Annotated in this window: 107 protein-coding genes and 1 pseudogene (1 of these 108 running past the window's edge); 43 read left to right on the forward strand and 65 right to left on the reverse strand. The window is 59.6% G+C overall.

Features of this window, described 5'->3' with window-relative positions; translation table 11 throughout:
• Positions 1-279 (forward strand): ATP-binding protein (locus MLC59_RS05805; protein WP_248231905.1); only part of this gene is annotated, 279 nt, incomplete at its 5' end.
• 270 nt (positions 280-549) lie between these two features.
• On the opposite strand, the gene MLC59_RS05810 is transcribed toward MLC59_RS05805, so the two are convergent.
• The 4 genes from MLC59_RS05810 to MLC59_RS05825 form a co-directional block, all read right to left on the reverse strand.
• Positions 550-1443 (reverse strand): HAD-IC family P-type ATPase, encoded by an 894-nt coding sequence (locus tag MLC59_RS05810; RefSeq protein ID WP_248231906.1) that lies wholly within the window; start codon positions 1441-1443, stop codon positions 550-552.
• Positions 1419-2783 (reverse strand): HAD-IC family P-type ATPase, encoded by a 1365-nt coding sequence (locus MLC59_RS05815; RefSeq protein WP_248231909.1) that lies wholly within the window; start codon positions 2781-2783, stop codon positions 1419-1421. Before MLC59_RS05815 ends, MLC59_RS05810 begins: the two co-directional genes overlap by 25 nt.
• Positions 2784-3623: 840 nt before the next feature.
• A complete protein-coding gene (locus MLC59_RS05820) occupies positions 3624-3851 on the reverse strand; it encodes a hypothetical protein (RefSeq protein WP_248231913.1) in 228 nt (75 codons plus the stop codon).
• A gap of 33 nt (positions 3852-3884) precedes the next feature.
• Positions 3885-4373, reverse strand: coding sequence for a hypothetical protein (locus tag MLC59_RS05825; protein ID WP_248231914.1), 489 nt, complete (start codon positions 4371-4373; stop codon positions 3885-3887).
• A 316-nt stretch (positions 4374-4689) separates the two neighbouring features.
• Here MLC59_RS05825 and MLC59_RS05830 point away from each other — a divergent pair, with 316 nt between their 5' ends.
• On the forward strand, positions 4690-5262 hold the full coding sequence (locus MLC59_RS05830) for a hypothetical protein (RefSeq protein WP_248231918.1): 573 nt from the start codon (positions 4690-4692) through the stop codon (positions 5260-5262).
• Positions 5259-5843, forward strand: coding sequence for a hypothetical protein (locus MLC59_RS05835; RefSeq protein WP_248231920.1), 585 nt, complete (start codon positions 5259-5261; stop codon positions 5841-5843). Before MLC59_RS05830 ends, MLC59_RS05835 begins: the two co-directional genes overlap by 4 nt.
• Before the next feature lie 25 nt (positions 5844-5868).
• Here MLC59_RS05835 and MLC59_RS05840 read toward each other — a convergent pair whose 3' ends face one another.
• From MLC59_RS05840 to mpl, 3 genes are read right to left on the reverse strand one after another with little or no spacing between them, the layout of a single operon-like run.
• A complete protein-coding gene (locus MLC59_RS05840; RefSeq protein ID WP_248231922.1) occupies positions 5869-6765 on the reverse strand; it encodes a mechanosensitive ion channel domain-containing protein in 897 nt (298 codons plus the stop codon).
• Positions 6766-6767: 2 nt separating this feature from the next.
• Positions 6768-7385, reverse strand: coding sequence for a flavin prenyltransferase UbiX (locus MLC59_RS05845; RefSeq protein WP_248231924.1), 618 nt, complete (start codon positions 7383-7385; stop codon positions 6768-6770).
• A complete protein-coding gene (mpl, locus tag MLC59_RS05850) occupies positions 7375-8775 on the reverse strand; it encodes a UDP-N-acetylmuramate:L-alanyl-gamma-D-glutamyl-meso-diaminopimelate ligase (RefSeq protein ID WP_248231937.1) in 1401 nt (466 codons plus the stop codon). Before mpl ends, MLC59_RS05845 begins: the two co-directional genes overlap by 11 nt.
• A 198-nt stretch (positions 8776-8973) precedes the next feature.
• On the opposite strand from mpl, the gene MLC59_RS05855 reads away from it, so the two are divergent.
• Complete coding sequence (locus MLC59_RS05855; protein ID WP_248231940.1) at positions 8974-10236, forward strand: 6-phosphofructokinase; 1263 nt, start codon at positions 8974-8976, stop codon at positions 10234-10236.
• A gap of 95 nt (positions 10237-10331) precedes the next feature.
• Here MLC59_RS05855 and proB read toward each other — a convergent pair whose 3' ends face one another.
• The 4 genes from proB to rplU form a co-directional block, all read right to left on the reverse strand.
• On the reverse strand, positions 10332-11456 hold the full coding sequence (gene proB, locus MLC59_RS05860; protein WP_248231945.1) for a glutamate 5-kinase: 1125 nt from the start codon (positions 11454-11456) through the stop codon (positions 10332-10334).
• A 29-nt stretch (positions 11457-11485) separates the two neighbouring features.
• Positions 11486-12685 carry an Obg family GTPase CgtA gene (cgtA, locus tag MLC59_RS05865; RefSeq protein WP_248231947.1) on the reverse strand — a complete coding sequence of 400 codons (1200 nt, stop codon included), beginning with the start codon at positions 12683-12685 and terminating at the stop codon, positions 11486-11488.
• A gap of 149 nt (positions 12686-12834) precedes the next feature.
• Positions 12835-13095: a 50S ribosomal protein L27 gene (rpmA, locus tag MLC59_RS05870; RefSeq protein WP_248231959.1), complete on the reverse strand. Its 261-nt coding sequence runs from the start codon at positions 13093-13095 to the stop codon at positions 12835-12837.
• 36 nt (positions 13096-13131) lie between these two features.
• On the reverse strand, positions 13132-13443 hold the full coding sequence (gene rplU, locus MLC59_RS05875; RefSeq protein WP_248231960.1) for a 50S ribosomal protein L21: 312 nt from the start codon (positions 13441-13443) through the stop codon (positions 13132-13134).
• Between the two features lie 234 nt (positions 13444-13677).
• Here rplU and ispB point away from each other — a divergent pair, with 234 nt between their 5' ends.
• On the forward strand, positions 13678-14646 hold the full coding sequence (gene ispB, locus MLC59_RS05880) for an octaprenyl diphosphate synthase (protein ID WP_248231961.1): 969 nt from the start codon (positions 13678-13680) through the stop codon (positions 14644-14646).
• Position 14647: 1 nt separating this feature from the next.
• On the opposite strand, the gene MLC59_RS05885 is transcribed toward ispB, so the two are convergent.
• The 6 genes from MLC59_RS05885 to MLC59_RS05910 form a co-directional block, all read right to left on the reverse strand.
• Positions 14648-15904, reverse strand: coding sequence for a D-amino acid dehydrogenase (locus tag MLC59_RS05885; RefSeq protein ID WP_248231962.1), 1257 nt, complete (start codon positions 15902-15904; stop codon positions 14648-14650).
• Positions 15905-15967: 63 nt separating this feature from the next.
• Positions 15968-16324, reverse strand: coding sequence for a translation initiation factor Sui1 (locus tag MLC59_RS05890; protein WP_345799754.1), 357 nt, complete (start codon positions 16322-16324; stop codon positions 15968-15970).
• Positions 16325-16335: 11 nt separating this feature from the next.
• The gene (locus MLC59_RS05895; RefSeq protein ID WP_248231963.1) at positions 16336-16896 is read right to left on the reverse strand and encodes a DUF4136 domain-containing protein; all 561 of its coding nucleotides are present in this window, start codon (positions 16894-16896) and stop codon (positions 16336-16338) included.
• 81 nt (positions 16897-16977) lie between these two features.
• The gene (locus MLC59_RS05900) at positions 16978-17592 is read right to left on the reverse strand and encodes an IMPACT family protein (RefSeq protein WP_248231965.1); all 615 of its coding nucleotides are present in this window, start codon (positions 17590-17592) and stop codon (positions 16978-16980) included.
• Entirely contained in the window at positions 17589-18959 is a 1371-nt protein-coding gene (locus MLC59_RS05905) for a sensor histidine kinase (protein ID WP_248231967.1), read from the reverse strand. The genes MLC59_RS05900 and MLC59_RS05905 overlap by 4 nt, the downstream gene beginning before the upstream one ends.
• A gap of 18 nt (positions 18960-18977) precedes the next feature.
• The gene (locus tag MLC59_RS05910) at positions 18978-19682 is read right to left on the reverse strand and encodes a response regulator transcription factor (protein ID WP_248231969.1); all 705 of its coding nucleotides are present in this window, start codon (positions 19680-19682) and stop codon (positions 18978-18980) included.
• 186 nt (positions 19683-19868) lie between these two features.
• Between MLC59_RS05910 and MLC59_RS05915 the strand changes: the two genes are divergently transcribed.
• The 7 genes from MLC59_RS05915 to MLC59_RS05945 all read left to right on the forward strand — a co-directional run bounded on the left by MLC59_RS05915 (position 19869) and on the right by MLC59_RS05945 (position 26289).
• On the forward strand, positions 19869-20216 hold the full coding sequence (locus MLC59_RS05915) for a hypothetical protein (RefSeq protein WP_248231972.1): 348 nt from the start codon (positions 19869-19871) through the stop codon (positions 20214-20216).
• Between the two features lie 85 nt (positions 20217-20301).
• A complete protein-coding gene (locus MLC59_RS05920) occupies positions 20302-21477 on the forward strand; it encodes a GNAT family N-acetyltransferase (protein ID WP_248231975.1) in 1176 nt (391 codons plus the stop codon).
• 572 nt (positions 21478-22049) lie between these two features.
• The gene (locus MLC59_RS05925; protein ID WP_248231977.1) at positions 22050-22337 is read left to right on the forward strand and encodes a ComEA family DNA-binding protein; all 288 of its coding nucleotides are present in this window, start codon (positions 22050-22052) and stop codon (positions 22335-22337) included.
• Between the two features lie 166 nt (positions 22338-22503).
• Positions 22504-23295 carry a (Fe-S)-binding protein gene (locus tag MLC59_RS05930; protein ID WP_248231979.1) on the forward strand — a complete coding sequence of 264 codons (792 nt, stop codon included), beginning with the start codon at positions 22504-22506 and terminating at the stop codon, positions 23293-23295.
• Positions 23292-24716 carry a LutB/LldF family L-lactate oxidation iron-sulfur protein gene (locus MLC59_RS05935; RefSeq protein WP_248231982.1) on the forward strand — a complete coding sequence of 475 codons (1425 nt, stop codon included), beginning with the start codon at positions 23292-23294 and terminating at the stop codon, positions 24714-24716. Before MLC59_RS05930 ends, MLC59_RS05935 begins: the two co-directional genes overlap by 4 nt.
• Positions 24713-25363, forward strand: a complete 651-nt coding sequence (locus MLC59_RS05940) for a LutC/YkgG family protein (RefSeq protein ID WP_248231983.1) — start codon at positions 24713-24715, stop codon at positions 25361-25363. Before MLC59_RS05935 ends, MLC59_RS05940 begins: the two co-directional genes overlap by 4 nt.
• Complete coding sequence (locus tag MLC59_RS05945) at positions 25360-26289, forward strand: DMT family transporter (protein WP_248231984.1); 930 nt, start codon at positions 25360-25362, stop codon at positions 26287-26289. Before MLC59_RS05940 ends, MLC59_RS05945 begins: the two co-directional genes overlap by 4 nt.
• A gap of 52 nt (positions 26290-26341) precedes the next feature.
• Here the strand turns inward: MLC59_RS05945 and gloA are convergent, their stop codons facing one another.
• Positions 26342-26890 (reverse strand): lactoylglutathione lyase, encoded by a 549-nt coding sequence (gloA, locus tag MLC59_RS05950; protein WP_248231985.1) that lies wholly within the window; start codon positions 26888-26890, stop codon positions 26342-26344.
• A gap of 190 nt (positions 26891-27080) precedes the next feature.
• Between gloA and MLC59_RS05955 the strand changes: the two genes are divergently transcribed.
• The 4 genes from MLC59_RS05955 (at position 27081) to MLC59_RS05970 (ending at position 32268) form a co-directional block, all read left to right on the forward strand.
• Positions 27081-28121, forward strand: a complete 1041-nt coding sequence (locus MLC59_RS05955) for a lysylphosphatidylglycerol synthase transmembrane domain-containing protein (RefSeq protein ID WP_248231986.1) — start codon at positions 27081-27083, stop codon at positions 28119-28121.
• Positions 28118-30376, forward strand: coding sequence for a glycosyltransferase (locus MLC59_RS05960; RefSeq protein WP_248231987.1), 2259 nt, complete (start codon positions 28118-28120; stop codon positions 30374-30376). Before MLC59_RS05955 ends, MLC59_RS05960 begins: the two co-directional genes overlap by 4 nt.
• Positions 30377-30480: 104 nt before the next feature.
• Positions 30481-31428 (forward strand): YbgA family protein, encoded by a 948-nt coding sequence (locus tag MLC59_RS05965; protein ID WP_248231988.1) that lies wholly within the window; start codon positions 30481-30483, stop codon positions 31426-31428.
• Positions 31429-31509: 81 nt separating this feature from the next.
• The gene (locus tag MLC59_RS05970; RefSeq protein ID WP_248231989.1) at positions 31510-32268 is read left to right on the forward strand and encodes a substrate-binding periplasmic protein; all 759 of its coding nucleotides are present in this window, start codon (positions 31510-31512) and stop codon (positions 32266-32268) included.
• A 16-nt stretch (positions 32269-32284) separates the two neighbouring features.
• On the opposite strand, the gene MLC59_RS05975 is transcribed toward MLC59_RS05970, so the two are convergent.
• The 3 genes from MLC59_RS05975 to MLC59_RS05985 form a co-directional block, all read right to left on the reverse strand.
• Complete coding sequence (locus tag MLC59_RS05975; RefSeq protein WP_248231991.1) at positions 32285-33016, reverse strand: DUF481 domain-containing protein; 732 nt, start codon at positions 33014-33016, stop codon at positions 32285-32287.
• Positions 33017-33059: 43 nt separating this feature from the next.
• Positions 33060-34079 carry an oxygen-dependent tRNA uridine(34) hydroxylase TrhO gene (gene trhO / locus MLC59_RS05980; RefSeq protein ID WP_248231993.1) on the reverse strand — a complete coding sequence of 340 codons (1020 nt, stop codon included), beginning with the start codon at positions 34077-34079 and terminating at the stop codon, positions 33060-33062.
• Positions 34080-34217: 138 nt separating this feature from the next.
• Complete coding sequence (locus MLC59_RS05985) at positions 34218-34940, reverse strand: DsbA family protein (protein ID WP_248231995.1); 723 nt, start codon at positions 34938-34940, stop codon at positions 34218-34220.
• 147 nt (positions 34941-35087) lie between these two features.
• Between MLC59_RS05985 and MLC59_RS05990 the strand changes: the two genes are divergently transcribed.
• Positions 35088-35264: a DUF6435 family protein gene (locus MLC59_RS05990; RefSeq protein ID WP_248231999.1), complete on the forward strand. Its 177-nt coding sequence runs from the start codon at positions 35088-35090 to the stop codon at positions 35262-35264.
• A 77-nt stretch (positions 35265-35341) separates the two neighbouring features.
• On the opposite strand, the gene MLC59_RS05995 is transcribed toward MLC59_RS05990, so the two are convergent.
• From MLC59_RS05995 to tkt, 7 genes are all read right to left on the reverse strand, one after another.
• A complete protein-coding gene (locus MLC59_RS05995; RefSeq protein ID WP_248232000.1) occupies positions 35342-35683 on the reverse strand; it encodes a chaperone modulator CbpM in 342 nt (113 codons plus the stop codon).
• A 12-nt stretch (positions 35684-35695) separates the two neighbouring features.
• Positions 35696-36655, reverse strand: a complete 960-nt coding sequence (locus tag MLC59_RS06000; protein WP_248232003.1) for a DnaJ C-terminal domain-containing protein — start codon at positions 36653-36655, stop codon at positions 35696-35698.
• 96 nt (positions 36656-36751) lie between these two features.
• The gene (locus MLC59_RS06005; RefSeq protein ID WP_248232007.1) at positions 36752-37327 is read right to left on the reverse strand and encodes a PH domain-containing protein; all 576 of its coding nucleotides are present in this window, start codon (positions 37325-37327) and stop codon (positions 36752-36754) included.
• A gap of 179 nt (positions 37328-37506) precedes the next feature.
• Positions 37507-38571 carry a class II fructose-bisphosphate aldolase gene (fba, locus tag MLC59_RS06010; protein ID WP_248232010.1) on the reverse strand — a complete coding sequence of 355 codons (1065 nt, stop codon included), beginning with the start codon at positions 38569-38571 and terminating at the stop codon, positions 37507-37509.
• Positions 38572-38746: 175 nt separating this feature from the next.
• Positions 38747-39907, reverse strand: a complete 1161-nt coding sequence (locus tag MLC59_RS06015; protein WP_248232013.1) for a phosphoglycerate kinase — start codon at positions 39905-39907, stop codon at positions 38747-38749.
• Between the two features lie 259 nt (positions 39908-40166).
• A complete protein-coding gene (gene gap / locus MLC59_RS06020; protein ID WP_248232015.1) occupies positions 40167-41198 on the reverse strand; it encodes a type I glyceraldehyde-3-phosphate dehydrogenase in 1032 nt (343 codons plus the stop codon).
• Positions 41198-43198, reverse strand: a complete 2001-nt coding sequence (gene tkt, locus MLC59_RS06025; RefSeq protein ID WP_248232016.1) for a transketolase — start codon at positions 43196-43198, stop codon at positions 41198-41200. Before tkt ends, gap begins: the two co-directional genes overlap by 1 nt.
• A gap of 210 nt (positions 43199-43408) precedes the next feature.
• Here tkt and MLC59_RS06030 point away from each other — a divergent pair, with 210 nt between their 5' ends.
• The 4 genes from MLC59_RS06030 to metF all read left to right on the forward strand — a co-directional run bounded on the left by MLC59_RS06030 (position 43409) and on the right by metF (position 48282).
• Positions 43409-44419 (forward strand): ArsR/SmtB family transcription factor, encoded by a 1011-nt coding sequence (locus MLC59_RS06030; protein ID WP_248232020.1) that lies wholly within the window; start codon positions 43409-43411, stop codon positions 44417-44419.
• Between the two features lie 127 nt (positions 44420-44546).
• Complete coding sequence (gene metK / locus MLC59_RS06035) at positions 44547-45737, forward strand: methionine adenosyltransferase (protein ID WP_248232023.1); 1191 nt, start codon at positions 44547-44549, stop codon at positions 45735-45737.
• Between the two features lie 268 nt (positions 45738-46005).
• Positions 46006-47400 carry an adenosylhomocysteinase gene (gene ahcY, locus MLC59_RS06040; protein WP_248232025.1) on the forward strand — a complete coding sequence of 465 codons (1395 nt, stop codon included), beginning with the start codon at positions 46006-46008 and terminating at the stop codon, positions 47398-47400.
• Between the two features lie 12 nt (positions 47401-47412).
• On the forward strand, positions 47413-48282 hold the full coding sequence (metF, locus tag MLC59_RS06045) for a methylenetetrahydrofolate reductase [NAD(P)H] (protein WP_248232028.1): 870 nt from the start codon (positions 47413-47415) through the stop codon (positions 48280-48282).
• 43 nt (positions 48283-48325) lie between these two features.
• On the opposite strand, the gene MLC59_RS06050 is transcribed toward metF, so the two are convergent.
• The 3 genes from MLC59_RS06050 to MLC59_RS06060 form a co-directional block, all read right to left on the reverse strand.
• On the reverse strand, positions 48326-48904 hold the full coding sequence (locus MLC59_RS06050) for a hypothetical protein (RefSeq protein WP_248232030.1): 579 nt from the start codon (positions 48902-48904) through the stop codon (positions 48326-48328).
• A gap of 72 nt (positions 48905-48976) precedes the next feature.
• Complete coding sequence (locus MLC59_RS06055) at positions 48977-49435, reverse strand: hypothetical protein (RefSeq protein WP_248232037.1); 459 nt, start codon at positions 49433-49435, stop codon at positions 48977-48979.
• 8 nt (positions 49436-49443) lie between these two features.
• Positions 49444-49860, reverse strand: coding sequence for a hypothetical protein (locus tag MLC59_RS06060; protein WP_248232038.1), 417 nt, complete (start codon positions 49858-49860; stop codon positions 49444-49446).
• A 603-nt stretch (positions 49861-50463) separates the two neighbouring features.
• On the opposite strand from MLC59_RS06060, the gene MLC59_RS06065 reads away from it, so the two are divergent.
• From MLC59_RS06065 to MLC59_RS06090, 6 genes are all read left to right on the forward strand, one after another.
• Positions 50464-51222: a transporter substrate-binding domain-containing protein gene (locus MLC59_RS06065; protein ID WP_248232041.1), complete on the forward strand. Its 759-nt coding sequence runs from the start codon at positions 50464-50466 to the stop codon at positions 51220-51222.
• Between the two features lie 78 nt (positions 51223-51300).
• Positions 51301-51972: an amino acid ABC transporter permease gene (locus MLC59_RS06070; RefSeq protein ID WP_248232042.1), complete on the forward strand. Its 672-nt coding sequence runs from the start codon at positions 51301-51303 to the stop codon at positions 51970-51972.
• Between the two features lie 11 nt (positions 51973-51983).
• Complete coding sequence (locus MLC59_RS06075; RefSeq protein ID WP_248232044.1) at positions 51984-52730, forward strand: amino acid ABC transporter ATP-binding protein; 747 nt, start codon at positions 51984-51986, stop codon at positions 52728-52730.
• A gap of 528 nt (positions 52731-53258) precedes the next feature.
• On the forward strand, positions 53259-54608 hold the full coding sequence (locus tag MLC59_RS06080; protein WP_248232050.1) for an adenosylmethionine--8-amino-7-oxononanoate transaminase: 1350 nt from the start codon (positions 53259-53261) through the stop codon (positions 54606-54608).
• Positions 54609-54689: 81 nt separating this feature from the next.
• The gene (locus MLC59_RS06085; RefSeq protein WP_248232052.1) at positions 54690-55427 is read left to right on the forward strand and encodes a 16S rRNA (uracil(1498)-N(3))-methyltransferase; all 738 of its coding nucleotides are present in this window, start codon (positions 54690-54692) and stop codon (positions 55425-55427) included.
• A 115-nt stretch (positions 55428-55542) separates the two neighbouring features.
• Complete coding sequence (locus tag MLC59_RS06090) at positions 55543-56589, forward strand: HDOD domain-containing protein (RefSeq protein ID WP_248232053.1); 1047 nt, start codon at positions 55543-55545, stop codon at positions 56587-56589.
• Here the strand turns inward: MLC59_RS06090 and MLC59_RS06095 are convergent.
• A complete protein-coding gene (locus MLC59_RS06095) occupies positions 56554-57894 on the reverse strand; it encodes a YihY/virulence factor BrkB family protein (RefSeq protein ID WP_248232055.1) in 1341 nt (446 codons plus the stop codon). The two genes, MLC59_RS06090 and MLC59_RS06095, sit on opposite strands and share 36 nt — an antisense overlap.
• Positions 57895-58033: 139 nt before the next feature.
• A complete protein-coding gene (locus MLC59_RS06100; protein ID WP_248232056.1) occupies positions 58034-58978 on the reverse strand; it encodes a D-2-hydroxyacid dehydrogenase in 945 nt (314 codons plus the stop codon).
• 58 nt (positions 58979-59036) lie between these two features.
• Between MLC59_RS06100 and tmpT the strand changes: the two genes are divergently transcribed.
• The 5 genes from tmpT to MLC59_RS06125 all read left to right on the forward strand — a co-directional run bounded on the left by tmpT (position 59037) and on the right by MLC59_RS06125 (position 67369).
• Positions 59037-59696 (forward strand): thiopurine S-methyltransferase, encoded by a 660-nt coding sequence (gene tmpT / locus MLC59_RS06105; protein ID WP_248232057.1) that lies wholly within the window; start codon positions 59037-59039, stop codon positions 59694-59696.
• Positions 59697-59867: 171 nt separating this feature from the next.
• On the forward strand, positions 59868-62225 hold the full coding sequence (locus MLC59_RS06110) for a DUF6351 family protein (RefSeq protein WP_248232058.1): 2358 nt from the start codon (positions 59868-59870) through the stop codon (positions 62223-62225).
• 338 nt (positions 62226-62563) lie between these two features.
• On the forward strand, positions 62564-64486 hold the full coding sequence (locus tag MLC59_RS06115) for a PrkA family serine protein kinase (RefSeq protein WP_248232059.1): 1923 nt from the start codon (positions 62564-62566) through the stop codon (positions 64484-64486).
• Positions 64487-64514: 28 nt separating this feature from the next.
• Complete coding sequence (locus MLC59_RS06120) at positions 64515-65810, forward strand: YeaH/YhbH family protein (protein ID WP_248232061.1); 1296 nt, start codon at positions 64515-64517, stop codon at positions 65808-65810.
• Positions 65807-67369: a SpoVR family protein gene (locus tag MLC59_RS06125; RefSeq protein ID WP_248232063.1), complete on the forward strand. Its 1563-nt coding sequence runs from the start codon at positions 65807-65809 to the stop codon at positions 67367-67369. Before MLC59_RS06120 ends, MLC59_RS06125 begins: the two co-directional genes overlap by 4 nt.
• 25 nt (positions 67370-67394) lie before the next feature.
• On the opposite strand, the gene MLC59_RS06130 is transcribed toward MLC59_RS06125, so the two are convergent.
• The 3 genes from MLC59_RS06130 to MLC59_RS06140 are packed head-to-tail and all read right to left on the reverse strand — an operon-like array spanning position 67395 to position 69771.
• Positions 67395-68735, reverse strand: a complete 1341-nt coding sequence (locus tag MLC59_RS06130) for a sensor histidine kinase (RefSeq protein ID WP_248232065.1) — start codon at positions 68733-68735, stop codon at positions 67395-67397.
• The gene (locus MLC59_RS06135; protein WP_248232067.1) at positions 68735-69403 is read right to left on the reverse strand and encodes a winged helix-turn-helix domain-containing protein; all 669 of its coding nucleotides are present in this window, start codon (positions 69401-69403) and stop codon (positions 68735-68737) included. The genes MLC59_RS06130 and MLC59_RS06135 overlap by 1 nt, the downstream gene beginning before the upstream one ends.
• On the reverse strand, positions 69400-69771 hold the full coding sequence (locus MLC59_RS06140) for a PepSY domain-containing protein (protein ID WP_248232070.1): 372 nt from the start codon (positions 69769-69771) through the stop codon (positions 69400-69402). Before MLC59_RS06140 ends, MLC59_RS06135 begins: the two co-directional genes overlap by 4 nt.
• 150 nt (positions 69772-69921) lie before the next feature.
• On the opposite strand from MLC59_RS06140, the gene MLC59_RS06145 reads away from it, so the two are divergent.
• Complete coding sequence (locus tag MLC59_RS06145; RefSeq protein WP_248232075.1) at positions 69922-70389, forward strand: hypothetical protein; 468 nt, start codon at positions 69922-69924, stop codon at positions 70387-70389.
• A gap of 26 nt (positions 70390-70415) precedes the next feature.
• Here MLC59_RS06145 and MLC59_RS06150 read toward each other — a convergent pair whose 3' ends face one another.
• Both MLC59_RS06150 and MLC59_RS06155 read right to left on the reverse strand, forming a co-directional pair.
• Entirely contained in the window at positions 70416-71909 is a 1494-nt protein-coding gene (locus MLC59_RS06150) for a diguanylate cyclase domain-containing protein (RefSeq protein ID WP_248232077.1), read from the reverse strand.
• Positions 71910-72126: 217 nt separating this feature from the next.
• Positions 72127-73488, reverse strand: coding sequence for a TrpB-like pyridoxal phosphate-dependent enzyme (locus MLC59_RS06155; RefSeq protein ID WP_248232079.1), 1362 nt, complete (start codon positions 73486-73488; stop codon positions 72127-72129).
• Between the two features lie 238 nt (positions 73489-73726).
• Between MLC59_RS06155 and MLC59_RS06160 the strand changes: the two genes are divergently transcribed.
• Positions 73727-74281, forward strand: a complete 555-nt coding sequence (locus MLC59_RS06160) for a porin family protein (protein ID WP_248232082.1) — start codon at positions 73727-73729, stop codon at positions 74279-74281.
• 90 nt (positions 74282-74371) lie between these two features.
• On the opposite strand, the gene MLC59_RS06165 is transcribed toward MLC59_RS06160, so the two are convergent.
• Together MLC59_RS06165 and MLC59_RS06170 are read right to left on the reverse strand one after the other, a co-directional pair.
• Entirely contained in the window at positions 74372-75232 is an 861-nt protein-coding gene (locus tag MLC59_RS06165; RefSeq protein ID WP_248232084.1) for an ion channel, read from the reverse strand.
• A 9-nt stretch (positions 75233-75241) separates the two neighbouring features.
• Positions 75242-75883, reverse strand: a complete 642-nt coding sequence (locus MLC59_RS06170; protein WP_248232085.1) for a hypothetical protein — start codon at positions 75881-75883, stop codon at positions 75242-75244.
• 360 nt (positions 75884-76243) lie between these two features.
• Between MLC59_RS06170 and MLC59_RS06175 the strand changes: the two genes are divergently transcribed.
• Together MLC59_RS06175 and MLC59_RS06180 are read left to right on the forward strand one after the other, a co-directional pair.
• Positions 76244-78331 (forward strand): catalase, encoded by a 2088-nt coding sequence (locus MLC59_RS06175; RefSeq protein WP_282450865.1) that lies wholly within the window; start codon positions 76244-76246, stop codon positions 78329-78331.
• Positions 78332-78456: 125 nt separating this feature from the next.
• Positions 78457-79044, forward strand: coding sequence for an HD domain-containing protein (locus MLC59_RS06180; protein ID WP_427901704.1), 588 nt, complete (start codon positions 78457-78459; stop codon positions 79042-79044).
• Between the two features lie 66 nt (positions 79045-79110).
• Here the strand turns inward: MLC59_RS06180 and MLC59_RS06185 are convergent, their stop codons facing one another.
• From MLC59_RS06185 to MLC59_RS06195, 3 genes are read right to left on the reverse strand one after another with little or no spacing between them, the layout of a single operon-like run.
• A complete protein-coding gene (locus tag MLC59_RS06185; RefSeq protein ID WP_248232092.1) occupies positions 79111-79548 on the reverse strand; it encodes an RrF2 family transcriptional regulator in 438 nt (145 codons plus the stop codon).
• 48 nt (positions 79549-79596) lie between these two features.
• Positions 79597-80124: a YbaN family protein gene (locus MLC59_RS06190; RefSeq protein WP_248232094.1), complete on the reverse strand. Its 528-nt coding sequence runs from the start codon at positions 80122-80124 to the stop codon at positions 79597-79599.
• A gap of 15 nt (positions 80125-80139) precedes the next feature.
• Entirely contained in the window at positions 80140-80373 is a 234-nt protein-coding gene (locus MLC59_RS06195; RefSeq protein WP_248232096.1) for a hypothetical protein, read from the reverse strand.
• A 226-nt stretch (positions 80374-80599) separates the two neighbouring features.
• Between MLC59_RS06195 and moaA the strand changes: the two genes are divergently transcribed.
• Positions 80600-81592: a GTP 3',8-cyclase MoaA gene (gene moaA / locus MLC59_RS06200; RefSeq protein ID WP_248232101.1), complete on the forward strand. Its 993-nt coding sequence runs from the start codon at positions 80600-80602 to the stop codon at positions 81590-81592.
• Positions 81593-81596: 4 nt separating this feature from the next.
• Here moaA and dauA read toward each other — a convergent pair whose 3' ends face one another.
• Positions 81597-83366, reverse strand: coding sequence for a C4-dicarboxylic acid transporter DauA (dauA, locus tag MLC59_RS06205; protein WP_248232103.1), 1770 nt, complete (start codon positions 83364-83366; stop codon positions 81597-81599).
• A gap of 196 nt (positions 83367-83562) precedes the next feature.
• On the opposite strand from dauA, the gene MLC59_RS06210 reads away from it, so the two are divergent.
• On the forward strand, positions 83563-83742 hold the full coding sequence (locus tag MLC59_RS06210; protein WP_091850027.1) for a ribbon-helix-helix protein, CopG family: 180 nt from the start codon (positions 83563-83565) through the stop codon (positions 83740-83742).
• A 262-nt stretch (positions 83743-84004) separates the two neighbouring features.
• Here the strand turns inward: MLC59_RS06210 and MLC59_RS06215 are convergent, their stop codons facing one another.
• The 15 genes from MLC59_RS06215 to MLC59_RS06285 all read right to left on the reverse strand — a co-directional run bounded on the left by MLC59_RS06215 (position 84005) and on the right by MLC59_RS06285 (position 103398).
• Entirely contained in the window at positions 84005-84550 is a 546-nt protein-coding gene (locus MLC59_RS06215) for a nitrous oxide reductase accessory protein NosL (RefSeq protein WP_248232105.1), read from the reverse strand.
• A gap of 15 nt (positions 84551-84565) precedes the next feature.
• A complete protein-coding gene (locus MLC59_RS06220) occupies positions 84566-85396 on the reverse strand; it encodes an ABC transporter permease (RefSeq protein ID WP_248232111.1) in 831 nt (276 codons plus the stop codon).
• Positions 85393-86322, reverse strand: coding sequence for an ABC transporter ATP-binding protein (locus MLC59_RS06225; RefSeq protein WP_248232114.1), 930 nt, complete (start codon positions 86320-86322; stop codon positions 85393-85395). Before MLC59_RS06225 ends, MLC59_RS06220 begins: the two co-directional genes overlap by 4 nt.
• Positions 86319-87587 carry a nitrous oxide reductase family maturation protein NosD gene (locus MLC59_RS06230; RefSeq protein WP_248232117.1) on the reverse strand — a complete coding sequence of 423 codons (1269 nt, stop codon included), beginning with the start codon at positions 87585-87587 and terminating at the stop codon, positions 86319-86321. Before MLC59_RS06230 ends, MLC59_RS06225 begins: the two co-directional genes overlap by 4 nt.
• Before the next feature lie 255 nt (positions 87588-87842).
• The gene (gene nosZ, locus MLC59_RS06235) at positions 87843-89738 is read right to left on the reverse strand and encodes a TAT-dependent nitrous-oxide reductase (protein WP_248232119.1); all 1896 of its coding nucleotides are present in this window, start codon (positions 89736-89738) and stop codon (positions 87843-87845) included.
• 47 nt (positions 89739-89785) lie between these two features.
• The gene (gene nosR / locus MLC59_RS06240) at positions 89786-91885 is read right to left on the reverse strand and encodes a transcriptional regulator NosR (RefSeq protein ID WP_248232342.1); all 2100 of its coding nucleotides are present in this window, start codon (positions 91883-91885) and stop codon (positions 89786-89788) included.
• A gap of 218 nt (positions 91886-92103) precedes the next feature.
• Positions 92104-92505 (reverse strand): ribonucleotide reductase subunit alpha, encoded by a 402-nt coding sequence (locus tag MLC59_RS06245; RefSeq protein WP_248232121.1) that lies wholly within the window; start codon positions 92503-92505, stop codon positions 92104-92106.
• Between the two features lie 57 nt (positions 92506-92562).
• Complete coding sequence (locus tag MLC59_RS06250; protein ID WP_248232122.1) at positions 92563-92937, reverse strand: putative zinc-binding protein; 375 nt, start codon at positions 92935-92937, stop codon at positions 92563-92565.
• Positions 92938-92965: 28 nt separating this feature from the next.
• Complete coding sequence (locus MLC59_RS06255; RefSeq protein ID WP_248232125.1) at positions 92966-93718, reverse strand: Crp/Fnr family transcriptional regulator; 753 nt, start codon at positions 93716-93718, stop codon at positions 92966-92968.
• A gap of 460 nt (positions 93719-94178) precedes the next feature.
• A complete protein-coding gene (locus MLC59_RS06260) occupies positions 94179-94985 on the reverse strand; it encodes a peptidylprolyl isomerase (RefSeq protein ID WP_248232128.1) in 807 nt (268 codons plus the stop codon).
• Positions 94986-95216: 231 nt separating this feature from the next.
• Positions 95217-95897: a respiratory nitrate reductase subunit gamma gene (gene narI / locus MLC59_RS06265; RefSeq protein ID WP_248232129.1), complete on the reverse strand. Its 681-nt coding sequence runs from the start codon at positions 95895-95897 to the stop codon at positions 95217-95219.
• 20 nt (positions 95898-95917) lie between these two features.
• Positions 95918-96658, reverse strand: coding sequence for a nitrate reductase molybdenum cofactor assembly chaperone (narJ, locus tag MLC59_RS06270; RefSeq protein ID WP_248232139.1), 741 nt, complete (start codon positions 96656-96658; stop codon positions 95918-95920).
• A 10-nt stretch (positions 96659-96668) separates the two neighbouring features.
• Positions 96669-98246 (reverse strand): nitrate reductase subunit beta, encoded by a 1578-nt coding sequence (gene narH, locus MLC59_RS06275; protein WP_248232141.1) that lies wholly within the window; start codon positions 98244-98246, stop codon positions 96669-96671.
• Positions 98243-101986: a nitrate reductase subunit alpha gene (locus MLC59_RS06280; RefSeq protein WP_248232145.1), complete on the reverse strand. Its 3744-nt coding sequence runs from the start codon at positions 101984-101986 to the stop codon at positions 98243-98245. Before MLC59_RS06280 ends, narH begins: the two co-directional genes overlap by 4 nt.
• A gap of 140 nt (positions 101987-102126) precedes the next feature.
• Positions 102127-103398 (reverse strand): MFS transporter, encoded by a 1272-nt coding sequence (locus MLC59_RS06285; protein WP_248232146.1) that lies wholly within the window; start codon positions 103396-103398, stop codon positions 102127-102129.
• Between the two features lie 174 nt (positions 103399-103572).
• On the opposite strand from MLC59_RS06285, the gene MLC59_RS06290 reads away from it, so the two are divergent.
• The 3 genes and pseudogenes from MLC59_RS06290 to ubiT all read left to right on the forward strand — a co-directional run bounded on the left by MLC59_RS06290 (position 103573) and on the right by ubiT (position 107172).
• A complete protein-coding gene (locus tag MLC59_RS06290; RefSeq protein ID WP_248232148.1) occupies positions 103573-105426 on the forward strand; it encodes a histidine kinase in 1854 nt (617 codons plus the stop codon).
• Positions 105427-105474: 48 nt separating this feature from the next.
• A pseudogene (gene narL / locus MLC59_RS06295) lies at positions 105475-106133 on the forward strand (two-component system response regulator NarL).
• A 526-nt stretch (positions 106134-106659) separates the two neighbouring features.
• A complete protein-coding gene (ubiT, locus tag MLC59_RS06300; RefSeq protein ID WP_248232150.1) occupies positions 106660-107172 on the forward strand; it encodes a ubiquinone anaerobic biosynthesis accessory factor UbiT in 513 nt (170 codons plus the stop codon).
• On the opposite strand, the gene MLC59_RS06305 is transcribed toward ubiT, so the two are convergent.
• Positions 107147-107350, reverse strand: coding sequence for a YgaP family membrane protein (locus tag MLC59_RS06305; RefSeq protein ID WP_248232152.1), 204 nt, complete (start codon positions 107348-107350; stop codon positions 107147-107149). The two genes, ubiT and MLC59_RS06305, sit on opposite strands and share 26 nt — an antisense overlap.
• A 383-nt stretch (positions 107351-107733) precedes the next feature.
• Here MLC59_RS06305 and rnk point away from each other — a divergent pair, with 383 nt between their 5' ends.
• Entirely contained in the window at positions 107734-108120 is a 387-nt protein-coding gene (gene rnk / locus MLC59_RS06310; protein WP_248232160.1) for a nucleoside diphosphate kinase regulator, read from the forward strand.
• Positions 108121-108206: 86 nt separating this feature from the next.
• Here rnk and MLC59_RS06315 read toward each other — a convergent pair whose 3' ends face one another.
• On the reverse strand, positions 108207-109100 hold the full coding sequence (locus tag MLC59_RS06315; RefSeq protein ID WP_248232165.1) for a U32 family peptidase: 894 nt from the start codon (positions 109098-109100) through the stop codon (positions 108207-108209).
• Positions 109101-109112: 12 nt separating this feature from the next.
• A complete protein-coding gene (ubiU, locus tag MLC59_RS06320) occupies positions 109113-110108 on the reverse strand; it encodes a ubiquinone anaerobic biosynthesis protein UbiU (protein ID WP_248232168.1) in 996 nt (331 codons plus the stop codon).
• 285 nt (positions 110109-110393) lie between these two features.
• Between ubiU and MLC59_RS06325 the strand changes: the two genes are divergently transcribed.
• Positions 110394-112415, forward strand: a complete 2022-nt coding sequence (locus tag MLC59_RS06325; RefSeq protein WP_248232178.1) for a methyl-accepting chemotaxis protein — start codon at positions 110394-110396, stop codon at positions 112413-112415.
• Positions 112416-112499: 84 nt separating this feature from the next.
• Here MLC59_RS06325 and MLC59_RS06330 read toward each other — a convergent pair whose 3' ends face one another.
• The 3 genes from MLC59_RS06330 to hemN all read right to left on the reverse strand — a co-directional run.
• On the reverse strand, positions 112500-112634 hold the full coding sequence (locus tag MLC59_RS06330) for a putative transporter small subunit (protein WP_248232180.1): 135 nt from the start codon (positions 112632-112634) through the stop codon (positions 112500-112502).
• Positions 112631-114301 carry a sodium:solute symporter family protein gene (locus MLC59_RS06335; protein WP_248232181.1) on the reverse strand — a complete coding sequence of 557 codons (1671 nt, stop codon included), beginning with the start codon at positions 114299-114301 and terminating at the stop codon, positions 112631-112633. The genes MLC59_RS06330 and MLC59_RS06335 overlap by 4 nt, the downstream gene beginning before the upstream one ends.
• A 902-nt stretch (positions 114302-115203) precedes the next feature.
• A protein-coding gene (gene hemN, locus MLC59_RS06340) for an oxygen-independent coproporphyrinogen III oxidase (RefSeq protein WP_248232186.1) crosses the window boundary here: on the reverse strand, positions 115204-115343 show its 3' portion. The gene runs 1273 nt beyond the window's last position; only the last 140 of its 1413 coding nucleotides appear in the window; its start codon lies beyond the right edge, outside the window; the stop codon is at positions 115204-115206.

A 115343-nucleotide genomic window follows, 5' to 3' on the forward strand; every position in this document is an offset into this window, starting at 1 on the left:
GAGAACGCACTCAAGCATGGCTCCCCGAGCGAGCCAGTGGAAATCAGCCTGTGTGAAGATGGCAGGCTGATCGTGCGAAATGACGGCCACACAATTTCACCGGAACAGCTCAAGTTGTTGCGGAACCGATTTGAACGCTCGAATACCAATACCTCCGGTTCTGGTCTTGGCCTGGCCATTGCCGACGCGATTGCCGAAGGTGCCGGCATGACCTTGTATTTACGATCGCCGGCAACCGGCCGGCAGGACGGTTTTGAAGCCGAGCTTGTTGCTGAGTGAAACCTTCACTTACTCTCAGCTGTGTGATCTGTCACAACTCAATGTCACGCCAATGCTCAGCCACCTAATAAGCCTTGTGCAAAATAACCGGTAGCAAAAGCCAATCCTTCAGCGGCATTACCCATCAAAGGTGTGCAAGGTCCCGGTCGCGACACTGGTACGCCGTAGACTGCGTTCTTTAGCATGCCGGTAGCTAAAAACACTATCCCCGCCAGGCCAGGACTCGCCATGAATTGTTTTCAATATAGATAAAGAGCTGAGAAGAACAGGTCAGTCCGTTCCATCTCCGCCAAGGCGTGCACTCGCCCATTGATCGTAGACAACCGGGAGAGCAATGAAGACTCCACTTAGTCCAGCAATGAGCCAGTCGTCGAAATGCAATGGGCGCAGTGCCAGTAGCGTCGAAAGCATCGGCACCTGAATGAAAATCAAGGCCGAGAGAAGGGCCCCCGCCATGACTACTGATGCCGCGATACCACGAAACCTGCTCAATGCCGCAGTAAGACCCGCACCAGCGAATATCAGTACGGCGAGTGCCATTGCTCTCGCATGCTCGATGTCGCGCCCTAAACCCAGGCTTCGAGCATAACTCCAGTAGACCAACACCGTGACAAGTAATCCGGTAAAGCCGATGATGACCGTCTGACGAGCATCAAAAAAATGCTTCACGCGTCTTGATGGGTGGGATCGAAGGGAATCATGTTGGGCGGCATTCTGAAAAACCAGTAGCGCCGTCGGGTGAATAATCAACTCAAGCCAGACAATGTGGATCGGCAAGTAGAGAATCGGGAAACCCATCAACGGAATCAACGCGGCAGTCAGAACAAGCGGGATGTGAATCATAAGCAGGTATTGATAACTCTGCTGAAGATTATTGAAGAGCTGCCGCCCCTCCGCGATTGCATCCACATTGGTTCGGAAATTGTCGTCCATCAGCACGATGGAAGCCACTTCCCTCGCTGCGCGTGTCCCCCGCTCCCCCATTGCAATGCCAATATCGGCGCACTTCAGTGCTGGCACGTCGTTCACGCCGTCCCCCGTTACTGCAACGAGTTCTCCCTGGGCTTGCAGGTGCTGCACCAATGCGTGCTTTTGTGCTGGAATGGCGCGGGCGACCACATCGACAGCACGTATGGCTGTTACATCGTTGTTCGCCAGGCGCATGCGAGCACCTTGTGACCTTCCGCTGCAAGCTGGCCTACCTGTGTTTGCCAACTGGTCATTTCGGTCGTTGATACAGTACACATGGAAAGCACTGTCTCCGGCGCCCCCTTAACCAGGGCCATTGCCTTGCCCTGTTGCTCAACAACCGTGGTCTCACGTTTCCGAGCCTCTGTGAACGGAAAACTGGCGAGGACTGTTGGCTCATCGTCACAGCCGGAGGCTTGAAACAGGGCATCGTCCAGTGGGTCACCAGAGTCGCGACGTGACGCCAGACAGGCCATCGTCAGCAAACGTTCGCGAGAGCTACCTTCGACCGGGAGCGGATGAGCCAGGGTAAGCTTGCCTTCGGTGAGGGTTCCGGTCTTGTCACAACAGATGGTCGTGACCCTCCCGATGTTTTCAACAGCAACCGCCTGCCTGACAAGGGCCTTACGCTTGGCGAGGCGATAAACGCCAACCCCCAGGAAAAATGTCAGAACAACAGGAAATTCTTCTGGAAGGGCTGCCACTGCCAACGTCACTGCGCTGACAAAGGCGTCGAGCCAACCATGTCCCTGATAAACACGAACAGCCGCCAGGAGTACGCAAAAAGCAATCGAAACGAGCAGCAGGTTTCCTACCAGGCGCGCCACAGCATGCTGTAGCGGTGTGCGCCCATGGCGGCCAGCCAGGGCGGTATGTACGATCTCACCGTATAATGTTTCCCGACCGGTAAATACAACCCGAAGGTAGGCGTTGCCAGTAAGCATACGGGTTCCCGCAAACCCCCAGGCCGAATCATCGAGGGCCATATCCTTACCGGGAACCCAGCTCGAGCAAGCCGCTACCTTGCGCACCGGGTAGGCTTCCCCGGTCAGCGCCGATTCATCAACCTGCGCCGATTCAACAGAGACTAACAGACCATCCGCCGGGAATGGCTGGCCACCGGAGACCTCCACCAGGTCGCCGGGCACCAGCTCCCTCGCGTCGACTACCTCCCTCTGCCCTTGCCGTACAACGGTGGCCCGTGCAGCCAACAGGTCGGCTAGCGTGGCGGTGGAAGCCTGGGTGCGACGGTGCAAGTATGCGTCCATGCAAAGAAAAGGAATCAGCGCAATCGCCAGCACCAGCGATTCAGTACGGCTACCGGTCAGAAAAAAAAGGATGCTCGTGCCCAGCAGAAACCACAGCATCGGATCCCGCAGCGTATCCTTGACCAGGGCTGACCAGCCGCCGCCAGGTGCTTCAACGATGATGTTGTTACCGAAGCTCTGCCGATTCTCAACGACGCCTTGCGCAGAAAGACTCGTCAGACCTTCGGGCAGGAACTTCAAACGATCAGAAGGGATAATTCTTTTCATGGGCACCCCAAAGCACCACGCATCCGGCCTGGGAGAGCGAATCTGGCCACCTGATCGTGAGTATAGGAGGGTTCTACCCCGTTACTGCGGACATTTCCAAAACTAATTGTGGACTTCCCCCGATCCGACAAAAGGACCGCTTTGACAACGGAGCGGCCAAAACTTCCGAAATAGGCGCCATAATATGGCCGTTCCGGTCAAATTTATGGCGGCATGACCACAAACAAAAGCCGTTCACTCTTTTTGCGTAGTCTCGCTGAAAGCAATGCCCAGTTCTCCGGCATCCCCGGTAATTGATCTGATTCCGGGGCTGACTATCGACTGGCAGGAGGCCGATAAGACCAAAAATTCCTTGAGATGAACCAATAATTGGCCCTCAGATTCTGCGGATCTCGAATGTCCGCTTTTGTTTGGCGTGCTTTTTGAGCTCGCAGTATTCTGGAACGTGTCTCACCAAAACCTGTACGTTCACGCCAGATTATAGTTGCATCATTATTAACAGCGGGTTAGCTGAGTAGTGGAAGGTTTATGCTTCAAAATATGGAAAAGTTATGGGTAAAACCACATAATCAATACCTAAAAAGCTTCAAGAGCAATCTTACAGACAGGTGTTCGGGTTAGAAAAACCCGTCTTTAACACACCTGATTAAACCGTTTCTGTTCCCCTGCTCCACCCTGGTTGCTCAGCCACCCCGGGCTACCGTTGACGTACTTCCTCTTTTTCCCGTTATTTATCTGACGATACTGCCTGTCATTGTTATTCAACCTCCTGCTTTCTCGCAGCATTCCCTCAAAGGGACGCGCAACCAGGGCATAAGGCCCCGGCAGCGCCGGGGTTACCTATGGCAATGGATCATCACCCGGGAAAAGGGAATCGGGCTTCGCCTTGTCAAAAAACAAATGGCGTTCATAGACCAGCAACCCGATGGGAGCGAACAGCAGAGCCACCAGCCTGAAAGGCAGCGGCAATGTTTCCAGGGGCAGTACCGAACCATGGCTTGCCTTGTACGACAAAATGCCCAGGTTCAGCCAGATGACAACAAAACAGAAACCAAGGAAATAGGTCATATCAACAATTTCTTTTCCGTGTTCAGACGGGGGTTATCCCTTCTTTTCCTTACGAGCAGCCATTTTCCGCATCAGTTCATCAATATCATCAACAGCGCTATAGGCATCCATATAATCCTGGGTTGCCTTCTCGGCGGCTTCGTCACTGATCGAGAACAAAAAAGAACACGCGGTACCCTCGGTAATGGTAAAGATGTAGACATCCGTTCCGAGCGTGTCACTGGTGCGCTGAATGCTTTCGTATTTCGGGTTGGTATGGGACAGGTCGCTGTACCACTTACCAATCAGGTAACTGACACCTTCCGCAACTGACTTACCGGGCTTCAGCGGGAGCGAGCAGTAAAGCATGTGATCCAGCATGTCCGGAAAATCATCAATGGACGAACGCTCCTGATCGAACGGGGAGTCTGGATCGAACAGGGTGTTGTTGATTTCGTGGAAGAACGCGAGGGTGGTTTCTTCGGCTTCAGGCACAGCATCAAACCCGTTGTCTTTGAGAATCTTTTCGTAGTCTAACTGCATGGTGGGGTTCCTTTTGTCGCAATGCCCAACCACATCCGTGGCTGACGACGCCCATTAATGGACAGCAGAACAGTATAGTAAAAAGAAGCGACACTTTCTCAGCTGTCCGGGTCGTTTTTGCCCCATACCCGAATCAAGGACAGGTCCCGGTCGAAGTGAATCTGATCCAGCGCCTGCTTTTGGTCCCACTACTGGTGATGAAACGAGCGGAGTCCCCGTCATCATTTATACAACCAGAAGTGGAAGTTGACCTGATGACGCTCTTTCGCTTTAATGCGCGAGCAAAGGATGCAACTGACGATAAAGGACTTCGATCATGCCCACCAATCTTGCCATTTCCTCTGAAGAGGAAGGCTACCTCGCTAATGCAAACCTTGAAGCCTTCTGGTTCAGCCGTCTCGGGAAGCAAGACCCCGTCGCAAGAATCGGTTACGCGCTCTGGGTATCGGATGTCGAAAAACTGAAAGCGGCTATCCAGGCAGGTGACCCCGCCTTCTGGAACCACAAAGCTTTCGCCTACTGGGAACTTATGGCCCGATCTACAGTTGTCAATTTGGCGGTAGGCCTGGAAAGGGCTGGCCACAGACTGACTTTTATGGAAATGCGCGAAAAGATCCGGGAGGTAGGTATCGAAGTCGCCCGGCGTCACGTCCAATATGTCCGCCACGATATCCGCTATGAAATCGGGAATACTCCGGGCAAACTGAGCCTTGAACAAATGGCGCACTACCACCACATCGCCTTCAAGAAATTTGGCATTCGCCCCGACTATTACGGAGGCACATGGCTTGGATCTGTCCCGGATCAGGCCGAGATGAAGGCCTATGGTGACCTCTATTGCCACGACTGTGATTCTGCTGAGGGCTACCAGCCGGAGCAGGCCCGATGAAAAGAATCCGTGTATTTTTACCCGTTCTGATTCTGTCAGGCTGCGCGCCGACTCCTGACCAGAGCATCGAAACTGAAGGAACCGCCTGCTTACTGGAACAGCACAAGTTACCCGGACACGAACTCTCCGCAGACAATAACTTCGATGCTGAAGACAATCTCGCCAACCTGAGTGCGGAGGTCCCTGCAGAAGTTATGGCAGCGGAAATTCCGGGCTACAGAAGCCATGTGGCGATAGGCTCGGGCAAGCAGCCGCAGTTCCTGTACCTGACGCTTTCAACACCTTACGAGGCGATCCAGTTCGATGACGCGGAGGGCCAGCCGATTCCCGAGCACGACAACCTGTTCCGGATTCCGGGCGAAAGCCAGTATCACTGGGACCTTGCCGAAAAGGAACGCGGCAACCTAGTGTTATGGGGAGCCTGCTCTGACAACTTTCAGGGCAGCTTCGACTGCATGGCGCACCTTCCTTACAAGCAGATAGCTATTAACTTCGAAGTGCATCAGGCAAATTTGCATCTTTACAAGGAAATCGAGGACTTTATCCAGAGCCAGATGGCAGTGTGTCATCCGGAACTCTGACAGGAGTACAGCGAGCGCTGTTACGTTACTCGACAGGGGGCTCTACCGATTGCGCTTCTTCAGCTTCCCCTTGCCTTTTACTTGCAAATTCATTATTCGCAAACGCCTCCAGCAAAACCGCCTGCTCGATAGCACTGCGCTGTGAAGGCCGGCAGGGGAAGCGGACCACCAGGTGGATTTCGTTGGCCAGGGGAACCTGGATGCTGACCCTCGGATCTACCATGGGCACCTCCAGGCCACGACGGTCGCCGAGGCGGCGCATGTACCGGCGGGCGGTTTCGAGGAAGGGTTCACACTGGGCCTGGGTGGCGTCGAGTAATACCTGCTGGGCCAGTTGCCAGTTGTCGTCCCGCTTGAACGGTACGGTAAACACGTGCAGCACGTAGTCTTCAGTGAAACTTTCGTTGATCACCGGTTCGGACACAAACAGTGAGTTCGGTATCACGGTCGCCCGGCCGGTGCGCTGGTGGGTGAACTTGCCGGGGCCTACTTCAAGGATGGTCGTCGCCAGCAGGTTCTGGTCGATCACATCCCCTCGAAAATCCTTCACCTGAATCCGGTCGCCGATATCGAAGGACCGGGCGCCCCCCTTTACCAGGCTGCCGATAAAACACAGGATCAGTTCCTTTGTCGCCACCACGAAGGCCACGGCGATCGCCACGATGGACAGGGCGAGGGTGCGCAGCTCCTGGCCCCAGATCAGCACCAGCCCCAGCAGGAAGATCAGGATCAGGCCGTTGCGGGTCTGCACCAGCCATTTGCGGCGCAGCTCCGTTGACTGGATGCTGGTGCGGATGACCTTGGACAGCACCGCCCGCGACAGCAGAACGATAAGCAGCAATGCCAGGGTCGTACCCAGCAGGCGCAGCGCCGGCATGGAAAGGTTCAGTTCGGCTATGGCGGCAGGGACCTGTTCAAACACGGCTACCGGCCCTCGCCCCAGCGGGGCACCAGGGTTTGCGGCAGGCCCAGGTGGTCCAGCAACCGGGCAACGATGAAATCCACCAGGTCATCCACCGACGAAGGGTTATGGTAGAACCCCGGGCTGGCCGGCATGATCACGGCGCCCATGCGGGTCAGCCTGAGCATGTTTTCCAGGTGCACTTCCGAATAGGGCGCCTCACGGGGAACCAGGATCAACTGGCGGCGCTCTTTAAGGGCAACATCCCCCGCCCTCTCGATCAGGTTATTGCTGGCACCGGTCGCCAGGGCGGATAAGGTGCCGGTGCTGCAGGGGCAGATCACCAGGGGGGATTTCTCGCCAGACCCGGAGGCGGGGGGCGCAAACCAGTCCTCGTGGCTAAAAACCTTTAGCTGCCCGTCGTCCGCCCCGCTCCAGGCTTGCAGCTTTGCCAGTGCACCACTGGCCGAGCCGGGTAACTGAAGCTCGGTCTCGGTGGCCAGTACCACCCGCGCGGCCTTGCTGACCATGACGTTAACGCGACAGCCCTGGGCGACGAGGCATTGCAGCAGGCGCAGGCCGTATTGGGCACCGGATGCCCCGGTCAGTGCCAGGTTGACGGTGCGCGGTTCAGCGACCATGGCCGGCTTTCTCCTCGAGGCGGGCAATCAGCCGTTTATGAATGCCACCAAAACCGCCATTGCTCATGATCACCACGTGACAGGGCTCCGAGATTTCATCCAGTACCCGGTCCAGCAGGCCGTCGATGGTGGTATCCAGCTGGTGGCGTTCCGGGTCACCGCCAGTGCTCCGGTAGTCGGCCATTAGCTCGGTTAACCAGGCAGCCTTGCTGGTATTGGCCCAGATCACCCGGTCCGCCAGGTTCGCGCTGCCCAGCAGGCGGTCACGGTGTACGCCCTGCTGCATGGTATTGGAGCGGGGTTCGATCAGGGCGACGATCAGGTCATCGCCTACCTGGTTACGAAGCCCTTCCAGGGTGGTGGCAATGGCTGTCGGATGGTGGGCGAAGTCGTCGTAGACCTTTACTCCGTTCACATCCGCCAGCAGTTCCATGCGACGCTTGACCCCACCGAAGCGATTCAGGGCCGCCACCGCATGGTCCGGGGTTACGCCCACGTGCCTTGCGGCGGCAATGGCGGAGAGCGCATTACGCACATTGTGCAGGCCGGTCATAGCCCAGTTCACGGCGGCCACCGGTTGCTCGTGATGGATCAGCATGAACGAGGAACCGTCATCCCTGAGCAGTTCGGCACGCCAGTCCGGCGTGCCTGCCTCGCTGCCAATGGCCGTGGTCTGCACCGGGCTCCAGCACCCCATGGCCAGTGAACGGTCCAGGTGTTCATCCACCGCCGGGCGGATGATCGCCCCCTTCGAGGGAACCGTTCTTACCAGGTGGTGGAACTGGCGCTCAATGGCTTCCACGTTGTCGAAGATATCGGCGTGGTCGAACTCCAGGTTGTTGAGAATGCAGGTGTGGGGCCGGTAGTGGATGAACTTGGAGCGTTTGTCGAAGAAGGCGCTGTCGTACTCATCCGCCTCAATCACGAAAAAAACGCTGCTTCCCAGCCGTGCAGACACCGGGAAGTCCCGGGGCACGCCACCTACCAGGTAGCCGGCATCGAAACCGCTCTGTTCGAGGATCCACAGCAGCATGGCGGTGGTGGTGGTCTTGCCATGGGTGCCCGCTACCGCCAGTACCCACCGGTGCCTGAGCACCTCCCGGGCCAGCCATTCGGGGCCCGACATGTAGTCCAGGTTCCGGTTGAGTACGGCCTCCACTTCCGGGTTGCCCCGGGACATGGCGTTACCGACCAGCACCAGGTCCGGCGCCGGCTTCAGGTTTTCGGCCCGGTAGCCCTCCATCAAGGTGATGCCCTGGGCTTCGAGCTGGGTACTCATGGGAGGATAGACGCCCTGGTCTGAGCCGGTAACCGTATGACCCAGTTCCCGCGCCAGTACGGCCAGGCTACCCATGAAAGTGCCGCAGATTCCCAGGATGTGGATGTGCATGACGTGCCAGAATTCCTTGATGGTGTGGATGACAGCTCGAAGCCGGTACCGCAACGACGGCGTTGTTCAGAGGACCTCAAGACTCCCGTATACGTGAGGTTCCGTCAAGCCGGGCGTCATGAAAACTCAGCCGGATTCACGTATGATTCGCTTCCATACAGACATGCTAATCCAACCACCAGGAGGCGCCAGCCCAAGATGGCCATCAAGAACGCGTTCTATGCCCAGTCCGGCGGTGTTACCGCCGTCATCAATGCCAGTGCCTGTGGGGTTATTGAAACCGCCCGCAAGCACCCGGACCAGATCGGCAAGGTGTACGCCGGCCGAAATGGCATTATCGGGGCACTCAGGGAAGAGCTGATCGACACGTCCGAAGAATCCGATGACGCCATCCGCGCGCTGATGCACACTCCGGGCGGCGCCTTCGGGTCCTGCCGCTACAAGATGAAGAACCTGACCGAGAATCGCCGCGAATACGAGCGCCTGGTCGAGGTGTTCCGCGCCCACGATATCGGTTACTTTTTCTACAACGGCGGCGGTGATTCACAGGATACCGCTTTCAAGGTGTCGCAAATCGCCGACAAGATGGGATACCCCATCACCTGTATCGGTGTGCCCAAGACGGTCGACAACGACCTGCCCTTTACCGATTGCTGCCCCGGCTTTGGCTCGGTTGCCAAGTACGTGGCCACCTCCACCCTGGAGGCCAGCCTGGATATCCGCTCCATGTGCGAGTCGTCCACCAAGGTGTTTATCCTTGAGGTGATGGGGCGCCACGCAGGCTGGATTGCAGCGTCCGCCGGCCTGGCTGGAAAGGGCCGGGACGAGCCACCCCATATTATCCTGTTCCCGGAAATTCCGTTCGAGCGCGAGGCCTTCCTGGCCCGTGTCGAGCAGTCTGTGAAGGATTATGGCTATTGCGTGGTTGTCGCCTCGGAAGGCGCACAATACGAAGATGGTCGCTTCCTCGCCGACGCCGGCGGCAAAGATGCGTTTGGCCACACCCAGCTGGGTGGTGTCGCACCGGCCCTGGCCAACATGGTCAAACAGGCCCTGGGCTACAAGTTCCATTGGGCGGTGGCGGATTACCTCCAGCGGGCCGCGCGCCACATCTCGTCAGCAACCGATGTGGAGCAGGCCTACGCCGTTGGTCAGAAAGCCGTGGAGATGGCCCTCGCCGGCAAGCAGGCGGTCATGCCGATCATCGTCCGTGAGCAGTCCAGCCCCTACCGCTGGCATATCGGCGAGGCCCCGCTGAGTGAGGTGGCCAACCAGGAAAAGAAAATGCCGATTCACTACATTTCCGACGACGGTTTCGGCATAACCGATGATTGCCGTGAATACCTGCAGCCGTTGATCGAGGGCGAGGCCTTCCCTCCATTCGAGAATGGCATTCCGAAGGTGGCCCACCTGGAGTGCGTGCTCGCTGAGAAGAAGCTTAAAACGCCGTTTGAAGTGTAAGGAAATTGGCAGGTCCGACCGGGACGCGCAGGCGCCCGGTCGGATGGCCCGCAACTTGGCGGATGCACGGGCCGGGACAGCGGCAGGGCTGTGGTTCAGACGATGACCAGGTTGTCCCGGTGGATCATCTCCTCATCGGATACATACCCCAGTACATCGACGATGCGATCACTGGCATGGCCGGCAATGCTGCGAGCCTCATCCGCGTCGTAATTGATCAGGCCTCGGGCCACTTCCCGGCCGCCCTGATCAACGCAGGAGACCATTTCTCCCCGGCGAAACTGTCCGGATACGCCCTTGACCCCCACGGGTAACAGGCTTCTCCCTCCCTTGCAGAGGACCTGCACCGCACCATCATCAATGATCACCTTACCCCGGGTCTGAAGGTGGCTGGCCAGCCACTGCTTGCGGGCCGCAATACGCCCCTGCTCTGGCAGCAGGAGGGTTCCCGCTTCCTCGCCTTCCCTCAGCCGGCTGATCACACTGTCGAGACGACCGCCGACGATGACCGTAAAGGCCCCCGAGCGGGCGGCAAGGCGGGCGGCTCGCAACTTCGTCTGCATGCCGCCGCGACCGAGGGCACCGGCACCGCCGCCAGCCATGACATCCAGCTCGGGGTCGCCGGCACGACGCTCGGTGACCAGCCTGGCGTCCGGGTTCTTGCGGGGGTCAGTGTCAAACAGGCCATCCTGGTCGGTCAGGATAATCAGGCCATCCGCTTCTATGAGGTTGGCAACCAGCGCGCCAAGGGTGTCGTTGTCACCAAACCGGATCTCGTCGGTGACCACGGTGTCATTCTCGTTGACGATGGGAATCACCCCGAAATCCAGCAGGGTTCGCAGCGTACTGCGGGCATTAAGGTAGCGCTTGCGATCAGACAGGTCATCGTGGGTAAGGAGCACCTGGGCGGCATGGATATCGTGGCGACGGAACTGCGCTTCCCAGGTTTGCACCAGCCCCATCTGACCCACAGCCGCTGCCGCCTGCAGTTCATGCAGGTGCGCGGGGCGCTGGCTCCAGCCCAGACGGGTCATGCCTTCGGCAACGGAGCCGGAGGACACAACCACCACCTCCACGCCGTTGCGACTCAGCTCGGCAATCTGATCAACCCAGCCGGCCAGGGCAGGTACGTCGAGACCGCGACCGTCGTTCGTGAGCAGCGCGCTGCCAATCTTGATCACCAGGCGCCGGGCGCGGCGCACCTGCACTCGTTCTGTCATGGCTTTTATGGGGTTCCTGGTCCTGCTTGCTATTCCGGGGCGTAGACGACTTCTACGTCGTAATCATCGTCATCGAAGTCATCATCATCGTCATTGTCTTCCTGACGAGTGGCGCGCCTTGCGGCCTTTTCTTCCTGGATGCGGGCCCGGGCCTCTTCGTCCATCTGCTTGCGCCGTTCCGCTTCTTCATCCGCCAGCTCGGGGTTGTCCGCCTCTTCCTGGGCACGCTCTTCAATCCAGCGCATCACCGCTTGGGTCAGGTCACGGGTGCCTTCACCGCTGATAGCCGAGATCCGGAATACCGGGCCTTGCCAACCCAGCTCATCCACAGTGGCCTGGCAGTGAGCGTCCCGCTCCTCCTCTGCCACCATGTCTACCTTGTTAAGCACCAGCCAGCGATCCCGGCTGGCCAGGGTTTCGCTGAACTTCTCCAGTTCATGTTCGATGGCACGAGCCGCATCCGCAGGCGAGGAACCATCGTAGGGAGCCACGTCCACCAGGTGGAGCAGTAACCGGGTACGCACCAGGTGTTTCAGGAAGCGGATACCCAGGCCGGCACCCTCGGCAGCGCCCTCAATCAATCCAGGGATGTCAGCGATGACAAAGCTCTGGTGGGCCTGCACCTTGACCACGCCCAGGTTCGGCACCAGCGTGGTGAACGGATAATCCGCCACCTTGGGCTTGGCCGCCGAGACCGACCGGATAAAGGTGGACTTGCCGGCATTGGGCATACCCAGCAGACCAACATCCGCCAGTACTTTCAGTTCGAGGCGCAGGTTGCGCGCTTCGCCCTCAGAACCCTTGGTGGTCTGTCGCGGCGCACGGTTGACCGATGACTTGAAGCGGGTGTTGCCCAGCCCGTGGAAGCCTCCCTGGGCCACTTTCAGGCGCTGGCCGACGTGGGTCAGGTCACCCAGCACTTCGTGGGTGTCCATATCCACCACCGTCGTACCAACCGGTACGGGCAGCACCAGGTCGCTGCCCTTGATACCTGTGCAATTACGCCCGGCACCGGGCTGGCCGTTCTGGGCCTTGTGCTTGCGCTGGAAACGGTAGTCAATCAGCGTATTGAGAGAGTCATCCGCTTCCAGGTAGACGGAGCCGCCGTCACCGCCGTCACCACCATCCGGACCGCCCTTGGGCACGTATTTTTCGCGCCGGAAACTCAGGCAGCCATGACCGCCCTTGCCGGCCTCTACAATGATGGTGGCTTCATCTACAAATTTCATGGTTCAACCTTTTGCGCCTCGCGCATAAACGAAAAAACCCCGCAGGCCCGGGTTCACGACTGGCTCGGCCAGACAGCAAACCGTAAAGCTTTGCGGGGTTTTTGCCGGCCTGTATATCAGATGATATCAGAGCCGGGCATCACCGCGACTTACGCCGCGGGAACGATGCTGACGAACTTGCGGTTCTGGGGACCCTTGGTCTCGAACTTCACCTGGCCGTCCGCGGTTGCGAACAGGGTGTGGTCCTTGCCCAGACCTACATTGGTACCAGCGTGGAAACGAGTACCGCGCTGACGAACAATGATGCTGCCTGCAGATACAGCTTCACCGCCGAAGCGCTTGACACCAAGTCGTTTCGACTCGGAATCGCGACCGTTACGGGTACTACCTGCTGCCTTTTTATGAGCCATTACAAGCCTCCTTATCTAAGGGGTTACTCAAGGGCCTCAGCCCTGGATACCCGTGATCTTGACTTCAGTGAACCACTGACGGTGGCCCTGACGCTTCATGTGGTGCTTGCGACGACGGAACTTGATGATCTGAACCTTGTCGTGACGACCGTGGTTAACCACCTCGGCGGTTACCTTGGCGCCATCAACGACCGGGGCACCCACCTTGATGTCGTCGCCGTTACCAACCAGCAGAACGCGATCAAACTCAATGGTACCACCGGTTTCAACTTCCAGCTTTTCCAGCTTGAGCGTTTCGCCTTCCTTCACACGGTGCTGCTTGCCACCGCTAACAATAACTGCGTACATAGGTACTCTTCTCCGCGATTGACCCATCCCTGCTCTTATCCACCTGGTTCTAAGGGAAGCGCTTCGGCAACCCTATAGCAGGGAGCGCAGGTTGGGATGAGTTGGGGCGCGTGATTGTACGAAAAGCGCCGCCTGAACACAAGTCAAGTTGACACTGCTGGCGGCAATACCTAGCATTGCCGCGACCTGCCTGTTTTTCCAGACAAATCACTTTTCAGGGGACCGGACAGCCGCATGACTGCCGAGCGCATATACGACACCGTCGCGGACGACTTTGCCCGCGTCAACGATCTCATCATCAAGCGGCTTTCCTCAGACGTTCCCCTGGTGGAAAAGATTGCCCAATACATTATAGAAAGTGGCGGCAAACGGCTGCGCCCCTTGCTGGTACTGCTTTCCAGCCGTGCGATCGGCTACGACCAGGACGATCATCACAAGCTGGCCGCAGTGATCGAGTTCCTCCACACCGCCACCCTGCTCCATGATGACGTAGTCGATACCTCCGACATGCGCCGGGGCCGAAGCACGGCCAATGCCCGCTGGGGTAACGCGCCCAGTGTACTGGTAGGGGATTTCCTCTATGCCCGTGCGTTCGAGATGATGGTGGAGCTGGGCAGCCTGCCCATTATGGAGATACTGTCCCACGCCACCGCCGTGATTGCCGAAGGGGAAGTACTGCAGCTGATGAACGTGAAAAACCCGGACGTCAGCGAAGAAAAGTACATGGAGGTCATCCACAACAAGACCGCCATGCTATTCGAGGCAGCCTCCCATACCGGCGCCCTGCTGGCTGCGGCCAGTCCGGATCAGGAACAGGCCCTCAAGGACTACGGCAAACACCTGGGGCTGGCGTTCCAGCTGGTGGATGACGCGCTGGACTACACCGGCGATGCCGGCGCCATGGGCAAGAACGTTGGCGATGACCTGGCCGAGGGTAAACCCACGCTGCCCCTGATCCATGCCATGGCCAACAGCAGCGAGGAGCAGCGCCAGCTGATCCGCAATGCCATCCGCAAGGGCGGCCTGGACGACCTGCCCCGCATCCTCGATATCGTCAATAAATCAGGCGCCCTGGAATACACCATGGCCAAGGCCCGCGAACAGGCGGCCCTCGCCAAGGACTGCGTCACCAGGCTCCCTGCATCGGCACACACAACCGCCCTCGACCTGCTGGCCGACCTGGCCGTCGAGCGGGTGTCCTGAGTTACACCCCGGTAAAATCAAACTCCAGTTCCGGCTTCCGGCCACTGACAATATCCGCCAGCGCAGCGGCGGAGCCACAGGAATGGGTCCAGCCCAGGGTGCCATGACCGGTGTTCAGGTACAGGTTACTGACCGGGCTCTTGCCAATGTACGGCACATTGGACGGCGTGGCCGGGCGCAGGCCGGTCCAGAACTCGGACTGATCCCAACAGGCGGCATCCGGCATGATCTCTGAGGCACGCCGCACTATGGCGTTGCAGCGCACCAGGTTCAGGTCCCGTTCATAGCCACTGAGCTCAGCGGTACCCGCCACCCGGATCCGGTCACCCAGCCGTGAATAGACCAGCTTGTACTCGTCATCCGTCAGACTTACCTGGAAGGCCGCTTGCTCGTCCTTGACCGGCGCAGTGATGGAGTAGCCCTTGGCCGGGTAAATATTCAGGAAGAACCCGAGCTTGCGGGCAAAGTGGGCACTGTAACTGCCCATGCTCAGAACGTAGCTGTCCGACCGCAGGGTACGATGAGTACCCTGCGCATCGATTACGCCCACGCCCAGGATACGGTCGCGGGTATGCTCAAAGCCAACCACCTCGGTGTCATACAGGAATTCGACGCCGGCGTCCTCTGCCTTCCGGGCCAGCTCCTGAGTGAACTTGCGGGCATCGCCGGACTCATCGTCGCGGGTATAGGTAGCACCGGTGATGCGATTCCGGATAGGCGCCAGCGCCGGTTCCAGCTCCAGGGCCCGCTCCGTATCAATGATCTGCCGGTCGCATCCCAGGTCCTGCATGATGCGGGTCGGCTCCCGGGCTGCCTCGAATTCTTTCTCACTGGTGTAGAAGTGCAGGATGCCCTTTTCGAGCTGGTCATACTCCAGCCCGAGTTCAGTGCGCAGCGCCTGCAACCTCGACCGGCTGTAGGTGCCCAGATTCACCATCTGACGGATATTCCAGGCGGCGCGGCCAGACGTGCACTGGGTCAGGAACTTGAGTCCCCACAGCCACTGGGCGGGATCCATACGCAACCGGAACAACAACGGGGCCTCCGGCTGGCTGAGCCATTTCAGCACCTTCAACGGTGCAGAGGGATTCGCCCAGGGCTCGGCATGGGATACAGAAATCTGCCCGCCGTTGGCATAGCTGGTTTCCACCCCGGCGCGGCCCTGACGATCCACCACCGTCACCTCATGGCCGGCCTGCCGCAGAAACCAGGCCGACGTGACGCCGACCACACCGGCGCCCATGACCAGTATGTGCATATGCGCTTCCCTCTATTGTGCCGCTTGGTTTATTCGCTGACCTGGCGTGTAACGCGCGGGTGCTCAGCCTCCGACCCGCTTGACCGTCCAGCCCTGCTCTTGCAGGATCGGGACCAGGATATCCCGCTGATCCCCCTGTATTTCGATGGCGTTGTCTTTCACTGTGCCCCCGGTACCGCACCGGGCCTTGAGCTTCTTGGCGTAGGCCTTGAGTTCGGCACCGGCAAGGGGAATACCGGTGACGATAGTAACACCCTTGCCCTTGCGGCCCTTGGTTTCCCGGCTGACCCGCACCACGCCGTCGCCGGCAGGCGCCGGTTGCTCCCTGCAGGTGCAGGCCTCTGCCGGATTGCGGCAATCGGGACACATGCGGCCCTGTTCGGTGGAGTAGACCAGGCCGCCGGACTCGCGCTTTTTCACATCAACTCCTGTCAGTTACCGGATTGCGTATCGCTCTGGGGAGGGTAACGGTTAAACATCTCCGCAACCACTTCGTCGATCAGTTCCTGGCGGGTTCCAGGCGACTGGTTTTCGTTCAGGTAGCGCTTGCTGGCCCCTCGCCAGACAACCCGTTCTGTGCTGCTGTCTACCAGCTCCACAATCAACTGGCCTTCGCGGACCTCCCGCACCGGCGGCGCAGTGGAAAGCCCCCAGCCAAAACGGCCACGGCCAAACCCCAGCCCGTAGGAAAACCCGGTGGTGTCCAGGCGCTCCACCTCATCGATGCGGTAACTCACCAGAAGGTCGGCCACATCGAAACCGACCTGGTCCAGCTGGCGAGCCTCCAGCTCGCGTACTACGGCCGCCTCGACCCGGGCGCCATCAAGGGTGGTGTACCCTTCACCGGCATTCGGCGCAAAGGCCCAGGTCTGGTAACTGGCGAAGGCGGCATTGCGGTCGTAGTCGGTGACAACCTTTGCGGCGCAACCGCCAAGCAGCAGGACCACGGCCAGCAGGGCCAGGACGTGTGGAATTCTGGCTGGGCGAATCATAGACAGGCTCTCCATTCAGGCATACTCGCCGTCGGTAAGTAATACGTTCAGTATACGCCAGTCATCCCCAGTCAGTGCGGGTCACGCTGAGGGCCTTTCCCGATGGTAATCCAGCTGGTGGGCTTCACAAAAGGACACCAGGTCCTCAAGGGCGGTTAGCGGAACCGTCACGGTAAAGGTCACACCCTCTCCGTAGACCGGGTCGGCCGGCTCGGCACCATGCTGGTCACACCAGTGGCGCAGGGGTTGCTCCAGTGCAAAGGGCAGCGACACCACCACGCTTTCCACCGGCTGGCTTTGCTGCCGGCCCACCTCAGACAACACCGATTCGGCCGCGCCGGCGTAGGCCCGCACCAGGCCACCGGCACCCAGCTTGATACCGCCGAAATAGCGAATAACGATGACCGCCACGTCCCCCATATCCTTGTGCTGGATCACATTGAGGATAGGCTTGCCAGCGGTTCCCGAGGGTTCTCCGTCGTCGTTCATGCCGGCCTCGGCCGCTGACCCGGGCGGGCCGATCTGATAGGCCCAGCAAACATGGCGGGCATCCGGGTGCTCCTGCCAGGCCTGGTCCGCCAGCGCCTTTACCTGTTCACGGCTTTCCACCGGGGCAACCCGGGCGATAAAGCGGCTTTTGCGAATCACCGTTTCCCGCTCCAGGAATTCAGCTGGTACCGGATAATCCCTGCTCACGACACGCTCCTCTCCAACCGCTCGCCCAGCCCCGGGTCGTCAGGGCCGGTGAACACTGGCAGCCAGAGGATCACTTGCAGCCCGCCAGCTTCGGCGTTATGGGCCTCGATCCGGCCGTCATGGGCCGCAATGATGTCCCGGGCGATGGCCAGGCCTAGGCCCCAGCCACGACCACTGCGGGCCTTGTCCGCCCGATAAAAGGGCTCAAACAGGTGGGGCAGCATATCCTGCGGCGCACCAGGGCCCTGATCGGTGATGGCACAACGCAACTGGTCGCCCTCCCGGGCCAACCCGATACTGACCGCCTTGCCCGGCGGTGTGTAGTCCAGGGCATTCTGGAGAATGTTATCCAGCCCCCGCCGCAAGAGTTCCCCGTTGGCCAGCACGGTCACCTGGTGGCAGTCCGGACCGGCCTCGAAGTGACAGTCTACCCGCTGATGTTCGGCATAGTCGGCGGCATCCCGCAGCACGTCGTTGATCGCTCGCACCATCTGCACCGGTTCGCGCTCCAGGCCATCACGACCACCGGACACCCGGTACAGGGTGAGGATCTGCCCGGTCATTTCTTCCAGCCGCTCGTTCTGCCGCTGGATGCTGTCCAACAGCTCCGGCTCTATGCCACTGTCGGCTGCCAGCTCGATGGCCACCCGTTGTCGCGCCAGCGGAGTCCTCAGGTCATGGGAAATATCCCGCATCAACTGGTTCTGCCGGTCCAGCAGGTCACAAAGGCGCTCGGTCATGGCATTGAACGCCCGGGCGGTCAGGCCGATTTCATCCCGACGCCGGGCAATACGGTCGTTCACCCTCAGGCTCAGGTCACCGGCGGCAATGGCCTGGGCGGTGCTCTCCATGTGACGTAGCGGACGTGACACCAGCCGGGCAATCCACCAGCAGGCGAAGGTCAGCAGGATAACCCCAAGGGACAGCTCCAGCGTCCTCGCCACCGCCGGCGACACCCGACCCTCCCGGTCCGAGCGCGGCCAGGCCACCAGGCGCTGGGTATCACTCACCTCGATCACCGCGGGCTTGCGGTGGTACCAGGAGCGCATGCGTTCCCGTACCGAATCCGGCAGTTGTTCGCGGGCATCATCCACGTCCACCAGCATCAGGTGCAGGTCCATTTCCTCACCCCTTGCCCGCAGGTAACGCCAGAAGGCGCCCCGGTCATCCCCTTGGCGCAGACGGGCCGCCTCAATAGCTACGTCCCTCAACCCTTCGAGCTGCTCTATGGCTTCCCGTTCCCGGTCCAGCAGCTCCCGGGTCACCAGGTTGCTCAGCACCACCGCCGCCGCCAGCGCCAGCCAGATCAGCAGGAAGATCCGCCAGAACAGCGGGAACATCACGGTACGTTTCTCAGACGTGCTCAAGGTAACTCCTGCGAATCATCAAGTATCAGAGGCGGCCGTGCCGGTAACGCGGTAGCTGTACCCGAGACCTCGTACGGTTTCGATGCGGGACGGCTCGTCCGGACCCAGTTTGCGCCGCAGGTTGCTGATGTGCATATCCAGCGTGCGGTCATAGGCCGCCAGTCGCCGGCCCAGGGCCCATTGCATCAGGTCGGTCTTGCGTACAACGCTGCCAGCGTGGGCCAGCAATACCTGTAAGACCTCATATTCCGTCGCAGTCAGCTCTACGGGGTCATCACGGAGATAGACCCGGCGCTGCTCTGGTTCTACCCGCAGGTCCCCGAAAACCCGGTCCCCATCCACTTCCGCCTGGTGGTCCCAGGCAACGCGCCTGAGGACTGCCTGGATCCTGGCCACCAGCTCACGGGGGTTGCAGGGTTTGGGGATGTAATCGTCGGCTCCGACTTCAAAGCCGACGATGCGATCGGTTTCATCACCCCGGGCGGTGAGCAGGATGACCGGAAGGTGATTGCGCGCCCGGAGCTCCCTCAGTACGTCGAGCCCGGACATATCCGGTAACATGATATCGAGCACGACGATGTCAGTAAGCCCCTCTGCCGCGAGGGCCAGGCCATCACCGCCATTTGCGGCTTCCCGTACCTCGAAACCCTGCCCCGTCAGATACCGGGCCAGCAGGGTGCGCAACTCCTCGTCGTCTTCAACCAGCAATACCCGGTTCTGCATCGGGCACTCTCCCCATAATGATAGTGGCAATAACCATATCAGCACCCGCCGGGCCGGCGCAGCCCCGGGGCGCTCTTTACCGATTTTTTACCATGCTCTGACAGGAGCTTACACGCAAACACCTATTATGATGTCGACACAGGTGCTGAACACCCGCACCACTGAAGTGAACACAGGAGTTCTGCCATGAAAGCACGCAACACAACCACTACCCTCACTGCTGCACTGATTTCCGCCACCCTGCTTGCCAGCCCGTTTGCCTTTGCCGGTGACAAGGGCAAGGATGAGCGCGGTTATGGCGGCAAACAAAACCAGGCCGAGGTTTGCGAAAGATTCGAAAACGGCGACTGGGAAAGTAAGCGCCAGCAATATCGCGAAAAAGCCGGTGAACGCCATGAGCAGATGGCCGAGCGCCTGAAGCTGACCGATGAACAGCGGGAAATCTGGAACGAAATACGCTCAGAGCGCCAGCAAAAACACCAGCGCCGCTTCGAGAAAATGAAGGAACGCTGCAAAAACCAGTCACAAGAGTGATCAAAGCCCTGTCACTGTCGTAAAGTAGGTCATTATTTATTGACCAGGCCGCCTCCCCGAGGCGGCCACTCCTTTGGGCAGCGCTATGACCGGACACCCTGCCCCCCGCGGCCTGGACATCCTTACCGTAAACCACATTGCCGACATCGGCCGTGATGACTGGCAGTCGTTCGCCGGTGGGTCGGACCCACTGATCAGCTACGACTTCCTTGAAGCCCTCGAAACCAGTGGCACTGTATCCCGGCAAACCGGCTGGCAGCCCTGCCACCTGAAACTCTACCTTGACGGCCACTGGGTCGGCGTGGCCCCGGCCTATCGGAAATACCACTCCATGGGAGAGTATGTCTTTGACTGGGCCTGGGCGGACGCCTGGCAGCGCCACGGCCTGGCCTATTACCCCAAACTGCTAGTTGCCGTGCCCTTCACTCCCTGCCAGGGTCGTCGCCTGCTGATCAGGGAGGATGTCCGGGATCGCATTGCCGCCAGCCAGGTTCACCAGGCCCTGGATGCACTGATGCCAGGACTCGGGGTCCACTCCTGGCACCTCTTGTTTCCGGACGAAGCGGACCAGGCCCTGCTGGGGACCCCCGACAGCCTCCACCGACTGGGCTGCCAGTTCCACTGGCACAATCGTAACTACCGGGACTTTGATGACTTCCTGGCCACCCTCACTTCCCGCAAGCGCAAGTCCCTTCGCCGGGAACGGCGGCAGGTGGCTGAACAGGGCATCGGGTTCCAGCACTGGTCCGGCGACTCACTACCGGACGAGGTGCTGGACGATTTTTTCCTGTTCTACAACGCCACCTACCTCAAGCGCGGCATGCGCCCTTACCTGAACCGGGACTTCTTCAGCGCCCTGGCCCGGCGCCTTGGCACAAAGTTGCGCATCATCACTGCCGAGCAAGCGGACAGGCGCATCGCCGCGGCCCTGTTCATTACTGGTGACCAGACCCTCTACGGGCGCTACTGGGGCTGCCTGGAAGACTACAGCCACCTGCACTTTGAAACCTGCTATTACCAGGGTATCGACCTGGCCATTGCGGAGGGACTGGCCCGGTTCGATGCCGGCGCCCAGGGTGAGCACAAGCTGGTGCGCGGTTTTGAGCCGGTGCTGACCCACTCATGGCACAACGTTGACCACCCCGGCTTTCGGGATGCCGTGGCAGATTTCTGCGCGGAAGAGGCCATGGACGTTCAAGGTTACCGGCGTGCCGCACTGGAGGCCCTGCCTTATCGCCTCGACCCTGGGAAAGGTGCCTGAGACCAGGCGCGAACGCCAGGCACGGACAGCAACTCACAAGCCTGTAAGCGTTTTCCTACACGCAGCAGCGGGAATGTCTGATGTCCCAAAAACCGATGAGTCGTAGAATGGGTCCTGTACACGGAAGTCACCAAGGGAATGCAGGGACTGGCACACGCAGGGAACGCGTGATCAAGGAACAGAGGCGACTGCAGGGAAGCTGGCAGCACATTCGGCAGGGATTTGCCCATCGCCGACCAGGAAGGTCAGCGACGCAAGGATGCTCCAAAGGATGGCGCCCAGGGAACCGGGCAATGCCGACGGAACCGGCATAGGGTCTGGTCGTGGACAAGGGGTCACAGGGACTGTGACCCCAGCCACGCACCGACTGGTCTGATCCCCCGTTTTACCTATCGTCTTTCTTTCCTGAAGTTCCGGGATTCATGGCCGGGCACTTCCGTTTCGTAGTACATGGCTGACAAGCGTTTTCGCAGTGCTTTGTCGAGGTTCCGTGGTGAAGCAACCGGCCTCGGGTGCGGGCTTCGTGCCGGTCGTTCACGCATTGACAGTCAACCAATCACAGCGACGAAACCATGAAAAAGACACAGACCATTCTTGCATCACTGGCCCTGATCATTAGCCTGCTCGCCGCGCAGGCTCCGGCCTGGGCTGAAGAACCCGTTGCCGGCACGATCAACATCAATACCGCCTCAGCAGAGGAGCTGACGACCCTCGACGGAATTGGTGAAAGCAAGGCACTGGCCATTGTTGCCGACCGGGATACCAACGGCCCATTCGAATCCGGGGACGATCTGGCCCGTGTGCGGGGCATTGGTGATGCCACGGTAGAGAAAAACGCCGACCGCATTACCACCCGCTGACCTCCTGCCCCGCCTGCCGGCGGGGCCTTTTTCCCACCCCGGTCGCCGTCTCGGCGGACCGCCCTGCCCTTAGCCGTCACCCTGTTCCTCCCAAAGTCGTCTGGACATGCTTTGCGGTGAACCCTATGGTTATCTGCATTGCGAACCTGTTGACCGGGACTCCAGCATGACGGACACCCTCAAGCTTTACCCTGCGCGACCAGAAAAAGTCTATTTCTACGGCACCTGCCTGGTAGACCTGTTCTACCCGGACGCCGGCATGGCCGGCATCCAGCTACTGGAACGGGAAGGCATCGAGGTCATCTTCCCCGAGCAACAGACCTGCTGCGGCCAGCCGGCGTGGACGTCCGGCTACCATGACGAGGCCCGGGCGGTAGCCCGCCAACAACTGAACCTGTTCCCGGAAGACTGGCCCATTGTGGTGCCCTCTGGCTCCTGTGGGGGCATGATGCGCAAACACTACCCGCAGCTGTTCCGTGATACCCCGGAACAGGATGTGGCCAACAACGTTGCTCAAAGGGTCTGGGAACTGACGGACTTCCTGCTCAACGTTTGCCGGATCCGCCTGACGGACCAGGGCGAACCGGTCACCGTCGCCATGCACACGTCCTGCTCCGCCCGTCGCGAACTGGGACTCGCCGGAACCGGGCCGGAACTGTTATCGCAGCTGGGCAGGGTCACCGTGGTCGAACAGGCACGGGCCGAGGAGTGCTGTGGGTTCGGGGGAACCTTCGCCGTTCGTCACCCGGAGATTTCAGCGGCCATGGTCTCCGAGAAGGTGGACACACTGACTGCCACCGGTGCCAGGGAATTCGTAACGACCGACTGCGGCTGCCTGATGAACGTCGCCGGCTACGCGGAAAAGCAGGGCCACCGCCTGAGCGGGCAGCACATTCTCAGTTTTCTCTGGGAGCGCACCCGGGAACAGGCCACGGATGAAGGGGCGGCCTCACCATGACCGAGTCCAACCTGACCGACGTACGCCAGTTCCACCCCCGGGCCCGGGCTGCCATCGACAATCCCCAGATCCGCCAGAATTTCCGGCGGGCCATGGATGGGCTGATGGACAAGCGACGAATGGCTTTCGAGGGGTGGGACCTGGAGGCCCTGCGTACCCTGGGAGCCAGCGTACGCCAGGACGCCCTTGCGCGCCTGCCGGACCTGCTGGAACAGCTTGAAGAACAACTGACCGCCAACGGCGTCAGGGTGCACTGGGCAGTGGATGGTGACGAGGCCTGCCGGATAGTCACCGACATCTGCAAGGCCCGCAACGCCCGTACGGTCATCAAGGGCAAGTCCATGGTGAGCGAGGAAATGCACCTCAATCACCACCTGCAGCAGCACGGTATCGAAGCCCTGGAATCAGACCTGGGCGAGTACATTGTGCAACTGGCGGAGGAAACTCCGTCTCACATCATCATGCCCGCGATTCACAAGAACACGGGCGAGATCTCCGAGCTGATGCACGAGAAAACCGGGACGGACCGCTCCAGCGACGTGGAATACCTGACGGCGAGCGCACGCCAGCAGCTGCGGGAGAAGTTCATGGCAGCCGACGTGGGTGTGTCCGGCGTCAATTTCGCAGTGGCCGAAACCGGCACCCTGTGCCTGGTGGAAAACGAGGGTAACGGCCGGATGACCACCACCGTACCCCCGTGCCACATCGCGGTGACTGGCATCGAGAAGGTAGTGCCAACGCTGCAGGATATGTCCGCCCTGCTGGCCCTCCTGACCCGGTCAGCCACCGGGCAACATATCACCACCTACGTGAACATGGTGTCCGGCCCCCGCCGGGGTAACGAGCTGGACGGCCCTGACGAGGTACACGTGGTACTGGTAGACAACGGGCGCTCAGGCATCTACCAGGACGATGAGCTGATCGATACCCTGCGATGTATCCGTTGCGGTGCCTGCATGAATCACTGCCCCGTTTATACCCGTGTTGGGGGCCATGCCTACGGCACCACCTATCCGGGTCCAATCGGAAAGATCCTCATGCCTCACCTGATTGGCCTCGACGAGGGGCGGCACCTGCCCTCCGCATCCAGCCTCTGTGGCGCCTGTGGCGAGGTGTGCCCGGTGAAAATCCCTATCCCCGACCTGTTGGTGCGCCTGCGGCAGGAGTCCGTAGACGGTGACCGCCTGCATCCGGCGGTGGTGAACGGCCATGGCGCAAAACGGGACTGGAAGGAATCCCTGGCATGGCAAACCTGGCGACTGATCCATGCCAATCCACTGGCATACCGGCTGGGAACGTCGGTAGCCAGTCGCCTGCGGACTCTGCAACCTGCAAGCCTGGGTGCCTGGACCCGTTACCGGACAGCCCCGAAGCTTGCCGCCAGGACCCTCCATCAACGGGTCAGGGAGCGCCAGCCATGAGCAGCCGCGACCAGATCCTGCAACGAATGCGTCAGCGCCGGGGCGGAGCCTTGTCCACCCCGGAGAAGGATTTCACCCCCCTCAAGCGACCGGAATGGACAACAGAAGAGAAACTCGCCCGATTCCGGGCTGCGATGGAACCGGTGCATGGCGAAATCCATGATTGCCGTAACCGCGACTGGGTGGCAGACCTCGCCGAACTACTACAGTCCCGGCAGGCGAGCACCCTGCTGGTCGGCAACGGCCCTGAACCGCTCGCCACGCTCTCCTCCTCTGCCGCCACTTTGCCGGAACTCGTGGTTTACGATGAACCGGTGGCAAGCTGGAAAGAACACCTGTTCAGGAACCTCGACGCCGGGCTGACCACCACCCGTGGCGGCATTGCCGAGACCGGCTCACTGATTCTGTGGCCGGATGCCTCAGAACCCCGGCTCATAAGCCTGGTCCCGCCCATCCACGTGGCACTGCTGAAGGCCACGGAACTTTACGGTACCCTGTCTGACGCCATGGCGGAGCAGGACTGGTCATCCGGTATGCCCACCAATGCCCTGCTGGTCTCTGGCCCGTCCAAGACGGCAGACATCGAACAAACCCTCGCCTACGGGGTGCATGGCCCCCGGGAACTGATCGTACTGGTAATTGAATGATTCGCGGAGCCCTGCTTATTGCCCTCGCTTCACTGCTCTGGGCGACCACCGGCATTGTTGCCAAGTTCCTGTTTTCGGACACCGACCTGCAACCCCTGACGCTGGGCCTGCTGCGACTGCTGGTGGCGCTACCATTCTTCTGGGTATTAATGAAGCGGGAGCTGGATTCACAAACCAGGGCCGGGGAGCCACGCCGGCTATGGCCGTCCGCTACGCGTCCAGCCCTCCTGGTCCTGGCTGCACTGGGGCTCTTCCAGGCGTTCTACCAGGGCAGTTACCTGCTTGCGGTGGACCTGACCGGTGCCGGCATCGCCACACTCATTTCCCTGTGTCTGCCTCCGGTACTGGTGGCTATCCTGGCGGCACCGCTGCTCGGTGAGAAACCCCAGCTGGTCACGGTGCTGGCCCTGCTCGCAGCCATCGGCGGCACCGGCATGCTGGTGGTAAGCGATATGGATACCGCGGGCACCCTGCGCCTGGCGGGCATCCTGATGGCCCTGCTGGCAGCGGCGGTCTACACGGGGTTTACCCTGACGAGCCGTTATAACTCCGCCGGGACGCCCGTGTTCACCACGGCCTTTGTCTGTTTCCTGGTTGCGGCCCTGTTATTGCTCCCGGCAGTCTGGGTAACCGGAGGGTTTGACGGGCTGGACACCCTGGGGGTGAAGGAGTGGCTGATGGTGGCCTACATCGGCATAGTGCCCACCTGCATCGGCTACGTGAGCTTCTTTACCGGCATGAAAACCACACCCGCGACACTGTCGAGTATCATCGTGACGCTGGAGCCACTGTTCGTCGCGCTCCTGGCCTGGCTGATACTGGGAGAGGTCCTGGGCCCCATCGGTATTGCCGGGGCCATTATCCTGACCGTGGCGGTGATCGTCGCATCCGTCAGCAGTAGCCCGGGCAAGGCTGCCCGTCAATGACCCTCTGGCGCAGGTCCAGGCCGCGCCAAAGGATCACTGACAAAGCTGCTGATCACCCTTCCTTGCGCTGTTTCTCCATCATGTTGGGCTGGAGAATCTCGATCCAGTAACCGTCAGGATCCCTGATAAACGCCAGTCCCTTCATCTTGCCGTCGTCGGGACGTTTCACGAAGTCGACATCCAGTTTCTCGAAGCGCTCACAGGCCGCGTAGACATCCGGCACGGCCACGCCGATGTGACCAAACCCCTGGGGCTCGTCGTTACCGTTGTGGTAGCTGAAGTCGTCTTCATTCTCCGTGCCCCAGTTATGGGTCAGCTCCAGCATGGCTTCCCGACCGAAGATAAAGGTGGTCCGGTGACCATCGTCTGCCGGGACCATCTGGGCCTGGCGATCATCCAGGTAGGCCAGGAAATAGAGGGTGAACTTCATTTCAGGGAAGTCGAGTTTGCGCACCAGCCGCATACCCATCACACGGGTATAGAAATCCATGGAGCGCTCCGGGTCCTTGATGCGCAGCATGGTCTGGTTGAACACATAGCCTTCGGTTTCCGGAACCACGGCGTCATGCAGGCCTGGCGCCTGCTCGAAATGTCGAGGCATGAATCTGCTCCGGTTATAAATGGGTTTTGGTACGGACCAACTTATATACCTGTGCGCGACCAAGACAGATTTCAACCCTCCACACGGGCAGGGCTGATCCGGTAGAAGCACGAACAGTTGCTCTGCTCTGGTACACGCCGGAGTCAGGGGGATACACTGTGGCCTCGTCAATCACAGGCCCCGTACCCCCATGGCACACCCGCAACAGCCTTCCACCTCCGGTCGCCGGCTCCTCCTGTTCACGGCACTGTTCCTGCTGCTGACCGGAGCAGGGCTATGGGTGGTCCACCAGCAACTGGCCAGCCAGGACGTGAGCTTCGACGGCCGACTGCTCACACCCTGGACTGTCGCCACGGTAGGTGCCCTGCTGCTGCTCTACTTCACCTGCGACGGCCTTCGCCTGTATGCCACCCTGCGAGCTCTCGGTTACCGGGTGCGACTCAGGGCAATCGCCCGGCTGGTGTTTATCAATATCTTTTTCTCCAACGTGACGCCCATGGCTACCGGCGGTGGCTTCGCCCAGATCTGGTACCTGCAGCGGGAGGGCGTCCCCCTTGGGTTTGCCACCGCGGCTACCACCATCCGTACGATCCTCGCCATTGTTTTCATTTTTTCCCTGACACCGATCTTCCTGGTCACCCTGCCGGCACTCCAGGGCCAGCCTTTGCTGGGCCGCATAAGCTGGGTGCTGGCGGTCCTGATCGTGCTCTACCTGGCATTCTTTGCGGTGGTACTGTTCCGCACCCGCTGGCTGATCCCCCCTCTGTCAGGCCTGCTATCAATGCTCGACCACTGGAACCTGATCAGCCCCCAGCGACACCGCCGCTGGCAGTTCAAGGCCCGCCGCGAAATGATGCGCTTTGCTCGCAGTTTCGGCTACTACCTCAAGGGGGATCACCGCTGGGTACTGCTGTCCGTGGTGTTTACGGCCCTGTTCCTGGTCAGCCTGTTCAGCTTCCCCTGGTTGCTGATCACCGGCCTGGGGTACGACATTTCCTGGCTGAACAACCTTGGCCTGCTGGTGGTTACCACCTTCATCATGTACTTTTCGCCTACGCCCGGTGCATCCGGGATCTCTGAAGGTGTATTCGGCAGCTTCTTCCGGGATATCCTTGGAGGAAGTCACCTGGTACTCGTCACCGTGGCCTGGCGTGGGGTCACCATTTATCTGGGCATGCTGATCGGGCTGATACTGCTGCAGAGGGACCTGGCAAGGAGCCGCAAACGATGATCCGCAAACCCCTCAAGCTGCTTTTCTACCTCAATGTCACCGTGGTCCTCCTGCTGCTGGGGTACAAGGCCTACCTGAACTATTTCCTGCCGGAGTTCGAAGGCGTTCACGCCAGCCAGGTTGAGTCGATTACCCGTACAATCGACGACCAACCCTTTCGTTTTGCCGTGGCGGGCAATATCAACAACTCGGTGGGCATGTTCGAGAACCGCATCCTGCCCCGGATCAACAACAGCGGTGCACAGTTCCTCGTTTCCGCCGGCAACGCGGTCAGTAACGGCGGGGAGGACAAGTACCAGGCCCTCTACGGGACGCTTGGCAAGCTGGACATTCCCTGGCTGCTGACCTTTGGCGAAAACGAACACAGCACCTTCGGCAGCTACCGTTACTACGAGCACTTCGGTCCCCATTACTTCAGCTTCCGGGTGGCAGGCTCGCGCTTTATCTTCCTCGACAGTACCGGCAAGACGCCCTGGCGCTGGCAGGTGCGGTGGCTCCATGACCAGCTAGCTGAGGACAGCTCGGATCACCGCATGGTTTTCGTGGGCCATCCACTGTTCTCCACCGGAAATTCCCTGCTGCTGGATGACGAGGACGATTACCTGCAGCCGGCGCCTTTCCGGCAAGCGCTGCTGGACCTGTTCCGTGACTATGAGGTGGACCTGGTTCTGTCGTCTAATGTCGCCACCTGGTCAGACCGTTTCGAAGACGGAACCCGTTTCGTAACTACCGGCGGCGCGGGCGGCCTGGTCCTGAACACTGACGACAGTTTTTACCACTACCTGATGGTGACCGTCGCCGACGACGGCATCGACGTGGACATGCAACCTATCGAAACCCGTCAGCACCCGGTACTGCGCCACCTGGAAAGCTTCTGGTTCTTTATCTATTCGCTGTTCTACACCGGTTTTCTGAACTTCGTGCTGCTGGTAGCCGTGCTGTCGATACTGGCCATCAAGCTTTACACCGTGGTTTTCCGGGGGCGGGATTATTACCCCAACTATGACCTGGACCCGACCCCATGGCTGGATAAAAAACTACGGGTGGCGATGTTCACCAACAATTACCTGCCCTTTATCGGCGGGGTGCCCATTTCCATCGACCGCCTGCGCCGTGGCCTGGAACAGCTCGGAGACAGCGTCCTGGTGGTAGCGCCGGTCTACCAGGATCAGCCCACCGACGACCCTGACGTGCTGCGGGTGCCTTCGCTGCTGTCCATGGGGGCCCACCGGGAGTTCCGCATGGCCAACATTTTCCTTCGCCGTATCCGGCGCCAGGTAAGGGCATTCCGGCCAGACGTGATCCATGTTCACCATCCCTTCTGGCTCGGCTCCCTCGGCGTGTTCATGGCCCGGTTACTGAACGTGCCGGTTATCTACACCTACCATACCCGCCTGGAACACTATGCCCACTTCGTGCCCCTGCCCGGCCTGCTGTTCAGGAACCTGATTTCCCACGCGTTGATCCGGCGCTTTGCCAACTTCTGTGACGGCGTGATCGTGCCCACCTACTCCACGGAGGAATACCTGCGCATGATCGGAGTAAGGACGCCCACCTATGTCCAGCCCACCGGTATCGAGTACGAGCGCTTCCAGCAGGTTGAGGAGGCCGATGTTGAGGCATTGAGGGCGAAGCTGGAATTGCCCCAGGACACCCGGGTTCTGATCAGCGTGGCCCGGTTATCCAACGAAAAGAATATCGATTTCATGATCGACGCGCTGACAGAGCTGCGGCAGACCGGCTCCCGTGCGTTCCACTTCCTGATGATTGGCGATGGCCACCAGCGGGAGCGGCTGCAGTCCCGGATTGACGAACTGGGCATGGCCGATTGCATCACACTCGCCGGTGCGGTGCCGCCGGATGACATGGCCACCTGGTACCGGCTGGGGGATGCCTTCCTGTTTGCCTCGAAGTCCGAAACCCAGGGCATGGTGATCCTCGAGGCCATGGCTGCAGGGTTGCCGGTGGTAGCCGTACGTTCCAGCGGTATCGACGATGTGGTGCAACACGGCCAGAACGGCTACAAGACGCCGGAAAGGCAGGATCTCTGGTGCCAGCGCGTAGCAACCCTCCTGGAGGATGACACCCTGCGCCGGCAGTTGTCCGACAACGCCCGGGCCTTTGCCAGGGATTACTCGGTGAAGAAGTTCTCGGGCAACGTAAGGGAAATCTACGCCTATGTCCTGGCGGCCCGTGAGGACGAAGCGGGTGCCCGGACCTACCGGGGCAAGCAAGCGGGCCAGGAGCCTGGTTGATTTGCTGACCTGGTGGTAACGGTCATCGTATCCGGGCCATATGCCGTATACTGAATCCAGCACTGCCCCCACGGGCGTCATTTTATCCAGTGGAGTGCCGCACCATGAGCAAGATTCCCGTCGGTATCAGCACCTGCCTCCTCGGCAAGGAAGTCCGCCACGATGGCGGTCACAAGCATTCCCGTTACTGCACCGAGGTGCTGTCCCGTTACTTTGAGTTCCGCTCCCTGTGCCCGGAACTCGAAGCCGGGCTTGGTGTGCCACGACCGGCCATTCACCTGAGGGAAAGCGACGGCGGGCTCCGGCTTGTCGAGGTGAAAAAGGGTACCGACCATACGGCCGAGATGGAGGGTTTTATCGACCAGGTTATAGGCTCCCTGGCGGATCTGCGGGGCTATATCCTTATGGCAAAGTCGCCTTCCTGCGGGATGGAGCGCATTCGTGTCCATAACAGCGATGGCAACGTCGTCCATCGGGACGGCCGTGGCATGTTTGCCGAAGCGCTGATCCGCACCTACCCCCTGATGCCGGTTGAGGAAGAAGGCCGCCTTAATGATGACCAGCTACGGGAAAACTTTATCGAGCGGGTCTTTGCCTACGATGACTGGATGCAGAACGTGGCCGGCGAACGGCTCACCCCCCAGGCTCTCATCGAGTTCCACACTCGCCACAAGTTCCAGCTGCTGGCCCACTCCGAACAGATTTACCGGCAGCTCGGCCCCATGCTGGGAGACCTGAAGTCCGAGCCCCTGGCCGACATTGCAGACCGGTACATTCACCGCTTCATGGAAGCCATGACCAAGCGCGTCAGTCGCGGCTCCCATGTCAATGCCATGCAGCACCTGATGGGCTACCTGCGGGATTCCATGGGCGATGCCGACCGCAAGGTACTGATGGAACAGGTTGAAGCCTATCACCGGGGCGAAGTGCCACTGATCGTCCCCATGACTCTGCTGCGCATGGCCCAGCGCCGGGAGCCCATCGGCTACCTGGACCAGCAACATTACCTGTCGCCCTACCCGGATGACCTGGGCCTGAGGAACCGGATCTGAACAACTCCTGGCAGAATCGCTGGTGATTTCGCCTCACCAACTATATTCTGTTAACACCTTTCTGACCGGGAACAGACAACCATGCGCCACTGTGTGATGGCCCTGCTGATACTCCTCGGGGCGCAAACAGCTGTCGGTGACGATACATCCCCAACCGGAATTCCGGCTACCCTGGCCTTCAATATCAGTAGCGGAGGCTACCCTCCGTTTACCATCATCCACGAAGACGGCAGTGTGAACGGTATTTTCTGGGATGTGCTCTCGGCAATCGCTGAGCAGTACCAGATCGAGCTGACGGCCGTACAGGTACCTCCAAAACGCAGTGAAAGCCTGCTCCTGTCAGGTCATCTGGATGTCACCATGCGGGCCATGGAGTGGGTGGACGAGCCAGAGTCCTTCGTATTCTCCGAACCTGTGATGATGACCCGGGACGCCATCTTCGTACACCGGGACAGGGCTCAGCAAATTAACGAGGTGGAAGATCTCGACGGCACCCTGCTGACACGGCTGGGCTTTCACTACCCCTGGCTTGAACAACGCCTGCGTGACGGGGCGGTATCCATCATTCCGGTCCAGGAACAGGAACCCATGTTGCGGCGCCTGTATCACGGGGGCACACGCTTCACAGGTGCCGTGAGCAACCTGCATGCCGGATACTGGACCCTTAAAAATGCGCCCTGGGGAGACAGCATCCGCGAGGCCCCCATCCAGCTGGACGACGTCGGCTATCGCCTTATGTTTGCCCCACGCCACCAGGCACTGGTGCAGGGTATCAACCGGGAACTCGAGCGTATGAAAGCGTCCGGGGAGCTGGAGCGTATCGTGCGCGCCTACCAGTAATGCAGCCGGTTACCCGTCAGAATCCGTAAAGCAGGGAAACCGAGGTTTCGGTGTCGGTATCTTCCGAATCCGGAGGTGCGTCGGACACATGGGTGACGCGGTAGGCCAGCTTCAGCGACAAATCTCCGACCACACTGGCCTGCACGGCGGTTTCCGACTCTGTAATGACGTTGTTTGCATCCAGGCCGATTTCGGTGGAGAGCTTCTGGCGGAACAGGGCGTTTTCGGACAGGGCAAAATCGAATTGCCCGGCCAGGCGCGCGATGGCCTCGTCCTCTTCCCGGTTACCGTCCTGGTCCGGCTCGTCGAGCTTGTTGAAGCGGTAACCCACACCGGCCGACAGGTCCAGGAAGGAGTCCTCGCCCAACTCCCAGACCCGATGACCATAACCCGTGGTGGCCGAAGAGCGGAAGTCATAGCCGGAAAAGCGGTCACTCTCCCAGGACCCACGAACGAACCAGAACTGGTTTTCGGAAAATTTGTAGTCCGTTTCTGCCTCGGCCCGGTACCGCTCCGCCGTGGTTTCATCCTCCGCTTCGGTGTAGGCCGAACGGAACTCCCCGATGTTGCGCCAGCTTTCGGTTTCATGCACCAGGCCGAGCCGCCCCTTGAGATTGGTCTCCTCCGAGTTACCGGTGGTGACCAGCAGGCCCAGCTCGGCCTCGCCTTCCCAGTTACCGGTCTGGGCGGTAGCGGCCAGGGGCATGCTCAGGGCGACAAGTGCCGCCATACGGGTAACGCGTGTCATGGGTTCTCCGTTGTCAGTTCCTGGTCAGGGGCCGGGTGCCGGATCAGGCAGACACTTTCTTGCCACCCTGCTCCCCTCGTGCACTGCGAGCCGCCTGTCGGGCGCGCTCAGCTTTCTTGCGGGCCTTTCGTTCGGCGATGATGCGGGCGGCTTCTCCACCTACATGGGCTTCGCCCCGCTCCCTGGCCAGGCGCACCTGACGCTCACGTTCAGCAAACCGGGCGCGCTGTTCATCCGTCAGGGTATCAACACACTGATGACAGCTGACGCCGCGCTCGTATTCCGGGCGCTGCTTGTCCGCCTCCGTAATGGGGCGGCGGCAGGCGTGGCACTGGTCGTACTGGCCCCGCTCAAGCTGATGGTTAACGGTTACCCTGTCGTCGAATACAAAGCACTCGCCCCGCCACAGGCTGTTCTCTTCAGGCACGGACTCCAGGTAATTCAGGATACCGCCTTTCAGGTGATACACCTCTTCAAAGCCCTGTTCCTTGAGGAACGCGGTGGACTTTTCGCAGCGAATACCGCCGGTGCAGAACATCGCGACCTTGCGATGCTTGCCTGGGTCGAGGTTTTCCTTAACGTACTCCGGGAACTCCCGGAAGGTATCGGTGGCCGGGTTCACTGCGCCCTCGAAGGTGCCGATTTCCACTTCATACTGATTACGGGTATCGATCAGCACCACGTCCGGGTCCGAGATGAGGTCGTTCCATGCCTGGGGCTCAACATACGTTCCTACGATGCGTTTCGGATCAATGCCTTCAACCCCCAGAGTGACGATCTCTTTCTTGAGTTTGACCTTGGTACGCTTGAACGGCTGGATATCGACAAAGGATTCCTTGTAGTCAATGCCGTCAAAACGCTCGTCCTTGCCGAGCCAGTCCTTGATGGCATCGATGCCGTCACGGCTGCCAGCAATGGTGCCGTTGATACCCTCCCGGGCAAGCAGCAAGGTGCCGTGGACATCCTTTGCCAGCATCAGCTCCAGCAGCGGCTGGCGTAATTCACGGTAATCATTCAGCACTGCGAACTTGTACAGTGCGCAGACAACAACATTCTGGGTCATGGTGACTCCTGCGGGCCGGACCGTAAATCCGGAGCATGGTGATTCAGTACGGCGCCAGCGAGGGCCGGCACCGTGATTGGCGGGCGAATTTTAACCAAACCGGGAATTGAAAACCAATCCGCGCGGGGGCGGAGGGCATTACTGTTCGTTCAGCTCACGCTCAACGACGGCAGACAGCTGTTCCCAGCCCGGACGGTTCAGGGGGATATTATCCACCAGTACGGTGGGAGTACTGGCAACCTGCAGCCGGGTAGCCACCTGGCGGCTTTCTTCGACGGCTTCACGGTGCAATTCGGATTCCAGGCACCGGTTGAAGCGACGGGTATTCAGGCCCAGGTCGTCGGCATAGTCGGAGAATTGCTCGCCCGCATCCGACAGAGAGTCCCAGCTCGACTGCTCTTCAAACAGGCGGTCGTGCATGGCCCAGTACTGGTCCTGGTCACCGGCGCAACGGGCGGCCATGGCCGCGGTCATGGCGTGGGTATGCTGCCGCAGGGGGAGATCAAAGAACACGAAACGCACTTTACCGGACTCCACATACTCTTCCTTCAGACGCTGGCTGGCCCCCGCGAAGCGAGCGCAAGCCGGGCACTGGTAGTCGGCAAACTCCCTCACCACGACCCCGGCATCTTCCGACCCTACCGAAATACCATAGCGATCCAGCTCCGCCGGAAAGGCCGGGGTATCTTCAGACACATCCGGAAGGTCACCTGTGCCCGTCAGCGACGGCTGGGTAAGGTAATAGAGCGCGGCCAGCACGGCCACGGCAATAATCACGAGTCCGGCATACACCACGCCCTTGCGGGATCGGTTACGGGGGGCCGGGCTCCCGGTTTCCTGACGACGCTTGGCTTCACCCATGGGTAATCTCCTGCACGAATCTCTGAAAGGGCGCTATTGTGCGAAGTTTGTGGCAAAGGCACAACTCTCGGGGCGGCTATGCCAATGACGGTGAACCCGATCCTCGTTGGTACGTACTATGTTTTAAACCGGCTACAGGGGCACACCATGCTCGGATTTCTGAAACCCGACCCAAAGAAAAAACTGAAAAAGGCCTACGAGGAAAAGCTCTCCAGGGCTCTGCATGCCCAGCGAAACGGCGACCTCCGAACGCACTCCACGCTGATGGAAGAGGCTGAGGCCCTGTATGCACAGATTCAGGCACTGGAGAACGAGGGGAGGTAACCGTACTGTCCCGGGCGCACGGTCAGGCAACCGGGACGGCGCCATTGCCGCCCCTGTCTTGCATCAGAGGGTATATCTCAGTCGGTAATGAACTGTGCCAGCAAACGGTTCAGGCGATCCACTTCCCGGCGCATGTCGCGGACCTCGTCCAGCAGGTCCAGGGACATGGCCAGTCCGGGCAGGTTGATCTTGAGGTCCCGTTGCAGACGCTGCGCCTTGCGAAGCCGCGCCAGGGCTTGCAGGTCAAAGGCCCAGTCACGGGCTTCCTGTGTGTCGTTCACCGGTGAGATCACGCCATGGCTGACCAGCTTGATCACGAATTCCGCGTGGCATTCCCCGCGCTCACAGATTTCCCGTAGCGTGAAGGTGCCCGCCGGGTCATCCAGCTCAACGGTGATTATGGTATCCCTGATTGTCATCCTGTCCCCCTGTCACACATGCAGCTTGCTACGCGGATTGAAGTGCTTTTCGGCGTCTGCCAGTTGCTGGTAGAGCGCCTCGGCCTCTTCGCTGTGCTGTTCCGGCATCACCACCTGCAACACCACGATCTGGTCTCCCGGGTGCTTCCCGGGTAGCCCCTTGCCCTTGAGCCGCAGCTTGCGGCCGCTGTTCGAACCGCCGGGGATTTTCAGGTTGACCTTGCCAGCCACGGTTGGAACGGTGACGCTGGCCCCCAGGGCTGCCTCCCAGGGGGCGACCGGAACTGTCAGCAGCAGATCCCGGCCTTCCACGGTAAATAACGGGTGTGGCGCCAGCTCAACCTCAATAAACAGATCGCCGTTCCCGCCACCGCCGATACCGGGAGAACCCTGTCCCTTCAGGCGAATATGCTGCCCATCCCTCATGCCGGCAGGAATCTTCACTTTCAGGGTCTTTGGCCTGGCGACGATGCGGCCCTGATCGTCCACCTCATGGACAGTGAACTGAACCTGCTTTTCACAGCCATGGTAGGCCTCCTCCAGGAACAGGGCCAGGCGGGCGTGTATATCTTCACCCCGGCTGCGCATGTTCTGGCGGAAACCGCCGAAGCCACCTCCGGTGCGGCGTCCACCGCCAAAGATTTCCTCGAAGAAGTCACTGAACTGGTGGGCATCAGCCTCGGTGTAACCGCCACCACCAAAACCGGATGCGCTCTGCCAGCCGGGGGGCGGCTCGAACGAACCATCACCGCGGGCACCGTACTTACGCAACTGATCGTATTCGGCCCGTTTTTCCGGGTCTTTGAGTACCTCGTAGGCTTCACCTACGTCCTTGAACTTTGCGTCAGCATCGTCTTCCTTGCTGACATCCGGGTGATACTTCCGGGCCAGCTTGCGGTAGGCCTTCTTGATCTCTTCCGGAGAGGCCGACTCGCTCACACCGAGTGCGGCGTAGTAGTCCTTGAAGTCCATCGATTGTCCTCGCGCCTCAGGTTAGATAAATCCCTACCTACCTATAGTTGACGCGAATACCGAAATTACAAGTCGGCCCCCTCGTGTTCCCTTGCTTTATACACCGTTGTTGTCGAGGCGGCGTTGCCGTTTTTCATGGTAGGCAATAAGGCGGGATATGTTACGCCGGACGGTCATGGGCTGCCGGGCATTGAGCAGGGTAATCACCTTGCCGCCCGTTCCATTGATCGCCAGGGTGCCATAATTGAGCAGTTGGCCGAGCCAGCTTTGTCTGATCAGTTTAGAGCCTTCGAGCTTGCCGGCATGTATCTCGTCGGCATCGCGCCAGATAACCCCCGCCTTGTCGATAACTCGTCGACTGGTAATCGTCATCTCACTACCCAGCACGATCATCAGTCGCCGGATAAAGGTCAGAACACCCTGCAGCAGAAAAAACAGGGCGACCACCAGAAGCAGGGTGTGCGGGGTATCGAAAACAACTGACACGGGATCGGCCTTGACCGTATCCATGTCGGGCACACCCAGGCTATAGACGCCTGACGTCACAGCAACGCCGACCAGGATAAAGATCACAGGGCTGGCGAGGGTAATCCAGTGGGTCCGGGTCTGGAAAACGATCTTCTCGCCGGGCTCCAGGTTCCTGGCGGCATAGCCGATAATTTCAATTGACATGGCTGTCCTGCACCTTACGGCTTATCAGGGTTGGGGTTGTTTGTCGACGCAGGTTCGCAAAGGCTTTGACCACGGAAGGGATATCGGGGAGGTGCAACCTTTGGCCTGCACAGGACAGGAATGTGGAGTAAGCAGGCACAGGGGCCAGGCCATGCTGGCCCCTGCACAGGCAAGACCGCTTACTTGACCTTCGGGTCCAGCTCGCCAGCCTCGTAACGCTCGAACATCCTTTCCAGGTTGATCGGCTTGATCTTGCTGGCATTACCGGCAGTACCGAACGCCTCGTAACGGGCCACGCATACTTCGGTCATCGCCTTCATGGTTTCCTTGAGGAACTTGCGCGGGTCAAACTCGGCCGGATTCTCGGCCAGGAAGCGACGTACCGCACCGGTGCTGGCCAGGCGCAGGTCGGTGTCGATATTCACCTTGCGAACGCCGTGTTTGATGCCTTCCACGATTTCCTCAACCGGCACACCGTAGGTTTCCGGGATCTCACCGCCGTACTGGTTGATAATTTCCAGCCACTCCTGGGGCACGGAACTGGAGCCGTGCATGACCAGGTGGGTGTCCGGGATGCGGGCATGGATCGCCTTGATCTGCTCGATAGCAAGGATGTCGCCGGTGGGGGGACGGGTAAACTTGTACGCCCCGTGGCTGGTGCCGATGGCGATGGCGAGGGCGTCCACGTGGGTCTTCTTCACGAAGTCTGCCGCTTCCTCCGGGTCGGTCAGCATCTGGCTGTGGTCCAGCGTGCCTTCGGCACCAATGCCATCCTCTTCACCGGCCTGCCCGGTCTCCAGGGAGCCCAGACAACCCAGCTCGCCTTCCACCGAGACACCACAGGCGTGCGCCATATCAACAGTTCGACGAGTCACGTCAACGTTGTAGTCATACTCGGTGGGGGTCTTGCCGTCTTCACCCAGGGAGCCGTCCATCATCACCGAGCTGAAGCCCAGTTGGATGGAGCGCTGGCACACCGCCGGGCTGGTGCCGTGATCCTGGTGCATGACAACCGGGATATGCGGGAATTCTTCCACCGCCGCCAGGATCAGGTGGCGCAGGAAGGGGGCACCGGCGTACTTGCGGGCACCGGCAGAGGCCTGGACAATCACCGGGGAGTCGGTCTTGTCGGCCGCTTCCATGATGGCTCGCATCTGTTCCAGGTTGTTCACGTTAAAAGCGGGCACACCGTAACCATGCTCGGCGGCATGATCCAGAAGTTGCCGCATCGAAATCAGGGCCATGGGTTTTCTCCTTGCTAGATAGATTTTTTCGAAGCTGGTCGTGTAGTTTCGGAGCCAGGGTGGGGGGAGGCTTTCAGGGACCTTCGAAAACAGGGACGTTTTCGAAGAGCCTCCATGGACGGATCCACGGCGTGTCCCGGAAAGCCTCACCGCTCCCTGGCGGCAGGCACCAAAATCAGGCGCCCCGCTCTTCCAATACCGCTACTGCAGGCAACGTCTTGCCTTCCACGAATTCCAGGAAGGCACCGCCGCCGGTGGAGATATACGAGATCTTGTCAGCTACGCCATACTTGTCAACCGCCGCCACGGTATCGCCACCGCCGGCCAGCGAGAACGCACCGCTCTCAGCAATAGCATGGGCCAGGGCCTTGGTGCCATTACCAAACTGATCGAATTCAAATACACCGACCGGGCCATTCCACAGGATGGTCCTGGCGTTCTTGAGAAGCTGGGCGAATTCGCCGGCGGTCTCCGGGCCGACATCCAGGATCATATCGTCCTCGGCGACGTCGGAAATGTTCTTCACCGTCGCGGTGGCATTTTCCGAAAACTCCGGAGCAACCACGACATCGACCGGAAGCGGAATTTCCACGCGGGAGGCAATGTCCTTGGCGGTGTCGATCAGGTCATGCTCACACAGTGACTTGCCGACCGGATGCCCGGCGGCTGCCAGGAAGGTGTTGGCGATACCGCCGCCCACAATAATCTGGTCACACACCTTTTCCAGCGCGTTCAGAACATCCAGCTTGGTGGAAACCTTGGAGCCGCCAACAATGGCGACCACCGGCTTCGCCGGATTGTCCAGGGCCTTGCCCAGGGCATCCAGCTCCGCCGCCAGCAGGGGGCCAGCGCAGGCTTCCGGGGCGAACTTGGCAACCCCGTGGGTCGAGGCCTGGGCCCGGTGGGCGGTGCCGAAGGCGTCCATCACATAGACATCGCACAGGGCAGCGTATTGCTTTGCCAGCGCCTCGTTGTCTTTTTTCTCACCCTTGTTGAAGCGCACGTTCTCGAAAAGCACCACCTCACCGTCGGCCACTTCGACACCGTCCAGGTAGTCCTCGATCAGGCGAACGTCCTGCCCCAGCAGACCGGTCAGGTGCTCAGCCACCGGCTTCATCGAGGAAGCCTCGTCATAAACGCCCTCTTCCGGGCGCCCCAGGTGAGACATCAGCATGACCTTCGCACCGGCATCCCGCGCCGCCTTGATGGTGGGCAGTGAGGCACGGATGCGTGCGTCGCTGCTGACCTTGCCGTCTTTTACGGGTACGTTCAGGTCTTCCCGGATCAGAACCCGCTTACCCGCGAGGTCCAGGTCAGTCATTTTCTTGATGGCCATAATCGCAGTTCCATTTTCCTGAGAGTTCGAATGCTTTTTTTGCCACGGAATCCACCGCCCTTCGACAAGCTCAGGGCGAACGGAAAAACACGGAAAAAGAAAAGATTAAATAATTTTTTTAGCCACTAAACCCGCGAAAGAACACGAAAGTTAAAACAGACAGATTTTTAGAGCAGTCCAGTTTTTCGTGTTCTTTCGTGGTTTTCGTGGCAAGTATCTTTATCTTTTTTCCGTGTTCTTCCGTGGATTCCGTGGCCAATCAATCTTTTTTACCCAACCAACACTGAGCTACATCCAGCATCCGGTTGGCAAAGCCCCATTCATTATCAAACCAGCACAGCACCTTCACCATTCGCCCGCCGGTGACCCGGGTCTGGCCGCCATCGACGATGCCGGAGTGGGCATCGTGGTTGAAGTCGGAGCTGGCCAGCAGTTCGTCGGTATAGCCCAATACACCCTTGAGGCCGTTCCCAGAGGCGTCCGCCAGCAGGCGATTCACCTCGCCAACGGAGGTTTCACGGCGAACGTTCACCACCATATCGATGGCCGAGACGTTCAACGTGGGCACCCTCATGGCGACTGAGCTGAACCGGTCTTTCATATCCGGTAACAGCCGCTCGATACCCCGGGCCAGACCTGTGTCCACCGGCACGATATTGTGCAGGGCGCTACGGGTACGACGCAGGTCCTGGTGATGGTAGGCGTCGATAACCGGCTGGTCGTTCATGGCCGCATGGATGGTGGTGGTACTGCCCTGCTCCACTCCCAGGGCCTCATCCAGCACCTTTATTACAGGCACCAGGCAGTTGGTGGTGCAGGAGGCCGCCGACACGATGCGGTCCTCGGCTTCCAGGCTATTGTCGTTCACACCGAAAACCACCGTGCGATCCACATCCGGCTCCGCCGGCTGGGAGAAAAGCAGTCGACGGGCGCCCGCTGCCAGGTGCTGCTCTGCCGTGGCACGATCACTGAAAGAGCCGGAACACTCAAGCACCAGGTCCACGTTCAGCTCACCCCAGGGCAGGCCGTCGGGTTCGGCACTTCGCAGCACCCGGATGGCATCGCCGTTTACGACCAGGTGGTCACCCTGTGCCTGCACGTCACCACGAAAGCGTCCGTGGGTGGAGTCATAGCGGGTCAGGTGGGCGATGGTGTCCAGGTCCGCCAGCTCGTTGATGGCCACCACCTGCAGCCGGTCACGGTAGCCATTTTCATAGAGCGCACGCAGCACGCACTGGCCAATGCGGCCATAGCCGTTAATGGCAATGCGTGCAGGGGCTCCGTTGCTCATCAGTTATCCAGCAACTCGAGGGCGGTATCGACGATGTTGTCGACGGTGAAACCGAATTCCCGGAACAGCTCACCAGCCGGGGCAGACTCACCGAAGGTGCTCATGCCAATCACCCGGCCGTCCAGGCCCACATACTTGTACCAGTAATCTTCGATGGCAGCTTCAATGGCAATGCGGTTGGTCACATCCAGCGGCAGCACCTTCTGCTTGTACTGGGCACTCTGGGCATCGAATACCTCGGTGGACGGCATGGAAACCACCCGCACCTTGTGACCTTTCTCCCGCAGGGCGCCAGCCGCATCCTGAGCCAGGCCGACTTCAGAGCCGGTGGCGATCAGGATCAGGTCCGGGGTGCCGCCATCGTCAGAGAGGATGTAACCGCCCTTGGCCACGTCTGCCAGCTGCTTGTCGTCACGGTCCTGGTGCGGCAGACCCTGGCGGGAAAAGACCAAGGCAGAGGGCCCGTCCGTGCGCTGGAGGGCGGCTTTCCAGGCCACCGCAGATTCAACCGCATCCGCCGGGCGCCAGGTGTTCATGTTCGGGGTAGTACGCAGGCTGGCCAGCTGCTCGATGGGCTGGTGGGTCGGGCCATCTTCACCCAGACCGATGGAGTCGTGGGTGAACACATAGATGGAGCGCTGCTTCATCAGTGCGGCCATGCGCACCGCGTTGCGGCAGTACTCCATGAAGATCAGGAAGGTGGCGCCATAGGGCACGAAACCACCGTGCAGGGCGATGCCGTTCATGATGGCCGCCATGCCGAACTCCCGCACACCGTAATAGATGTAGTTACCGGAAGCGTCATCCCTGGTCAGGCCCTTGCTGTCGCTCCAGATGGTCAGGTTGGAGCCGGCCAGGTCCGCAGAGCCGCCCAGCAGTTCGGGCAACAGGGGGCCGTAGGCATTCAGGGTGTTCTGGGAGGCCTTGCGGCTGGCGACGGTTTCGCCCTTTTCTTGACACTCGCGGATGTAGGCGTCCGCCTTCTCTGCAAAGTCTGCCGGCAGGTCACCGTTCATACGGCGCTTGAACTCGGCGGCCAGTTCCGGCTCGGCCTTCTCGTAGGCGGCGAAGGCCTCGTTCCAGGTGTTTTCGGCCGCAGTGCCTTTTTCTTTGGCGTTCCAGGCGGCATAGATGTCCTCGGGAACTTCGAACGGACCATGGTTCCAGCCCAGCTTTTCGCGGGTCAGCTGGATTTCATCATCGCCCAGCGGCGCGCCGTGACAGCTCTCGGTGCCCTGCTTGTTGGGCGAGCCAAAGCCGATGATGGTCTTGCAGCAAATCAGCGTAGGCTGGTCGGTATTGGCACGGGCACTCTCGATGGCCGCGCGGATGGCGTTGGCGTCATGGCCGTCCACCGCCGGGATCACTTGCCAGCCATAGGACTCAAAGCGCTTCGGAGTATCGTCGGTGAACCAGCCGTCCACCTCGCCGTCGATGGAGATGCCGTTATCGTCATAGAAGAAGATCAGCTTGCCCAGGCCCAGGGTGCCGGCCAGTGAGGCCACCTCGTGGGAGATGCCTTCCATCAGGCAGCCGTCACCCAGGAAGGCGTAGGTGTAGTGGTCAACGATGTCGTGGCCGGGGCGGTTGAACTGGGCACCCAGGGCCTTCTCGGCAATGGCGAAGCCAACAGCGTTGGCAATACCCTGCCCCAGCGGACCGGTGGTGGTTTCAACACCCGGGGTGTAGCCGTATTCCGGGTGACCCGGGGTCCTGGAGTGCAGCTGACGGAAGTTCTTGATGTCGTCAATGGAAACGTCGTACCCGCTCAGATGCAGCAGGGAATACTGCAACATGGAGCCATGCCCGTTGGACAGCACGAAGCGGTCACGGTTGGCCCACTGGGGGTTGGCCGGGTTGTGGCTGAGGTAGTCATTCCACAGCACCTCGGCGATATCCGCCATACCCATGGGCGCACCCGGGTGGCCGGACTTGGCTTTCTGAACCGCATCCATGCTCAGCGCGCGAATGGCGTTGGCGAGATCGTTACGGGACGGCATTGACGTTTCTCCAGTATTTGTCAGGAAACATAAGCGAACGAAAAAAGAAGGCGCGTATTTTCGCCGATTAGTGGGCACCGGGGCAAATCGACGTGGTGGCCGGGACGGCAGGGATTACCGAACCACGCCCGACGGACCAGATAAACTCTATATCAATTTTTTTTGATATAGATGTTGATCAATCCGCAACCAGCCACTAGACTTGCCGCCATGACCAGTATGAAAGCTCCCGCCCTGCCCGTCGGCCTCGATGCCCTCGCCCCGCTCTACAAGGCTTGCGGTGATCCCCTGCGCCTTGAAATCCTGCGGGTGCTGCGGCGGGACACGTTCGGCGTGCTGGAACTGAGTCAGTTGTTCGACGTCCGTCAGTCCGGCATGAGTCACCACCTGAAAGTGCTGCACAAGGCCGGGCTGATTGAACCCCAGCGGGAAGGCAACGCCATCTTCTATCGCCGCCCGCTGCACCTGGCCCCGGGCCAGCTGGGCGTCGTCGATTCTGCGGCCCAACAGGTCTTCAGCACCATCGACCGGATACCGGTAGCCAGCCATCTGCAGGAAAAGATCGAAGCCATCCGCAGCCAGCGCGCGGACCAGTCCCAGGCGTTCTTCGCCCGCCATGCGGACCAGTTCCGGGAACAGCAGGAATTGATTGCCGCCTTTGACTTGTACGCGGAACCAACGGCAGACCTGATCCGGGCCCGGGCCGCCCAGCACAACTGGCAAACCGCCCTGGAAATCGGCCCCGGCGAGGGCGCCTTCCTGCCCGTACTGGCTGGTATCTGTTCGCGAGTGGTGGCGGTGGATAACTCCACCGACATGCTGCGCAAGGCGCAGCAGACCTGCGCCGACGAATCGCTGGATAACGTGGAGCTGGTTGAGGGCACCACGGCCACCCTGCTCCCGAAGACCGAGCGGTTCGACCTGGTCGTCGCCAACATGGTGCTGCACCACGTACCCAGCCCCGCAGACATCTTCCTGGAGGCCAGCGAACTGATGGCCCCCGGCGGTTACCTGGTGATCAGCGATCTGCGTCGGCACGACCAGGACTGGGCGCGGGAGAACTGCGGTGACCTGTGGCTGGGCTTCGAACCGGAGAAGCTGAATGTCTGGGCCAGCGATGCGGGACTGGAAACCGGCGAAACCCTGTTCATCGGCCTGCGTAACGGCTTCCAGGTACAGGTACGGGAATTCCGCAAGCCGGAAACCCAAGCCCAACAATGAATATCAAAATTCTTTGATATAAAATCCGTTGTCAATTTGAACCGTATTGGTTAACAACCAGGCGGGACCAACATCACACTGAAAACAGGGCAGCAAACTGCCCGCCAGCTCAAGAGGAGCCTGTGCTATGTCTGACTACAGCATCTTTACTTCCGAGTCGGTCTCCGAAGGCCATCCGGACAAACTGGCCGACCAGATCTCCGATGCCGTACTGGACGCCATCCTGAAAGACGACCCCCACGCCCGCGTCGCCTGCGAAACCATGGTCAAGACCGGCGTCGCCATTATTGGCGGCGAAGTGACCACCAGCGCCTGGGTCGACCTGGAAGACCTGGTCCGTGGCGTCATCAAGGACATCGGCTACACCTCCTCCGATGTGGGCTACGACGGTGATACCTGCGGCGTAATCAACATCATCGGCAAGCAGTCAGTCGACATCGCCCAGGGCGTGGACCGGCAGAAACCGGAAGACCAGGGTGCCGGTGACCAGGGCCTGATGTTCGGCTTCGCCAGCAATGAAACCGACGTGTTGATGCCGGCGCCGATCACCTTCTCCCATCGTCTGGTCCAGCGCCAGGCCGAGGCCCGCAGGAGTGGCCTGCTACCCTGGCTGCGCCCGGACGCCAAGAGCCAGGTCACCTGCCGCTATGAAGACGGCAAGGTGGTCGGCATCGACGCGGTGGTCCTGTCTACCCAGCACGACCCGGACGTCACCCAGGCGGACCTGAAAGAAGCGGTGATGGAACTGATCGTCAAGAACACCCTGCCGGCGGAGCTGCTGCACAAGGACACCCAGTTCCACATCAACCCCACTGGCAAGTTCGTCATCGGTGGCCCGGTTGGCGACTGCGGCCTCACCGGTCGCAAGATCATCGTTGACACCTACGGCGGCATGGCCCGCCACGGTGGCGGCGCCTTCTCCGGCAAGGACCCGTCCAAGGTAGACCGCTCTGCGGCCTATGCCGGCCGTTACGTGGCCAAGAATATCGTCGCCGCCGGCCTGGCCGAAAAGTGCGAGATCCAGGTGTCCTACGCCATCGGCGTGGCGCAGCCTACTTCGATCTCCCTGAACACCTTCGGCACCGGCAAGATCAGCGACGACAAGATCGTCCAGCTGGTCAGGGAACACTTCGACCTGCGCCCCTACGCCATCACCAACATGCTGGACCTGCTGCACCCCATGTACCAGCAGACCGCCGCCTACGGGCACTTTGGTCGTGAGGCGTACGAGATGACGGTCGGCGGCAAGACATTTACCGCCTTCCCCTGGGAGAAAACAGACCGGGCGGCTGCACTGAAGGACGCAGCGGGCGTTTAAAGACACTTTTTTTAGCCACGGAATCCACGGCCCTTCGACAAGCTCAGGGCGAGCGGGGGCACACGGAAAAAAAGATGTAATGATTTTATAGCCACTAAATCCACGAAAGAACACGAAAAGTAAACACCAGGATACCTTCAGTGCGATTCGTCTTTATTTCGTGCTCTTTCGTGGATTTAGTGGCAGAACAGTTTTTTTCTTTATCTTTTTCCGTGTTCTTCCGTGGATTCCGTGGCAAACCATTCTTTTTAATGAACAGGAGAACACCATGAGCACTCCGGCTGAACAATTGAACAGCTTCGACGACTACAAAGTCCGCGATATCACCCTGGCCGACTGGGGCCGCAAGGAAATCAACATTGCCGAGGGCGAAATGCCCGCACTGATGGCCCTGCGCAACAAGTACAAGGGTGAGCAGCCCCTCAAGGGCGCCAACATCATGGGCTGCATCCACATGACCATCCAGACCGCTGTCCTCATCGAGACCCTGATCGAACTGGGCGCCGATGTACGCTGGTCCTCCTGCAACATCTTCTCCACCCAGGACCAGGCCGCCGCCGCCATCGCGGCCCGGGGCATCCCTGTGTTTGCCTGGAAGGGCGAGACCGAGGAAGAGTACGAATGGTGCCTCGAGCGCACCGTCGGCGCCGACGTGGACGGCTGGGAGCCCAACCTGGTACTGGACGACGGCGGCGACCTGACGGCCCTGCTCCACGACAAGTACCCGGAAGTCCTGGAGAAGTGCCACGGCGTTACCGAAGAAACCACCACCGGCGTCCACCGCCTGCAGGAAATGCTGCGGGAAGGCACCCTCAAGGTGCCGGCCATCAACGTTAACGACGCGGTCACCAAGTCCAAGAACGACAACAAGTACGGCTGTCGCCACAGCCTGAACGATGCCATCAAGCGCGCCACCGACCACCTGCTGGCCGGCAAGAAGGCACTGGTCATCGGTTACGGTGACGTGGGCAAGGGCTCCGCTGCTTCCCTGCGCCAGGAAGGCATGATCGTCAAGGTCACCGAGGCCGATCCCATCTGCGCCATGCAGGCCTGCATGGACGGTTTTGAAGTAGTCTCCCCGTACATCAACGGTGAGAACACTGGCTCCGAAGACAGCATCAACCGGGACCTGCTGGGCAACACCGACCTGCTGGTGACCACCACCGGTAACATGAACGTGTGCGACGCCAACATGCTCAAGGCCCTCAAGAGTGGCGCGGTGGTGAGCAACATCGGCCACTTCGACAACGAAATCGACACCGCCTATATGCGCAAGAACTGGGAGTGGGACGAGGTCAAGCCGCAGGTACACGTGGTTTACCGGGACAAGGCCAGTAATGACCACCTGATCCTGCTGTCCGAAGGCCGCCTGGTGAACCTGGGCAATGCCACCGGTCACCCCTCACGGATCATGGACGGCTCCTTCGCCAACCAGGTGCTGGCCCAGATGCACCTGTTCGAGAAGAAGTTTGCCGACCTGCCCGCGGGCGACAAGCCGGCCAACGTCTATGTGCAGGTCCTGCCCAAGAAGCTGGACGAGGAAGTGGCCCGCGCCATGGTGGAAGGCTTCGGTGGCGTGATCACCAGGATGACCCCGGATCAGGCGAAATACATCGGCGTGCCCGTGGAAGGCCCCTACAAGCCGGAAAGCTACAAGTACTGATTGGAAACAGACATGGAATCCCAGAAGCAATTCAAACGACGCTTCAGTTTCGAGTTTTTCCCGCCCAAGACGGACCAGGGCCGGGAAAAACTCCAGACCGTGCGTGACCGCCTCGCGGAGGTACACCCGGACTTTTTCTCCGTCACCTTCGGTGCTGGCGGCTCAACCCGGGATCGCACCATTGAAACGGTGCTGAACCTGCACAGCCAGGGCATCTCCACCGCGCCCCACCTGTCCTGTGTGGGTGGCACACGAAAGAGCATTGCCGAGCTGCTGGATATCTACCGGGAAAGCGGCGTCAACCGCATCGTCGCCCTGCGGGGCGACCTGCCCTCGGGCATGGGTGCCTCCGGCGAGCTGCGCTACGCCAACGAACTGGTAGCCTTCATCCGCGAGCACAGCGGTGACACCTTCAACCTGGAAGTGGCCGCCTACCCGGAGTTCCACCCCCAGGCCCGCAACGCCGAGGAAGACCTGAAGAACTTCGCCCGCAAGGTGGAAGCTGGCGCCAACAGCGCCATTACCCAGTACTTCTTCAATGCAGACAGCTACTTCTATTTCATCGACCGCCTGGAAAAGATGAACATCACCATCCCGGTGGTGCCGGGCATCATGCCCATCGTCAACTTCTCCAGCCTTGTGCGCTTCTCGGATATGTGCGGCGCGGAAATCCCCCGCTGGATCCGCAAGCAACTGGAAGCCTACGGCGATGATTCAGACAGCATCAGGAAGTTCGGTGAGGAAGTGGTCACCCGGATGTGTGAGCGGCTTCTGGCCGCCGGCGCACCGGGCCTGCACTTCTATACACTTAACCAGGCCGAAGCCAGCCTGAATATCTGGAACAATCTTGGCCTGGCCAACCGGGACAAGATCTCGTTCTGAGAAAATCCGCCAGCCGTGGCAGGCTCACGGCTGGCGGGACTATTCAATGCAGCATATCGGGATGATGTTCGACCAGCCACCAGAGATACTCGGCGGTGAAGGGTACGTTGCTTTTTACGCGCAAAGACGTTAACCGCTCAACACCTTCAGGAAAGGGCGGTGATGGCAAGCGAATGTCTTCTGCCCGCATACCCATGCCTACCGTCAGGCCACCCTCGTATAGACCAATATTGCTGATTGGTGTCAACTCGATCTCAGTCCCGTCCTGAGCCACCACAACGACTTCGGGTGCCACCAGCTCGCCTGACTCATTCCTCAAATCAAAATAGTGATCTGGGTCATTGGAAAGATCATCACCGTAATTGAAGTTCGACGAAAACTCATCCGAATCAACAACAATATGAAGCCCCTGAACCCCCTCCCTGTTAATCTTCAGAGGCTCATCTAGTTCCAATACTTGCCATTGAGGACCTATTGTTATCGGTCCGGGAATTTTTTGGTTTTCCTGAAAATCATTTTGGGCCTCGCAGCCCTGAATATTAAGACCAATGGCAAGGGTTATTAGTGGAAGCAATCGCATTTCACGCCCCCAGCGTGAATTCGCCGACACATCGAAGCGCACGGGCCTTCCGCAAAGCCCCCGGGCCGGCCACGTGCGGTCGTACATCCCGAATCCATGCGCCTGCAGTCATGCTCATCGTCTTAGCAGGACCTCTTCCATGGCATTGGGCGTAACCCGGATTCTGACCGTACTACTCTCTTGCTCCAACTCCAGGTTAGCCTCCACACCAACCCTCGAATACTTAGTTATTTGAAGGTCAATGACCGCCGTATCCAACAGGCCTGACTCCCGCCACGCCACACCGTGGACCTGCCCCCTTTGCCCCAGCCTGAATACGTTTGTTTCCGGTTGCTCATCGAAAGTCGAAACTGTCAGATAATACTGAAACCGGCATGTACCGCGAGTCTCTGGATAACACGAGGACTCAACAATCGGAACCTCGATCAATCGTACAAACAGCGGTTTTTCGATATCTGGTGAAGCACCGTTCAAGTCCCGAATCTGGCCATAAGCCACCGCACCCCTGAACTCGCTACCCAGCGATGAGCATCCGGCCAAGGTCAGGAAAAAGGCAAAAAGCACTATTTTCATGCAGACCTCTAGTTTACCGAAAAATGAATATGGTCCTTGTGCCCCGACACATGGTGCGGCTCTCCGAGCTTCTTTTTGAAAAGTGGTCCGAAATTTTCTCTTATATGGACATAAGACTCGGCTCTGTTTTGCAAAGCATCAGTAATCGCCCTCACAGCCTGATCAGATGAATAGGACACAGACATTTTAAGGCCATTTATCCTGGAGATATCTACAGCTTTCCCTTCACCCTGAACATGCCGGCTTGGAAAAACATGCTGATCATTTGCGGACGAGATATAAACTTTCTCCAGGATATATCCTGATGCCACTTCAGGCGACAAGACATGCTTCAGTAGATCGAAAACCTTTTGATCCACAGATCTATTTACATTCTCTGCGAACTCAATGGATACGCCATTTATTGAACCAGGGATATTAGACATAAAAAATCCTTTTTAAGATCGTCCTTGCGGCAAGGCAGCACTATCCCTTGCCACTTTCCTATGGATTAGCTGCAGAAGAAAACCTGAAAACACACACGGTAGAATCAGATAGACTCAGAATTTGTGCATGCTCCGTTGCACTGCGGGCCAGTCCTACCAGAAATAATCCCTGAAACAGGAAATACTTGCAATACCTGAGCCACTCTCTGGTGGCATAATGGTCGAGAGATAACCCATCAGATCCTGCGAACAAAGTTATGAGTGCTGGCAGGCAAGTCGCATCACCCCAGCGGCTTTGATCCGCACTCACCCTGCGGGGATGCGAAGAGGACGAAAACAGGCCAGGTCCGGGGCCTCATCCGTCAGCTGCCCCATTAACGGTAGTGATGCCGTCGCTACAACCGTAAGCCTGCACCCGACCATTAAACAACCTCCGGGTTCACTGACAGGCATAGCGGCAACCTGGAGATGTACTTGTTGCCGGGAAGTAATTGGCAAACTCTGCGACCTCAGTCGAAAACCGCGAACTGACCACCCTCCTGCAAAACATCGTTATATGATCTATCCTGATACAGGTATGTACCTAATCTGAAAGGAGATCCCATGAACACCAACTGGATGAAACCCCTTGGCGTGGCTGCTGCGCTTTCGCTGACGACCACCTTCGCAGCCGCTGAAACCCTGAAAGTGGTTACCGACCCCAGCTTTGTACCCTTCGAGATGATGGACCAGGAAACCGGTGAGATGATCGGTTTCGATATGGAAATCATTGCCGAGGTCGCCGAGCGTGCCGGGTTCGACTATGACCTGCAGACCATGGACTTTAACGGCATCATCCCGGCCCTGCAGACCGGTAACGTGGACATTGCCATTGCCGGCATCACCATCACCGAAGAGCGCGGCGAAATCGTTGATTTCTCAGATCCCTATTACGATTCCGGCCTGCGCATGCTGGTGCGGGTCGATAATGATTCCGTCGAGGCTATCGACGACCTGGAAGGACTGAAAGTAGGCACCAAGATAGGCAGCACCAGCTATGACTTCCTGACCCGCGAACTGGAAGACAACGATGGTGTTACCCCCTACCCTGGCAGCTCCGACATGTACATGGCCCTGATGAGCCGCTCCATTGACGCGGTGTTCTACGACGCTCCCAACGTGGGTTACTTTGCCCAGACCAAGGGCGAAGGCCGGGTAAAAACCGTTGGGCCGCTGTACGAAGGCCAGCAGTACGGCATCGCGCTGAAGAAAGGCAGTGAGTGGGTGGATGAGGTCAACGAGGCCCTTGCCTCCATGAAGGACGATGGCACCTACGACGAAATCTACAAGAAATGGTTTGGTGAACTACCAGACAGCGAGTAAGACAGCTCACTTACCACCACCAGCGCCGGAGCCCGAGTGCTTCGGCGCTTTTCATTGAACTGAGCGGAGAAACAGCGCGTGGAGTTTCAGTTCCAGTTCGACTGGCAGGCAGCGATTCAGTCCATTCCCTTTCTGCTCAAAGGCATTCCCTACACCCTACTGATATCCTTCGGCGGCCTGGCCATCGGCTTTTTGCTGGGTATTATCTTCGGGCTGCTGAGTATCAATAAACGCTGGTTCCTGCGCTGGCCTGCGACAGCCTACATCGAGGTTTTCCGGGGCACGCCCATCCTCGTGCAGGTGCTGTTCATTTTCTACGGCCTGCCGGACCTGGTCGGCGGGCCGATCGACCCACTGACCGCTGGCATCGCCGCCATTGCGCTGAACTCAGGCGCCTATATTTCGGAAGTGGTCCGCGGTGGCGTCCAGTCCATCGACAAGGGCCAGACCGAAGCGGGCCTTTCCCTGGGCCTGTCCCGCACCCAGACCTTCTGGTCCATCGTCTGGCCCCAGGCCTTCCGCCGCATGATCCCGCCCCTTGGCAACCAGGCCATCGTCTCCATCAAGGATACTTCGTTGTTCTCGGTGATCGGCGTGGGCGAGCTGGTGCGTCAGGGCCAGGTTTACATCGCCAATACCTTTACCGCGTTCGAGGTGTACTTCGTGGTGGCGATCATGTACCTGATGATTACCCTGTCACTGTCACTGATCCTGCGCCTGGTTGAACGGCGCGGGCTGACGTCGGTTTGAGGAGCGGGAGTATGAGCCAGATTGTAAAAATGCAAGGTATGAACAAGTACTTTGGCAAGCTCCACGTACTGAAGGACATTAACCTGACGGTGGAAGCCGGCGAAGTGGTGGTGATCATCGGGGCCAGCGGCTCCGGCAAGTCGACACTGATCCGCTGTGTGAACGGCCTGGAACCCTTCGAGTCCGGCAAGCTGGAGGTAGATGGCCACCCGCTGGCGCCCAAGGGTGGCAATCAGAAATCCCTGGCCGAGATCCGCAAGGAAGTGGGTATGGTGTTCCAGCAGTTCAACCTGTTCCCCCACCTGACGGTGAAGAAGAACATCATGCTGGCGCCCATGAAGGTCAAGAACACGCCCCAGGTGGTGGCCAATGGGACAGCAGAACGGCTACTCCAGCGGGTCGGTATTGCCGATCAGGCCAACAAGTACCCCAGCCACCTTTCCGGCGGCCAGCAGCAGCGGGTGGCCATTGCCCGGGCACTGGCGATGGAACCCCGACTGATGCTGTTCGATGAGCCGACCTCCGCCCTGGACCCGGAGATGATCGGTGAGGTTCTGGATGTCATGCGGGAGCTGGCCAAGGAAGGTATGACGATGATGGTGGTGACCCATGAGATGGGCTTCGCCCGGGAGGTGGCTGACCGGGTGATCTATATCCACGAGGGTCAGATTGTTGAGGAAGGCAAGCCTGAGGATGTGTTTGATAACCCGCAGAATGAGCGGACCCAGTCGTTTCTTTCCCGGGTTCTTAAGCACTAAGCGGGTGACCAAATAGGTCCTCATGTTTTGGGGGCTGGACCGGGGGTGGTGGTAGCGCTTTCTCCGCCGCAATTCAGGGGCCATCCCTGGCACCCGCCTTGCTCCGCGCCATCCATGGCGCTGCTGCGAAAGCGCTACCACCACCCCCGATCCGCTCTAGCAATCGAGTTGCCTCCACTAAAAGCCGTTGGAATATCCATCTAACTCAATTCTTTGTTCTGCAGACCAGTAAGTTCCCGAAAACTGCTGACGCCAAAATAACTCCAGTGGCGTTATCGCAAAGGCCCGTCGGACGTGTGGTGTAGGGGGGATTTCGTAACAGCGCCAGGGATGGCGCGGAGCAAGGCCGGCCCAGGGATGGGCCGTGAATTGCGGTGGAGAAATCCCCCCTACACCATGCGGCCAGCCCCCAAACCAGCCAGGCTACCAACAAAAAACAGCCCCTTCCTACCAACCTCCGTTAACTGTATTATCCATTCTGGTTAACAGCCAACATCCACCAATAAGCAAACAGAACCGGAGCCAAACATGCGCAATGCCGACCTGGTCGCCCGTGACCTGAAATCCGTCTGGCACCCCTGTACCCAGATGAAGGACCACGAATCCCTGCCGCTGATCCCCATCAAGAAAGGCGAAGGGGTCTGGCTGGAAGACTTCGAAGGCAACCAGTATATCGACGCCGTCAGCTCCTGGTGGGTCAACCTGTTCGGCCACGCCAACCCCCGCATTAATGGCGCCATCCGCGACCAGATCGAGAAGCTGGAGCACGTCATCCTCGCCGGCTTCAGCCATGAGCCCGTGGTGGAGCTCTCCGAAAGGCTAATTGAAGTCACGCCCGAAGGACTGAACAAATGCTTCTACGCCGACAACGGCTCATCCGCCATCGAGGCGGCCCTGAAAATGAGCTACCACTACTGGAAAAACCACGGCAACCCCGGCAAGAAGAACTTCGTCAACCTGTCCAACAGCTACCACGGCGAAACCCTCGGTGCCCTGGCCCTTGGCGACGTAGCGCTCTACAAGGACACCTACCAGCCGCTGCTGATGGAAGTGCTCACCGCCCCCTCCCCAGACGCTTACAACAAGGAACCGGGCGAGACCGACGAAGAGTACGCACTGCGCCAGTTCGAGGCCATGGACAAACTGCTGGCCGAAAAGCATGACGAGATTTGCGCCGTCGTTGTCGAGCCGCTGATCCAGTGCGCCGGGGGCATGCGCATGCACCACCCCATTTACCACACCAAACTGCGGGAAGCCTGTGATCGTTACGGTGTACACCTGATCGCTGACGAAATCGCCGTCGGCTTTGGCCGCACCGGTACCCTGTTCGCCTGCGAACAGTCCGGCATCACCCCGGACTTTATGTGCCTGTCCAAGGGACTGACCGCCGGTTACCTGCCCCTGTCGGTCGTGCTGACAACGGATGACGTCTACAACGCCTTCTACGACGACTACGAAACCCTGCGTGCCTTCCTCCACAGCCACAGCTACACCGGCAATCCCATCGGCTGTGCTGTCGCCCTGGCCACCCTGGACATCTTCCGGGATGACGATGTGATCAACGCCAACAAGGCCCTGTCCCGCTGCATGACAGAGTCGGTCGCTCACCTGGCGGATCACCCGAACGTAGGCGATATCCGTCAGCATGGCATGACCATGGCCATCGAGATGGTCAAGGACCGCAAGACCAAAGAACCTTTCCCCTGGCAGGAGCGCCGGGGCATCCGGGTCTATCAGCACTCGCTGACCAGGGAGGCCCTGCTGCGCCCACTGGGGAACGTTGTCTACTTCATGCCGCCCTACGTGATCACCGAAGAGCAGATTCGCCACCTGGCGCAGGTGGCCACCGAAGGCATCGACATTGCGGTCCGCGACTGACCAGGGCCTGACCGACTGGCGCAAGGGCCCGGGTTTTCGGTAACCTGACGCCCTTGTGTCCGTTCCAGGCAGGTTAACTCTGTGCGCAACCCCAGAATCCATACCAGAGCGCCCTTACAAGCAGGGCAGACGGTAACCCTCGATGACAGTGCCGCCCACCATGTGGGCAAGGTACTGCGCATGCAGCCCGGCCAGCCGCTGGTGCTGTTCAACGGCGATGGCAACAACTACCCGTCCGAGCTTGACGAGGTTGGCAAGAAGCAGGTTACTGCACGGGTGCTTCAGGCACAGCCCAGCCTCAGCGAACCTCGCCTGAAGGTTGTGCTAGGCCAGGTCATTTCCAAGGGTGACCGGATGGACTACGCCGTCCAGAAGAGCACTGAGCTCGGGGTAGATACCATCGTGCCCCTGACCAGCGAAAGGTGCGATGTGCGCCTGAAAGGGGACCGGGAGGACAAGCGCATCCGCCACTGGCAACAGGTGGCCATCAGTGCTGCCGAGCAGTGTGGCCGGGCAACCGTGCCCACCATCACACCGCTTTCGACCCTCACTGACTGGTTTGAGCAAAGCCGGTGCTGTGACCTGCGGCTGGTGCTGCATCACAGGTCCGAGCAGGCGCTTGACCAGCTCGCAGCTCCGGCCAACGGGATAGCGCTACTCATAGGTCCGGAGGGGGGGCTCTCCGAGGCGGAGATCACCATGGCGCTGGCGCAGGACTTTCATCCTGCAGCACTTGGACCAAGGGTACTTCGGACAGAAACCGCTCCGGTGGCCGCCATCACACTTTGCCAATGGCTCTGGGGCGACTTGCGGGACTAACAACCACGGCCCGATCAGATCGCAGGCGCCTGCAGCGGGACTGTACTATACTGCGACAGCAGATTCGGGTTCGTAACCTCCCGAAAATCCAGACATCTTCAAGGAGACGCACCGGATGCCAGGTATTTTCTCCTGGATAAGAGCCAGGTTTTTCCAGCGCCACGGTGCCACGGATTCCAGCGCTGAAGACGAGAGCCAAGTCTCCGCCCCGACCCTGGCCCCGGAAGACTGGCAGGCGGACCAGAGTCGCCCTGCCAGGGACCGGCTGGATGACCACCTGTTCTGCTGGCTGCTGGACTGCAATCCGCGCCAACTTGTTACACCATCGCCTTTTACCGGCAAGGTCCTGAGGGAAATCGAAAACCGCCTGGAAAACAGCAGGCTGGAGGAGCTCCCCCGGCAACCCCTGACATTGCCGACGCTGATGCGAACCCTCGCCAGCGAAGCAACCACCCGCAAGGATGTAGCGCAGATCATCCTCAATGACCCAGCGCTCACCGACCAGGTCCTCCAGGTCGCGAACAGCCCCTTCTTCAAGGTGGGCGACCAGACGGTCGAGACGGTAGACCAGGCTGTCTTTCTGCTGGGGCTCGATGGCATCCGCAATGTCGCCTCGGCCTCAGTCATGCGCCCCATGTTGGCCGCCCGCAACTCCACCGAGTCCACCTTCACCCAAAGGGTCTGGCGCTGGGGCCTGAGCTGCGCCAGGGCATCGGAACTGATTGCCCTGAACCGCAAGGAAGAAAGCACCAGTTACTTTATGACCGGCCTGTTGCCCGCCCTCGCCTACCTCACACTGCGGCGGGAAGTACAGAGTATTATCCGGCGACGCTATCCGGACCAGCAGGCCACTCCGCAAATGTATTATGAAGTCACTCACCGGTTCGCCTGGGCCACCGCCCAGAAGATAGCGAAGGCATGGAGACTGCCCACCCGCTACCATGCTTTGTTACTGACCGCTGAACGTCCGGTACCCGGTGATGCCCAATCGCCACTGAACGATGGCCTGACACTGGGTACCCGCGAAGTTCTGCGGGATGCCCACCAGCGCAACCTCGCCGAAGAGGAGTTGCAGGCCTTGCTGTCACTCGATCCGCGGCAAACAGAAAAGGTCCGCCAGATACTGTCACGCTTTCTCGCTGAGGGACTCTCCAGCCGCTGACGCAATAACCGGACGTAACAGATCCGCAAAAGTACGGGTCTGGTCCGCGCTGACCGTGGGGTACATTTCCGGCGGCAATACGTTCGGCAGCCGCTCCATCACACCCTCCTCGTCTTCACGCACGGCCTCCAGCACATCGCCGACATGAATCAGTTCCAGGGCCCGCCCCGGTACCAGGTGGTCGCCTGACGAGCCGGCCAGGGTCAGTAGCCCCTTGCGGATGAGCTTGTCGGAAATCCGCCGGGTAATCTCACCGGGCACACGCATCTCCTGCTCCAGTGTTTCCTGCTGGGGCGCCGGCCCACCCTCGCTGAAGGGCCTGCACACCCGCCACATGAGCACGAGGGCCACCTGTTCCTGCAGTGCCGGGGAGGCATCCACATCCCGGCGCTTGGATACGTTTCCGGGGTTCTGCAGATAAAAGGAAATGCTGGAGCCCACCAGCAGGATCATCCAGTTAATGTAAATCCAGATCAGCAGGATAATGCCGATAGCGAAGCTGGAATAGATAGCCGCATAGCGGGTGGAGCCCGCCACAAACGAAGCGAAGATCATGCCCCCGGCCTGCCATGTCACCCCGGCTATCAGCCCCCCGATAAAGGCATACCGGAGTTTGACCCGGGTATTGGGAATAAAGATGTAGACGAACGTAAAGGCCGCTACAACCAGCATGAAAGGCGTCATCTTGCTGGCCGTCAGAATGGCTGTTCCAAACGGCTCGATCTCGACGAGACGTTGCACAATAGCGGAAGACAGGATCGTCGCCGTGATCCCGATAGCGGAAACCATCAGCAGCGGACCGATCATGATCACGCTCAGGTAGTTGCTGAATCGTTGCGCCAGGGAGCGCATCTCCGGCACCCGCCAGATCATGTTGAAGGAGCGTTCGATTTTCTGCACCAGGGCAATCACCGTGTAGACCAGCAATGCCAGGCCGACCGATCCAAGTACCCCCACCTTCATATTGTCCACGAAGCTGAGAATCTGCTCGGCGACCTCCGTGCCCTGCTCCCCCAGGGGCTGGAAGAACTGATACAGGAACGGCTCAATACGCTCGTGCACCCCCATGGCCTTGAGCACCGAAAAGCTCAGTGCCAGCAAGGGCACGATACTCAACAACGTGGTGTAAACCAGGCTCATGGCGTGGAGCGTTAACTGCCCACTGAGAATATCCCGGGCCACCGCGTAGGCAATCCGCCCTGCCTTGTAAAGCCAGGTCCAGGGCCACTGCTCGGGTGGATTGGGATTGGACAGTATCCACCGCTCGGCGGCCTTGAAACGCTCTTTGAACTGGAATGAAGCCACGCAATGTCCTTTGTGGATAGTCTGGTGCACTCCTCTTGGCCGGCCCGCTTACAGTTCCGGCGAACTGAGGAATACCACTGTTTTCAGATAACTATAATGAGTATGGCTGAAAATCCTGCATGAACGAAATCTCCCTGCATCACTTCGCCCCCTCGATGCCAGCCAGATTCCTCGCAGTAATCTCAACAATCCTCTGCCGGGCTTCCCGGCTCGCCCAGGCCGAATGAGGCGTAATAATGAGGTTGGGTATATCATCCGCCAGCAACGGGTTGCCGTTGCGTGGGGGCTCTTCGGTGAGTACGTCGAATCCTGCGCCGCCAATGCTTCCGGCCCGGAGGGCATCGGCAAGGGCTTGCTCATCCACCAGGCCACCCCGGCTGGTATTGATCAGCAGCGCCGACCTTTTCATTTTCCCCAACTCGGTGGCACCGATGAGGTTCCGGGTTTCATCCGTAAGCAGGCAGTGCAATGACAGCACATCCACCTGAGGCAGCAGCTCCTCCAGGGGGACTCGGTGGTAACCATCAACTTCTCCCGCTTGCTGGCCGGGGCGGCAGCCCAGCAGGATTTCCATGCCGAAAGCACGGGCCCGCTCCGCCACGCCCTGCCCAAGGTCGCCATAGCCGATGATGCCAAGGGTCTTGCCTTCCAGTTCCATGATGGGGTGATCCATCAGGCAGAACATATTGCTCTGCCCCCAGCGCCCCTGACGCACATCCCGGTCGTAGTCCAGCATCCGGGTGGCGAGCGCGAGTATAAGGGCCATGGTGTGCTGGGCCACGGTTGAGCGACCATACCGGGTGACATTAAGCACCTGGATACCGTGATCCCTTGCCGCCTCCAGGTCGATGTTGTTCAGGCCAGTGGCCACCACCGCGATGGTCTCAAGGTCCGGGCAGGCCGCAAAGTGTTCGCGACCCAGAACGACCTTGTTGACCAGCACCGTATCAAAGCCCTGCAACCGGTCAACCACCTGCTCTGGCGCAGTACGGGGGTGGCAGGTCAGGGGCCCGGTCACCGACTCTATGGGCGCAAGGGATACGTCGTCACCCAGGGTGCTGGCATCAAGGAATACGGCTTTCACTGTTCTGACTCCTGTTTTATGCTCGCAAGTTAACGGGACCATCAAAAGGAAATGCGGCATGGAACATGAATTCTGGCACACACGCTGGGCAAAGGGCGAAATCGGCTTTCATGAAGGCTCGGTCAACAAATACCTCCATGACCACTGGCCGGAGTTTGCCGGTGACCGCACCGACGCCGTGTTCGTTCCTCTCTGCGGCAAGGCCCAGGACATGTGGTGGCTGCATGACCGCGGTCATGCGGTCATCGGGGTGGAACTGAGTGATGTCGCCTGCAAGGATTTCTTCGAGGACGCCGAGGAAAAGGCAATGGTGCATCCGGGCGAGCCTTTCACCAGGTTTTGCCACGATGACCTGGAGCTCTGGTGTGGGGACTTCTTCCAACTGGTACCGGACGACCTCAACCACATCCGCCTGGTCTACGACCGGGCTGCGCTGATCGCCCTGCCACCGGAAATGCGTCGTGACTATGTCGAGCACCTTACCGCTGTGATTCCTGAAGGCACTCATATCCTCCTGATCACCCTCGACTACGACAGCCAGGAAATGAAGGGTCCGCCCTTCAACGTCAGTGACCAGGAGGTCCACAACCTTTATGGCGAGGATTACCAGGTCAGTCATGTCCTTAGCCGGGAAATGGGCCGGGATAATCCTTTCGCCAAGCGCAGGGGCTTGCGAAACGGTGCTACCGAGAGTGTCTTTTATCTCAAAAAACACTAAAACTATTGGCCACCAGATTTCCACGTACTTTCAGAACATTAATGGCCTCTGATCCGGCACTCCATGCCGTGAAGTCGTCTTTAATGTTTCGCCTGTTTGTTTTTCGTACATATTTGACCATGCTGGTGAAGGTACCCCTGTAACAAAAACTTACATAGAGGGATCTTCACCATGCTTTCAAAGAGAGTACTTCACCCCCTGGCTATACTACTGCTTGTAGCAGGACTGGCTACGAGCGGCCATGCTGCCAACCCCCACTACAACCTGAAAGTACTGTCCAGCGCCCCGGACCAGGTGTCCGGTGAGGATGTGCTGGTACAGGTGCTGTTCAAGGATCGCCCCATCAAGTCCATGCCGGCCGTGAAGTCGCGCCTGCGGCAACTGGAATTCTGGCTGAACGGCCAGCCCATTGACCCGGAAATCCGTGCCGGCCGCGACGGCCATGAGGTTCTGGTCTCTGGCCTGGTCGAAGGCGAGAACCAGCTTGAACTGCACCATCGCCGGCAGGGCCCCCTTGCCTCTGTCGAGCTGACAGCCCACCCGGTCACCGGGCCAATCTTCTCCGGACCGCAGCAGTATCCGTTCGTCTGCACCGTCACCACAGAGTTGGGCAAACAGCCGCTGGTGGACACTGATGGCGATACCGGCTTTCCGGTACTGGATGCGTCCGGCAGCCAGGTTGGCCTGAGCAAGGACTGCTCCATCGAGCCCTATGTCAGCTTTATCTACCGCACCACAGGTGGCAGTTGGGCGCCCCTGCCCGACGATGGCCCCCGTCCTGCCGACATGGCCACCACCACTCTGACGGACGGCCGTACCGTGGACTTTATCGTCCGCCAGGAGCGGGGCACCATTAACCGCTTTATCTACAGCTTTGCCACCCTGGCCCAGCCAGGAGATGAGCCCTGGGAAGCCTCCACCGAAAACTGGAACGGACGCCTGCTCTTCCACTTTGAAGGTGGTGTCGCCATCGGCCACAGCCAGGGACGTATCAGCGGCCGCTCGCTGGAGCCAGAGGTGCTGAAAAAAGGCTACGCCGTGATTTATTCCACCGGTACCCGCACCAGCAGCCACTACAACCTGCAGGTGGGCGGTGAAACGGCCTTGATGGTCAAGGAGCACTTTATCAAGCGGTTCGGAGTGCCAGACTACACCGTGGCCATTGGCGGCTCCGGCGGCGGTATCCAGCAGTATGTCTACTCCCAGAACCACCCGGACCTGCTCGACGGCGGTGTACCCCAGTACTCCTACCCGGACATGATCACCCAGGTCATCCACATCGGGGACTGTGAACTGCTGGAGCACTACATGGACGTGACCGACGGGGACAACCCGAAGTGGTGGACCACCCGTAATCGGAGCTGGCTGGTAGGCCTTAACGCCACCGACAACTACCCGGACCCGTTTGCTGACGCCAAGCGCGCCCTGGGTTACGGAACGGCCCCGGGCATGACCGAGTGCATACCGGCCTGGAGGGGCCTGACGGCCCTGGTACTCAATCCCAACTACGGTGAGGCCCGCAACCAGCAACTGATGCAGCCGCCCGGGGTGATGAATGACGTCCAGTGGACCCACTATGACGATGCCCGCAACATCTACGGCCTGGACGAAAACGGCAACCCCCGTACCGTGTATGACAACGTGGGCGTGCAGTACGGACTCAATGCACTGGTGGAAGGCAACATCACCACGGCAGAGTTCCTGAAGCTGAACGCCCGGATTGGCGGCTGGAAGCACCCCAATGACATGGTACAGGAAGGCTTCCCCTTCCTGGGTGATTTTACTCCAGCCAACTTCGACCCCTGGAGCCGCCGCAACATGATGCTCAGCCCGGACGGCATCACCCCGGCGCCCCGTACCGAAGCGGATATCGAGGCCATCAACGCGGCCTACACCTCGGGCCTGGTGTTTGATGGTGATCTGAACATGCCAGTCATCGACTGGCGTCACTACCTGGAGGAAGTACTGGACATGCATAACAGTCATCAGTCCTTCTCTGCCCGCCAGCGCATCATCAATCGCATGGGAGATGCCGGCAACCAGGTTATCTGGTTCACCGATGCCCGTCCCACCGACCTTTCGGATCCATCGAAACCGGAGCCGCGGGAGGAATACAACCAGACCTGGATGGCGCTGGAGGTACTCCATGACTGGATCACCAACATCCAGCGAAACCCGCACCGGAGCATCGCAGAAAACCGGCCTGCGGAAGCCGTGGATGCCTGTTTCAATACCGACGGTTCGCTGATCGAGGCCGGCGATGATGTATGGAACGGCATCCTGGACGACAATGCCGCCGGCGAATGCACGGAACAATTCGAGACCTACACCACCTCACGGATGGAGGCCGGTGGCCCGATCGAAGGCAGCATCTTCAAATGCAGCCTGAAGCCGGTGAGCGAAGCACTGGCTGACGGCACCTACGGCAACGTCAGCTTCAGCGCCGGCGAGGTTGAACGCCTGCAAGCGATCTACCCGCAGGGCGTCTGTGACTACCAGGGTCCAGACCAGGGCCGCCCGGCAGGCTGACCCCCTCCCTCCTGACGGCGGTGGCAACACCGCCGTCAGCCCCTCCCCCGCCATATTCGTCGCCTTTTGCAACAGGTCTTCCGCCCACCTCACAAGTTTTCATCCACCGTCACGAACCCACAACATTTTGTCCTGTCAAAGCAGCAAACCTAGACTAAGCTGAAAATGAAAGGGCCCGGAACAGGGCCCGCCGGAAACCGGGGCGTGGATCCCGTCGTATATCCGGCCAACAGCGGTCATGACTTCCATCCAACCATAACCACAAACGCCCGCCCGCGGCGTCCAACAACGGGGAATTTGCGTGTAGTCGAGGAATCATTAGCAAGCGAGGGTCACCCATGAGCATTCTGCAACACTTCAAAGACCGGTATGACCAGACCCAGGAAGAAGAATACTCCCTGGAGGAATACCTGGAGATTTGCAAAAACGATCCAGCCGCCTACGCCACCGCAGCCGAGCGAATGCTGCTGGCAATCGGCGAACCAGAATTTATCGACACGTCCCGAGACCCGCGCCTGTCGCGCATCTTTTCCAACAAGGTTATCAAGCGATACCCGGAATTCTCCGAGTTCTACGGCATGGAAGAGGCGGTGGAAAACATCGTGTCCTTCTTCCGCCACGCCGCCCAGGGCCTGGAAGAGAAAAAACAGATTCTCTACCTGCTGGGCCCGGTGGGGGGCGGCAAGTCCTCCCTGGCGGAGAAGCTCAAGTTCCTGATGCAGAAAGTGCCCTTCTACGCCATCAAGGGCTCGCCGGTGAACGAGTCGCCCCTGGGGCTGTTCGACCCCCTTGAAGACGGCCAGATCCTGGAAGAGGAATACGGCATTCCCCAGCGCTACCTCAAGCCCATCATGTCCCCCTGGGCCGTCAAACGCCTGCACGAATACGGTGGCGACATCAGCCAGTTCCGGGTGGTGAAGAAATACCCGTCGGTACTGGACCAGGTGGCCGTCTCCAAGACCGAGCCCGGTGACGACAACAACCAGGACATCTCGGCCCTGGTGGGCAAGGTGAATATCCGCATGCTGGAGGACTTCTCCCAGGACGACCCGGACGCCTACAGCTTCAGCGGCGGCCTGTGCAAGGCCAACCAGGGTCTGATGGAATTCGTGGAGATGTTCAAGGCCCCCATCAAGGTGCTGCACCCGTTGCTGACTGCCACCCAGGAAGGCAACTACAACACCACGGAAGGCATGGGTTCCGTGCCCTTTGATGGCATCATCCTGGCCCACTCCAACGAGTCCGAGTGGCAGACCTTCCGCAACAACAAGCACAACGAGGCCTTCCTCGACCGGGTTTACATCGTCAAGGTGCCCTACTGTGTGCGGGTCACCGAGGAAATCGAAATCTACCGGAAGCTGCTGAAACACAGCTCACTGTCCGGCGCCCCCTGTGCACCGGATACCCTGGATATGCTGGCCCAGTTCTCGGTGCTGTCCCGTATCAAGGAACCGGAAAACTCCAGCATCTACTCCAAGATGAAGGTGTACGACGGCCAGAACATCAAGGACACCGATCCCAAGGCCAAGTCCATCCAGGAGTACCGGGACTCTGCGGGCGTAAATGAAGGCATGGACGGGCTGTCGACGCGCTTTGCGTTCAAGATCCTGTCCAAGGTGTTCAACTTCGACACCACCGAGGTGGCAGCCAACCCGGTGCACCTGCTCTACGTACTGGAAAAACAGATCGAGCAGGAACAGTTTCCGGCGGAAGTGCAGGAGCGTTATCTGCGGTTTATCAAGGAGTTCCTGGCACCCCACTACGTGCAGTTCATTGGCAAGGAGATCCAGACGGCCTACCTGGAAAGCTACAGCGAGTATGGCCAGAACCTGTTCGACCGCTACGTGACCTACGCCGACCTGTGGATCCAGGACCAGGAGTTCCGGGATCCCGAAACGGGCGAAATCCTGGACAGGTCTGCCATCAACGACGAACTGGAAAAAATCGAGAAGCCGGCGGGCATCAGCAACCCGAAGGACTTCCGCAACGAGGTGGTCAACTTCGTGCTGCGGGCCCGGGCCAACAACCAGGGGGAGAATCCCTCCTGGCTCAGCTACGAAAAGCTGCGCAGCGTGATCGAGAAGAAGATGTTCTCCAACACCGAGGACCTGCTGCCGGTGATTTCCTTCAATCCGAAGGCCAGCCAGGAAGACCAGAAGAAGCACAAGCAGTTCGTGGAGCGGATGGTGGACCGTGGCTACACCGAGAAACAGGTCCGGCTGCTGGCGGAGTGGTACCTCAGAGTCAGAAAGTCGCATTAACCGTTTTCTGGCCTGAAGGAGTTGCACTATGGGCATGACCCACATCGTTGATCGCCGTCTTAACGGCAAGAACAAGAGCGCAGTGAACCGGGAACGGTTCCTGCGCCGCTATCGCCAGCACATCAAGAAAGCCGTGGCCGATGCGGTGCAGAGGCGCTCCATCACAGATATCGAGCGCGGGGAAAGCGTCAGCATTCCCTCCCGGGATATCCATGAACCGACGTTCCACCACGGCCAGGGCGGCAAGCGCGAAGTGGTCCACCCGGGCAACCAGGAGTTTGTTGCCGGGGATGAAATTCCCAAGCCGGAAGGTGGCGGCGGGGATGGTTCCGGCTCTGGCCAGGCCAGCCCGGATGGCGAGGGCATGGACGAATTTGCCTTCCAGATCACCCAGGACGAGTTCCTGGACTTCCTGTTCGATGACCTGGAACTGCCCAACCTGGCCCGCAAGAAACTCAAGGACACCGAGGCCTTCACGTATCATCGCTCCGGTTTCACCACCCAGGGCGTACCCGCCAAGCTGGATGTGGTGCGTTCCCTGCGGGGCGCCCACGCCCGGAGACTGGGCCTGGGGGGCGCTCGCCGCAAAAAAATCCGGGAACTGGAAGAGCAGCTCGCGGCTCTGAAGAGTGCCCCGGGTGACCTGGACCCGGCCTTCAGCCACGTGGACCAGATCGAGGCACTGGAAGCCGAAATCGCCAGGCTCAAGGCCAATGTGCGCCGGATCCCCTTCATCGACGAAATCGATCTCCGCTACCGGCAGCACATCAGGAAGCCGAAACCTGCCACCAGTGCCGTCATGTTCTGCCTGATGGACGTCTCCGGGTCCATGACCCAGACCCACAAGGACATTGGCAAGCGCTTCTTTATCCTGCTGTACCTGTTCCTGAAGAAGAACTACAAGAAGATCGACGTGGTCTTCATCCGCCACCACACCAGCGCAAAGGAGGTGGACGAGGAAGAGTTCTTCTACAGCCGGGAGACCGGTGGCACCATCGTCTCCAGTGCTCTGAAACTGATGCACAAGATCATCGAATCCCGCTATTCCCCGGATGAGTGGAACATCTACGCCGCCCAGGCATCAGACGGTGATAACTGGAACGATGATTCTCCCATCTGCGGCAAGATCCTGGCCGAGCGAATTATCCCCCTGGTGCAGTACTACGCCTATGTGGAGATCACCCCCCAGGATCACCAGATGCTGTGGTACGAGTACGAGAAGATCATGGAGCGTTTCCCGCAAAGCTTTGCCATGCAGCAGATCGCCGACCCGGGTGAAATCTACCCGGTGTTCCGCCAGCTGTTCGAGAGGAAAGCCGCATGACTGACATTATTGACCGCCCCAACCTGCCGGATTCAGCACCGGCCAGGCGGGAGCCCATTTCCACCGGCTCCGAATGGACGTTTGAGCTGATCCAGCAGTACGACGACGAGATCGCCAAATGCGCCGAGGAATTCGGCCTGGAAACCTATCCCAACCAGATCGAGGTGATCAGCGCCGAGCAGATGATGGACGCCTACAGCTCCGTGGGTATGCCCGTGGGCTACCACCACTGGTCCTTTGGCAAGCAGTTCCTGAACACATCCAAGGGCTACCAGCGGGGGCAGATGGGGCTGGCCTACGAAATCGTGATCAACTCCAACCCCTGCATTGCCTACCTGATGGAGGAGAACACCCTGCCCATGCAGGCCCTGGTCATCGCCCACGCCTGCTACGGCCATAACTCGTTCTTCAAGGGCAACTACCTGTTCCGCACCTGGACGGATGCCAGCGCCATTATCGACTACCTGGTGTTCGCCCGTAACTATGTGGCCGAATGCGAGGAGCGCCACGGTGTGGAAGCCGTGGAAGAAATCCTGGATTCCTGCCATGCGCTGATGAATTACGGGGTGGACCGGTACAAACGCCCTGCTCCGATCTCTGCAGCCGAGGAGCGGCGCCGCCAGAAGGACCGGGAGGAATACCTGCAACGCCAGCTCAATGACCTGTGGCGTACTATCCCCAGGCCAGACGAAACAGACGAGGACAAAGCCCGGCGCAAGCAGCGCTATCCCTCCGAGCCCCAGGAAAACATCCTCTACTTCATCGAGAAGAACGCCCCATTACTGGAAACCTGGCAACGGGAAATCATCCGCATCGTTCGCAAACTGGGGCAGTACTTCTATCCCCAACGCCAGACCCAGGCGATGAACGAGGGCTGGGCTTCCTTCTGGCACTACACCCTGCTGCACCGCATGTATGAGAAGGGCCTGGTGACCGATGGTTTCATGCTGGAGTTCCTGCAGAGCCACACCGCCGTGGTCTATCAGCCCCCGTTCAACAGCCCCTGGTACTCCGGCATCAACCCCTACACCCTGGGTTTCAATATCTTCTCGGATCTGCGCCGGATGTGTGAGAACCCGACGGATGAGGACCGGGAGTGGTTCCCGGATATTGCCGGGGGTGACTGGCTCGAGACGGTTCACTTCGCCATGCGCAACTTCAAGGACGAGAGCTTTATCCAGCAGTTCCTGTCGCCGAAAGTCATGCGCGATATGAAATTCTTCGCCATCGAAAACGATGACCAGGAAGAGTTCTACCGGGTCACCGCCATTCACGATGACCCAGGCTACCGGCCTCTACGGGAGAAACTGGCCCGGCAGTACAACCTCAGCTACCGGGAGCCCAATATCCAGGTTTGGAATGTGGATGTACGCGGTGACCGGTCATTGACCCTGCGGCATATCCCCGAGGACCGGGTGCCGCTTGGCGGCGAGGATGCCGAGGAAGTACTCCGGCATGTTCACCGGCTATGGGGCTTTGATGTGCACCTTGAGAGCGTGGACGAGGGCACGGTAGTGGACGAGTACCACTGCCCGCCCTGGGATGCGGACGATTATTGACGCGGCTTCAACCGGTCAGCACCCCTCATTCTCCGGGAATGGAAACCGTCACCTGCAATCCACCGAGGGGCGAACGGCCCAGGGCCAGACTGCCCCCATACAGGGCCACAAGGTCCCCGACGATGGCCAGGCCGAGGCCCGAACCCGGGCGGGTTTCGTCGAGGCGCGCCCCTCGGGCCAGGGCCAGGTTGCATTGCTCTTCTGACATGCCCGGGCCATCATCCTCTACCTGTAACTGACACCCTGTGGTGCCGGCGTCTTCCACGCTCAGTCGTACCCGGCTTTCGGCCCAGTTAATCGCATTTTCCAGCAGGTTGCCGGCGAGTTCCTGCAGGTCCTGTCGCTCGACTCTTACCGGCCTGGCCACGCCCAGTACGGACTCGAACGCCAGTCCGCGGCGAGAGGCCAGGGTCCTGAGTGCCGCCAGGACCGGCTCCAGGGCCTCTTCCACGTTGATCGCGCCACCGAGACCCGCAGGCCCGGCGGCAGAAGCCCTGGCCAGGTGGTGGCGAACAGCTTCATTCAGGCGTCGCAGTTCGGCCTGGAATGCGCCTTGCTGGTCCCGGGGCAAGCGCTCGCTCAGTGTCTGCAACACGGAAACCGGGGTTTTCAGGGCATGGGCCAGGTTACCTGCCGTTGCCCGCCCCCGCTCGATCAGTCGCTGATCCCGCTCAAGAACCAGGTTAATTGCCTGTGCCAGCCGCGCGAGCTCTTCTGGCAGGTCCGTGTCCAGTAATTGTTGCTGGCCTGCCTCTACCCGCCCCAGGCTCTGTTCCAGCCGTCGCAGTGGCCTCAGGCCCCAGCGGACCTGCATCCATACCATTGCCAGCAGCAATACACCGAGAGTCGCCAGGGACCCGGCAAGCAGCGCTTCAAAACGATCGACCTCCTGGTTAACCCCGGACAGGTCAGCGGCCACCGACACCTGCACGGTAGAGGGTGCGTTGGCCAGCCGTACCTGCCGGGAGACGACTCTTAGCGCCTGCCCCTGCGGTCCGGACGTTTCCTGAAAGGACAGCCCGCCCGCCTGCGGCACCGGCAGACGCAGGTCCCAAAGGGAGCGGGAGGTAGTAACCCGGTCACCCTGGTCCCTTACCTGCCAGTACCAGCCAGAATAGACCCGGGTAAAACGGGCATCACCAAGCTCCCGCTCCATCGCCAGGCGATCCGATGCGGGAACATAGACAGTTCCGGCAATGACAATATCCAACAGGGATTCAAGCCGGTCATTGAAGGACGTATTCACCGCCTCGCGGAAGTTCCAGGCCAGAACGCCCCCCGCGATGGGCAGCACCAGGAGCATCAGAACCAATGCCGATACCACCATTCGGGTCGCAACCGGCCACTGCCTCACACTGCGAAGCATCAGGCAGGTTCTCCCCCTGACATGCGGTAGCCTTGCCCCCGTATGGTTTCAATCGTCTTGCTACCAAGCTTGCGGCGCAGCCGGCTGACCTGGACATCGATAACATTGGAATCCGGCTCCTGATCGCCATCGTAGACATGCTCCGACAACTCCGTACGGCTGACCACCCGTGGCGCGGCATGGATCAGGTGCGACAAAAGCCGGAACTCCTGGGCGGTCAGGGCCACTGGCATACCTGACCGGGTAACCTGGGCGGCATGGGTATCCAGGGCTATGTCGCCAGCGCGGATAACCGGATGGGCATGGCCGTGGGCGCGGCGAACAAGGGCACGCAACCGGAACAGTATCTCGGCTGTTTCAAAGGGCTTGGTGACATAGTCGTCGGCACCTGCGGAAAATCCCGCAGCCTTGTCAGACCAGCGCTCCCGTGCTGTCAGGATAAGGACCGGCAAGTCGATGCCCTGCTCCCGCCAGCCGGAAAGCCACTGGCTTCCATTGCCATCCGGCAGCCCCAGATCCAGCACCACGGCATCATAGCGCTCGGTACTGACTTGAAAGTCCGCCGTACGGCCATCCGCTGCGACCTCAACCAACAGGCCCGCATCACGTAACGAGGCAGCAAGCCCTTCCGCCAATGCTTTGTCATCCTCCACCAGCAGTATTTTCATCGGCGCTCCATGGCCCTGAGGTTACGTCCTTCGACTTCCAGTACTTCTCCGGTACGGGCGTCGATCTCGAACTCGGCCACCTGTCCGTCAGGACCCAATAATTCGATTTCATAGAGGACGGCGCCGTCGTCATCCTCGATATCCACGTCGATCACGTCCCCAATCCAGTCCCTGGAAAGGCTCTCCAGGATCTCACCAAGGGGCTTGATCCTGCCAGCCTCAACCTCCCGATGGAGGCGTTGCCAGTCTTCATCGTCGTCTGCAATAGCGACAGGACTGGCAACAACAGCCAGCATGATGGCAGCTAAAACAAGCCGTGCTGATGCCCGGATAAAGGAACGAATGATATAAAAACTGTAGCGGGTCATAACCATGATTCTGACAAAGCCTGGATGAACGAAACATGAACGGCACCCTCATGCTCCTGCAAGACCGCCTCCCTTAATCTGCACACAGGTTGGCGGGAATCACCCCGCCCCTCCGATGAAAACACCCTGTGTACGAACAAGGAGCTTACTATGAAAAAGATGATAGCACTCACGCTGGCCGGCACCCTGGCAGCCTCTCCGCTGGCCTTTGCCAAGGGCTCCCTTGACGACGCCGAGACCGTCCTGAACGCTGGCAGTGATTATGGCATTACCCAGTTCACCAACCTCGAATTCGATGATGACCGGGATGACCCGTTTGAAGTCGAAGGCTGGGTTGATAACGAGTGGTACGTTGAACTGGAGTTATCCACTGACGGCACCATCGAACGAGAGAAGCGTCGTAAACGCCAGGGCCAAGCCTCAGGACTCTCCGCCGATGATATCCGGAGCTACCTGGATGCCGCCAGCAGCGAAGGTATGCAATACATTGAAGAGCTGGAAGTGCGCTCCGGCGGTCGGATTGAAATCGAGGGCGAAGACAGCAATGGCCACGAACTGGAAGTGGAGTTCCGTAAGGGCAACCTCAGCCCGTTCAAGGTCGAGCGGGACGACGACTGACCCTGAAACCGAGAGCCGGCCTGGTATCAGGCTGGCTCATCCACACAACTTACCCGGGTATTCGCCCCATCGCCTGAAATTGCCCAGGTGTTCTTGCCCTTTTCCTTGGCAACGTACATGGCCATGTCGGCTGCCTTCATAAGGTCACGCTGGTGGCAACCGTGGTCAGGGTAAAGGCTGATGCCGATGCTGAAGGTAATGTTAAAGGCGTGGCTCTCCACCCTGATTGGTTCACTGGACGCTGCCAGCAGCTTTTCGGCCACCCTTACCGCATGGGCCCGCCGGTCGATGTTCTGCACCAGTACCACGAACTCGTCACCACCAAGACGGGCCAGTACATCGTGATCACGCAACACGCCACGCAACCGACTGGCTACCTGTTCCAGCACCCGGTCACCGGTGTCGTGGCCCCAGGTATCGTTCACTTCCTTGAAGTGGTCCAGGTCGATAAACATAATGGCCGGCTTGTGGCCGGTGCGATCCACTGACGCAATAGCTTGTCCCAGCAGATCCGCCAGCAGGTTGCGGTTGGGCAGGCCGGTGAGGCTGCAGTGGGTGGCCAGGTAGTGGGCTCGCTCTTCGGCCTGGCGGCGCTCTTCTTCCTTTTCAAAGGTTTGCAGGGCATAGGAAACATTGTCGGCCATCCGTACCAGCAGCCCAATGATTTCATCGTCAAAGGCGTTCCGTTCACGGGAGCACAGGTGCAAGGTACCGATAGACCGGCCATCCCGCAGAATCGGAACCGCAGCCGCTGACTTCATGCGGGTTTTCGTTCGAACCATGCTGTGCCAGTAACGGGTGCGCTCATCCTTCAGGAAGTCATCGGTCACCTGAGGTTCGCAACTACGAAATGCCCTGCCGTTCAGGCCCTGCCCCTCGGGCTTGTCAGGGTCAGTGGATATGACCGTCTTGAACGTAACCTCTCGGCCAGCCCCAGCCATAGCCCTTGGTTTCAGCTGATCCGTGCCGGGTTCCGGCATAAGGACGACGGCCGTGGTCATACCACCGCTGTCGATAGCGGCATCACACACAGACTGGAAAAGCTGGTCAGGGGAGGAACTGCGGATAATTGCTTCGTTAGTGGCACTCAGAGCGGCATAGATCTTCTTCGCACGAACGGCAGCGCGCTCAGCGAGAACCCGTGTGGTCACTTCACGGGACACGATAACGACAACTTCCCTGCCCTGGACAACGGTATAGCGGAAATGCGGCTCCCACCATCCCCGCCGCGAACGATCCTTGCTGACCATCAGCCGGGGTTCATCCTGAAAGCCCACATTACCGGCCTCCCGGGCTTTCAGATAGGCGTCAGAGACAGCATCCCGACCCTGGAGTGTCAGTTTCGATGCCTCCATGTCGAGCAGCTCTTCACGACTGTACCCCGTCATTATGCAGGTGGTGTCGTTCACATACAGATAGCGATGACTGTAATAGTCACTGACCAGCACGCAATCCGGGGAGGAATCCAGGAATCCCCGCAAATTGCTCAGCAGAACATCACCAAAACTGCTTTCCGCCATCTGCGCCTCCCTATCCAGGGCGTTTATATGGTGTTAGTCATTTACCTTCAGCAAAGGTTAGCCTGTTTGTAACCCGAGTAAAACGCTCAGGATTCGTTTTGACACATTTTCACAGTTATCGCGACGGTTTATCGACTATTTGCTGCAAGCCTACCTGATACATTACGAAGAACCCGCCGGTGATGGCGGGTTCTTCATCACACAAACGACAGGCCTGTCAGACAGCCTGTACCGATGGCAGGCCTGACAACGCCATTCCCAGCTCGGCATCATCGTACTCGTAATCACCCAGCTCACCAGCAAAGTAAGAGGTATAAGCCGCCATATCAAAATGGCCATGGCCACACAGGTTGAACAGGATGACCTCGGAGGTACCCTCACGCTTGCAGCGCAGGGCCTCCTCGATCGCACCCTTCACCGCGTGGTTGGCTTCCGGTGCGGGCACAATGCCCTCGGCCCGGGCGAACATTACACCTGCCTCGAAGCACTCCCGCTGTGTATAGGCCGTTGCCTCAAACAGGCCCAGCTCCTTCGCGTGGGACACCATCGGTGCCATGCCGTGGTAGCGCAGCCCCCCGGCATGGAAGCCCGGCGGTGTGAACTGGGAACCCAGCGTGTGCATCTTGGTCAGCGGCGTCATATGGGCGGTATCGCCGTAATCGTAGGCGAACTTGCCACGGGTGAGTGTCGGGCAGGCCGAAGGCTCCACCGCAACGATACGGGGACTTTCTCCGCCACGCAGGGCATGCCCCATAAACGGGAAGGCGATACCGGCGAAGTTGGAGCCTCCGCCAGTGCAGCCCACGATCACGTCGGGCCAGGCATCGGCCATTTCCATCTGCTCCATGGCTTCCAGGCCGATAATGGACTGGTGCACCAACACATGGTTGAGCACCGAGCCCAGGGCATACTTGGTGTTCGGATCCTGCACCGCGAGCTCAACGGCCTCGGAGATCGCAATCCCCAGACTGCCGGTATGGTCCGGATTTTCCGCCAGCACCTTGCGACCAAATTCAGTCAGGTTCGATGGTGAAGCCACGCATTTGGCACCGTAGGTTTCCATCACCGCCCGGCGATAGGGCTTCTGGTCGTAGGATACCCGCACCTGGAACACGTTAACGTCCATATCAAACAGGGAGCCGGCAAACGACAGGGAGGTCCCCCACTGCCCCGCACCTGTCTCGGTGGTCAGGCGGTTAATGCCTTCCTGCTTGTTATAGAACGCCTGGGGGATCGCCGTATTGGGCTTGTGACTGCCGGCCGGACTGACACCTTCATACTTGTAGAAGATCTTTGCCGTGGTACCCAGTGCTTTCTCGAGGCCATGGGCACGATACAGGGGCGCCGGACGCCACAGGCGGTAGACCTCACGCACCGGCTCCGGAATCTCGATTTCACGCTCGGTGCTTACCTCCTGTTCGATCAGCGCCTTCGGAAACAGCGGCTCCAGGTCGGCAGGACCTACCGGCTCTTTGGTTACCGGGTGAAGCACTGGCGCCATGGGCTCGGGAAAGTCCGCCTGGATGTTGTACCAGGTTTTCGGCATACGGGTTTCGTCGAGGAGGTACTTTGTTGTCATTGGTTCCGATTCCTTGCAACGATAATGGAGGAGTAGCTCACATTACCATATCGTCCGCCATCGGGAACCGCCCCAGCACGGCATTGTGCGCAATTACGCCTGAGCTTGCGGAGGCGGCGTATTACGGAATGTTCGAAAACCGCCAGATCTGCCCTGTTAATCTTGGCGGCAGTTTCCCAAGGGAAACCGGGAACATCCCGCAATAATCAACGACGAACAAACCGTAAGGGTGTGTCTTATGAAAAACGGACTTCGCGGGCTGGCAGCCGCTGTTGCCCTGCTCCCCGCCGCTTCAATGGCAGAGAACCTGAGCTACAACTACCTGGAAGGCGGCTTTGCTTTCTATCCGGACTTCGAATCCCAGGATTTCATCGGGCTGGACACCCGGGGCTCTGTAGCCCTTCACGAGAACATCTTCGCCTTTGGCGGATTCAAGTACCTGACCGATGATGTAGACCTCACGGCACTGCATGCCGGCGCCGGCTATCGCCACGGCCTGGACGCCCGCACCGATATCTGGGGCGGCCTGACCATGGAATACCAGGAGTATGACTGGGACCGGGGTGGTGAAGTGGACGACACCGGCCTTGGCTTTCGCGCGGGCATTCGTCATCAACTCAACAATGACCTGGAACTGGGTATCGGCGGCCGCGTTGTGAGTGGCGACCTGGACTACGTGGGTTTCACCGGTACAGCCCGCTACGCCATCGAGCCGGACTTCAAGTTGTTTGCTGAGCTGGATGTCTATGACGGTGAACCGGGCATCCTGGGCGGTGCAACCTTCGAGTTCTGAGCACGGAACTGGATACCGCCTGACAGGTTCCTGTTACCGGGGCCTGTCACGCAGTTTCAAACCAATGTATTTAACAGTCTCCAAACTGACTTATGCTTTCCACCCGTCCCTTTGCTCTAAACGCCGCAGCCTCTGCTCCAATGAACCTGAACCGAGCCGATGCAGGTCGAGGTACCGATCGACCACTAGCAAGAAGTTCTTGAGCTCTGACCGGGAGCCGGGAGGGGGCTGACTACTCCTTTGGGCGAGGTCCGCCAGGCGCGCAGCCTGGGCCAACTGAAACGGCAGTGAGAAATCCGCTTTACGGGTGTAGTAGAGATCCAGCATGGGATAGGCCATACGCTGCTCAGCGCAGTGGGACAGGTCCCTGCGCACTGACTGCAAGGCGTCAGCCAGGAAGCTTTCGCCGGTATGCTCGTGTTGGGCAGCACGGTTAATAAGGCTAAGCTCGAAGGCCAGTTCCCGGCGCTCAACAGCACCCCCGACGAGAGGGACGGCATAGGTAATCCCCAGGGTCACCAGAACCAGGCCGTTAAACGAAGCCAGGGCTGTCAGGAAACGGGGTACAGCGCCAGAAGGTAACAGGTCACCCACCCCGAGGGTCGACAGGGTAAACCCGGTGAAATAGGCCAGCTCGGACGTATCGGTAGCCGGTATCATGGTGGAGGAATTCACTACCGCCCCGGGGATGGCCGAAAAGATCAACAACCAGCCGCCCCACAATCCAGCAAGCCAGGCAGTACCCATGAGGCCTATGGCGATGGGACCCGCTGCCATCAGCGCCCCCCGGCGGCCGGTTCCCCTGCTGAAGGTAGAAGCGCACCACCGCACCAGGTTGGTCAACACCCCGGTGACGGGTCCGGCCCCGCGGGTGGTCAACGTGGTCCAGCAGGCGTCCACCATAACGAGCAACACCAGTACTGCACCGCCACACAACGTCAGCCAGTTCATTCAGCCCCCTTACTGATATTCCCGCAGCCAGCGCTTGATGCGCCGCCGGTAACGCGGGGAAGTCCTTCGGGACGTATCAAGTGAAGTCGGCAGCAACTCTACCTCGCGGGTATCGTCGTCCGCACACACGCGGAATTTGCGCACAGCCCCGAACGCCTTGTCGTCTGACCCATAGATACACACCACATTGATCTCCAGCCATTCGAGCTCAATGTCGGGGTCACAGGGATAACCATTGTCGGTCTCGATCCCCGCCCGCTCGGCAATAGTGGCAATCATGTCCCGGAAACTGACAAATTCCATGCACTCGCCGGAGTCCAGCGGCCCTTGCCGGGTACGCTCGTGCAAGGCGGGATTTTCATCACCGGAGCGCGGCGAGATGTCGGTCATAGGCGCGGTCAGTATCCCCTTCGAGGTTTTCAGGCGCACGATAACAAAGAATACAAACACCGCTTCCTGACTCATATTGCAGACCAGGCAGGGAGAGTCGATGTACTCATGCCCAACTCCCTTGTTGATCAGCATTCTCGGCCGTCTCTGCCGGCTGAAACCCAGATAGAGTAACTGGGCATAGAACAACCAGATGAACAGGGTGCCGATGCTGGTCAGCGAGTTCACCAGGGTGCTGTTCTGGTGTATCCACTCAAGCATGGGTTCCTCCGTGATAATCAACTTCACTTAGCCTGCAAATCGCTTAGGGAAAAGCCAAGCATATGGCTGTCGAAAAACCATAAATTTTGATTAAGGTTAGTTAAGGTGGTCGGTCCAGTAGCTCATTTAAAAAGGGCGATGGATGGCAACTTATGTAGCCTTAATAGTGATATTTTTGCACCCTTTAAACCTTCTTATTAACCCATGTTATGAGTCGTCCCGCAGACTGCCTCTTTCAGGCTGACCGCGCCGGATTCTCCTTTTCATTTCGTTAATACAGCCATTTGCCTCTTGCGCCGGGTTGGCCGACGCTGATTCAGATACCCGCACTCGCGCACGGCAACCATCAAGGAGCAGATCATGGCTGAACGATTCACTTTCACTAACCAGGGCAAGGGTGGCGAAACCCACCAGCAAGCCGAACAGGGCACACCGGTGATGACCACCCCCCAGGGAGCCCCCATTGCCGACAACCAGAATTCCCTCAGGGGCGGCACCCGCGGCCCCACCCTCCTGGAGGACCATGTTCTCCGGGAAAAGCTCTTCAAATTCGATCACGAGCGCATCCCGGAGCGGGTTGTGCATGCCCGAGGCATGGGCGCCAAGGGCTATTTCGAGAACTACGAAGACCTGTCGGACATCACCTGTGCAGATATCTTCCAGCGGGCGGGAGAGCAGACCGAAGTATTTGTGCGCTTCTCGACCGTAGCCGGCAACAAGGGTTCGGCAGACTTGCCGCGGGACGTGCGCGGTTTCGCCACCAAATTCTATACAAAGGAAGGCAACTGGGACCTGGTGGGTAACAACATCCCGGTGTTCTTCATTCAGGACGCCATGAAATTCCCGGACCTGGTCCACGCGGCAAAGCAGGAGCCGGACCGGGGCTTCCCCCAGGCCCAGACCGCCCACGATAACTTCTGGGATTTCGTGACCCTGACGCCCGAGAGCGTCCATATGCTGATGTGGGCCATGTCTGACCGGGCCATTCCCCGCTCCCTGCGCTTTATGGAAGGCTTCGGTGTTCACAGCTTCCGCTTCGTGAACAGCCAGGGGGAGTCGAAGTTCGTCAAGTTCCACTGGAAGCCCCTGCAGGGGCTCCAGTCCGTGGTCTGGAACGAGGCCCTGAAGATCAACGGCGCGGACCCGGACTTCCATCGACGTGACCTCTGGGAATCCATTCAGAATGGTGACTACCCGGAATGGGAGCTCGGCGTTCAGATCTTTGACGACGAGTTTGCCGACCAGTTCGAGTTCGACATTCTCGACGCTACCAAGATCATTCCCGAGGAACAGGTGCCGGTGCGTCCCATTGGCAAGATGGTACTGAACCGCGTGGTGGACAACTTCTTCGCGGAAACCGAGCAGGTGGCCTTCTGCACCCAGAACATTGTTCGCGGCATTGACCACTCCAACGATCCGCTGCTGCAGGGGCGCAATTTCTCCTACCTGGACACCCAACTCAAGCGTCTGGGCAGCCCCAACTTCACCAACATTCCGGTTAACGCCCCGCGGTGCCCCGTCCATCACCTGCTCCAGGACGGGCATATGACCATGAAGAACCCCACCGGGCGGGTGAACTACGAGCCCAACAGCTGGGACCAGGAAGCCGCCGGCCCCAGGGAGTGCCCGGAAACCGGGTTCCAGTCACACCCGACACCGATGGAAGGGGTCAAGGAACGGGTCCGCTCGGAAACCTTTGCGGACCACTACAGCCAGGCCCGCCAGTTCTATATCAGCCAGACCGACATTGAGAAGCGCCACATCAAGAACGCCTTTGTGTTCGAACTGAGCAAAGTTGAGCGACTGGATATCAGGGAACGGATGGTGTCCCACCTGCTGAATGTGGACAAGGACCTGGCCAGTGATGTAGCGGAAGGCCTGGGTCTGAAGGAAATGCCGGAAGCGGCAGAAGCGGCCATGACACCCCGCACCGACCTGCCGGAGTCCCCGGCGCTCAGCATCATCCTGAACGGCCCGAAATCGTTCAAGGGCCGCAAGGTTGGCGTGCTGGTCAGCGAGGGCGTCGACGCCGCCCTGTTCAAAAAGCTCAAGGATACGGTCGAGGCGGAGGGCGCCCGGCTTGCCGTGGTGGCGCCGACCATCGGCGGTGTAAAGGACAGCGATGGTAACCCGCTGGCAGCGGATGAGAAGGTGGACGGCGGTCCGTCAGTCATCTTCGACGCCGTTGCCCTGCTGCCCTCCGACGTCGGCGTAGAGAACCTGGCGAAGGATGCCACCGCCCGGGACTTTGTCGACGATGCGTTTGCCCACTGCAAGTTCATCGGCTACACCCCGGCGGCGCGCAAGCTGTTCGACAGCATCGGCATTACGGCGATGCTGGATGATGGCTGCATTCCCTTCAATGGCCCTGACGACACCGGCAGGTTTATCGAGGCCTGCCGCGATGTGCGCTACTGGCCCCGGGAGGAGAAAGTCGATCAGTTCTGAGCCCAAGGCCCCGTTCCGGTCAGGGACGGGGGCGTTTTTCCCTTGTCGCAAGCGTAAGCGGTTCGCTATAGTGATTTGAAACAACCACAACAACGTCTGCTGATGAGGATCCCCCTATGAATGACATGACCGTAGGCGCACCTGACCGCGCCAGTTTCTCAGACATGAAAGAAGGCACCCAGGAGGACTGGGAAATTATTGGCGGCTGCTTCCGGGAATTTGCCAAGGGCCATCCGGACCGGATCCTGGAACACCTGAAACTGCTGGGTGGGGATTTCGGCGGCTTCAAGGTGGACCGCCTTACGCACTGCCTGCAAACGGCCACCCTGGCCCACCGGGATGGCAAGGATGAGGAGTATGTGGTGTGTGCCCTGCTCCACGACATCGGCGACACCCTGGGCACCTTCAACCACGCCGATATTGCTGCCGCAATCGTTGAGCCCTTTGTCTCCGAGGAAAATCACTGGATGGTGAAACACCACGCCATCTTCCAGGGCTACTACTTCTTCCACCACCTGGGCATGGACCGCAACCTTAGGGAACAGTACCGGGACCACCCCTACTACGAGCGTACCCTGGAGTTCGTCAGCAAGTACGACTCCCCGGCATTCAATCCGGACGGTGAGATCCTGCCCCTGGAGTTCTTCGAACCCATGGTGCGTCGCGTGATGGCCAAGCCCAAGCGCTCGCTGTACAAGGCCGTATCCGAGTAAACGGCAGCGGAACAGAAAAGGCCCGGTCAGGAAACTGGCCGGGCCTTTCAGGTTCAGGATTCGTTGTCAGGCGATCTGAAGCAATCGCAACAGCTGAGGCCGATGGCGGTCCGGCAGCACATCCTCCAACGTGTACTCATCCAGTGCCTCCAGGAATGCCCTCAGGGCGTGGGCGAAGGCGCCCTTGAGCCCGCAAACCGGCGAAATGACGCATTGCCCATCCGATGAGAAGCACTCCACCAGGTCCAGGTCCTGTTCGGTTTCCCTGACCAGAACGCCAATATTGATGGTGCTGGGCTCACGATGCAGCCTCATGCCACCACTCTTGCCCCGAACGGTTTCGATGTAGCCTTTCTTGTTCAGTTGATGCACCACCTTCATCAGGTGATTCTTGGAAATCTGATAGCTGTCTGCGATCTCCTGGATCGTGGATAACCGGTCCCGCCGCATGGACAGGTAAATAAGCACTCGCAACGAGTAATCGGTGTAACGGGTAATGTGCATCTGGGACTCCTGAACCCTCGTTTTTTCAGGGGACACCCCCCTGATACCTCATGCTGTTGGCCGGGAAAACAGAAAGATAACCAGGCCGAAAAAAAAGACGCCAGTGACAACCAGTACGGCCGGTGGTACCTGCCACCACCACATAACCGCCCAGCTGGACGCCATCACGGCGGCCGCCAGCCACTTCGCCAACAGTGGCACCGCCTGCCGCTCCTGCCAGTCCCGGATCAGCGGACCAAACCGGTGATGGCCGTGTAACCAGCGCTCGAATGCCGGTGACCCCCGGCTCGCGGACCAGGCCGCCAACAGCACAAAGGGCGTTGTGGGGAGCAGCGGCAGGACAATCCCCGCGACACCCAGGCTCAAACTGATATACGCAAGCAACCGGTAACCGGTTTTGCCCATATTGGTTATCTCCGTGCCGTGCACCACCGGGGACCTGGCCGCCACCAGGGCGCGTATGTCACCGGTCGCCATTGTTGGCCCCCGTGACACAGACAGGCTCGCCGCAGCAAGGTTCACCGATGATGCCTGCACCAGCCAGCACTTGCCTGCGACATTCAGTCGCAAAGGCAATCAGTTTACCGCAATTCAATGGACAGGTCTGCCAAGGCTACGCAGGGAAACCAGCCGGGTAACGTACGAAAGCTTAAGTGTGGTCGCAAAGATCAGTGTCGCAATATGGGCACCAATCTGTACCGGCATTGGCAGGCTGCTGGCCATCGGATAAGCCAGCACCACGGTAACCAGTACCGCCAGCACGCTGGCCAGTAAAGCGCCATTGGCGAATTTCAGCAAACGCTCCATTACCTGATTGTCTGACATGAGACCCCCCTATAAACATTCATTTTTAATAAATGTATTTAAGCAGCCCTTCGTTTAAGATTCAAATGAAATGAATGTTAATGCGGATCCCCTCTCAGCTTCGTCCGCTGACTGGCCAGCTCCTGCCTTGAACAAGGGAATACTCCCGCCGGGGTATCGGATTGTGCCAAAAGGTTTGCCATACTGGCGGGTAAGACTCCACTGAGCAAAGGACGGGAAATCTGACATGCCCGAATCCAGACTGACTGACCGCTTTGGCCGCACCGTTAATTATGTGCGCCTGTCCGTCACTGACCGGTGTGATTTCCGCTGTGTGTACTGCATGGCAGAGGACATGACCTTCCTGCCCCGCCAGCAGGTGCTGACCCTGGAAGAAATCGCCCGGGTCGCACGTACCTTCACCGAACTGGGCACAGAAAAGATCCGCCTTACCGGTGGTGAACCGCTGGTACGCAAGGACATTCTGGAACTGGTGAAAGAGATCGGCAGCTTTGGTCTGCGGGACTTCGCCATGACCACCAACGGCAGCCAGTTGCCCACCATGGCCGATGACCTGCGCCGGGCGGGTATGCACCGCCTTAATATCAGCCTGGACTCCCTGGACGCCGACAAGTTCCGGCGCATCACCCGCACCGGCAACCTGTCACAGGTACTTGACGGCATCGATGCAGCCCGGGAAGCGGGCTTCCGGGGCATCAAGCTCAATACCGTAGTGCTCAAGGGCCGCAATGACGAGGAAGTGCCGGAGCTGGTGGACTTTGCCCGTCACAAGGGTGTCGACATTACCTTTATCGAGGAAATGCCCCTGGGGCAGATCACCGAGCACGACCGGGGCGAGGCCTTCTGCAGCAGCGATGAAGTCCGGGACATGATCCGCCAGCACCATGACCTGGTGCCAGCCACGGAAGACTCCGGCGGCCCGGCCCGCTATTACCGCATGCCGGGCAGCAAGACCCGGGTTGGCTTTATCTCCCCCCACTCCCACAACTTCTGCTCAACCTGCAACCGGGTTCGCGTTACCGTGGAGGGCCGTCTGTTGCTGTGCCTGGGCAACGAGCACTCGGTTGACCTGCGTCGCGTACTGCGGGGCAATCCGGTCAGCGACGACAAGCTCCAGCAGACCATCATCGACGCCATGGACCTGAAGCCAGAGAGGCATCACTTCGACCTCAACGGAGATGTCCAGATCCTGCGCTTCATGAACATGACCGGCGGCTGAACGATCAGACTGCCTGGTGTCCCGCGGGACCCTGGTTTTCCCACCGCAATGCCACGGCCCTGGCATCATCCAGGGTGCGCGCATAGGTCAGTACACCAGCCTGCTTACGCACACCGGCCCGACGCAACTTGACGATAATCCGTGCCGGCAAGCCAGCAAGAATCAGGCTAACCCCCTCCCGCTGCATTTCCTCCATCAGTGAGCGCATGGCCACAAGGGCCGTGCCGTCCATACTGGGCACATCGTGCATATCCAGGATCACCGTGCGAACGTGGGGGTCCACCACATGCAGGGAACGCAGGGCCGTCTCCGCGACCCCGAAGAACAGGGGCCCGTTGATGTCGTAGACCACCACCGATGCCGGCAATCCGTTCAGCGAGGGATGGTGATCCTCCCCGGCGGGCTCCGTATGGGTGAGCAGGGCCATCCGCCGGATGAACAGGGCCGCCGCCAGACCGACGCCTACGGCCACCGCCAGCACCATGTCAAACAGCACGGTCAGGCCGAAGCAGGTCACCAGGATAACCACATCGCCTGCGGGTGCCGACCGCAGGGTATGGACGAAATGCCTCGCCTCACTCATATTCCAGGCGACGATGAACAGCAATGCGGCCAGTGCCGCCATGGGCACCAGGCCAAGCACCCCCGCCAGCACGACCACCGATAGCAGCACCACGACGGCGTGCACCAGTGCGGCCACCGGTGACCGCGCCCCACTGCGAATGCTCGTCGCGGTGCGGGCCAGCGCAGCGGTAGCGGTGATACCACCGAACAGGGGCGCAGCAATATTACCCAGCCCCTGGCCAATCAGTTCGGCATCCGGGTCATGGCGGGTGCGGGTCAGCCCGTCCGCCACCACGGCGCACAGCAGGGATTCGATGGCCCCCAGCATGGCAATGGCGAATGCCGGGCCCATCAGCGCGCGAAACAGGTCGAAGTCCAGTACAAGGGGCTGCCCGTCCGGCCCCGGCAACTGCCAGGGCGCCATGAACGTGGGCAACACCGGGGGAATGCCCTGCCCGGACTCACCACCGGCCTCCCAGGTAAAGCGGGAGGCAATGGTCTCCACCGCCTGTGCGCCGTCGCTTCCGAACATGGCGTTAACACCCCATGCGGCCAACCCGCCGGCAACAAGGCCCACGAGCGGCGCCGGCACCGGTATACCCAGTCTGGGCCAGAGCAGCATAAGGGCCAGGGTGAACACACCGATACCGAACTCAAACGGTTCCAGTGTTGGAAAGGATGACAGGATAATCCCGATGTTCTCGGTGAAATGCTCCCCCATGGGGCCGGTGGTCAGACCAAGGAAATCCGGCACCTGTAGCATGGCGATCACCACGGCAATGCCGGCCGTAAAGCCAAGCACGACCGGATAAGGCACAAACTGGATCAACCGCCCCATACGGGCCAGCCCGAGAGCTACCAGCAGCAACCCCGCCATCATGGTGGCAATCAGCAAACCGCCCAGACCGAATTGCTGGACAATGGGAAAGAGAATAACCACAAAGGCAGCGGTAGGACCGGACACGTTGAACCGGGCACCCCCAGTCAGTGCAATGATGGCCCCGGCAACAATGGCGGTATACAGCCCATGCTGGGGCGGCACCCCGGTGGCAATGGCCAGTGCCATGGACAGGGGAACGGCTACCGTCCCCACCGTCATCCCGGCCATCACGTCCTGTCGCAGCTCCGCAGCCCCGTAGCCCTCCCGCAATGCCCCACGAAGCCCGGTGGCAATACCGGGAAGACTGACCGGAAATCTCTGACGCGCCATGACAGCAATCCTCTCCAGGAGAAACGGGAACCCGGCGTTAAAGATAGCCGATACCCGGTAATTCGAAAGCAAACTATGTTAATGACATTAACATGCGGTTATTATGGCATGCAAATGATTCAGGCGACTTCCACATTGCCGGAATCGGCCAAAAAAATTAACATCAAATGTTAATGCAACAGACAGGAGACGAGTGGTGGAAAAGAAGACGGCGCGGCTGACCCTGCTGATCGATCCGAACAAGAAGAAGGCGTTCGAGCAACTCTGCGCCTCACAGGACCTGACCCCGTCACAGGTGGTACGGCAGATGATCCGGGAGTACTTGCGGGAGCACGGCGTGAGCTATGAAACGGAAGGCAGGAATCCGGAATCCTGAGAACCCAGGCGAAAGGCGCGTCTGGGCGGGATTCAGGAGTTAACTCCAATTGGCAAACCTGCAATTTAGTGAGGCGGCCAGCAATCAAGTCCGGGCTCAGTGTCCCTGGGGGCTTTCAGAGCAGGGGCATGGATGCCCCGGAAGCGTTGGGGTGGCAGGACACCCCTCCAACGCGGCGGCGAAAGCCCCCAGGGGCGATGAGCCTCCACTCAAACCCCGCAGGCCTGTAGAATACTGAACTAACAAACCTGCAGCGCACCCGCTACATGGAATGAGAACCACCCATCCCGGAAGACATCCCACCCCCGGAACTCAGATGCTCCATCGTCACATCAGCAAAGGCCACAACCTCACCGCCGAATTCCGAGGCAAACGCCTCAGCCGCTGACTCCTCAGCAAACGACGCCAGGGTAGGCCCCATGGCACCAGTACGCTCCGACCCGACCACATAGAACGCCTCGCGGGCATCAATCAGTGCCGCATCATCCGGCTTGTCCCACTCGGTCTCGGCCATATCGTGCACGTACAGCACATGGTCACGGTTCACGTTCTCCGGCTGTAATACCCAGGAGAACATATCCTTGGTGGAGCAGAACTTGCGAACCTGCTGCTCTTTGCCGGAAATCGACTCACCCTTGGGCCCCGGGAAGCGGGTGATCACCATGCCACAAACGTGGCACTCATCGCCGGACTCGAAATGAACCGGCTCAGGCTTTGCCTGGGCCGTTTCCTCCGACCCGGAACAAGCGGCCAGGGCGACCGCGAAGGCCATGATTAAACCGGTGCGCACTACAAACGAAAGATTCATCAACAGACTCCAGGTTCAGATACGACGATTACGGAACAGTGCCCAGGCACCGGCCAGGGGAATAACAAACCAGACCGCCAGGGCAACCCACAGCCCGCCTGGCCCCATGGGCAGGTCCGAGCCCAGGCTGAGCACACCGGTCAACTGAGCACCACCCTCGAAGGCCACGATATTGAGCAGACGGTAAATATCCGTGGGATTGAGCAACAGCAACCAGGGCAGAAGATCCGGGTTCAGCTTGCCTTCACTGGCCACCAGTACGCCCAGCAATACCAGGTCAAAGATCAGTACAAAGAAAAACCAGATCGCCAACGCCAGGCCTGCTGCCAGCGGCTTCTCACTCACCCGCACGCTCACCAGGTACGCCAGCGCGATAAAGCCCCAGCCCAGCAGGACGGTAGACAGGATGAACCGGAACATGGCCGCCGCCAGCACGCCGACAGCCACGTCCTCCACCAGCAGGGCAATGGCAACTCCTGCGACACCGAAGCCGATCAGTGTCGCCAGCGCCAGGGTAAGTCCATGACCGAGGAACTTGCCAAACAGAAGCTGGCCGCGGCTCAGGGGATAGGTCATCAGCAGCAACAGCGTGCCGCCCTCCTCTTCCCCCACGATCGCATCGTAGGCCAGCAAGAGCGCGATCAGGGGAATCAGGAAGATCCCCAGGCTCGCCAGGCTGGCAATGGTCGCCGGTGTGGAGGCGTAGCCCACACTGCCCGAGGCGGCGGCACCAAACCAGGCAATGCCCAGGGCGAGAGTGGCAAAGACCATGGAAATGGCCACCATCCAGCGGTTGCGCAGACTGTCCGCCAGCTCTTTACGGGCGATGGTCCAGATGCTGTTCATTGCACGCCTCCGCGATGGGCCAGGCCACCGGAACCGATAAAGTGCACGTAGATATCCTCCAGGGTGGGTTCCGAAATATCCAGGTCGCGAACCTCGCCGGTGGCCAGGAGCTTGTGGATCATGGCCATCTTGTGGTCGTGGGCCACCTCTATGTGCAGGCTCCCGTTTTCCATACCGCTCACCGCAGCGCCAAGGCCGGCATCCTCAGCCACGCCCGCGAGCGGACTATCGGCGTTGGCCGGGGCGACGGTAAGCGATACCGGCATATTCGCCTGTCGGCGAAGGGATGGCAGGTTACCGGCCGCTTTCAGGGTACCCTGGGTAAGAATCGCCGCGCGGTCGATATAGGGCTCAACCCCCGGCAACACGTGGGAACACAGGACAATACCCGTGCCTTCATCCCTCAGGTCACGCAGCAGGCGATAGAGATCAGCCGTCGCCACCGGGTCCAGCCCCACCGTGGGCTCATCCAGCATCAGCAGTTTTGGCGTTCCCAGTAAAGCCTGGGCCAGGCCAAGACGCTGGCGCATCCCCTTGGAGTAGGTCTTGGTGCGGGAATCCATGGCATCGCCCAGGCCCACCTGCTCCAGCAGCACGGGCACCTGCTTCAGGGAAGCACCCTTGAGGCGGGCAAAATGGCTGAGAATCTCGCGACCGGTCAGCTGCGGGTAGAACATCACGTTCTCCGGCAGGTAACCGATATGCTGGCTCACTTCTGGGTCACCGGCGTTTCCACCGAGAACAGACACCTTACCCTGCTGGGGGTGCATCAACCCCAGGATCAGTTTGATGGAAGTGGTCTTGCCGGCACCGTTATGGCCGAACAAGCCGAGGATTTCACCCGGCTCCAGGGCCAGGTCGATCCCGGTCAGCACCGGGCTCTTGCTATAGCGATAGCTCACGTTTTCAAGACGAAAGCAGCTCATGGAATCTCCGAACGCAAGGTTTCAGGGGGACGCATCAGGGGGTGGGAATCGGTCACACCGGCCGCCTTCACCACCGGGAAAGCCTCCTGCACCCAGCGGATCGTATCCACCGCCGGACTGTGCATCAGGATGCGGGCTTCCGGATAGGTCCAAAGCAACCGGTCCACATTGTCATTGGGCTCGTAAGGCACGTCCCCCAGACCATTCTGGTCCCGGTCCCAGCCCAGATAATCACTCCAGTAATTACCACGACCATCCTTCGACCACTCCTGGGTGCGGGTCGCCACATACTTCACCTGGCGCTGATTATTCAGGAAGGCATTGGAAAACACCTCGTTCTCCTCGGAACCGGCGGTCAGGTGAATGCCCAGGTTGCTGTTGGCAAACAGGTTATTCTCGAAGGTGTTGTACAGGGAGTTGTAGATGAACACCGCCTTCCCCTCACCACCGGAAATCGCCACACCGCCGGTCTGCCCACTGGACACCCCTGTCACCACATTGCCCCGCAGGGTGGAATTGGTGATGTAGTTCATCAGAATGCCGTAGTTCTCGTCATTCTCGGACCGGTTATCGATGACCGTCAGCCGCTTGCTCTGCATCAGCGCATAGCCGGTCCGGGTGCCGGAAGTACGGTTGCCCTCCAACAGGTTGTCCATGGAGTACATGTAGTGGATGCCATAGCGCAGGTCCGCCATGGTGTTATTGCGAATGGTGTTCCTGTTGGCCGTCTCGATATAGATCGCATCCCGGGTCTGACGAATGTCGTTACCCTCGATCAGTGCCCCGGTGGTATTGAACAGGTGAATCCCGTTACCCCGGTCCTGGGACCGTATACTGGTATCACCACGGATCACATTATTCCGTACCGTCACATCCGGCGTCGCGTCCAGCCAGACCCCAAACGCCGGCCCTTGCAGGCGATTGTCCTCAACCACGGAGCCCTTCGCCTCCCGGGCCACGAAAATCCCCGCATCCAGCTCATTCAGGTCTTCGCCCCAGTTGCGAATCTCACAACCACGGAGCGTCACCCCGGGCGCGGTAATATCAACGGCATTGCCGGAACCTCCCCCGTCAATCACCGTCTCCGGCGCACAGACAATCGTCACACCGGCCACGTTAATGTCCAGCGGCGAAATCTGTTCAGGTGGTAGTTCAAACGATGCACCAGGCTCCAGCGCATCCAGGTCTTCTTGCAGGTCCGCATTCGCGGTCAACGCAAACAGAGCGACTGACAGGGCCACTCCATAACGCGATAGATGAGGCATTAAAACGTTTCTCAGGAAGTTCAGTTTCAAGGCGGCTTGCACCGCTGCATGAGCAATCCAGTCGGAGACCACTTTCCAGAACTGTGCGAAGCCAGGGATGGCGGAGCCCAAGCGACACAGGGATGTGCCTTTAGGAGCGTGTTCTGGAAAGTGGTCTTCGACTGGGTTGCCGCACCGCTACTCTACGGCAAACTACTCTTTTTAGCTCAAAAGTCCGAAGACTGGGGCCCCACTCAAGGGGCCCCAGGAGAGCTATCAGGCCTTCTCAACCAGCATCCGGCCACCCATCTCCATATGGAGCGCATGGCAGAACCAGTTACAGTAGTACCAGTACACACCCGGCTTACCGGCGGTAAAGGTCACTGAAGCGGTCTGCTGGGGACTGATCTCCATGCTCACACCATGGTTCACCATACAGAAGCCGTGGGTCACGTCCTCAATGGTATCCAGGTTGGTCACGTAAACCGTCACCTCATCCCCTTCCTTGACCTTGAACTCTGTCATACCGTACTGCGGCGCAACAGAAGTCATATAAACCCGGACCTTGTTGCCATCACGAATCACCTCGTTGGCACCCTCCAGGGTAATACCATCCTTCTCCGCCTGCTCACGGGCACTGGCAAAGTATGGATCATCACGATCATAGATCTTCTTGGTCTTGATCTGATCACGACGTACCAGGATACAGTCGTGGGGCTCGGCATAGGTCGGGCCGTCGTGGACAAGCTTCATCTCCTCACCGGAAATATCGATCAGCTGATCGTTTTCCGGATGCAGCGGGCCTACCGGCAGGAAGCGGTCCTTGGAGAACTTGGACAGAACCACCAGCCACTTGCCGTCCGCATCACGGGACTCGGTCAGGGAGGCGTGGTTGTGGCCCGGCTGATAGTGCACGTCCAGCTTCTGGCGGATGTAATTCACATCCTCACCGTTGTAGGCCTTGATGGCATCCGCAATGTTCCACTTGCACACCTGGCTGTCGATAAACAGCGTGGTGTAGGCGTTGCCACGACCGTCAAAGGTGGTGTGCAGCGGCCCAAGGCCCAGCTCCGGCTCGGCAACCACGGTGTCACGCAGCTCGATCTTGTTGTCGAACAGGTCATCCAGCTTGTCGATCTGGATCACGGAGGCTGTCGGAGACAACTTGCCGTTGGCAATGAAGTACTTGCCATCCGGCGAGGTATTCAAACCATGGGGGTTCTTGGGAATCGGGATGTAACGGGTTACCTCGGACTCACCGCGGCCGTCCACTACCGGCACCTTGGAGTCGCCTAGGGTCTTGTAGTTGCCAGCTTCGATGGCGGCTTCGATACGCTCAACGTTGAATACCACAACCCAGTCGCGGTCATTACGCATGGTGCCGGCCAGGTCGAGGGCCTTCTCGGAGTTGTAGCAGGTAGAAGCCGCGTACTTGCCGGTATAGTCAGCATCGGTGTTGTCCAGGTTACCGTCGACAATCACCTGCCAGGCCACTTCCATGGTGTCCGCATCGATGGCGTTGAACATGGTATAGCTCTTCTCGAGACTGTACTCACTGCCATCGTTCGGGTGCGGGATTACAAATTCTGCGTTGCAGAAGACGTACTTGGTGCGGGGCACTTTCTGCAGCCGCAAACCGTGGATCGCCTGTACGTTCGGGATGTGGGTAATCTTGTCCGTCTTCATGATATCCAGACGGATACGGGCTACCCGAGTGTTGGCCTTGTCGTTGATGAACAGGTACTTGCCGTCGTAACGACCGTCTTCCATGGAAATGTGGGGGTGGTGGCAGTCGCCGTTCAGGTACTGCTGGTCACCACCAAGAATTTCCTTACTCTCGTTGGTAATACCCCAACCTGTGGCAGAGTCCACGTTGAATACCGGGATCCGCATCAGCTCACGCATGGAGGGCACGCCCAGTACGCGCACCTCGCCCTGGTGACCACCACTCCAGAAGCCGTAGTACTCGTCCAGCTCACCGGGGCCCACGTGGATCTTGTTCTTGGCTTCCTCAACAGCAGCAGCCCAGGACTCACGGGTCATGACAGCACCGCCAAGACCCGTGGCGCCAGCCACGCCAGCCAGGGCAGCCGCACCCATAAAGCGGCGACGGCTCAGACCGCCTTCGGCCTGCTCCGGGGTTGCCTTTTCCAGCTCTTCGCGTTTTTTCATAGTATCCAACTCCGTTCTTCGTAATGGCGGTTATGTTTTTACTTTCTTTATGTCACCTGGGTAACCGGAATCTGTTCCGGCCGGCCCGGTGAATTCTGTCCACGGCGCTTACCGCGGCGCTTGACGATCAGTGGCGGGCACTTGTTATCGTCGAAGTAGGTCATCTGGCAATCCAGGCAGTAATGGCACTCCTGGTAGTTGATGGTGCCGTCCGGATGAATGGCCTGGACCTCACATTCCTTCTCGCACAGGCGGCAGGGGTGGCCACATTCCTTACGCCGCTTGAGCCAGTCGAATACCCGGACCTTGGTCGGCAGGGCCAGTGCTGCACCCAGCGGGCACATGTAGCGGCAGAACACCTTGCGGGTGAAGATGTTCACCACGATCAGCAATACCGCATAGGTCACGAAGGGCCAGCTGCGATCAAACTTCAGGGTGATGGCGGTCTTGAAGGGCTCAACTTCCGCCAGTTGCTCTGCGGTGGCCATGGAATCCAGGGACACACCAAACAGCACCAGCAGGATGATGTACTTGATTGCCCACAGGCGTTCGTGGATCGGGAAAGGCACGGTGTACTGGGGTACCTTCAGCTTGCGGGCAATTTCGTTCACCAGCTCCTGCAGGGCGCCGAACGGGCACAGCCAGCCGCAGTACACCGCCCTGCCCCACAACAGGACGATGCCGGCTACCACGGCCCAGAGCACAAACATTACCGGGTCAATCAGGAAGGTTTCCCAGGTAAAGCCGCTGAACAGGCTGTGCACAAAGGTCAGCACGTTGACCACGGACAGCTGACCCAGGGCGTACCAGCCAATGAACACCAGGGTATAGGTCAGGAACGCGTGGCGAATCCAGCGGGTCACCTTCGGCTTCTTCACCAGCCAGTCCTGGAAGAACAGGATGAACAGCAGGAAGATCAGCCCCAGACCCAGTACGGCCACCTGGAACTTCTTCTGGTACCACACCTGGACCCACAGGGGCTGCTCTTCCAGCCACTGCTCCTGGGTCAGCTCCACTTCCGGACGGGTATAGTACTGATCCGGCAGCTGATAGCTCAGCGGGAAGACCTGGAATTCGCTATCCAGGGGCCCGGTCTGGCGTTTGACGGTCAGCTCCAGTGCCCACTCGGTGCCCGGATCGAACTTGTACTGCTGGCGCACGATAAAGATGGCCATTTCGGTAAATCCAGGCATCCCCCCGGCGTAGACATCGCTGAGCCGGTAGAAGTCCAGGTCACGGAAGTTGAAGGTATCACCAAACTGGCGGATCTGGACCCGGTCAAAAATACCGCCGCGCACATAGCCGGACCCCTTGAAGGAGTATTCACCGTTGGCCATGACCGCAATGGCGTGTTCACCTTCCTGCAGTTCGTCCATCAGCCAGTCATACTGGCTCTGCCCCAGCAAGTTGCGGCCGATTGTCGGTGCATTCAGGTAGCCGGTGTAAAGGTCGATAAAGGGCTCGTCCCGCTCGTCCGCAGGAGCCGTGTCGATGCCTTCGGCCTCAGTGCCCTTGAAGGAATCATCAACCTGGCCACGGGTCAGCAGCAGGCGACGGATGGAACCGTCACCGGTGAGCTCTTCCCAGCTTTTCGGCTCGAAGCTCTCCGTTTTGATATTGGCTTCCGGCGGACGGGCATCGCCTGCCCCTTCCACCAGGCCCAGCTCAACACCAACCCGGTGGGCGCTCTTCATGATGACTTCGTTGATTACCATGACGGTTACAGTGGCGCCGGAGAGGCCGTCCACTGATACCCGGGTTTCGGAGGACTGGCCACCCACGCTTACCCGCTGATCCGCCGCGAGGCCGGTGTACTGGTCGGTAAACTCATGCATCTTGCGCTCGGGAATGCCGATCAGCAGGATGGGCTCGTCGTGGTGAATCACCTTGGTGGCGCGGATCTCGCCTTCGGTGTCCAGTACCACGGTGGCGTCCAGGGGTTTGCCGGAATAGGCCGGGGTCTGCAGGAAATCCAGGGTCTGGTAGGTGTAACCGAGGAGTTCGTCACCGGCATACACTTCCTTGATGGCCCGGTTACCCTCCAGCGAACGAACCTCTTCCGCCTCCGGGAAGGCGGTGGTGATTACGTCCCGGGCCTTGATGGGCTCGTAGGAATCCAGGGGGGCGGCGACGGCACCAGTGGCCATCAGCGTCAGTGAAAGAACGGTTGTGAACAGCCACCGTACAACAGTCAATCGGCGATCGGACACTTTACCTCCAATGGAAGGGGCTTTCTGGAACAGGTTGCTGGCGACCATGTTATACGTCACCGTTTTTTACGGACTTGATATTCTTCAATGCGATGGCACCACAGAGACATTTAGTCGACGACTGACGCTTTTTCAAATCAGGAATTTGCGATCCATCAATTGAGCGCAATCCCCTCACCATCCTGGTCCAGCGGCAGGTAGCCGCCGATATTTCCCATACGGATGGACTCCACCATCATGGTCAGGGGCTGCTGGGCCTCGTCGGATGACGGCGCTATACCACCGCGGCCGGACATTGCCGCGACAAAGACCACATCCCACGGCTGACCGGTTTCCCTGGACTCTTCGACCAGCGAAGAAAAAGCCGCGGCCTCGTCCGGAGACTTGTCCACGCAGACCACGGGAGTCAGTGCCCCACCCTCACCACGTTCAAAGGCCGCTTTTTCTTCGGCGCTGGCGTCGTCGGGCAGTTCAGCACGGCAGAAGACAAACAGCAGTCGCTGGGGTTCTGGCTGCTCCTGAACCGCCTGCATCAGGTCGGCGTAGCTGGCAATCATGGAAGTTTCCTTGAGGTGAAATAAGGGAGAAAACGGGCCGCCGGAGGGCGGCCAGGATCAGGGAGAAACTGGCCCACCCTGACTGGCCAGTACGGCCTGGCAGACTTCGTCTACCGATTCGTTGTCGTAACTCTTGCCATAGCGCTTCTTGAAGCCGTAGTCGTACAGGCGGACATGCTCGTCCGGCGTGACGCCGACGTTCTCGAGGCAATGCTTTGCGCAATGCAGCGGACAACCGTCGATAACGGTGATGTGGCGACCAGACTGCGCTGTTTTCACCAGCGCCGGCACCTTGCCTCCAACGCCAGAGATGCAGGACATCTCGTACTCACCAGCATGGTCCAGCTTTACCGCAACGTTGTTGGCCAGCTGGGCCACGTCCGAGCAGCCGGAACAGGAGTAGATGAGTGGTCTCTGCTTGCGGGCGGTCATTGTGCCCCCTTTTAATTCCAGTAAGTGATTACTGACCGATCTGGGTCAGGCGCATGGGATCCGAGATAAACAGTTTGCTGCGGTTGACCCGCACCAGGCCGTTGCTCTTCAGGTCCGCCAGAATGCGCGAGAAGGTTTCCGGCTGCATGGCCAGGCGGGAGGCCACCAGGCACTTGGGCAGCGGCAGTTCCACTTCACCGCCCTGCTGACGGGCACTCTCGGGCAGCAGGTCAATCAGGTAGCGGATGAGCCGGTCCCGGGCACTCTGCACGGTCATGATTTCCAGTTCGTGGAAACGGCTGACGGCGCGCTTGGCGTAGTGCTGGAGGGCCGCCCGCGCATACCTTGGCTCACGGTCAATCAGGTCCTGGTAGACACCAACGGGAATCATCAGCACTTCGCTGTTCTTCAGAGCCTCGGCATAGCAGGCATACCGGGGAGGATCAGCGTAGATCATGACTTCGGCGAAGCAGTCGCCAGGCTGGAGGCTGTCGAGGGTACGATCAACCCCGGAGGCATCCAGTCGGTACAGGCGCAGGCGGCCAGAGATCACGAAGAAGAAGTGATGGGCAGGCATGTCCTGACGGTACAGCAGCTGGTGGTGTCCAAGCCTGACGCGGCGGGACTGCTGGAGCACGTGGTCCAGGTCTTTTTTGTCCAGGCTTGCGAACAGGGGATGGTCCTGGAGGGCAGCCAGGCCGCTCTCTTCCTCGAAGGGTTTGTTGGCGGCGAGCAGTACGGGCTTTTCGTAGCGCTTGTCGGTGGTTTGTGCGAGTGCCATGGCTGACTCCCTCTATATATGCATTCCAGATGATGATTTACATAGTAGACGGAGGCCGGGGAAATTACCGTCCCCCTATGGGGGTATTCCGGCAGTTCTTGAGGAGTAATTGATTTACCTCAACGGGTCGGGGTCTAACTTGTTTGGCTGCGGAACTCCGTTACCAGACTGCAGGGTCTGGCGTAGGGCCGAGAACCGGTGACACTTTTCCAGACACGCTCCTAAAGGCACATCCATGTGTCGCTTGGGCTCCGCCATCCCTGGCTCCGCACAGTCTGGAAAAGTGTCCCCGGCCCTCGTCCTGCCAACCTGGTTGCAAACGCATCCAGGAGAAGACCGGAACAGAGCGTACCCATTTTGGCTGGGTCAGGAACTGCTTCAGCTCCGCACGGTCCTGGAAAGGAACCCCGGCCACAGGCCTTATTCGCTTGGCAGTTACCGCTTAAGGCACCGACCTTGGTTACTGCATCAAAGGCGAATCCGGTAGCTCCAGGTCGACACCCTCCACACCGGTTTCAGCCGCAAGTACCTGCAGGTACTGACGGAACGCCCGGCGGGTGACGCTTTCGCTCAGGTACTGGCGAATCTGGGGTTTGACGTGTTCGTAAGGCAGCTGTTCGCCGTCGATACGCTGGTCGACCCGGACGATGTGCCAGCCGTAGCGGCTTTCGATGAGTTCCGGATGAAGCCCTTCCTGCAGGCTGAGCACCGGGCGCTCGAATTCCTCGACGGTCTGGCCCTTGCTGATCTGGCCCAGGCTGCCGCCCTGGTGGCGAGACTCGCAGGCGGAGTACTGCTTTGCCAGCGGAGCGAACTGGGCGCGACCATCGAGCAGGGAGGACAGCAGCTGGCGGCCGGCCTCTTCCTGGCGGATGCGCTCTTCCACATCATCCGGCGCCGCGGCCAGCAGGATGTGGCTGACGGCCATCAGGGTCGGGCTGCGGAACCGGGCCGGGTTGGCGGCGTAGAAGCGTTCGCAGTCTTCTTCGGACGGGTCGGGAACGTTCAGTTCCATTTCCAGCACCCGGGCAATCCGGTCTTCTTCGTCAATGGATTCCGGAAGCTGCAGGGTTTCTGCCTGTTGCAGCAACAGCTGGCGAATCACCAGGCTGCGGGCGGCTTCGTGCCAGGCTTCAGCCAGTTCTTCCGCCGGGTGGTGCTGCATTTCCCGGGCGATGTCGTCTTCGTGGATGAGGGTCTCACCCACGTAGACCGGCGGGAACTGGTTTCTGGGCTTGTCGGCTTCGCCGGTGGGGATCAGTTGCATGGTGATGGTCTCCAAAAACGTTATTTGCCACGGAATCCACGGAAGAACACGGAAAAAAGAACTCTTTTTCTACGGACTCTTAAGGACGAACTCAGAAAGCAGCAAGATGCTTCATCTTCTCATCCGTGATTACAGTGCCATCCCTGGCTGATTTCTCGTTGCTCTTTTGTACTTTTCCGTGTTCTTCCGTGGATTCCGTGGCCGAACAGTCTTTTATCCTGGTGTCCGCTTTCAGGCGCGCTTACGCACCACCTGGTACTTCCGTCCGAAATACTCCACCGGCACGCTCAGCATGTGTACCAGCCGGGTGAACGGGAAGAGTACAAAGATGGTCAGCCCCAGGAACAGGTGAGTCTTGTAGATCCAGTGCACGTCGGCGATGTAGTTCGCCACCTCGGAGCCCTGGAGGGTGAAGATGCCCTGTGCCCAGGCGGAGAACTTGAGCATGGTGCCGCCATCCAGGTGCCCCAGGGTGGGCAGAATGGTGAGCAGGCCGAGGGCCAGCTGGACCACCAGGATAACGATGATCATGTTGTCGGCGAAGGTGCTGCTGGCCTTGATCCGCGGATCAGTCAGACGACGCCAGGCCAGCATGCCACCACCAATGAGTGCCATGACACCGGCAATGCCACCCACCACAATCGCCATGACCTGCTTGGTACCCGGAGTCATGAAGGGTTCATAGAGTGCGTGAGGCGTCAGCAGCCCCACCAGGTGACCGAAGAAGATCACCAGCACGCCTACATGGAACAGTACCGAGGCAAGCACCATGTTTTTCTTGCGCAGCATCTGACTGGAATGGGCCTTCCAGGTGAACTGGCCGTGGTCATAGCGTGCCCAGGTGCCGACGAACAGCACGAGAAGGGCAATGTAGGGATAGATTCCGAACAGGAGTGTGTTGATATAGGACATTGTCATTTCCTCCGGCGCCCTCAGGCGCGCCCTGCCTGACGGGGAGTCACGTCCGTCATCAGTTGATCACTCAGGTGGATGGTCTGGGTCTGCTCCAGCTCGCGGCGGCGCTGGCCTACGACGCCACCGGTGCTGCAGGAGCTGCCCTGGTCATCCACGAATTTCACCATTTCCTCTTCCCAGACCTTGTCGAGGGCTTCCGGGGTGTCATCCCGCTCCTCGGAGGCAACGATCTGGGCCAGTTCCTGGCGGTTCACCTGCCGGCCCGACAGGGCCAGCAATGAGTCCATCACAAGGTGGTAGCGGCTCTCACGCTGGAACAGGCGCTCACCCAGCAGGCCGAGGATATGGTGGATATCTTCCAGCCAGTTACGGATCTCGTCCCAGGGGCGGGTGGCGAGGTATTCCAGGAACAGCGGCAGGTAGTCCGGCAGTTCCCGGGCGTCGATTTCCAGCCCGTTGCGACGGTACTCTTCCATCAGGTCAACCATTGCCTGGCCCCGGTCCCGGGATTCGCCGTGGACATGCTCGAACAGCAGCAGGGAGGTGGCCCGGCCCCGGTCGAAGGTGCCCACGTAGGCTTCCTGTACGTCCAGCAGGTCGCCGTCGCAGACGTGGTCGACCACCTGCAGCAGCTGTTCCTTGTTCTGCCGCGGCAGCCGGCTGTCCTCGAGGACAGCGGCAACCATGGCATCCTGTGCGTCCCGAAGCTCGGCGGTGGGGTATTCCAGCAGCCGTGCCATGACTTTCAGTGATTGCATGATGTGCTCCTTATTCCTGCAGCTGCTTCGGGTCCACCTGCTTCACGGTGGAGAGTTTCTGGACCATGCTGGTGGTCTGCTTCTTGCCGCCAAACAGGCTGAAGTCGCTGTCACCGCCGTTGCAGCCGTCGCCGAAGCTGAAGCCGCAACCGCCACGCTCGCCGTGGGCATCGGCGTCCGGGAAGGCTTCCTTTGCCAGCTCACGGTGGCTGGTCGGGATGACGAAGCGATCCTCGTAGTTGGCGATGGCCAGGTAGCGGTACATCTCATCCGCCTGGGCCTTGGTCAGGCCACACTCTTCCAGGGCTCGCAGGTCTTCCTTGCCTTCCACGGTCTCGGCGCGCTTGTACAGGCGCATGGCCATGATCCGCTTGAGGGCCAGCACGATGGGCTTCTCGTCACCAGCGGTCAGCAGGTTAGCCAGGTACTTGACCGGAATCCGCAGGCTTTCGATCTTCGGCAGTACACCGTCGAACTCCACCTTTCCGGACTCTGCAGCGGACTGGATCGGGCTCAGGGGCGGCACGTACCAGACCATGGGCAGGGTGCGGTATTCCGGGTGCAGCGGCAGGGCCAGCTTCCAGTCCACCGCCATCTTGTACACCGGGCTCTGCTGGGCGGCTTCGATGACGTTCATCGGAATACCGTCCTTCTTCGCCTGCTCGATCACTTCCGGGTCAAACGGATCCAGGAAGATTTCCAACTGCTTCTCATACAGCTCATGCTCGCCCGGGGTGCTGGCCACTTCTTCGATGCGGTCTGCGTCGTACAGCAGCACGCCCAGGTAGCGAATCCGGCCAACGCAGGTCTCGGAGCACACGGTGGGCATCCCGGCTTCGATCCGCGGGTAGCAGAAGATGCACTTCTCGGACTTGCCGGTCTTCCAGTTGAAGTAGATCTTCTTGTACGGGCAGCCGGACACACACATCCGCCAGCCACGGCACTTGTCCTGGTCGATCAGGACGATGCCGTCTTCCTCACGCTTGTAGATGGCACCGCTGGGGCAGCTGGCAACGCAGGCCGGGTTCAGGCAGTGCTCGCACAGGCGCGGCAGGTACATCATGAAGGTGTTCTCGAACTGGCCGTAGATGTCCGCCTGCACCTGGTCGAAGTTTTTATCCTTGCGACGCTTGGCAAACTCGGTGCCGAGGATTTCCTCCCAGTTCGGGCCCCACTCGATTTTCTTCATGCGCTCGCCGGAGATCAGCGAACGGGGCCGGGCCACCGGCTGGTGCTTGCTGTCGCCTGCGGTATGCAGGTGCTGGTAGTCAAAGTCGAACGGCTCGTAGTAGTCGTCGATCTGCGGCAGGTCCGGGTTGGCGAAGATGTTCGCCAGTACCCGGAAACGGCCACCGATCTTCGGACGGATCTTGCCGGAGCTGTCACGCATCCAGCCGCCCTTCCACTTGTCCTGGTTCTCCCACTCTTTCGGGTAGCCGATACCGGGCTTGGTCTCGACGTTGTTGAACCAGGCGTACTCCATGCCTTCACGGCTGGTCCATACGTTTTTGCAGGTGACTGAACAGGTGTGGCAACCGATGCACTTGTCCAGGTTCAGCACCATGCCGACTTGGGAACGGATCTTCATTTTACAGCCTCCTGAACAGTGTCATTGCCTTCACCGTCGAGCCAGTCGACGTTGTGCATCTTGCGCACCACCACGAACTCGTCGCGGTTGGAGCCTACGGTGCCGTAGTAGTTGAAACCGTAGGAGTACTGGGCGTAGCCGCCGATCATGTGGGTCGGCTTCGGACAGACCCGGGTGACCGAGTTGTGGATACCGCCGCGGGTTCCGGTGATCTCGGAGCCGGGAATGTTCACGATCCGCTCCTGGGCGTGGTACATCATCACCATGCCGGGCATGACCCGCTGACTGACGACGGCCCGCGCTGCAATGGCGCCGTTGGCGTTGAACAGCTCAATCCAGTCGTTGTCCTCAATACTCAGCTCTTTTGCGTCGTCTTCACTCAGCCACACAATCGGGCCACCGCGGGAGAGGGTCAGCATCAGCAGGTTGTCGCTGTAGGTGCTGTGGATACCCCACTTCTGGTGCGGCGTGATCCAGTTCAGTGCTTTCTCCGGGTTACCGTTGCTCCGCTGATTGATCATGCTGCCCACCGCCTTGGTGTTGATGGGCGGGCGATACACCAGCAGGCTCTCACCGAAGGCGCGCATCCACTCGTGATCCTGGTAGAACTGCTGACGGCCGGTCAGGGTCCGCCAGGGGATCAGCTCGTGCACGTTGGTGTAACCGGCGTTGTAGGACACGTGCTCGTCTTCCAGGCCAGACCAGGTCGGGCTGGAGATGATCTTGCGCGGCTGCGCCACGATGTCCCGGAAGCGGATTTTTTCCTCTTCCTTGTTGGTAGCCAGGTGCGTGTGGTCGAGGCCAGTGAACTCCGACAGCGCCGCCCAGGCCTTCACCGCCACCTGGCCGTTGGTTTCCGGCGCCAGGGTCAGAATGACTTCTGCCGCATCGATCGCGCTGTCGATCTTCGGACGCCCGGCATTGGCACCTTCCAGGTGGGTGTAGTTCAGGTCCTTCAGGAAGTTGACTTCCTTCTCGGTGTTCCAGTTGATGCCCTTGCCGCCATTACCCAGCGTGTCCATCAACGGGCCCAGGGAGGTGAAGCGCGCATAGGTGTTCGGGTAGTCCCGCTCCACGGTAATGAAATTGGGCGCGGTCTTGCCCGGAATCAGCTCGCACTCGCCCTTTTTCCAGTCCTTCACATCGAACGGCTGGCCCAGCTCGGCCGGCGCATCGTGCAGCAGCGGCAGGGTGACCACATCTTTCTCGACACCCAGGTGACCCTCGGCGGCCTTTGAGAAGGACTTCGCGATGCCCTTGTAGATCTCCCAGTCACTGCGCGCTTCCCAGGCCGGATCGGTGGCCGCAGTCAGCGGGTGGATGAACGGGTGCATGTCGGACGTATTCAGGTCGTTCTTCTCGTACCAGGTGGCCGTTGGCAGAACGATGTCGGAATACAGGCAGGTGGTGGACATGCGGAAGTCCAGGGTCACCAGCAGGTCGAGCTTGCCTTCCGGCGCCTCGTCGTGCCATTTGACCTCTTCCGGCTTGGCACCGCCTTCCACACCCAGGTCCTTGCCCTGAAGGCCACTCTTGGTACCCAGCAGGTACTTGAGCATGTACTCATGGCCCTTGCCCGAGGAGCCCAGCAGGTTGGAGCGCCAGATGAACAGGTTGCGCGGATGGTTCTGGGGCGCTTCCGGATCCTCACTGGCGAAGGCCAGGGAGCCGTCTTTCATGGATTTGGCCACGTAATCCGAGACTTCCATACCGGCTTTCTCGGCTTCCGCGGCGATACCCAGGGGGTTACGGTTCAGCTGGGGCGCAGACGGCAACCAGCCCATGCGCTCGGCGCGGACGTTGTAATCGATCAGGCTGCCGCCGAACTTGGACTTGTCCGCCAGCGGCGACAGGATTTCGTCCACACCCAGTTTCTCGTAGCGCCACTGGCCGGAGTGGGCGTAGAAGAAGGAGGTAGAGTTCATGTGGCGCGGCGGACGCTGCCAGTCCAGGCCAAAGGCCAGCGGCTGCCAGCCGGTCTGCGGACGCAGTTTCTCCTGGCCAACGTAGTGGGCCCAGCCACCACCGCTCTGGCCGATACAGCCACACATGATCAGCATGTTGATCAGGCCGCGGTAGTTCATGTCCATGTGGTACCAGTGGTTCATACCGGCACCGACGATGACCATGGACCGGCCCTTGGTCTTGTCGGCGTTGTCGGCAAACTCACGGGCAATGCGGATCACTTTCTCGGCGGGAACGCCGGTGATCTTTTCCTGCCACGCAGGGGTGTAGGGCTTCACTTCGTCATAGGAAGTGGCGCCGTCGTCATCACCCAGGCCACGGCTGATGCCGTAGTTGGCCACCATCAGGTCGTAGACGGTGACCACGCGACCTTCGGTGCCATCCGCCAGCTGGACCTTGCGGGTACCGAGCTTGTGCTTGAGGATGTCGCTGATTTCAACGTGCTGGAAGTGGTCGTGCTCGATACCACCGAAGTACGGGAAGGCCACGTCGACGACTTCGTCGTGCTTCTCAACCATGGACAGCTGCAGGTTGACGTCCTTGGTGTTGGCGATCTGCTTCAGGTTCCACTTGCCCTTCTCGCCCCAGCGATAGCCGATGGAGCCGTTGGGAGCGGTCAGCTCGCCGGAAGCCTCGTCAATGGCAATGGTTTTCCACTCGGGGTTGTTCTCTTCACCCAGTCCATCCACCAGGTCACTGGCGCGCAGGAAGCGGCCCGGCACGTAGCTGCCGTCGTCCTTCTGCTCCAGCATGACCAGGTACGGCATGTCGGTGTAGCGGCGCACGTAGTCGGTGAAATACTCGCTGGGCTTGTCGACGTGGAATTCCTTGAGAATCACGTGACCCATGGCCATACCCAGGGCAGCGTCGGTGCCCTGCTTCGGGTTCAGCCACTCGTCAGACAACTTGGAAACTTCCGCGTAGTCCGGAGTGATGGCAACGGTCTTGGTGCCCTTGTAGCGTACTTCGGTGAAGAAGTGAGCATCCGGGGTACGGGTCTGGGGCACGTTGGAGCCCCAGGCGATGATGTAGCCGGAGTTGTACCAGTCGGCAGATTCCGGCACGTCGGTCTGCTCACCCCAGGTCTGGGGAGAGGCCGGCGGCAGGTCGCAGTACCAGTCGTAGAAGCTCATGCACACGCCGCCGATCATGGACAGGTAGCGGCTGCCGGCAGCGTAGGACACCATGGACATCGCCGGAATCGGGGAGAAGCCGAAAATCCGGTCCGGGCCGTGTTTCTTCGCGGTGTAAACGTTGGACGCACCGATCAGTTCGTTGACCTCGTCCCAGCTGGAACGCACGAAGCCGCCCATGCCACGACGGGGCTTGTATTCGGCGGTTTTCTTCGGGTCTTCCACGATGGAGGCCCAGGCTTCCACCGGATCGTTGTGCTGGGCCTTTGCCGCGCGCCACAGCTTCATCAGGTGCTTGCGCATCAGCGGGTATTTCAGGCGGTTGGCGCTGTACATGTACCAGGAGTAGCTGGCACCACGGGGGCACCCGCGGGGCTCATGGTTAGGCAGGTCCGGACGGGTACGGGGGTAGTCGGTCTGCTGGGTCTCCCAGGTAACCAGGCCGTTCTTGACGTAGATCTTCCAGCTGCAGGAGCCGGTGCAGTTCACCCCGTGGGTGGAGCGCACGATCTTGTCGTGCTGCCAGCGCTGGCGGTAGCTGTTTTCCCAGTCGCGGTTCACTTCATGGGTTTCGCCGTGGCCGTTGGCAAACGACTCGCGGTTCTTCCTGAAGTAGTTCAGTTTGTCGATCAAATGACTCATGGTCTCTCTCTCCATCAACCCGTTGGCCGGATCGCTGTTCCGATGTAATCCGAGTTGAGACCATTGTGTGGGAGAGAGACCCTGAAATCTGCGTGGTTACTACCTCATAACCCCTCTCTACCCCCCACGGGGTAGACAGGCTATATCCCTGGATGGAGAAGGGCCTGGCGCTCCTGGCGACGGGCGTCGCGGGACATCAACACCAGCGTGGTGACGAGTAACAGGAAGAGAATCATAAAGACCGCGCTGCGCACGCCTACCCACTGGTTGACAGCGGCGAACACCACCGGCAGGACAAACGCAACGGTGCAGGCGCTGACCAGCAGCAGTCCGGCCACAAAGGCCGTGGCCTCACGGTTTTCTTTCACCATCGTCCGCTGTAGCGCAGCCATGGTGCAGCCCAGTGCCACACCCAGCACAACAATGAGCGCGCCTTCCAGCGGCAGCGGCATCAGGAATTCCAGCTGGATAACCTGATCGATCCCCCGGACCAGAAGGGTCATCGGCGGATAGGAAAGCACAAACAGGGCCAGTAGGCAGGCAATCAGCGAGCGACTGGCGACACGAGTGGAACCGAATCGATCTCCCAGCCAGCCCCCGAGAACCTGGGCCGCAGCACCCGGGATAATAAACCACTGGGCAAGGCCCGCTCCGGTCTGAACCGGCAGTTCATACTGGGAGGCAAGGTAGTCCGGCAGCCAGAGTGCGAGACCAAAAAAACTGCCGGCCACTACGCCGAACCAGACCGCCACCTGCCAGACCCGGATTCGTCCGAGGCGGGCCAGCAGAGCCCTCGTTGATGTTTCCGCCACGCCACCGGACCCCATATCTTCCGGCTCCGTCAGTAATACAACCAGCACCAACACCAGTGAGAGCAGGATCAGGTAGGCAACGGGCACAACAGCCCAGGTGAACGCATCCAGAATCAACGGCACAAGGTAGTAACTGATACCCACACCAGTAATCCCTGCCCCGAACAGCCCCAATACCAGCCCCGTTCGATGGGCGGGAGCATACCGGGTGACAAACTGCAGCCCGGCGCTGTAATAACCACCCGCCAGGCCAAGTCCGGCACCGGCCACCAGAAACTCTGCAAGCGAATCCGCCACGGTCAGCAGCAACATGCATGCCGCCAGGCCGGTGATACAGGTCACCATAACCCGGCGTGAGCCAAATTTCTGGGCCGCCAGTCCGGCGGGTATGGCCAGTATCGCCCCCGTAGCCATCGGCAGTGCCAGCAGAAAACCGAAGGTGACACTGTTCAACGCCAGACTATGACGGATGTAGACCCCGGCTACCGAGAACAACGCCCAGCAGCCGGCCGCCAGCATGAATCCGGCCACAGCCAGTGGCAGGATTACCGCAAGCGACGCGAGCTGTTCTTCGTCATCCTGGTAAATCGGGGATTCCATGAGGCAGGCTCTACAGAAACAGGAACGCTTTCAGTCTCTTCTTTGCTAGGTAAAGGGTCAAAGACTATGATGGGATACTGCCTATCGGGGTAATTGACTATCCTCAAAGAGGTAGGCCAATGGATAATCGCGGCTCAAAGGCTTTATCCCGCCGTGCTCCAGAGATGAGTTTTCATGAGATCGAGAAGTCCCCTGGTCAATCGCATCGCCATTGTGGTTGCCGCTATAGTGCTAACCGCGATTGTGGGAATGGCCACTACCCTGATGGTGTCCCGCAGCATTGAAGGTAATGCCACTGCGATCAACCAGGCAGGTGCATTGCGCATGGGAGCTTTCCACCTGCTGACGATCGCAGCAGACCGTAACGGGGACCGTACCGTCCCCTTACAAGAAGCGGTTGAACGGTACAGCACGAAACTGTCCCAGGCCTCCCTGACCAGAACCATTCCGGCGAACGCCGACCACCCGCTTAACCTCCAGCACCGGACTGTTCGCAATACCTGGGAGACCATCCTGCGGCCAGCACTCGAATCTCACCCCGAGGGTGAGGCGGTAAGTGCGAGCCTGCTGGATGCCACAGAAAGCTACGTTGCCCAGGTGGACACCCTGGTCTCCATGCTGGAAAGCCGCACCGAGGCTCGCATCGACCTGCTGCACGTTATCCAGATCCTGAGCCTGGTGTTCTCCGTCCTGATCGCCGTTGTTCTGTTCCTGGACCTCAAGAACCGGGTACTTCGCCCCTTACGCAAGCTGGTTGGCATAGCGACGGCTGTAGGCGACAAGGATTTCACCCTCAAGGCCAACCTGAAAGGTGCAGACGAACTTTCCCGACTGGGACAGGCCTTTGACCAGATGACCAGCGAGCTGGCTGTGAGCTACTTCGAGTTGGAGAGCGAGGCCCGATCCAAAACCCGGGAACTGGAAAAAAGCCACCAGGCTCTGGAAATCCTCCACAGTGCCAGCCGCACCCTGTTTGCCACCCACGACCTGTGCAGTGGCGCCATCCCCATGCTGCAGGAGCTTGAGGCCTTGCTGGGCATCGGCCCCATAAGACTCTATCTGCACGACAAGCACGCCAGTGAGCCGGTGGAGGCGATCACGACAGCGACACCGGAGCGACCTTTCTACTGCCGTGACAATCACTGCAACGCCTGCCTGGTAAAACCGGAGGTGTACGACGAACTGCCGATGGAAGACAACGATGGCCGCCGGCTGATGCTGCCAATTCGCACCCCCGGTTTGCTGCTGGGCACCCTGGAAGTCTGGTACCCGGCTGACAAGGGCCTGTCCGAGACCGCCCGGCGACTATTGGAAACCCTCAGCGACCAGCTGGCCACCGCCATCTTCCTGGAGAAACAGATCACCGAGGAACAGCAGCTGACCCTGGCAGAAGAACGAGCCGTAATTGCCCGGGAACTCCATGATTCACTCGCCCAGTCCCTGTCCTACCTGAAAATGCAGGTGGCACGCCTGCGCCGGCTGGATATTACCGGTGAGCACCAGCAAACCCATGATGCCATCCTGGAAGAGCTGAGTACCGGCCTGAACAGCGCGTACCGCCAGCTGCGGGAACTGCTGACCACGTTCCGCCTGAAGCTGGACACACCGGATCTGCTGACAGCCCTGCGCCAGACCGTGGGCGAGTTCAGCGAGCGCCTGGGGCAGGAGGTACACCTTAAATACGACCTGCCACCAAACACCCTGTCGCCGAACGAGGAGATCCATACCCTGCAGATCGTCCGGGAAGGGCTTGCCAATGCCGTCAAACACGCGGAAGCCACGGAGGTCACCGTAGAAGTGCTCTTTGAATCCCCCCGTGTTCAGGTCAGAATACTGGACAACGGCAAGGGGTTGCCCGGTGGCGACCAGCCGCAGCAACATTATGGCCTGATCATTATCCAGGACCGCGCCCGTACCCTGGGCGGGCAGGTTACCGTGAAGAACCGCAATGACCAGGGAGTGGAAGTGGCACTGAACTTCATCCCGAAAAGCCGTCATATGATCCTGACCCAGGCCAGCGCCGGCTAGCACCGGTAACGCCCATAAACACAATTATCTGACCAAACGAGAGGAACCATGTCCGAGACACCTGCCAGCATCCTGCTGATTGATGACCACCCGCTGTTGCGCCAGGGCATCAAGCAACTGATTGAAATGGAAGATGACATGCAGGTGGCCGGACAGGCCAGCAACGGCCCTGAAGGTATCCGCAAAGCTGCTGAACTCGAGCCTGACCTGATCCTGCTGGACCTGAACATGCCGGAGATGAACGGCATTGAGGTGCTGAAGCAAATGCGGGAACAGGGGGTAGCCTCACGTATCGTGATCTTTACCGTTTCCGACCATGAAGACGATGTGGTGGCAGCCCTGAGGGCTGGCGCGGATGGCTACCTGCTGAAGGATATGGAGCCGGAGGACATGATCGCCGAGCTGAAGCAGGCAGCCGTGGGCAAAATGGTGATCAGTGACCGCCTGACCACGCTGCTCGCCCAGGCCCTTCGTTCCCAGAAGCCACAGCAGTCAGCGCGACCTGACTTTGACAGCCTGACCCCCGTGAGAAGGATATCCTGCGGCTGATTGCCGAGGGGCTGTCCAACAAGATGATTGGCCGCAAGCTGGATATCAGCGATGGCACGGTCAAGGTGCATGTGAAGCACCTGCTAAAGAAACTGAACCTCCGGTCCCGTGTTGAGGTGGCGGTTTGGGCCGTTGAGGAAGGTTTGCATAAGGGTTGATTGTCCGGAGTGACAGGCTTTCAGGCAGCCTGCTTGTTGGGTGCCAGAGCTCCTGGTCTGAACTCATATCTTCACTTTAGGAGCCTTTCCAGCCTGAGGATGTGGTGCCGGGCATGGGGCACCGGCCCGGTTTTTTTGCCGCCGCAATTCACGGTCCTTCCCTGGACCGGCCTTGCTCCGGGCCATCCATGGCCCTGCTCTAAAAAAACCGGTCCGGCACCCCATACCTCTAACAGCCCCAATATCGCTGACAACCCCCCAGGCCACGTAGTTTTATCTTTCGGTCAGCAGACAGTCTGACGGGGATGGGGTAAGGGCGCTTTTTGGAGCTGCGACACGGACGTCGCTTTAGCAAGGCCGGCCCAGGGAGGGCCGTGAATTGCGGCGTAAAAAAGCGCCCTTGCCCCAGCCCCAGACTCCCAACCCACAGGCCTAAATAGCAACAACCTGAGAGCTTGCCGGATATCAACCAAAATACACAGCAAACGCAGTAACCTAGGCCCAACCAAATGGCCTGGAGAACCCAATGCTGCCTGCGCTGCCGAAACTGACCGTCCCCGAATCCCTGCTCCTGCAGTGCCAGCATGCCCTGCAAGAATACGCCCCATCACCGGCGCCGATGATCCGCGACGCCGAACGCCGTGTGCCCTTTCTGTTCAAACAGCTGATCACCGAAGCCACCCTCAACCGGATGTTTGCCCAAGCCATCCACGAGGGCGAATTTGACGACTTCGAAGGACGAACCCTCAGGCTGGAAATCAACGGCGGACAGCCGGGCGTAACCCTGGGCTTCTGGCAGGGCCGACTGAGAATTGTTGAGGGCGAGGGAGAAGCCACCATCCGTGGCGGCTGGTCCGCGTTCTACAAGCTGGCCAACCGCAAGCTGGACCCGGACCAGCTGTTCTTTCAGCGCAAGTTGATCATTGAAGGCAACACCGAGCTCGGACTCGGCATCAAGAACCTGCTGGACAGCCTGGAATGGCGACTTATTCGAGCACCTGCCAAGAACGGGCTCAGGAAACCGGTTTTTCCTCTTTGAACCCCAACTTCCTCAGAATGGCCATGGCCGGGCACCATTTGGTGAATGCGGACTGGATAAGGTTGAAGGCAATGAACCCGGTAAAAAGAAGCCAGTACGGGCTCACGTAGTGAGCCAGCACAATGGATATCAGGGTAAACACACCCGCCATCAGGCGAAGACCTTCATTGACTGTCATAGCGAGGCTCCTCAAGGACATATGAATATACTTTTAACTTATTGCCCGGACTACGCAATGACCTGCGTCATTTTGTCCAGCCCCTGGAATGGAACGATTGCAAAGCCTGAGCTTCCCAGCGGCATCCGGGTGGCCCGGACACAGTACTTCCACGGACGTGAGGGTGAATCTGTTTGCGCTTTTCCTGACCCCGGGTTAGATTCATCTCAAATCCCTTTGATTCCAGAATTGCCTTGCGACCTGAAACTGCCCTGACTCATTCCCGGATTGTCATCCCTGACAAGCCCGGCCTCCCTACAGCGTTACTTTCCTGACGCTGGGCTCACGCACGCGCCCGGTCCAGCCAGCAAACAAAATTCACGATTACCTTACCGGAGACAAGCATGTCCGATTTACCCGCTATTACCGTTGCAGAAGAAGATTACAACCGGCTTTCCGCACTGCTTGAAAAGACGGACGACCCCACCGGCGTTGCCGAAGGCCTGGAAGACGAACTCAGCCGCGCAGACCTGAAGCCACTGTCAGAGATTCCAGAGTCTGTGGTGGTGATGAATTCCGTGGTGGTTTTCGAAGACCAGGACAATGGCAAGGAGCGGCGCCTGCAGCTGGTTTACCCCCACCAAGTGGATGGCAGTGCCGACAAGATTTCCATCCTGGCCCCGGCCGGCGCCGCCATGATCGGCCTGGGCATCGGTGACAGCATCGAGTGGCCGGTGAAAGGCCGCAAACCCCTGCACCTGAAGGTAGTCAGCGTTACCCGGCAGGCGTAACCGACAACCCGTAATACCAGTACGGCGGGCACTCAGCGCATATCGAAGAATTCCCGATGCAAGCGCCTGCCGGGCCCTGCCAGGTGTCAGGACATCACCAGATCCATCCCCGGTTTGCCATACCAATACCCGTTGCAGGGTGGTGCCTCTACCAGCTGCAGCGGGTCCGCGGCCGGTGCTTCACCCCGGCGTACCTGGTCAAAGCGTCTGACCACCTCGTCCATGCCCTGGTGTTCCGGGCTCAGGCGCACGGTGCTCACACCCATGCGCTGCATATCCGGTAGCTCCCGCATCAGGTCATAGCGGGAACCGGATAGCGTGGAGATGCCATTGATGCGGAACAGCTCCTGGCTTTCCCGGGTGCGTAGCTCCATGCCATCCGGATGCTCCAGGCAACGGAACTCGCAGTTGTCCTTGGGCAGGTTGTAATGGCGGGCGGTGAAGCAGCGGGACGACCAGGCCAGCGGCAGGAAGCCCCAGGAGAACACTTCGGCAGGCAGGTCCAGCCCTTCAGCCTTCAGCTCGCTGATTAACTGCTCCAGAGTTTCCTTGCCCAGTTCCACCGGCAGGTTCCAGCCCTGCAGTCCCTGTCTGGCGAGGATCTTCAGGGTGGCCACGTTGTAGATGTTCATGGACGGGCCGGTGATAAACGGAATCTTGTTGCGGACAGCCACCTGCAGGGCGCTCTGGTCGTTCGCTTCCACCAGGAATTCATCCTGTTCACAGAACCGACGCAGGCGGCGCAAGTCGGCCTCCGATTCAATCAGGGTGAGCGTGGAAAGCACTACGTTCTTGCCGCAGGCTTTCAGGTCCCGGGCCAGGTCCAGCCAGTCATCAGGCTTCAGCTCCCGGCGACGGGAGCACACCACTTCGCCCAGGTAGATGGTATCGACCGGCCATTCCGCAGCCTTGGCGTAGAAATCAAAAACACTTTGTTTGGACCAGAACCACAGGATGGGGCCCAGAGATAATTTCATCATGATCTCAGCACCTTATTTCCACTTGCGATGGTACGCGCCGAGGGTGGTAAGCCCACCTTCGGACAACCCGGCGAGGGTTGACTGCCAGGCCGGGTCGACCGTGAATTGCGGCCCTGTTTCCAGCCTGTCCAGGGCCTGGCGCCAGGTGCGGGCCACATCGGCGATATAGGCGGGACTGCGCTGCCGGCCTTCAATCTTCACCGCGCTGATACCCAGGGCCTTGAGCTCTGGCAGCAGGTCCAGGGTATTCAGGCTCACCGGTTCCTCGATGGCGTGGTACACATCACCCTCCACCTCGAACCGGCCCTTGCACAGCGTCGGATAGCCGGCAGGCTCCCCCCGGGCGTAACGATCGATCAGCACCTCATTGAGGCGGGATTCCAGCCCGCCATCGGCGGTCTCTTCCCAGCGCACCGCCTTGGCCGGCGAACAGGCCCCCTTGCTATTGGGGGATTCGTCGGTGAGATAGGAGGACAGGTAACAGCGGCCCTCGGCCATGATGCACAGGCTGCCGAAGGCAAACACCTCCAGCTCAACCGGGCTGTGTTCCGCCACGCCCTTCACCTGGTCCAGCGACAGGACCCTGGGTAGCACGGCACGACGGATACCGAAGTTGTCCTTATAGAACCGCAACGCTTCGTAGCTGGTGGCCGAGCCCTGAACCGACAGGTGGCGGGGCAGGTCGGGATAGCGGTTGGCGGCGTAGTCCAGCAACCCCATGTCGGCCAGGATCACCGCATCCACCCCCAGGCTGGCAGCCCGGTCCACCGCAGCGGTCCACTGCTGCCAGCCCTGGGGCTGGGGGTAGGTATTGATGGCGCAGAACACCCGGGCCCCCTTGCCATGGGCATAGGCAACGCCCTCAGCGGCCCGCTTGTCGTTGAAGTTGAGGCCGGCAAACTGGCGGGCGTTGGTGCTGTCCCGGAACCCCAGATAGACAGCGTCTGCACCGTTGTCGACGGCGGTTTTCAGGGCGGGCAGGCTGCCGGCAGGGCAGACAAGTTCCATGGCATTCTCCGGTGGCTGAAAGACTCCCGGAGACGCTACCGTTAAAGGGCCCAGGGTGCCTTGACCGTTGTCAGCGCAAGTGCAACCGGGCCGCCGGATACCCACTTGGCAGTATCCTACGGGGTACCACCTACTCTCGATTAAACGCTTTAAAGTCAATTAATTAACATAGAGTTACAGGTAATTTCATTCAGTAACTACCCCTGCTCATACCCAATGATGCCAATATCGGTAACCGGCCCTTTGGGCCACAATGGCAGGACGACTTAATGAAGGGGCAGTCCCATGAACTTCATCAACAATCTTTCCATGCGCGGCAAACTGATCACACTGGTTTTGCCGGCGCTTCTCGTCATCATTTTCTTCGCCGTTGGCAGCATCACCGACAATGCCGCCGAGTACCGGAATATGAGCCACCTACAGGACATGGTGAAGCTGGCGGAAATCGGCGACCCACTGGTGGAAACCCTGCAGAAAGAACGTGGCCGCTCCGCAGTGGCGCTGGCTGCCGAACCACGCTCCGATGCCGAGCAGCAAGCACGGCGAGCACTGGAGAACCAGCGCCAGCAGACTAACGCCGTCCTGGGGGACTATCGTTCGGAAGTTCAGGCATTGCTGGCCGACACCAGCTTTGATGGAGCGGTTACGGAGAGCATTGATCGCCTTGAATCGGAACTGAGCCGCCTCAAGACTCTCCGACAGGATATCGACCGCCGCAACGTGACTGGTGGTGAGGCCGGCAACCGCTACACAGCACTGATTACCGAAATCATCGACCGGGTTCCGCTGCTTGTCCGCCGGGCCACCGATGCAGAACTTTCCCGTGAGATCAACGCCTACTATGCCCTGGCACAAACCTCCGAGATGGCAGGTAGGGCGCGGGCTGCAGGTGCGGCACTGATCCGCTCAGGTGATTTCGATCTTCCCGCTGTTGGCAGGGTAACTGCTTTGAGCGGACAGCAGGACGCCTGGTACCGCAATGCCGTTGATATGCTAGCCGCCGACGCCCCCCTGCGTCGTTCGCTGGGCGCCTTCGTGGTCGGCCCGGAAGTACAGGCACTCCAGGCCCAACGGGAAACCCTACTTAGCAGTGCTTCCGGCATGTATGCCCTGGACGCGAACGAGTGGTTCGAGGTATCCACCCGGGCCATCGACGCGCTGAACGCTATCCGCCAGGAAATGCTGACCCAGGTCGAGGCCATTGCCACAACGACAGTCGCCGGGGCGAGAAATGACCTGATCAGCGCCTCGGTGATCGCGGGTGCTGCCGTAGTGCTCGTGATCGTCCTGATGACCATCATCATCCATGCCATACACCGTCAGGTGAGTGAACTGCTCACCGGTGTGCAATACGCCATGGATGAGAAAGACCTGACCCGGGAAATACCCGTGTCCAGCAAGGACGAGACCGGCACCATCGCCAGGGCGATCAATGAACTGTTCAAGCGGTTCGCCGAGGCGCTGGCCCAGATCGACAAGGCCAGCGTGCAACTGGCCACCGCCACTGAGGAGACCAGTTCCACCGCCAACCAGAACACCTCCCAGGTGAAAGATCAGCAGCAACAGATCGAACAGGTCGCCGCCGCTACCGAGGAGATGTCTGCCACCTCCGAGGAAATCTCCCGCAACACCCAGCAGGTGGCGGATGCTTCCAGCAGCGCCATGGAAAAGAGCCGCACCGGTGAGCAGGTCCTGCACTCCAGTGTTCGCCAGATCCGCGACCTGGCCGGCTCGGTGCAGGAGGTGAACCAGGTGATCGAGGAGCTGGAAAATCGCAGCAGCACCATCAGCGATGTGGTGGATGTGATCCGCAAGGTGGCCGACCAGACCAACCTGCTGGCACTCAACGCCGCCATCGAGGCCGCCCGGGCCGGCGAGCATGGCCGCGGCTTTGCCGTGGTCGCCGATGAGGTTCGTACCCTGGCGCAACAGACCCACGAGTCCACCACCAAGATCGAGGATATCATCAACGGCTTCAGGGAAATTACCGACAGCGCCAGTCGCTCCATCATTGCCAGCCACAAACTGGCGGATCAGACCAGCTCCCAGGCGGAGCAGATGGAACAGACCTTTGCCGAGATCCTGATGGACGTGAACAGCATCTCTGACATGGCGACCCAGATTGCCACCGCGTCGGAGCAGCAGGTGTCGGTCACCCGTGAACTGGCCGGTAATATGGAAAGCGTCAGCGAGTCCGCCATCCTGACCCTCACCGGGTCACAGGAAATTACCCAGGTGACCACCGAGCAGGCCCGCCTGGCCCGGGCACTTCAGGACCTGGCCAACGAGTTCAAGGTCGCCTCCTGAGGCGTAACGGGGCAACCTGCCCCGGATAGCAAAAAGCCCGGTCGCGATGACCGGGCTTTTTGCGTTTCGGGAAGTCCCGCCGGGTTACAGCAGGTCCTCGTCCGAGTTTTTCGCCTTGCGCACATCCCGGGCAACCGCCCAGCAGATGACGCCAAGCACACCCAGGGTCAGGGCGGGCCAGACCAGGATGTAGGCTCCGTAGACAAGTTCGTTATTCATTTGGCGGCCTCCGGTACCAGGTGGGTATCGTCCTCAACGTCGTCATAGTCCCCGACGCGCTGACGGATCAGGTTGAAGTCGAAGCGCTCCTTGCTGAACAGGGTCATGGCCGTACACACCACCGCGCTGGCGCCATAGGCAGTCAGTGATGCTACCAGCACCATATAGTCCCGCAGGAAGCCAGTGGCGAAGAACAGCATGGCCGCCAGGGTAACCACACCGGCCACAAGCCCTGCCGCACGACCAAAGAAGCCGAACACCATCAGGCCGATCACCACAGCCCCGCCGACCGAGGCCAGTACCTCGAAGAACAGTACCGTCAGGCCGGTCATTTCCAGCAGCTCAAAGCGCGCAATGCAGAACAGCGCCATGGCTGCCACCACGGACCAGGTAAACGCCGCATTGGTGACCCGATCCCAGTAGCAGCTGACGATGACCGGAAACACAATGGCGCCCCACAATGCGCCGACGAACACCAGCATGACCAGGATATCCAGCGAGAAGCTGGCGAAGATCAGCCCGGCCACCGTGGCCACAATCATGGTGATACGGCCCACCAGCATCATGACGCGGGGGCTGGGGTTATCACCGGCGATGTTTTTGCCATACACGTCCGCCATCATGATGGTGGAGAGGGCCGACAGGTCCGAGTCCGCCGTGGAGGACAGGGAGCCGATCACGAGGACAAAGAACAGGGCGACAAACACCGGTGACAGGTAGGTGGAAACCATCTGCGGGATCAGGTTGTTCATTTTCCCGTCAATGGGTTCCATACCGACTGACAGCGCCATCAGGCCGATCATGCCCAGGCCGATCACAATGGCGCCATAGCCGATGGTAGCTGTCACGAAGGTGGACTTGATGTGTTTCTCGCGTACCGCGAACAGCCGCTGGGAAATGGTCTGGTTACCAATGGCATAGGCCAACACGGCCACAAAGAACGGAGCACCCTGGTGCAGGATGGCTTCGACGGAGAACAGGTTGGCCTGCTCGTCGGTCAGCCGGCTGAGTCCCTCCACCATGACCGAGGGGCCACCTGCGGAGAACAGCACCGCCGGGATAATGATAATGGCAATGGCCATCAGGGCCACCAGCTGGGCAAAGTCGGTAAATACGGAAGCCCGGAAGCCCGAGGTGAGCGTGTAGGCCAGCACCCCTACCCCGGCCACGATCACACCGGTTTCGAAGGACAGCGGTGACAAAACGGATACCAGGGCGCCCGCCGCCGTGAAGTTGACCATGAGGCTGATCACACTACCGAGAATGTTGGAGACGGCCAAAATCATCTGGCTGGATGCGCCATGACGGGCATGGATCAGTTCACCCAGTGTATGGCCATTCGGCGCCAGTTTGCGGAAACGGCGACCGAAGGGATAGATGAACAGGATCATCAGCGCTCCCCAGAGCCCGTAATGGATAGGGCCGGAAACGCCATAGGTGTAGCCGGATGTGGCCGCAGCGTAGAAAGACGCAGCCCAGATCCAGGTGGCGGTCATACTGGCCGCCCCCATACCGAAGCCAACATGGTGACCGGCCACCATAAAGCCGGAGGTGTCCTCTTTGTCCTTGCGGATCAGCAGGGTAAGGAGGTAAGTGCCGCCATAGAAGGCCGCAAGCAATAGCAACACAGTGAGTGTTGAAAACTGGGTAAAGCCGTTCTCGTTCAAATCAGAGCCTCTTTTTCTGAAACACAGGTATCCCGCCGGGGCCGGGCCAATTATTGGCGGCCGCCAGGATCAGGGGTCTGGAGTTTCCCGCTTGGGTTTGTTGCCAGGCTGGCAACGGCAGGGTGGGCTGTTTCAGCCCGGTTTCAGTGAGGCTAAGGGAAACTCAGGTGTGGCAGAAGCTCACACAGTTCTTTAGACGTCATGATATTTGCACTCCTCAAAATCGAATACTGAACTGGCCGGCGCATCATTGTGCCGTGCAGTGTTCAAGCTTTTGGATGCGAAAATCTGACAAATCGCCGGTTTTCGGTTAGAAATCCGGGGTCAGAATGAGGGAGCGCAAGACCATACGAGAAAACCGGCACCGAGTCCAGTCTTTAGTGGGCGTAATATTAGTGTTCAATTTTGACCAGTCCTAGCATAGTGGTTATTGGCCGGTTGAAGTCTGAGGGCGGTTATGGAGAGCCGACTTTTACAGTTTGCGGTATAAGGTCTGGTGGCTGGCGCTGAGGCAAGGGCGCTTTTTACGCCGCAATTCACGGCCCATCCATGGGCCGGCCTTGCTAAAGCGACGTCCTGTCGCAGCTCCAAAAGCGCCCTTGCCCCATCGCCGTCAGACTGCCTGCTGGCCGCCGGCAAGGAATAATGGAAATAAGGGTATTCGGTACCTTCGCCCGGTTAACCAGAATCGGAGCTGACAGGAGCCGTTGAGATATCCGAAAAGTCACGAGTGTGAGGATGGGGGAGGTCTTTCAGAGCAGCGACATGGATGTCGCGGAAGCGTTGGGGTGGCAGGACGCCCCTCCAACGCGGCGGCGAAAGACCTCCCCCAGCCTTACACCGCCTCCGCAACTCACAGGCTACGGACGAAAACTCCGAATGTGCAGCCCCTCTTCGGACACTCAGATAATCCGCGAGAACCGCTGAGAAGCCCCTTCCTTCCGATACAGATCGAAAATCTGGCAAATCGCGCGGATCAGCAGCCGGCCGGCGGGCTGGACCTGGAGCAGGCGGCCATCATCCCCAATCAACTCGTCCTGGA

Source organism: Marinobacter bryozoorum (genome assembly GCF_023156245.1).
Lineage (GTDB): Bacteria > Pseudomonadota > Gammaproteobacteria > Pseudomonadales > Oleiphilaceae > Marinobacter > Marinobacter bryozoorum.

Excerpts from the sequence above, each read along its gene's own strand:
- MLC59_RS05810 (WP_248231906.1), bottom strand. The coding sequence starts at position 1,443 with ATGCGCCTGGCGAACAACGATGTAACAGCCATACGTGCTGTCGATGTG.
- MLC59_RS05815 (WP_248231909.1), bottom strand. The coding sequence starts at position 2,783 with ATGAAAAGAATTATCCCTTCTGATCGTTTGAAGTTCCTGCCCGAAGGT.
- MLC59_RS05820 (WP_248231913.1), bottom strand. The coding sequence starts at position 3,851 with ATGACCTATTTCCTTGGTTTCTGTTTTGTTGTCATCTGGCTGAACCTG.
- MLC59_RS05825 (WP_248231914.1), bottom strand. The coding sequence starts at position 4,373 with ATGCAGTTAGACTACGAAAAGATTCTCAAAGACAACGGGTTTGATGCT.
- MLC59_RS05830 (WP_248231918.1), top strand. The coding sequence starts at position 4,690 with ATGCCCACCAATCTTGCCATTTCCTCTGAAGAGGAAGGCTACCTCGCT.
- MLC59_RS05835 (WP_248231920.1), top strand. The coding sequence starts at position 5,259 with ATGAAAAGAATCCGTGTATTTTTACCCGTTCTGATTCTGTCAGGCTGC.
- MLC59_RS05845 (WP_248231924.1), bottom strand. The coding sequence starts at position 7,385 with ATGGTCGCTGAACCGCGCACCGTCAACCTGGCACTGACCGGGGCATCC.
- mpl (WP_248231937.1), bottom strand. The coding sequence starts at position 8,775 with ATGCACATCCACATCCTGGGAATCTGCGGCACTTTCATGGGTAGCCTG.
- MLC59_RS05855 (WP_248231940.1), top strand. The coding sequence starts at position 8,974 with ATGGCCATCAAGAACGCGTTCTATGCCCAGTCCGGCGGTGTTACCGCC.
- proB (WP_248231945.1), bottom strand. The coding sequence starts at position 11,456 with ATGACAGAACGAGTGCAGGTGCGCCGCGCCCGGCGCCTGGTGATCAAG.
- cgtA (WP_248231947.1), bottom strand. The coding sequence starts at position 12,685 with ATGAAATTTGTAGATGAAGCCACCATCATTGTAGAGGCCGGCAAGGGC.
- rpmA (WP_248231959.1), bottom strand. The coding sequence starts at position 13,095 with ATGGCTCATAAAAAGGCAGCAGGTAGTACCCGTAACGGTCGCGATTCC.
- rplU (WP_248231960.1), bottom strand. The coding sequence starts at position 13,443 with ATGTACGCAGTTATTGTTAGCGGTGGCAAGCAGCACCGTGTGAAGGAA.
- ispB (WP_248231961.1), top strand. The coding sequence starts at position 13,678 with ATGACTGCCGAGCGCATATACGACACCGTCGCGGACGACTTTGCCCGC.
- MLC59_RS05885 (WP_248231962.1), bottom strand. The coding sequence starts at position 15,904 with ATGCACATACTGGTCATGGGCGCCGGTGTGGTCGGCGTCACGTCGGCC.
- MLC59_RS05895 (WP_248231963.1), bottom strand. The coding sequence starts at position 16,896 with ATGATTCGCCCAGCCAGAATTCCACACGTCCTGGCCCTGCTGGCCGTG.
- MLC59_RS05910 (WP_248231969.1), bottom strand. The coding sequence starts at position 19,682 with ATGCAGAACCGGGTATTGCTGGTTGAAGACGACGAGGAGTTGCGCACC.
- MLC59_RS05915 (WP_248231972.1), top strand. The coding sequence starts at position 19,869 with ATGAAAGCACGCAACACAACCACTACCCTCACTGCTGCACTGATTTCC.
- MLC59_RS05920 (WP_248231975.1), top strand. The coding sequence starts at position 20,302 with ATGACCGGACACCCTGCCCCCCGCGGCCTGGACATCCTTACCGTAAAC.
- MLC59_RS05925 (WP_248231977.1), top strand. The coding sequence starts at position 22,050 with ATGAAAAAGACACAGACCATTCTTGCATCACTGGCCCTGATCATTAGC.
- MLC59_RS05930 (WP_248231979.1), top strand. The coding sequence starts at position 22,504 with ATGACGGACACCCTCAAGCTTTACCCTGCGCGACCAGAAAAAGTCTAT.
- MLC59_RS05935 (WP_248231982.1), top strand. The coding sequence starts at position 23,292 with ATGACCGAGTCCAACCTGACCGACGTACGCCAGTTCCACCCCCGGGCC.
- MLC59_RS05940 (WP_248231983.1), top strand. The coding sequence starts at position 24,713 with ATGAGCAGCCGCGACCAGATCCTGCAACGAATGCGTCAGCGCCGGGGC.
- MLC59_RS05945 (WP_248231984.1), top strand. The coding sequence starts at position 25,360 with ATGATTCGCGGAGCCCTGCTTATTGCCCTCGCTTCACTGCTCTGGGCG.
- gloA (WP_248231985.1), bottom strand. The coding sequence starts at position 26,890 with ATGCCTCGACATTTCGAGCAGGCGCCAGGCCTGCATGACGCCGTGGTT.
- MLC59_RS05955 (WP_248231986.1), top strand. The coding sequence starts at position 27,081 with ATGGCACACCCGCAACAGCCTTCCACCTCCGGTCGCCGGCTCCTCCTG.
- MLC59_RS05960 (WP_248231987.1), top strand. The coding sequence starts at position 28,118 with ATGATCCGCAAACCCCTCAAGCTGCTTTTCTACCTCAATGTCACCGTG.
- MLC59_RS05965 (WP_248231988.1), top strand. The coding sequence starts at position 30,481 with ATGAGCAAGATTCCCGTCGGTATCAGCACCTGCCTCCTCGGCAAGGAA.
- MLC59_RS05970 (WP_248231989.1), top strand. The coding sequence starts at position 31,510 with ATGCGCCACTGTGTGATGGCCCTGCTGATACTCCTCGGGGCGCAAACA.
- MLC59_RS05975 (WP_248231991.1), bottom strand. The coding sequence starts at position 33,016 with ATGACACGCGTTACCCGTATGGCGGCACTTGTCGCCCTGAGCATGCCC.
- trhO (WP_248231993.1), bottom strand. The coding sequence starts at position 34,079 with ATGACCCAGAATGTTGTTGTCTGCGCACTGTACAAGTTCGCAGTGCTG.
- MLC59_RS05985 (WP_248231995.1), bottom strand. The coding sequence starts at position 34,940 with ATGGGTGAAGCCAAGCGTCGTCAGGAAACCGGGAGCCCGGCCCCCCGT.
- MLC59_RS05990 (WP_248231999.1), top strand. The coding sequence starts at position 35,088 with ATGCTCGGATTTCTGAAACCCGACCCAAAGAAAAAACTGAAAAAGGCC.
- MLC59_RS05995 (WP_248232000.1), bottom strand. The coding sequence starts at position 35,683 with ATGACAATCAGGGATACCATAATCACCGTTGAGCTGGATGACCCGGCG.
- MLC59_RS06000 (WP_248232003.1), bottom strand. The coding sequence starts at position 36,655 with ATGGACTTCAAGGACTACTACGCCGCACTCGGTGTGAGCGAGTCGGCC.
- MLC59_RS06005 (WP_248232007.1), bottom strand. The coding sequence starts at position 37,327 with ATGTCAATTGAAATTATCGGCTATGCCGCCAGGAACCTGGAGCCCGGC.
- fba (WP_248232010.1), bottom strand. The coding sequence starts at position 38,571 with ATGGCCCTGATTTCGATGCGGCAACTTCTGGATCATGCCGCCGAGCAT.
- MLC59_RS06015 (WP_248232013.1), bottom strand. The coding sequence starts at position 39,907 with ATGGCCATCAAGAAAATGACTGACCTGGACCTCGCGGGTAAGCGGGTT.
- gap (WP_248232015.1), bottom strand. The coding sequence starts at position 41,198 with ATGAGCAACGGAGCCCCTGCACGCATTGCCATTAACGGCTATGGCCGC.
- tkt (WP_248232016.1), bottom strand. The coding sequence starts at position 43,198 with ATGCCGTCCCGTAACGATCTCGCCAACGCCATTCGCGCGCTGAGCATG.
- MLC59_RS06030 (WP_248232020.1), top strand. The coding sequence starts at position 43,409 with ATGACCAGTATGAAAGCTCCCGCCCTGCCCGTCGGCCTCGATGCCCTC.
- metK (WP_248232023.1), top strand. The coding sequence starts at position 44,547 with ATGTCTGACTACAGCATCTTTACTTCCGAGTCGGTCTCCGAAGGCCAT.
- ahcY (WP_248232025.1), top strand. The coding sequence starts at position 46,006 with ATGAGCACTCCGGCTGAACAATTGAACAGCTTCGACGACTACAAAGTC.
- metF (WP_248232028.1), top strand. The coding sequence starts at position 47,413 with ATGGAATCCCAGAAGCAATTCAAACGACGCTTCAGTTTCGAGTTTTTC.
- MLC59_RS06055 (WP_248232037.1), bottom strand. The coding sequence starts at position 49,435 with ATGAAAATAGTGCTTTTTGCCTTTTTCCTGACCTTGGCCGGATGCTCA.
- MLC59_RS06060 (WP_248232038.1), bottom strand. The coding sequence starts at position 49,860 with ATGTCTAATATCCCTGGTTCAATAAATGGCGTATCCATTGAGTTCGCA.
- MLC59_RS06065 (WP_248232041.1), top strand. The coding sequence starts at position 50,464 with ATGAACACCAACTGGATGAAACCCCTTGGCGTGGCTGCTGCGCTTTCG.
- MLC59_RS06075 (WP_248232044.1), top strand. The coding sequence starts at position 51,984 with ATGAGCCAGATTGTAAAAATGCAAGGTATGAACAAGTACTTTGGCAAG.
- MLC59_RS06080 (WP_248232050.1), top strand. The coding sequence starts at position 53,259 with ATGCGCAATGCCGACCTGGTCGCCCGTGACCTGAAATCCGTCTGGCAC.
- MLC59_RS06090 (WP_248232053.1), top strand. The coding sequence starts at position 55,543 with ATGCCAGGTATTTTCTCCTGGATAAGAGCCAGGTTTTTCCAGCGCCAC.
- tmpT (WP_248232057.1), top strand. The coding sequence starts at position 59,037 with ATGGAACATGAATTCTGGCACACACGCTGGGCAAAGGGCGAAATCGGC.
- MLC59_RS06110 (WP_248232058.1), top strand. The coding sequence starts at position 59,868 with ATGCTTTCAAAGAGAGTACTTCACCCCCTGGCTATACTACTGCTTGTA.
- MLC59_RS06115 (WP_248232059.1), top strand. The coding sequence starts at position 62,564 with ATGAGCATTCTGCAACACTTCAAAGACCGGTATGACCAGACCCAGGAA.
- MLC59_RS06120 (WP_248232061.1), top strand. The coding sequence starts at position 64,515 with ATGGGCATGACCCACATCGTTGATCGCCGTCTTAACGGCAAGAACAAG.
- MLC59_RS06125 (WP_248232063.1), top strand. The coding sequence starts at position 65,807 with ATGACTGACATTATTGACCGCCCCAACCTGCCGGATTCAGCACCGGCC.
- MLC59_RS06130 (WP_248232065.1), bottom strand. The coding sequence starts at position 68,735 with ATGCTTCGCAGTGTGAGGCAGTGGCCGGTTGCGACCCGAATGGTGGTA.
- MLC59_RS06135 (WP_248232067.1), bottom strand. The coding sequence starts at position 69,403 with ATGAAAATACTGCTGGTGGAGGATGACAAAGCATTGGCGGAAGGGCTT.
- MLC59_RS06140 (WP_248232070.1), bottom strand. The coding sequence starts at position 69,771 with ATGACCCGCTACAGTTTTTATATCATTCGTTCCTTTATCCGGGCATCA.
- MLC59_RS06145 (WP_248232075.1), top strand. The coding sequence starts at position 69,922 with ATGAAAAAGATGATAGCACTCACGCTGGCCGGCACCCTGGCAGCCTCT.
- MLC59_RS06150 (WP_248232077.1), bottom strand. The coding sequence starts at position 71,909 with ATGGCGGAAAGCAGTTTTGGTGATGTTCTGCTGAGCAATTTGCGGGGA.
- MLC59_RS06155 (WP_248232079.1), bottom strand. The coding sequence starts at position 73,488 with ATGACAACAAAGTACCTCCTCGACGAAACCCGTATGCCGAAAACCTGG.
- MLC59_RS06160 (WP_248232082.1), top strand. The coding sequence starts at position 73,727 with ATGAAAAACGGACTTCGCGGGCTGGCAGCCGCTGTTGCCCTGCTCCCC.
- MLC59_RS06165 (WP_248232084.1), bottom strand. The coding sequence starts at position 75,232 with ATGAACTGGCTGACGTTGTGTGGCGGTGCAGTACTGGTGTTGCTCGTT.
- MLC59_RS06170 (WP_248232085.1), bottom strand. The coding sequence starts at position 75,883 with ATGCTTGAGTGGATACACCAGAACAGCACCCTGGTGAACTCGCTGACC.
- MLC59_RS06175 (WP_282450865.1), top strand. The coding sequence starts at position 76,244 with ATGGCTGAACGATTCACTTTCACTAACCAGGGCAAGGGTGGCGAAACC.
- MLC59_RS06180 (WP_427901704.1), top strand. The coding sequence starts at position 78,457 with ATGACCGTAGGCGCACCTGACCGCGCCAGTTTCTCAGACATGAAAGAA.
- MLC59_RS06185 (WP_248232092.1), bottom strand. The coding sequence starts at position 79,548 with ATGCACATTACCCGTTACACCGATTACTCGTTGCGAGTGCTTATTTAC.
- MLC59_RS06195 (WP_248232096.1), bottom strand. The coding sequence starts at position 80,373 with ATGTCAGACAATCAGGTAATGGAGCGTTTGCTGAAATTCGCCAATGGC.
- moaA (WP_248232101.1), top strand. The coding sequence starts at position 80,600 with ATGCCCGAATCCAGACTGACTGACCGCTTTGGCCGCACCGTTAATTAT.
- dauA (WP_248232103.1), bottom strand. The coding sequence starts at position 83,366 with ATGGCGCGTCAGAGATTTCCGGTCAGTCTTCCCGGTATTGCCACCGGG.
- MLC59_RS06215 (WP_248232105.1), bottom strand. The coding sequence starts at position 84,550 with ATGAATCTTTCGTTTGTAGTGCGCACCGGTTTAATCATGGCCTTCGCG.
- MLC59_RS06220 (WP_248232111.1), bottom strand. The coding sequence starts at position 85,396 with ATGAACAGCATCTGGACCATCGCCCGTAAAGAGCTGGCGGACAGTCTG.
- MLC59_RS06225 (WP_248232114.1), bottom strand. The coding sequence starts at position 86,322 with ATGAGCTGCTTTCGTCTTGAAAACGTGAGCTATCGCTATAGCAAGAGC.
- MLC59_RS06230 (WP_248232117.1), bottom strand. The coding sequence starts at position 87,587 with ATGCCTCATCTATCGCGTTATGGAGTGGCCCTGTCAGTCGCTCTGTTT.
- nosZ (WP_248232119.1), bottom strand. The coding sequence starts at position 89,738 with ATGAAAAAACGCGAAGAGCTGGAAAAGGCAACCCCGGAGCAGGCCGAA.
- nosR (WP_248232342.1), bottom strand. The coding sequence starts at position 91,885 with ATGGCCACTGGTGCCGTCGCCGCCCCCCTGGATTCCTACGAGCCCATC.
- MLC59_RS06245 (WP_248232121.1), bottom strand. The coding sequence starts at position 92,505 with ATGATTGCCAGCTACGCCGACCTGATGCAGGCGGTTCAGGAGCAGCCA.
- MLC59_RS06250 (WP_248232122.1), bottom strand. The coding sequence starts at position 92,937 with ATGACCGCCCGCAAGCAGAGACCACTCATCTACTCCTGTTCCGGCTGC.
- MLC59_RS06255 (WP_248232125.1), bottom strand. The coding sequence starts at position 93,718 with ATGGCACTCGCACAAACCACCGACAAGCGCTACGAAAAGCCCGTACTG.
- MLC59_RS06260 (WP_248232128.1), bottom strand. The coding sequence starts at position 94,985 with ATGCAACTGATCCCCACCGGCGAAGCCGACAAGCCCAGAAACCAGTTC.
- narI (WP_248232129.1), bottom strand. The coding sequence starts at position 95,897 with ATGTCCTATATCAACACACTCCTGTTCGGAATCTATCCCTACATTGCC.
- narJ (WP_248232139.1), bottom strand. The coding sequence starts at position 96,658 with ATGCAATCACTGAAAGTCATGGCACGGCTGCTGGAATACCCCACCGCC.
- narH (WP_248232141.1), bottom strand. The coding sequence starts at position 98,246 with ATGAAGATCCGTTCCCAAGTCGGCATGGTGCTGAACCTGGACAAGTGC.
- MLC59_RS06280 (WP_248232145.1), bottom strand. The coding sequence starts at position 101,986 with ATGAGTCATTTGATCGACAAACTGAACTACTTCAGGAAGAACCGCGAG.
- MLC59_RS06285 (WP_248232146.1), bottom strand. The coding sequence starts at position 103,398 with ATGGAATCCCCGATTTACCAGGATGACGAAGAACAGCTCGCGTCGCTT.
- MLC59_RS06290 (WP_248232148.1), top strand. The coding sequence starts at position 103,573 with ATGAGATCGAGAAGTCCCCTGGTCAATCGCATCGCCATTGTGGTTGCC.
- ubiT (WP_248232150.1), top strand. The coding sequence starts at position 106,660 with ATGCTGCCTGCGCTGCCGAAACTGACCGTCCCCGAATCCCTGCTCCTG.
- MLC59_RS06305 (WP_248232152.1), bottom strand. The coding sequence starts at position 107,350 with ATGACAGTCAATGAAGGTCTTCGCCTGATGGCGGGTGTGTTTACCCTG.
- rnk (WP_248232160.1), top strand. The coding sequence starts at position 107,734 with ATGTCCGATTTACCCGCTATTACCGTTGCAGAAGAAGATTACAACCGG.
- MLC59_RS06315 (WP_248232165.1), bottom strand. The coding sequence starts at position 109,100 with ATGATGAAATTATCTCTGGGCCCCATCCTGTGGTTCTGGTCCAAACAA.
- ubiU (WP_248232168.1), bottom strand. The coding sequence starts at position 110,108 with ATGGAACTTGTCTGCCCTGCCGGCAGCCTGCCCGCCCTGAAAACCGCC.
- MLC59_RS06325 (WP_248232178.1), top strand. The coding sequence starts at position 110,394 with ATGAACTTCATCAACAATCTTTCCATGCGCGGCAAACTGATCACACTG.
- MLC59_RS06330 (WP_248232180.1), bottom strand. The coding sequence starts at position 112,634 with ATGAATAACGAACTTGTCTACGGAGCCTACATCCTGGTCTGGCCCGCC.